This window comes from Martelella mediterranea DSM 17316 (genome assembly GCF_002043005.1).
Classification (GTDB): domain Bacteria; phylum Pseudomonadota; class Alphaproteobacteria; order Rhizobiales; family Rhizobiaceae; genus Martelella; species Martelella mediterranea.
The window spans coordinates 57,672-169,914 of record NZ_CP020333.1 but is presented as its reverse complement, the minus strand read 5'-3'; the positions used below and the strand labels follow the sequence as shown (position 1 = coordinate 169,914).

95 protein-coding genes, 9 pseudogenes and 1 other annotated feature are annotated in these 112,243 nt (G+C 61.9%); of the genes and pseudogenes, 35 read left to right on the top strand and 69 right to left on the bottom strand.

Translation table 11 applies throughout. The annotated features are described in order from the left end of the window. Positions 1 to 843: 843 nt before the first annotated feature. Both Mame_RS26460 and Mame_RS26455 read right to left on the bottom strand, forming a co-directional pair. Entirely contained in the window at positions 844 to 2,793 is a 1,950-nt protein-coding gene (locus Mame_RS26460) for a DUF5054 domain-containing protein (protein WP_018067141.1), read from the bottom strand. 34 nt (positions 2,794 to 2,827) lie between these two features. Continuing rightward, positions 2,828 to 3,832, bottom strand: a complete 1,005-nt coding sequence (locus Mame_RS26455; RefSeq protein ID WP_018067142.1) for a LacI family DNA-binding transcriptional regulator — start codon at positions 3,830 to 3,832, stop codon at positions 2,828 to 2,830. Positions 3,833 to 4,197: 365 nt separating this feature from the next. On the opposite strand from Mame_RS26455, the gene Mame_RS26450 reads away from it, so the two are divergent. The 7 genes from Mame_RS26450 to Mame_RS26420 all read left to right on the top strand — a co-directional run bounded on the left by Mame_RS26450 (position 4,198) and on the right by Mame_RS26420 (position 13,430). After that, positions 4,198 to 5,535: an extracellular solute-binding protein gene (locus tag Mame_RS26450; RefSeq protein WP_018067143.1), complete on the top strand. Its 1,338-nt coding sequence runs from the start codon at positions 4,198 to 4,200 to the stop codon at positions 5,533 to 5,535. 64 nt (positions 5,536 to 5,599) lie between these two features. Beyond that, the gene (locus Mame_RS26445; protein WP_018067144.1) at positions 5,600 to 6,511 is read left to right on the top strand and encodes a carbohydrate ABC transporter permease; all 912 of its coding nucleotides are present in this window, start codon (positions 5,600 to 5,602) and stop codon (positions 6,509 to 6,511) included. Beyond that, positions 6,508 to 7,338, top strand: coding sequence for a carbohydrate ABC transporter permease (locus Mame_RS26440; RefSeq protein ID WP_018067145.1), 831 nt, complete (start codon positions 6,508 to 6,510; stop codon positions 7,336 to 7,338). The genes Mame_RS26445 and Mame_RS26440 overlap by 4 nt, the downstream gene beginning before the upstream one ends. Before the next feature lie 15 nt (positions 7,339 to 7,353). Continuing rightward, a complete protein-coding gene (locus tag Mame_RS26435; protein ID WP_018067146.1) occupies positions 7,354 to 8,460 on the top strand; it encodes an ABC transporter ATP-binding protein in 1,107 nt (368 codons plus the stop codon). Continuing rightward, the gene (locus Mame_RS26430) at positions 8,447 to 9,886 is read left to right on the top strand and encodes a CehA/McbA family metallohydrolase (protein WP_235726871.1); all 1,440 of its coding nucleotides are present in this window, start codon (positions 8,447 to 8,449) and stop codon (positions 9,884 to 9,886) included. The genes Mame_RS26435 and Mame_RS26430 overlap by 14 nt, the downstream gene beginning before the upstream one ends. A gap of 89 nt (positions 9,887 to 9,975) precedes the next feature. Continuing rightward, positions 9,976 to 13,071, top strand: a complete 3,096-nt coding sequence (locus tag Mame_RS26425; RefSeq protein WP_018067148.1) for an alpha-mannosidase — start codon at positions 9,976 to 9,978, stop codon at positions 13,069 to 13,071. Between the two features lie 152 nt (positions 13,072 to 13,223). Continuing rightward, positions 13,224 to 13,430 carry a hypothetical protein gene (locus tag Mame_RS26420; RefSeq protein WP_018067149.1) on the top strand — a complete coding sequence of 69 codons (207 nt, stop codon included), beginning with the start codon at positions 13,224 to 13,226 and terminating at the stop codon, positions 13,428 to 13,430. Between the two features lie 50 nt (positions 13,431 to 13,480). On the opposite strand, the gene Mame_RS26415 is transcribed toward Mame_RS26420, so the two are convergent. The 6 genes from Mame_RS26415 to Mame_RS26390 are packed head-to-tail and all read right to left on the bottom strand — an operon-like array spanning position 13,481 to position 19,546. Continuing rightward, positions 13,481 to 14,518 carry an ABC transporter ATP-binding protein gene (locus Mame_RS26415; protein WP_018067150.1) on the bottom strand — a complete coding sequence of 346 codons (1,038 nt, stop codon included), beginning with the start codon at positions 14,516 to 14,518 and terminating at the stop codon, positions 13,481 to 13,483. Between the two features lie 23 nt (positions 14,519 to 14,541). Continuing rightward, positions 14,542 to 15,384 (bottom strand): carbohydrate ABC transporter permease, encoded by an 843-nt coding sequence (locus Mame_RS26410; RefSeq protein WP_018067151.1) that lies wholly within the window; start codon positions 15,382 to 15,384, stop codon positions 14,542 to 14,544. Continuing rightward, positions 15,381 to 16,274 (bottom strand): carbohydrate ABC transporter permease, encoded by an 894-nt coding sequence (locus Mame_RS26405; protein ID WP_210162290.1) that lies wholly within the window; start codon positions 16,272 to 16,274, stop codon positions 15,381 to 15,383. Before Mame_RS26405 ends, Mame_RS26410 begins: the two co-directional genes overlap by 4 nt. A gap of 25 nt (positions 16,275 to 16,299) precedes the next feature. Beyond that, positions 16,300 to 17,583: an ABC transporter substrate-binding protein gene (locus Mame_RS26400; RefSeq protein WP_018067153.1), complete on the bottom strand. Its 1,284-nt coding sequence runs from the start codon at positions 17,581 to 17,583 to the stop codon at positions 16,300 to 16,302. Between the two features lie 50 nt (positions 17,584 to 17,633). Further along, entirely contained in the window at positions 17,634 to 18,704 is a 1,071-nt protein-coding gene (locus Mame_RS26395) for a Gfo/Idh/MocA family oxidoreductase (RefSeq protein ID WP_026173883.1), read from the bottom strand. A gap of 29 nt (positions 18,705 to 18,733) precedes the next feature. Next, positions 18,734 to 19,546 carry a sugar phosphate isomerase/epimerase family protein gene (locus Mame_RS26390; protein WP_018067155.1) on the bottom strand — a complete coding sequence of 271 codons (813 nt, stop codon included), beginning with the start codon at positions 19,544 to 19,546 and terminating at the stop codon, positions 18,734 to 18,736. Positions 19,547 to 19,905: 359 nt separating this feature from the next. Between Mame_RS26390 and Mame_RS26385 the strand changes: the two genes are divergently transcribed. After that, positions 19,906 to 20,988, top strand: a complete 1,083-nt coding sequence (locus Mame_RS26385; protein ID WP_018067157.1) for a LacI family DNA-binding transcriptional regulator — start codon at positions 19,906 to 19,908, stop codon at positions 20,986 to 20,988. Between the two features lie 329 nt (positions 20,989 to 21,317). Here Mame_RS26385 and Mame_RS26380 read toward each other — a convergent pair. From Mame_RS26380 to Mame_RS26345, 9 genes and pseudogenes are all read right to left on the bottom strand, one after another. After that, a pseudogene (locus Mame_RS26380) lies at positions 21,318 to 21,612 on the bottom strand (GMC oxidoreductase); the annotation flags it as partial. Between the two features lie 4 nt (positions 21,613 to 21,616). Then, positions 21,617 to 21,859 (bottom strand): annotated as a pseudogene (locus tag Mame_RS26990) (integrase core domain-containing protein); the annotation flags it as partial. 276 nt (positions 21,860 to 22,135) lie between these two features. Then, a pseudogene (locus Mame_RS26985) lies at positions 22,136 to 22,277 on the bottom strand (Mu transposase domain-containing protein); the annotation flags it as partial. Positions 22,278 to 22,332: 55 nt separating this feature from the next. Further along, positions 22,333 to 22,635, bottom strand: a complete 303-nt coding sequence (locus Mame_RS26370) for a type 2 periplasmic-binding domain-containing protein (protein ID WP_235726872.1) — start codon at positions 22,633 to 22,635, stop codon at positions 22,333 to 22,335. Positions 22,636 to 22,817: 182 nt separating this feature from the next. Further along, complete coding sequence (gene araD, locus Mame_RS26365) at positions 22,818 to 24,554, bottom strand: L-arabinonate dehydratase (RefSeq protein WP_018067160.1); 1,737 nt, start codon at positions 24,552 to 24,554, stop codon at positions 22,818 to 22,820. Then, entirely contained in the window at positions 24,551 to 26,227 is a 1,677-nt protein-coding gene (locus Mame_RS26360; protein ID WP_018067161.1) for a thiamine pyrophosphate-dependent enzyme, read from the bottom strand. The genes araD (Mame_RS26365) and Mame_RS26360 overlap by 4 nt, the downstream gene beginning before the upstream one ends. 34 nt (positions 26,228 to 26,261) lie before the next feature. Next, a complete protein-coding gene (locus Mame_RS26355; protein ID WP_018067162.1) occupies positions 26,262 to 27,218 on the bottom strand; it encodes a 2-hydroxyacid dehydrogenase in 957 nt (318 codons plus the stop codon). Further along, positions 27,218 to 28,123 (bottom strand): 5-dehydro-4-deoxyglucarate dehydratase, encoded by a 906-nt coding sequence (locus Mame_RS26350; protein WP_018067163.1) that lies wholly within the window; start codon positions 28,121 to 28,123, stop codon positions 27,218 to 27,220. Before Mame_RS26350 ends, Mame_RS26355 begins: the two co-directional genes overlap by 1 nt. A 73-nt stretch (positions 28,124 to 28,196) precedes the next feature. Further along, positions 28,197 to 28,412 (bottom strand): hypothetical protein, encoded by a 216-nt coding sequence (locus tag Mame_RS26345; RefSeq protein ID WP_018067164.1) that lies wholly within the window; start codon positions 28,410 to 28,412, stop codon positions 28,197 to 28,199. A gap of 229 nt (positions 28,413 to 28,641) precedes the next feature. Between Mame_RS26345 and Mame_RS26340 the strand changes: the two genes are divergently transcribed. Together Mame_RS26340 and Mame_RS26335 are read left to right on the top strand one after the other, a co-directional pair. Next, positions 28,642 to 29,358 carry a GntR family transcriptional regulator gene (locus tag Mame_RS26340; protein WP_162141099.1) on the top strand — a complete coding sequence of 239 codons (717 nt, stop codon included), beginning with the start codon at positions 28,642 to 28,644 and terminating at the stop codon, positions 29,356 to 29,358. 83 nt (positions 29,359 to 29,441) lie between these two features. Beyond that, complete coding sequence (locus tag Mame_RS26335) at positions 29,442 to 30,347, top strand: dihydrodipicolinate synthase family protein (RefSeq protein WP_018067166.1); 906 nt, start codon at positions 29,442 to 29,444, stop codon at positions 30,345 to 30,347. A 72-nt stretch (positions 30,348 to 30,419) separates the two neighbouring features. Here Mame_RS26335 and Mame_RS26330 read toward each other — a convergent pair whose 3' ends face one another. Then, positions 30,420 to 30,746, bottom strand: a complete 327-nt coding sequence (locus tag Mame_RS26330; protein ID WP_018067167.1) for an NIPSNAP family protein — start codon at positions 30,744 to 30,746, stop codon at positions 30,420 to 30,422. 262 nt (positions 30,747 to 31,008) lie between these two features. On the opposite strand from Mame_RS26330, the gene Mame_RS26325 reads away from it, so the two are divergent. The 3 genes from Mame_RS26325 (at position 31,009) to Mame_RS26315 (ending at position 34,073) form a co-directional block, all read left to right on the top strand. Then, a complete protein-coding gene (locus Mame_RS26325; RefSeq protein WP_018067168.1) occupies positions 31,009 to 31,980 on the top strand; it encodes a Bug family tripartite tricarboxylate transporter substrate binding protein in 972 nt (323 codons plus the stop codon). Between the two features lie 81 nt (positions 31,981 to 32,061). Continuing rightward, positions 32,062 to 32,535, top strand: coding sequence for a tripartite tricarboxylate transporter TctB family protein (locus Mame_RS26320; RefSeq protein ID WP_018067169.1), 474 nt, complete (start codon positions 32,062 to 32,064; stop codon positions 32,533 to 32,535). After that, positions 32,535 to 34,073 carry a tripartite tricarboxylate transporter permease gene (locus Mame_RS26315; protein WP_018067170.1) on the top strand — a complete coding sequence of 513 codons (1,539 nt, stop codon included), beginning with the start codon at positions 32,535 to 32,537 and terminating at the stop codon, positions 34,071 to 34,073. The genes Mame_RS26320 and Mame_RS26315 overlap by 1 nt, the downstream gene beginning before the upstream one ends. Positions 34,074 to 34,207: 134 nt before the next feature. Here the strand turns inward: Mame_RS26315 and Mame_RS26310 are convergent, their stop codons facing one another. The 10 genes and pseudogenes from Mame_RS26310 to Mame_RS26265 form a co-directional block, all read right to left on the bottom strand. Then, the gene (locus Mame_RS26310; protein WP_018067171.1) at positions 34,208 to 35,116 is read right to left on the bottom strand and encodes a dihydrodipicolinate synthase family protein; all 909 of its coding nucleotides are present in this window, start codon (positions 35,114 to 35,116) and stop codon (positions 34,208 to 34,210) included. Between the two features lie 13 nt (positions 35,117 to 35,129). Continuing rightward, positions 35,130 to 36,869, bottom strand: a complete 1,740-nt coding sequence (araD, locus tag Mame_RS26305) for an L-arabinonate dehydratase (RefSeq protein ID WP_018067172.1) — start codon at positions 36,867 to 36,869, stop codon at positions 35,130 to 35,132. 28 nt (positions 36,870 to 36,897) lie between these two features. After that, the gene (locus tag Mame_RS26300; RefSeq protein WP_018067173.1) at positions 36,898 to 38,388 is read right to left on the bottom strand and encodes a tripartite tricarboxylate transporter permease; all 1,491 of its coding nucleotides are present in this window, start codon (positions 38,386 to 38,388) and stop codon (positions 36,898 to 36,900) included. Positions 38,389 to 38,397: 9 nt separating this feature from the next. After that, positions 38,398 to 38,907, bottom strand: a complete 510-nt coding sequence (locus Mame_RS26295; protein ID WP_155122315.1) for a tripartite tricarboxylate transporter TctB family protein — start codon at positions 38,905 to 38,907, stop codon at positions 38,398 to 38,400. Positions 38,908 to 38,961: 54 nt separating this feature from the next. Beyond that, positions 38,962 to 39,900, bottom strand: a complete 939-nt coding sequence (locus Mame_RS26290; RefSeq protein ID WP_079921083.1) for a tripartite tricarboxylate transporter substrate binding protein — start codon at positions 39,898 to 39,900, stop codon at positions 38,962 to 38,964. 337 nt (positions 39,901 to 40,237) lie between these two features. Then, a complete protein-coding gene (locus Mame_RS26285; RefSeq protein ID WP_018067176.1) occupies positions 40,238 to 41,401 on the bottom strand; it encodes a mandelate racemase/muconate lactonizing enzyme family protein in 1,164 nt (387 codons plus the stop codon). A gap of 432 nt (positions 41,402 to 41,833) precedes the next feature. Next, a complete protein-coding gene (locus Mame_RS26280) occupies positions 41,834 to 42,568 on the bottom strand; it encodes a FadR/GntR family transcriptional regulator (RefSeq protein WP_026173886.1) in 735 nt (244 codons plus the stop codon). Positions 42,569 to 42,690: 122 nt separating this feature from the next. Next, positions 42,691 to 43,359 (bottom strand): SGNH/GDSL hydrolase family protein, encoded by a 669-nt coding sequence (locus Mame_RS26275; protein ID WP_235726873.1) that lies wholly within the window; start codon positions 43,357 to 43,359, stop codon positions 42,691 to 42,693. A gap of 173 nt (positions 43,360 to 43,532) precedes the next feature. Beyond that, on the bottom strand, positions 43,533 to 44,150 hold the full coding sequence (locus Mame_RS26270; RefSeq protein WP_018067179.1) for a hypothetical protein: 618 nt from the start codon (positions 44,148 to 44,150) through the stop codon (positions 43,533 to 43,535). Between the two features lie 106 nt (positions 44,151 to 44,256). Further along, positions 44,257 to 45,211: pseudogene (locus Mame_RS26265) on the bottom strand (IS630 family transposase). 78 nt (positions 45,212 to 45,289) lie between these two features. On the opposite strand from Mame_RS26265, the pseudogene Mame_RS26260 reads away from it, so the two are divergent. Both Mame_RS26260 and Mame_RS26255 read left to right on the top strand, forming a co-directional pair. Then, positions 45,290 to 46,228, top strand: a pseudogene (locus tag Mame_RS26260) (IS3 family transposase); the annotation flags it as partial. Next, positions 46,225 to 46,452, top strand: a complete 228-nt coding sequence (locus Mame_RS26255; RefSeq protein ID WP_079921081.1) for a helix-turn-helix transcriptional regulator — start codon at positions 46,225 to 46,227, stop codon at positions 46,450 to 46,452. The pseudogene Mame_RS26260 and the gene Mame_RS26255, both read left to right, overlap by 4 nt. Positions 46,453 to 46,535: 83 nt before the next feature. On the opposite strand, the gene Mame_RS26250 is transcribed toward Mame_RS26255, so the two are convergent. The 9 genes from Mame_RS26250 to Mame_RS26210 all read right to left on the bottom strand — a co-directional run bounded on the left by Mame_RS26250 (position 46,536) and on the right by Mame_RS26210 (position 56,121). After that, positions 46,536 to 47,606, bottom strand: coding sequence for an ABC transporter ATP-binding protein (locus Mame_RS26250; protein WP_018067102.1), 1,071 nt, complete (start codon positions 47,604 to 47,606; stop codon positions 46,536 to 46,538). A gap of 4 nt (positions 47,607 to 47,610) precedes the next feature. After that, positions 47,611 to 48,840 (bottom strand): AGE family epimerase/isomerase, encoded by a 1,230-nt coding sequence (locus Mame_RS26245; protein WP_018067103.1) that lies wholly within the window; start codon positions 48,838 to 48,840, stop codon positions 47,611 to 47,613. Between the two features lie 2 nt (positions 48,841 to 48,842). Next, entirely contained in the window at positions 48,843 to 49,724 is an 882-nt protein-coding gene (locus Mame_RS26240) for a carbohydrate ABC transporter permease (protein ID WP_018067104.1), read from the bottom strand. Further along, positions 49,721 to 50,608: a carbohydrate ABC transporter permease gene (locus Mame_RS26235; RefSeq protein WP_018067105.1), complete on the bottom strand. Its 888-nt coding sequence runs from the start codon at positions 50,606 to 50,608 to the stop codon at positions 49,721 to 49,723. The genes Mame_RS26240 and Mame_RS26235 overlap by 4 nt, the downstream gene beginning before the upstream one ends. Before the next feature lie 133 nt (positions 50,609 to 50,741). Then, a complete protein-coding gene (locus Mame_RS26230) occupies positions 50,742 to 52,043 on the bottom strand; it encodes an extracellular solute-binding protein (protein WP_026173876.1) in 1,302 nt (433 codons plus the stop codon). 89 nt (positions 52,044 to 52,132) lie between these two features. Beyond that, the gene (locus Mame_RS26225) at positions 52,133 to 53,407 is read right to left on the bottom strand and encodes a neutral/alkaline non-lysosomal ceramidase N-terminal domain-containing protein (RefSeq protein ID WP_018067107.1); all 1,275 of its coding nucleotides are present in this window, start codon (positions 53,405 to 53,407) and stop codon (positions 52,133 to 52,135) included. Then, a complete protein-coding gene (locus Mame_RS26220; RefSeq protein WP_018067108.1) occupies positions 53,404 to 54,549 on the bottom strand; it encodes an N-acetylglucosamine-6-phosphate deacetylase in 1,146 nt (381 codons plus the stop codon). The genes Mame_RS26225 and Mame_RS26220 overlap by 4 nt, the downstream gene beginning before the upstream one ends. After that, a complete protein-coding gene (locus tag Mame_RS26215) occupies positions 54,546 to 55,328 on the bottom strand; it encodes a sugar isomerase domain-containing protein (protein WP_018067109.1) in 783 nt (260 codons plus the stop codon). The genes Mame_RS26220 and Mame_RS26215 overlap by 4 nt, the downstream gene beginning before the upstream one ends. Beyond that, positions 55,318 to 56,121 (bottom strand): 6-phosphogluconolactonase, encoded by an 804-nt coding sequence (locus Mame_RS26210; RefSeq protein ID WP_018067110.1) that lies wholly within the window; start codon positions 56,119 to 56,121, stop codon positions 55,318 to 55,320. The genes Mame_RS26215 and Mame_RS26210 overlap by 11 nt, the downstream gene beginning before the upstream one ends. A 180-nt stretch (positions 56,122 to 56,301) precedes the next feature. On the opposite strand from Mame_RS26210, the gene Mame_RS26205 reads away from it, so the two are divergent. Next, positions 56,302 to 57,297, top strand: a complete 996-nt coding sequence (locus Mame_RS26205) for a LacI family DNA-binding transcriptional regulator (protein WP_018067111.1) — start codon at positions 56,302 to 56,304, stop codon at positions 57,295 to 57,297. Positions 57,298 to 57,315: 18 nt separating this feature from the next. Here the strand turns inward: Mame_RS26205 and Mame_RS26200 are convergent, their stop codons facing one another. The 3 genes and pseudogenes from Mame_RS26200 to Mame_RS26185 form a co-directional block, all read right to left on the bottom strand. Continuing rightward, positions 57,316 to 60,690 (bottom strand): autotransporter domain-containing protein, encoded by a 3,375-nt coding sequence (locus Mame_RS26200; protein WP_018067112.1) that lies wholly within the window; start codon positions 60,688 to 60,690, stop codon positions 57,316 to 57,318. A gap of 449 nt (positions 60,691 to 61,139) precedes the next feature. Next, positions 61,140 to 62,942, bottom strand: a pseudogene (locus Mame_RS27760) (PAS domain S-box protein). Positions 62,943 to 63,617: 675 nt separating this feature from the next. Continuing rightward, positions 63,618 to 63,940 (bottom strand): annotated as a pseudogene (locus Mame_RS26185) (winged helix-turn-helix transcriptional regulator); the annotation flags it as partial. Positions 63,941 to 64,062: 122 nt separating this feature from the next. On the opposite strand from Mame_RS26185, the gene Mame_RS26180 reads away from it, so the two are divergent. From Mame_RS26180 to Mame_RS26170, 3 genes are read left to right on the top strand one after another with little or no spacing between them, the layout of a single operon-like run. Then, positions 64,063 to 65,076 carry a zinc-binding alcohol dehydrogenase family protein gene (locus Mame_RS26180; protein ID WP_018067115.1) on the top strand — a complete coding sequence of 338 codons (1,014 nt, stop codon included), beginning with the start codon at positions 64,063 to 64,065 and terminating at the stop codon, positions 65,074 to 65,076. Between the two features lie 14 nt (positions 65,077 to 65,090). After that, complete coding sequence (locus Mame_RS26175; protein ID WP_018067116.1) at positions 65,091 to 65,657, top strand: cytochrome ubiquinol oxidase subunit I; 567 nt, start codon at positions 65,091 to 65,093, stop codon at positions 65,655 to 65,657. Next, positions 65,539 to 67,161 carry a bifunctional helix-turn-helix transcriptional regulator/alpha/beta hydrolase gene (locus Mame_RS26170; protein WP_157624588.1) on the top strand — a complete coding sequence of 541 codons (1,623 nt, stop codon included), beginning with the start codon at positions 65,539 to 65,541 and terminating at the stop codon, positions 67,159 to 67,161. Before Mame_RS26175 ends, Mame_RS26170 begins: the two co-directional genes overlap by 119 nt. A 3-nt stretch (positions 67,162 to 67,164) precedes the next feature. On the opposite strand, the gene Mame_RS26165 is transcribed toward Mame_RS26170, so the two are convergent. Next, a complete protein-coding gene (locus Mame_RS26165) occupies positions 67,165 to 68,199 on the bottom strand; it encodes a hypothetical protein (RefSeq protein ID WP_018067118.1) in 1,035 nt (344 codons plus the stop codon). Between the two features lie 668 nt (positions 68,200 to 68,867). Beyond that, entirely contained in the window at positions 68,868 to 69,821 is a 954-nt protein-coding gene (locus Mame_RS26160) for an AraC family transcriptional regulator (protein ID WP_026173878.1), read from the bottom strand. Between the two features lie 162 nt (positions 69,822 to 69,983). On the opposite strand from Mame_RS26160, the gene Mame_RS26155 reads away from it, so the two are divergent. The 4 genes from Mame_RS26155 (at position 69,984) to Mame_RS26140 (ending at position 73,472) form a co-directional block, all read left to right on the top strand. Then, on the top strand, positions 69,984 to 71,294 hold the full coding sequence (locus tag Mame_RS26155; RefSeq protein ID WP_018067120.1) for an MFS transporter: 1,311 nt from the start codon (positions 69,984 to 69,986) through the stop codon (positions 71,292 to 71,294). A 55-nt stretch (positions 71,295 to 71,349) separates the two neighbouring features. Continuing rightward, positions 71,350 to 71,718, top strand: a complete 369-nt coding sequence (locus Mame_RS26150; protein WP_018067121.1) for a DUF1330 domain-containing protein — start codon at positions 71,350 to 71,352, stop codon at positions 71,716 to 71,718. Between the two features lie 21 nt (positions 71,719 to 71,739). Next, positions 71,740 to 72,720, top strand: coding sequence for an SDR family oxidoreductase (locus Mame_RS26145; RefSeq protein WP_051085173.1), 981 nt, complete (start codon positions 71,740 to 71,742; stop codon positions 72,718 to 72,720). An 80-nt stretch (positions 72,721 to 72,800) separates the two neighbouring features. Beyond that, positions 72,801 to 73,472: a class I SAM-dependent methyltransferase gene (locus Mame_RS26140; RefSeq protein ID WP_018067123.1), complete on the top strand. Its 672-nt coding sequence runs from the start codon at positions 72,801 to 72,803 to the stop codon at positions 73,470 to 73,472. Here the strand turns inward: Mame_RS26140 and Mame_RS26135 are convergent. After that, positions 73,456 to 74,379 carry an AraC family transcriptional regulator gene (locus tag Mame_RS26135; protein ID WP_018067124.1) on the bottom strand — a complete coding sequence of 308 codons (924 nt, stop codon included), beginning with the start codon at positions 74,377 to 74,379 and terminating at the stop codon, positions 73,456 to 73,458. The two genes, Mame_RS26140 and Mame_RS26135, sit on opposite strands and share 17 nt — an antisense overlap. 115 nt (positions 74,380 to 74,494) lie before the next feature. Between Mame_RS26135 and Mame_RS26130 the strand changes: the two genes are divergently transcribed. Then, entirely contained in the window at positions 74,495 to 75,379 is an 885-nt protein-coding gene (locus Mame_RS26130; RefSeq protein WP_018067125.1) for an NAD(P)H-binding protein, read from the top strand. Positions 75,380 to 75,420: 41 nt separating this feature from the next. On the opposite strand, the gene Mame_RS26125 is transcribed toward Mame_RS26130, so the two are convergent. Further along, positions 75,421 to 76,005, bottom strand: a complete 585-nt coding sequence (locus tag Mame_RS26125) for a dioxygenase family protein (protein ID WP_026173879.1) — start codon at positions 76,003 to 76,005, stop codon at positions 75,421 to 75,423. 32 nt (positions 76,006 to 76,037) lie between these two features. Further along, positions 76,038 to 77,030 carry an MBL fold metallo-hydrolase gene (locus Mame_RS26120; RefSeq protein WP_018067127.1) on the bottom strand — a complete coding sequence of 331 codons (993 nt, stop codon included), beginning with the start codon at positions 77,028 to 77,030 and terminating at the stop codon, positions 76,038 to 76,040. Between the two features lie 170 nt (positions 77,031 to 77,200). Between Mame_RS26120 and Mame_RS26115 the strand changes: the two genes are divergently transcribed. Then, positions 77,201 to 78,121 (top strand): LysR family transcriptional regulator, encoded by a 921-nt coding sequence (locus Mame_RS26115; RefSeq protein ID WP_018067128.1) that lies wholly within the window; start codon positions 77,201 to 77,203, stop codon positions 78,119 to 78,121. 186 nt (positions 78,122 to 78,307) lie between these two features. Here Mame_RS26115 and Mame_RS26110 read toward each other — a convergent pair whose 3' ends face one another. Then, a complete protein-coding gene (locus Mame_RS26110; protein WP_018067129.1) occupies positions 78,308 to 79,141 on the bottom strand; it encodes an SDR family oxidoreductase in 834 nt (277 codons plus the stop codon). Between the two features lie 93 nt (positions 79,142 to 79,234). Here Mame_RS26110 and Mame_RS26105 point away from each other — a divergent pair, with 93 nt between their 5' ends. Beyond that, entirely contained in the window at positions 79,235 to 80,134 is a 900-nt protein-coding gene (locus Mame_RS26105) for a LysR family transcriptional regulator (protein ID WP_018067130.1), read from the top strand. 100 nt (positions 80,135 to 80,234) lie between these two features. On the opposite strand, the gene Mame_RS26100 is transcribed toward Mame_RS26105, so the two are convergent. Then, entirely contained in the window at positions 80,235 to 80,555 is a 321-nt protein-coding gene (locus Mame_RS26100) for an Atu4866 domain-containing protein (protein WP_026173880.1), read from the bottom strand. Between the two features lie 257 nt (positions 80,556 to 80,812). Here Mame_RS26100 and Mame_RS26095 point away from each other — a divergent pair, with 257 nt between their 5' ends. The 3 genes and pseudogenes from Mame_RS26095 (at position 80,813) to Mame_RS26085 (ending at position 83,245) form a co-directional block, all read left to right on the top strand. Further along, positions 80,813 to 81,715 (top strand): LysR family transcriptional regulator, encoded by a 903-nt coding sequence (locus Mame_RS26095; protein WP_018067133.1) that lies wholly within the window; start codon positions 80,813 to 80,815, stop codon positions 81,713 to 81,715. A gap of 269 nt (positions 81,716 to 81,984) precedes the next feature. Continuing rightward, complete coding sequence (locus tag Mame_RS26090; protein ID WP_018067134.1) at positions 81,985 to 82,431, top strand: MarR family winged helix-turn-helix transcriptional regulator; 447 nt, start codon at positions 81,985 to 81,987, stop codon at positions 82,429 to 82,431. Between the two features lie 4 nt (positions 82,432 to 82,435). Then, positions 82,436 to 83,245 (top strand): annotated as a pseudogene (locus Mame_RS26085) (NAD-dependent epimerase/dehydratase family protein). 435 nt (positions 83,246 to 83,680) lie between these two features. Here Mame_RS26085 and Mame_RS26080 read toward each other — a convergent pair. The 12 genes from Mame_RS26080 to Mame_RS26025 form a co-directional block, all read right to left on the bottom strand. Beyond that, on the bottom strand, positions 83,681 to 84,796 hold the full coding sequence (locus Mame_RS26080) for an HPP family protein (protein WP_236953508.1): 1,116 nt from the start codon (positions 84,794 to 84,796) through the stop codon (positions 83,681 to 83,683). 247 nt (positions 84,797 to 85,043) lie between these two features. Next, a complete protein-coding gene (locus Mame_RS26075; protein ID WP_079921076.1) occupies positions 85,044 to 85,517 on the bottom strand; it encodes an SRPBCC family protein in 474 nt (157 codons plus the stop codon). Beyond that, a complete protein-coding gene (locus tag Mame_RS26070; RefSeq protein WP_018067091.1) occupies positions 85,498 to 85,863 on the bottom strand; it encodes an ArsR/SmtB family transcription factor in 366 nt (121 codons plus the stop codon). The genes Mame_RS26075 and Mame_RS26070 overlap by 20 nt, the downstream gene beginning before the upstream one ends. Before the next feature lie 11 nt (positions 85,864 to 85,874). Then, positions 85,875 to 87,452: a sulfatase family protein gene (locus Mame_RS26065; RefSeq protein ID WP_018067092.1), complete on the bottom strand. Its 1,578-nt coding sequence runs from the start codon at positions 87,450 to 87,452 to the stop codon at positions 85,875 to 85,877. Then, on the bottom strand, positions 87,449 to 88,987 hold the full coding sequence (locus Mame_RS26060; protein WP_018067093.1) for a sulfatase family protein: 1,539 nt from the start codon (positions 88,985 to 88,987) through the stop codon (positions 87,449 to 87,451). The genes Mame_RS26065 and Mame_RS26060 overlap by 4 nt, the downstream gene beginning before the upstream one ends. Then, a complete protein-coding gene (locus Mame_RS26055) occupies positions 88,987 to 90,384 on the bottom strand; it encodes a sulfatase family protein (protein ID WP_018067094.1) in 1,398 nt (465 codons plus the stop codon). The genes Mame_RS26060 and Mame_RS26055 overlap by 1 nt, the downstream gene beginning before the upstream one ends. 4 nt (positions 90,385 to 90,388) lie before the next feature. After that, positions 90,389 to 91,135: a ThuA domain-containing protein gene (locus tag Mame_RS26050; RefSeq protein ID WP_018067095.1), complete on the bottom strand. Its 747-nt coding sequence runs from the start codon at positions 91,133 to 91,135 to the stop codon at positions 90,389 to 90,391. Then, on the bottom strand, positions 91,132 to 92,148 hold the full coding sequence (locus tag Mame_RS26045) for a Gfo/Idh/MocA family protein (RefSeq protein WP_018067096.1): 1,017 nt from the start codon (positions 92,146 to 92,148) through the stop codon (positions 91,132 to 91,134). The genes Mame_RS26050 and Mame_RS26045 overlap by 4 nt, the downstream gene beginning before the upstream one ends. A 12-nt stretch (positions 92,149 to 92,160) precedes the next feature. After that, positions 92,161 to 93,267, bottom strand: coding sequence for an ABC transporter ATP-binding protein (locus tag Mame_RS26040; protein WP_018067097.1), 1,107 nt, complete (start codon positions 93,265 to 93,267; stop codon positions 92,161 to 92,163). 4 nt (positions 93,268 to 93,271) lie between these two features. After that, positions 93,272 to 94,168 (bottom strand): carbohydrate ABC transporter permease, encoded by an 897-nt coding sequence (locus Mame_RS26035; RefSeq protein WP_018067098.1) that lies wholly within the window; start codon positions 94,166 to 94,168, stop codon positions 93,272 to 93,274. A gap of 1 nt (position 94,169) precedes the next feature. After that, positions 94,170 to 95,027 carry a carbohydrate ABC transporter permease gene (locus Mame_RS26030; RefSeq protein WP_018067099.1) on the bottom strand — a complete coding sequence of 286 codons (858 nt, stop codon included), beginning with the start codon at positions 95,025 to 95,027 and terminating at the stop codon, positions 94,170 to 94,172. A gap of 118 nt (positions 95,028 to 95,145) precedes the next feature. Then, the gene (locus Mame_RS26025; RefSeq protein ID WP_018067100.1) at positions 95,146 to 96,438 is read right to left on the bottom strand and encodes an ABC transporter substrate-binding protein; all 1,293 of its coding nucleotides are present in this window, start codon (positions 96,436 to 96,438) and stop codon (positions 95,146 to 95,148) included. A gap of 141 nt (positions 96,439 to 96,579) precedes the next feature. Between Mame_RS26025 and Mame_RS26020 the strand changes: the two genes are divergently transcribed. Beyond that, positions 96,580 to 97,446 (top strand): helix-turn-helix transcriptional regulator, encoded by an 867-nt coding sequence (locus Mame_RS26020; protein WP_155122314.1) that lies wholly within the window; start codon positions 96,580 to 96,582, stop codon positions 97,444 to 97,446. Positions 97,447 to 97,496: 50 nt separating this feature from the next. On the opposite strand, the gene hisD (Mame_RS26015) is transcribed toward Mame_RS26020, so the two are convergent. The 10 genes from hisD (Mame_RS26015) to Mame_RS25970 all read right to left on the bottom strand — a co-directional run bounded on the left by hisD (Mame_RS26015) (position 97,497) and on the right by Mame_RS25970 (position 107,863). Next, the gene (gene hisD, locus Mame_RS26015) at positions 97,497 to 98,783 is read right to left on the bottom strand and encodes a histidinol dehydrogenase (protein ID WP_018067039.1); all 1,287 of its coding nucleotides are present in this window, start codon (positions 98,781 to 98,783) and stop codon (positions 97,497 to 97,499) included. Between the two features lie 10 nt (positions 98,784 to 98,793). Beyond that, complete coding sequence (locus Mame_RS26010; RefSeq protein ID WP_018067040.1) at positions 98,794 to 99,495, bottom strand: RraA family protein; 702 nt, start codon at positions 99,493 to 99,495, stop codon at positions 98,794 to 98,796. Next, positions 99,483 to 100,169 carry an alpha/beta fold hydrolase gene (locus tag Mame_RS26005; RefSeq protein WP_018067041.1) on the bottom strand — a complete coding sequence of 229 codons (687 nt, stop codon included), beginning with the start codon at positions 100,167 to 100,169 and terminating at the stop codon, positions 99,483 to 99,485. The genes Mame_RS26010 and Mame_RS26005 overlap by 13 nt, the downstream gene beginning before the upstream one ends. Positions 100,170 to 100,171: 2 nt before the next feature. Further along, on the bottom strand, positions 100,172 to 101,131 hold the full coding sequence (locus Mame_RS27485; protein ID WP_018067042.1) for a cupin domain-containing protein: 960 nt from the start codon (positions 101,129 to 101,131) through the stop codon (positions 100,172 to 100,174). A gap of 172 nt (positions 101,132 to 101,303) precedes the next feature. Beyond that, positions 101,304 to 102,302 (bottom strand): LacI family DNA-binding transcriptional regulator, encoded by a 999-nt coding sequence (locus Mame_RS25995; protein ID WP_018067043.1) that lies wholly within the window; start codon positions 102,300 to 102,302, stop codon positions 101,304 to 101,306. 52 nt (positions 102,303 to 102,354) lie between these two features. Then, positions 102,355 to 103,413 carry an ABC transporter ATP-binding protein gene (locus tag Mame_RS25990; RefSeq protein WP_018067044.1) on the bottom strand — a complete coding sequence of 353 codons (1,059 nt, stop codon included), beginning with the start codon at positions 103,411 to 103,413 and terminating at the stop codon, positions 102,355 to 102,357. 3 nt (positions 103,414 to 103,416) lie between these two features. Further along, positions 103,417 to 104,295, bottom strand: a complete 879-nt coding sequence (locus tag Mame_RS25985; RefSeq protein ID WP_018067045.1) for a carbohydrate ABC transporter permease — start codon at positions 104,293 to 104,295, stop codon at positions 103,417 to 103,419. Beyond that, positions 104,292 to 105,326: a carbohydrate ABC transporter permease gene (locus Mame_RS25980; RefSeq protein WP_018067046.1), complete on the bottom strand. Its 1,035-nt coding sequence runs from the start codon at positions 105,324 to 105,326 to the stop codon at positions 104,292 to 104,294. Before Mame_RS25980 ends, Mame_RS25985 begins: the two co-directional genes overlap by 4 nt. 62 nt (positions 105,327 to 105,388) lie before the next feature. Then, on the bottom strand, positions 105,389 to 106,624 hold the full coding sequence (locus Mame_RS25975) for an ABC transporter substrate-binding protein (RefSeq protein WP_026173868.1): 1,236 nt from the start codon (positions 106,622 to 106,624) through the stop codon (positions 105,389 to 105,391). Between the two features lie 60 nt (positions 106,625 to 106,684). After that, on the bottom strand, positions 106,685 to 107,863 hold the full coding sequence (locus Mame_RS25970) for a nuclear transport factor 2 family protein (protein WP_018067048.1): 1,179 nt from the start codon (positions 107,861 to 107,863) through the stop codon (positions 106,685 to 106,687). A gap of 197 nt (positions 107,864 to 108,060) precedes the next feature. On the opposite strand from Mame_RS25970, the gene Mame_RS26980 reads away from it, so the two are divergent. The 5 genes and pseudogenes from Mame_RS26980 to Mame_RS26975 all read left to right on the top strand — a co-directional run. Continuing rightward, complete coding sequence (locus Mame_RS26980) at positions 108,061 to 108,204, top strand: hypothetical protein (protein ID WP_155122313.1); 144 nt, start codon at positions 108,061 to 108,063, stop codon at positions 108,202 to 108,204. Then, positions 108,194 to 109,564, top strand: coding sequence for an amidase (locus Mame_RS25965; RefSeq protein ID WP_018067050.1), 1,371 nt, complete (start codon positions 108,194 to 108,196; stop codon positions 109,562 to 109,564). Before Mame_RS26980 ends, Mame_RS25965 begins: the two co-directional genes overlap by 11 nt. 39 nt (positions 109,565 to 109,603) lie before the next feature. Continuing rightward, positions 109,604 to 110,914 (top strand): histidinol dehydrogenase, encoded by a 1,311-nt coding sequence (gene hisD, locus Mame_RS25960; RefSeq protein ID WP_018067051.1) that lies wholly within the window; start codon positions 109,604 to 109,606, stop codon positions 110,912 to 110,914. Between the two features lie 7 nt (positions 110,915 to 110,921). Beyond that, entirely contained in the window at positions 110,922 to 111,689 is a 768-nt protein-coding gene (locus tag Mame_RS25955; RefSeq protein ID WP_018067052.1) for an SDR family NAD(P)-dependent oxidoreductase, read from the top strand. A 5-nt stretch (positions 111,690 to 111,694) separates the two neighbouring features. Next, positions 111,695 to 111,858, top strand: a pseudogene (locus tag Mame_RS26975) (IS3 family transposase); the annotation flags it as partial. Then, positions 111,787 to 111,886: a sequence feature (AL1L pseudoknot), on the top strand. Its footprint overlaps the pseudogene before it by 72 nt. Positions 111,887 to 112,243: the final 357 nt, after the last annotated feature.

The following is a 112,243-nucleotide window of genomic DNA, read 5'->3' as shown; positions in this document are numbered from 1 at the left end:
GGAATCACTGCCATCGACTCGGTTAATTCTCTAAGAACGCTTTTTATACGGAGAACGGTGAAAAAGCGTTATTAGTATGGACCGATTCGTTGAGCGTGCAAGGCATTTTTAGTTAACGAGAGGTTAACGCGTCGTGGGGCCAGCTATCAAGGGGATGTCATTCAAGACGCCCCCTTCCGAGACGGGCCGGACCATCTCTATTTCCTCTTGCCAGATGAACCGGAAACGAAAGACAGAATTCGGGTAACTCACTATTTTCTAAAGAAATAATCCGATTCTTTACGGCTGGCAATTGCGCGGTTCAATCGCAAACCCACAAAGTCATGATCGCGGCAAGTCAGAGCAACTGGAAGGCGGTGAATGCGAAGCGGCTCTGTTGCGCTGTGCGAAGCCATACACATCTATCGGCTCTGCCGCCTTGAGTGCGGTTCCCGAGAAGGGGAGGAGACCGGGAATCACTCACGCGGTTGCCCCCCGGAACGTATAAACCAACGCTCAATCCCTGGCGAACGAAACGACTGGTATAGCCGCGGCACCTTACGGTTTCCTTCAATTCGATGCACCACATTGAAAATGTCTTCGAGGTTTCACCAAAGCCGACTTTGCGAAGATCGAGAAAGTACGCCCTGCCGCGAGACAGGGCCTTGGCGCTACGCCGGCGCATAGACGCGCGCACTCGCGCGGCGGGGAAACAGAGCTTGAGAGGAGGGGCTCCAGACAGACCTCGATGGCCGGGCAGAACGGCGTTCTTCGCCACCTCATAGCCTGGACTGTCGAAGGCAAGGCTTTCCAGCTTCTCGTCGCCGATGATACGATCATCGGGATCAGGTACGCCTCGTTGTTTCACCTGGATGGTTTGACCGACAGCTGAAACCGGGCGTGCATGTCGCCTTCCCACCACATCGGGAAATTGGTGCCCCATTTGTTGTTGTAGAGGTTGAAGCGGATGCCGCGGTCGAAGCTTGAGGGTTGCTTCGAATAGGGCATGAATGGCTGGCCTATCGGCGCGACGAGGGCGGCGTCGAGCGGCGTCAGCTCGACCTCCGTGCCGTTGGTGTGTCGGCTGCGGGCCGCGAATATCGCCTGGAGTTGGCCGCCGCCATTTTCCGCTGTGCGCCCAGCTTCGTGCCACAACCCGGTTTTGAGGTACGACCATTGGCCGAAGCCGCCGAGTGCGAAAGCGAGAAAACCGGCTTCCGGCATGCGATTGGCGGGTTTTTCGCGCAGAACGAGCGACAGGTGAAGCGACTGACCGTCGCCCCAGACATGCAGTTCGGTGGTTTTCGGCGCGCCAAGGTGGCGGTGCGCTTCGAGCGGCATTTCGTGATGGATGACGACCCGGTCGCCGACATTTTCCAACCCAAGATACTGGGGCGCGAAGTCGGCCGCGCGCGCTGTTCTCGCGTTTGAGAGGCCCGGCTTGTCGTGATCGAGGATCGCCCACTCAGCCCGATGCGTTAGGTAGGTGTCCATATGCGCCGCGACGTCGTCTGCGTCGTAGCTTTCGTGGCGGTAGCCGATCCGGGCGTCATCAGACAGTATCCGGCCGTCAGGCGCGGTAAGGCGGATGATATCACCGGTCTGAGGGTCGAGCTCACCCGACCAGCCGGCGACCGTAAACGTGGTTGCCTGCGTCAGTGATTGCGTCGATCTGAGCTGCGGCGGGGCTGCATCGGCAAGCGCGTCGTCGGCGCGTGTCCGGTCTTCGCCGGCAAGGTTTTCAACGGCCTTGTCGATATAGCCGCGCTGTTCCGCCCATGAGGCTTCGCTATAGACGAAACGGTAATCAGCCTTGCGTGCCGCCTCAAAGGCGGGGCGGTCCCAGGCAAGGTCGTCGCGCAGATAGGTCTTGATGTCGACGCCGCAGGTGTGTTCGGCCAGCATCGCAAGATCGCGTCCGAATGCGGCGCGTGTCTCCGTCAGGCCTTCCATCTCGAAGGCGTCGTAGAGACGTTGAAGGCTGCGGAACCGGGCCATCTTCATCGGGTCGGCGCCGGCGCCGTGGATCCAGCTGTCGCCTGGCTCCATGTCAACCACGGGCAGCGTTTCCCTGCGCTCCCACAGGATTGCGCCATAGGTCTCCAGCGTCGCGGCGCGGATATCGGCGTCGGGATGGTCGTGGCGGAGCGCGCGATAGACCTCGGTCGTCTGCGACACCGTCTGCGGCCCGATATTGTCGTGCGTGTGGGCAAAGCCCAGCCCATCCGACAGACCGTCGGGGAACTGAACCCCGCCATAGGAATCCTCGTACATAACCACAAGCTCCGATCCATCCGGCGCGCGCCAGCGCGAAAGCGGCGGAAAGGAAGGGACAGGGGAGGCGGTGTTGACGCCGATGTGGAAAAAGCGAATGCCGGCCGCCGCCATCAGCGGCACGATGCCAAGCGTGTGGCCCGGCACATCGGTCATTTTGGCAGCATGGGTCTGGAACCCGAAACGGGCGTCGAGCATTTGCGAATAGGAGAGGCCAGCGCGAAACAGCGCCGGCGACATCAACTCGGAATGGGTCGTGAAGGGCAGGGCGTGCCAGCGGATGAGGCCGTTCCTGACGGCACGTTCCAGCCGCTCGACTTCGGCAGCCGAACGGGTCGTTAGGTGATCCCAGATCAGCCAGGCCCCGGTGGTCCAGACAAACGCCGGGCGCTCCGGGTCTTCGCGGTAGAAATGCTCCGCCGTCGTCAGCGCCTGGGGGATGAAGACCTCGTGGTACTGGCGGCGAACCCTTTCGGCGTGGTCGGTGAAACCGATATCGAGGTGGGTCTTGAAGACAAGGTGAATGGTCGGCTGGCGCATCGGCGGGCTTTTCTGAACTTTGGGGAGGGGCTTTTCAGCCGACAGTGCCGCGCACCACGAGGCGCGTGCGAATGGTCTCGGACATGGCGGGCGCTGCCGGGTCGTCCAGCCGCCGCAGGATCAGGCGTATGATCGTCGCGACGCGCTCGGAAAGGTCGACCTTGACGGTCGTGAGATTGTAGCTGCGCCAGGCCGACTGGTCGATATCGTCGAAACCGACAACCTTGACGTCCTCGGGCACCCGCAGGCCCAGTTCGTGCCGCAACGCATCGATCGCGCCAAAAGCGCTGACGTCGTTGGCGGCGAAAATGGCATCGACGTCGCTGCCGTAGCGGAACAGGTCGATCGTGGCCGCAAAGGCGGTTTCGTAGGTGAAGTCGCCGGGGATGATGACGGGCTCGCAAAGCCCTCTCGACTGCAGAATTTCGACAAAGGTCTGGCTGCGCTCGGCATTGGCCAGCGTATTGGTGTCGCCGGCGAGATAGGCGAACCGCTTTCCGCCATAGCCCTGCACGAGCGCCACGGCCTTTTCTATGCCGTCGCGCTGCAAGACCTCGACACGGTCGAAATGGGCCTTGCTTTCGCGAAACGGGGGCGGCAGTTCACCATCCTCGCGCGGATAGCTGAGATAGATCGGGACCGCCCGGTCGAGATAGCGCGCCAGCGTATCGGGCCTGACGTTTTCGGCAAAGGCAACGATCGAGTCGAGGTTGAAACCCTTCATATAGGTGAGCAGCCGGGTATCCATGGCCCGGTCGGCACGCGTCTTGAACAGCAGGGTGGCAAATCCCTTGTCCTGCAATGCCGTGGTCAGCGCATCGATTTCCTGGCTCTCCCACGGGCTGCACACCGCCGGCACGATAACGCCCACAAGATGAGAGCGGCGCGTCACCAGCGCGCGGGCCGCCATGTCGGGCGTGTAGTTCAGCTCCTGCGCGATCTTGAGAATACGCTGGCGCTTTTCGGGTTTCAGCGAGGCATTCGGGTTGAAGGCGCGGGACACCGCCGCGCGCGAGACATTCGCCGCCTCGGCCACCATGTTGGCCGTTGCTCTTTCCCCGTTTCTGATCGGTCGATCCGACAAAACAATGCCTCGCAAATATGAAAGCGTTTGCAAAAATATATGAGGAATTTATCCCCGGACCTTAGCGAGAAGTCAAGCTCGGCTTCGCTGCGATTGTCATAAAACCCCCATTAAATCAGTGGTAACAGAGATTCTTGTGTCAGCCAACCACGGAAGGGGAGATGAATTTCGATGAGTCATGTTGACGGAAAAATGAAAACGTGTTCATTCTTGATGCGGCGGTGCGTGGAGGTATCCGTGCAGTTCGTAACGTGCGCCGGAAAGTCGGCGACATCCAGACAGGGAGGAGTTTCGTGATGGTCGGACGTTTGAGAACCTTAATGATCGCCCTTGCCGGCGCCAGTGCCATGGCCGCACCGGCGTTTGCGACCGATCTCAGCATTACATGCCGCTGCGTTGAAGGCGGCGCCAACAGCCAGATGGCCGAGTGGATCAAGCAGAGCGTCATTCCCGGCTTCGAGAAGATGAAGTCGGAAAGCGGCGAGGACGTCACCGTCACGCTGAAGGAATTTGCCGGACAGGACGAGCAGCTCACGCAGCAGCAGGCGCTCGATTTCTCGACCGGCGCCGGCGCCGATGTCAACGGTTTCGATGGCTTTCTTATTCCGAGCTTCGTGGAAGCCGGCCTTTTGAAGCCGCTTGACGAACTTGCAGGCCCGGCCGTCAATGAGTGGGAAGGCTGGGATCACATCTCGGATGGCTCCAAGCAGCTGATGTCGTTCGACGGCAAGGTCTACGGGATCGCGCTCGGCACTGATGTGCGCATGATCTTTATCCGCAAGGACCTGTTCGAACAGGCCGGCATCGATGCCGATAGCTGGCAGCCGACCTCCTGGGACGATCTGCTGGACGCCGCGCGCAAGATCAAGGAAGCCGTGCCGGATTCCTCGCCGCTACAGATCAATGCCGGCGTTTCGATGGGCGAGGCGACCACGATGCAGGGCTATTACATGCTCGTGCTCGGCGCCGATTCCGGACTCAAGGATGAAAATGGCAAGTGGATCGTTTCCAGCCCCGGCATCCTCGACACGCTGAATTTCTACAAGACCGTCTACCTCGATGAGGAGCTCGGCGATCGCCGCGCCCAGCTTCTGGGCGATGGCCGTAACCGTACCTTCGCCAATTTCCGCGATGGCAAGACCGCCATGCTGGTGGAGGGCGACTGGTTCTATCGTGCCGTCACGGCCCCCGGCTCGGAATTCGAACTGAAGGATCGCGACAATCTGATGACCTGGAAGAAGATGCCGGCCCGTGAACCGGGCGCCGGTTTCAGCGGCCAGGATTTCGTGACGATTTCGGGCGGTACGGGCTTCGTGCTCAATCCGAACACGGATGCGCCCGAGGAAGCGTGGGACCTGCTCGCCTATATGAACAGCAAGGAACAGCTTGAAGCCTTCCAGACCTACCAGGCCCGCATTCGCCTGCGCGATGACGTCGGCATTCCGGACTCTCCGTTCCTGTCGGAAACCTCGCAGGAGCTTCTGCCCCTGACGACGGCCCGTCCGAACGATGCCGATTACAACAAGGTCTCCGCCGAGGTTCAGCGCATGACCGAGGCCGTCGTTTCCGGCGAAATGTCGCCCGAGGAAGCGATGGAGCAGTACAAGGCCGCGGTGACCGAAATTGTCGGCGCCGAAAACACCGTAAGCCTTCAGTAAGCCTTCCGGGGATGCCGCATGGGCCTCACCATGCGGCATCCGCATTCCCGCGCGGAGCCAAAAATTGAAAAAATTCACGCTTCTATCCAACAGGACGGGATCGCTGTTCATGGCGCCCGCGGCGGCGCTTGTCGGCGCCTTCGTGATCGCGCCGTTCTTCTGGATCATCTTCGTTTCGTTCACGAACCGAACGCTGCTCGGCAAGACGGCAGTCAATCCGGAATTCGTGGGCCTCGATAACTATATCGCGCTGTTCGATCCCTCGAACTTCTTCACCCGCGGCCAGTTCGGCTTCTCGCTGATCCTGACGATCCAGTTCGTGCTGTTTTCCGCCATCATCGGTCAGGCCGTGCTTGGCCTGCTGCTGGCGTGGCTGATGCAGGCGGTTCCGAAACCGGTAAAGAGCCTGACGGAGACGGCAGTCATCGGCGCGTGGATCCTGCCGGAAGTTGTGATCGGCTTCGCGTGGTTTGCCTTTCTCGACTATGACAACGGCACGATGAACGAGATCCTGACGAGCCTTGGCCTGCCGCGCGGCGACTGGCTGCTCGACTATCCGTTCTGGGTGATCGTGTTCTTCAATACATGGCGCGGCGCCGCCTTCTCGATGATGCTGTTCAACTCGGCCTTCTCGTCGATCCCTCCGAGCTATTTTCAGGCCGCCGACGTTGCCGGCGCGTCATCATGGCAGAAGTTCCGCGATATCGCGCTGCCGCTGGTACGCGGCCATGTGGTCACCGACCTGATCCTGATCACGATGTGGACCTTCAACGTGTTCACGCCCTACCTGCTTACGAAGGGCGGCCCGTCCTACCGGACCGAGGTTCTGTCGATCTACACCTACCGCATCGCCTTCCGCGATTTCGAATTCGGCAAGGGTGCCGCTGTCGGCGTGGTCATCATGTTCATCAACCTTGCCTTCGCGCTGATCTATCTGCGCGTTGCACGCAAGAAGGCTGCGGGAGAAGCGCAATGAAGCTCGGTTTCCGCCAGTATGTCTCCCGCATCGGCTTTTCGGCATTCGCGGCCATTCTCGGCGCTGTCTTCGCGCTGCCGCTGATCTGGTTCCTGTTTGCGCCGTTCAACGCCCGCGCCGAGCTGGGATTGGCCACTCCCGACCCGTTCACGCTCCAGAATTTCGCGGCGGTGTTCGAAAACAGTTTCGCCATCCGCGCGCTCCTCAATTCGCTTATTCAGAGCGTCGGCGGCGTGGTGCTGGTCGGCGGGGCGGCGACGCTTGCGGCCTATGCACTCTCCCGTTCGGCAATGCCCGGCAAGGGCGCGGTCACCTATGTGCTGTTGCTGTTTTCCTCGGTGGTATCGGGTTCAGCCGCCATGGTGCCGATCTTCCTGATCATCTCCGCGATGGGCCTGATCGACAGCCATCTCGCCGTGATCCTCGTTTTCGCAGGCGGGCTGCTGCCGACGGGGATGTTCATCCTGCGCGACTTCATCGACGGCATCCCGCGTTCCTACGAGGAAAGCGCGATGGTGGCAGGCGCATCGCCGGTGCAGGCCTTTTTCGATGTCGCCCTTCCGGTCATCCGGCCCGGCATCGTGGTCGTGGTCGTCTGGGCCTTCGTCAATATCTGGGGCAGCTTCCTGATCCCCTTCATCCTGCTCCGCTCCGAGGATCTGATGCCGGCATCCGTCGCGATCTATTCCTTCTATTCGGAAGCGGGCACCCCTGTCGTCACATTGCTTGCAGCCTATGCGCTGATCTACTCGCTTCCTGTCATCGCCCTTTACCTGTTCGTCAGCTGGAAATTCGGCTTCCGGTTCTTCGGCGGGATCAAGGCCTAAACGGACCAAAGTTACATGGCATCGGTTGAATTCAAGAACGTAACCAAGAAGTTCGGCGCCTTCACGGCCGCCTCGGACCTCAATATCGAAATCGGCGATGGTGAATTCGTCTGCCTGCTCGGGCCCTCCGGCTGCGGCAAGACCACCAGCCTCCGGATGATGGCGGGTCTGGAGTTTCCGACCTCCGGCCAGGTGCTGATCGATGGCAGAGACGTCACCTATCTCCACCCCAAGGACCGGCAGATATCGATGGTGTTCCAGGACTATGCGCTCTATCCGCATATGAACCTCGAGGACAATATCGCCTATCCGCTGAAGGTGCGGGGCGAGGCCGTCGACAAGCGCCATGCCCGGGCGAAGGAAGTGGCGGACGTGCTGAAGATTGGCGATCTGATGAAGCGCCTGCCAAGCCAGATTTCCGGCGGCCAGCAGCAGCGCACATCGCTTGCCCGCGCGCTCGTCTATCCAAGCCGGGTCTATCTGTTCGACGAACCGCTTTCCAACCTCGACGCCAAGCTGCGGCTCGAGGCGCGCGGCTTCCTGAACCATCTCCAGCACGATCTCGGCATGACGGCGGTCTATGTGACGCACGACCAGGCCGAAGCCATGGCGCTTGCGACCCGCGTTGCGGTGATGGACCGGGGACAGATCGTGCAATATGCGCCGCCGATCGAGATCTATCGTCGCCCGGCCAACACCTTCGTCGCCAATTTCGTTGGCAATCCGCCGATGAACCTTTTGCCGGTGGAGGCGATGATTGACGACGGAAAGCTGCATCTCAGCGCCGATGGGATCGCCATCGAACCGCTTGCCGTTCACGCCTCCTTCGCCGAGGCGCTGAAGAGCGGCAATCGCCTGACGCTTGGGGTTCGACCCGAGCATCTGGCCATCGGCGACACCGGACCTAACACGATTACCGGCGAACTGTTTGCCAATGAGAATATGGGCCCGGAAAAGCTCGTGACGCTCGAACGTGACGACGCGGCGCGTTTCACCGCCCGCATCTTCACCGATGACGAGATCATGCTGGGCAAGACCGTGACGCTCAACATGAAGGCCGAGCACATCACGCTGTTCGACGCCGAAGGCTACCGGCTGAAGCATGACGATGAAACGGCGTGACATGCAGGACATCGCGCTGAAGCTGATGCCCGCCGACCAGGCGCGCTCGCCCTATGCCTATGTGCCGTTTGACGTGCCGGATGGCACCACGCGGATCGATGTGACGCTCGACTATCCAAAGGCCGAGGACTGCGTCATCGATCTCGGCTGCGTCGATCCTCGGATCGCGCCGTTTCCGGCCGATCAAGGTTTTCGCGGCTGGAGCGGCGGCGCGCGCGACCGTTTCTTCATCGCCACCGATGACGCAACGCCCGGCTATATCCACGGCGAAATCCCGCCAGGGCGGTGGCAGGTCATGCTCGGTCTCTACAAGCTACCCGTAGCAGGCGCGGACATCAGGATCACGGTCAGCCTCGACAATGCCGAACGTTCGCTTGCGCCGCAGCCCGCGCGAAGCTTCCCCGTGCGCGAGGGAGCAGGCTGGTATCGCGGCGACCTGCATTGCCATACGTTTCACTCCGATGCGCGCGGCGCGCCGGAGGTGCTTCACGCCGCAGCGCGCCAGGCCGGTCTCGATTTTCTTGCCGTCGCCGATCACAACACCATCACCCAGCGGCGCTACTTCCATCGCGAGAGTTCGCCGGACCTCGTGTTTGTTCGGGCGATGGAGGTCACCACGGCGATCGGACACGCCAATGTCTTCGGCGTCGACAACTGGATCGATTTCCGGATGGAGACGCCGGAGGATGCCCACAGGATGGCAGAGGTCGTGCATCGGCGCGGCGGTCTGCTGTCGATCAACCACGACAAGCCGACGATCCCTTGGGACTATCCGCTGCCGGAAATCGAGCTCATGGAAGTCTGGCAATCGGCATGGCCGCTGTGGAACTGGATCTCGCTTTCGCGCTGGCAGGAACGGCTGGCATCCGGGCTGCGTATCTCGGCGATCGGCGGCAGCGACTATCATCAGCCGGAACGGCTTCTGCCGGAAGGGCCGCTGGTGCTTGCCCGCCCGACCACGGTGCTCTGGATGGATGGGCTTTGCGAAGACAATATCCTCAAAGCCATGAAGGCGGGGAGGGGCTATGTCACCGAAAGCCCGACCGGGCCGCATCTGGAAATCACGATCGGCGACACGCCGATGGGCGGCGCGGTGCTGCAGCGCTCATTCGACGCCGAGGCCATTGTCCGCGGCGCAAAGGGTGATTGCCTCGTCTGGTATGACGCCACAGGCGAGATTGCGCGACAGGAGATTGCCGCCGATGAATGGCGGGGCGGCTATAGCGGTTCCGCCAACGGCTTCGTGCGCGCGGAAATCATAGCGGACAAAAGCAGGCCGGATCTGATGGAGGCCTTCAGGCAAGCTGTCGGCGAGAAACCGTGGCCGGGCGGTGTCGACGAGGCGGCGATCGCCGCGCAGCCTTTCCGCCGTGCATTGTCCAATCCGATCTATCTGGGCATAGCCGAACGTTCCGGTACGAGCTGATTTATAGATATAAAACAATTATATAGAAACGGTTTTGATTTGGATTGGTGGAGTCATCCCTGTGGTCGGACCGGATGCGAGAGGTCGCGATGAAAGAATTCTCCAAACTCATGCATTTCGTGGAGATACTGCGCGATCGCATTTTCGTGGCGACGGACACCACTGTCGACTTCGTCTTCAAACAGGCGCCGCCGGCAGACCGGGTCGCGATGCTCGCGGGGCCGGAAACGGACTGGGCGCAGGTTGACGCCGACACGGTCTGGGGCGAGCCGCAAAGCTATTTCTGGTTCCACGGCAGCGTTTCCGTTCCCTCGGAGCTTGAGGGTAAAAGGCTCTATCTCGGCATAGAGGCAATGTTCGGTCAGGTGATGGGGCGTTCCGACCCGCAATGTCTGGTGCGGATCAATGGCGAGATCGTGCAGGGCGCGGACTATAACCACCGCGAGATCCTGCTGACGAAGGCGGCCCGCGCCGGCGAGACCTTCGAGATCATGATCGAGGCGGGCACAATCGAGGACCGCCGCCAGCTCGGTTTCGGCGCGCGGCTTCTCATCCATGACATCGAGGCCGAGGCGCTCTATTACGATCTCAGAACGCCGCTCGAGGTGGCGAAACATCTCGACGTCAATGACCATAGACGCGACTTCATCCTGAAAACGGTCCGCGAGGCCATCAAGGCCGTCGACTACCGTCCCGGAAACGAGAGACGGTTCCGCGAAAGCCTCAGACGCGCCCGCGCTATCGCGGCCCGCATTTACGAAGCCGTCGATACCGAGCTTGCGCCGCACATAACCGTCACGGGCCACACCCATATCGATGTCGCCTGGCTTTGGCGCGTTCGCGAAACCCGGCAGAAGATGGCGCGCTCGATGGCGACCGCGCTTCATCTGATGTCGGAATATCCTGAATACCGCTTCATGTATAATCAGGGTGTTCTGCTCGACTATCTCGAGCAGGATTATCCTGTGCTGTTCGGAAAAATCAGGGACCAGCATCACGCCGGCGCGTTCGAGATCGAGGGCGCGCTCTGGCTGGAACCGGATGCCAACATCACGGGCGGGGAATCGCTGGTGCGCCACGTCCTGCGCGGCGTCCGCTACCATCGGCAGAAATTCGGCGTGCGGCCGCGTGTGTTGTGGCTTCCCGATACGTTCGGTTACAGCGCGGCGTTTCCTCAGATCATGAAGCTTGCAGGGCTTTCGGTGTTCGTCACCCACAAGATGTCGTGGAGCGACACCAACCGGATGCCGAGCGAAACCTTCTTCTGGCAGGGGATCGACGGCACACGGGCGCCGACCTATTTCCTCACCACCCAACCCGCAGACGCCACCACGATCGAGACCTCGTACTGCCCGGATCTGAGGGCCAGCGACGTGATGGGCACATGGCGGCGTTATGCAAAGAAGGAAACCAATGACGAACTGTTTCTCGTCTACGGTTTCGGCGATGGCGGCGGCGGACCGACGCGCGAGATGCTGGAGCATATCCGGCGGATGGAACGTGGCATTCCGGGCTGCCCGCGCGTATCGCAGGGTTTCATGGGACCGGCGCTGGAGCGGATCGTCTCGCGCATGCACGAAAACCCCTCCGCCTATCAGGTCTGGGTCGGCGAACTCTATCTGGAGTTCCACCGCGGCACTTTCACTTCGGTCGCCAAGGTGAAGCGCAACAATCGCCGTGCCGAGGCGATACTGCGTGAACTCGAATTACTCGCAAGCCTTGCCTGGCTCGATGCCGGACAGGCTTACCCGGCCGAAGAACTTGCCGCGCTCTGGGATATCGCGCTGCTGAACCAGTTCCACGATATTCTGCCCGGCTCCTCCATCGGCCTCGTCTATGACGACAGCGACAAGGATTACGCGACCTTTTTCGCGCGCGCGGAAGTGCTGCGGCGGAGCATCGTCGAGGGTCTTGCCGGCGCGGGAGAAGTGCTGGTGGTCAATCCCTTCGCGCAAGCGACGGCCGGGCTGGTGCATTTCGACAGGGACGCAGCCGTTGCAATTGCCGGTCGCGCCTCGCAGACCCTTATTCTCCCCGATGGCTCACACCGGCAGGCGGTTCCAATCGCCGATGTGCCGGGCCTTGGCGCCGTCCGCCTTGCGGTGTCGGAGGAGGCCGCATTGCCGCAAGCACCTTCGGCACTCACCGTGCGCGCCGACCGGCTGGAAAACGATCACATTCGTGCGCACTTCGATGAAGCAGGCCGTCTTGTCTCGCTCTACGACAAGAAGGCGGAACGCGAATGCCTAAAGCACACCGGCAACCGCCTCCAGGCCTTCCGCGATCTGCCCGAGGCCTTCGATGCCTGGGATATCGACCGGACATTCGAGGATCAGGTCTTCGAGATCGACCACCTGGTGAGCGCCGAAGTCGTTGAAACCGGTCCATGGCGGGCGGCGATCCGGTTCGAATGGGTCTATGAGGCTTCGCGCGTCGTGCAGGTCGTCTCGCTGGAAACCGAGGGTCATCTGCTGGAGTTCGACACCTTCATCGACTGGCGCGAACACAATACCATGGTGAAGGCGGCGTTCCCGCTTGCCGTCCATGCATCGTCAACCGAGGCCGAAATCCAGTTCGGCCACGTCAGCCGACCTTCGCACGTCAACACGAGCTGGGATGAAGCGCGGTTCGAAAGCCCGATGCATCGCTGGGTTTCGATGTCCGAGCCTGGCTTCGGCGTCGCCTTCCTCAACGATTGCAAATATGGCTATGACGCGCGCGACACCACGGTGCGCCTCACATTGTTGCGCTCGCCCACCTATCCCTGGCCGGAGGCCGATCAGGGCGAGCATCGCTTCCGCTATGCCATCGCGCCGCATGCGGGGCTAGATACGTCCTCAGTTTCGGCGATGGCCGAGCGTTTCAATCATCCGCTCGTGGCCCTCGAAGGCGAGGGCGCTAAGGCAGCGCATACGCTGTCACCACCGCTCGTTATCGACAATCCGGCGATCGCTGTCGAGGCGGTCAAGCGCGCCGAAGACGGCAATGGACTGATCGTGCGGCTGTGGGAGCGTCTTGGCGCGCGCCAGCTGGCGCGGCTCAAAATCGCTCCGGGCCTCTCAGCCGTTGCCGAAACTGATCTTCTCGAAGAGCCGATCGTGGCGCTGGAACCGCAGGGCGATCAGGTGCAACTCGCGTTTTCGGCTTTCGAGATCAAGACGTTGAGGCTTGTACCCACGTCCTGAAGCGGTTGAGCAAGGATTTACCGACATAGACAAGTGGCAGGTGACCTGCCACGGGTTGGACTAGAGTGTAAATCGGCATAGGGGTTCGAAGCCGATCGGCACGATAAGTCTCTGAAATATCTAAAACGTGTGGGGTTTCGGCGCTACGCCGAATGACAGACAGCCGCTACGTTCTTGAGGACGCCCCTTTCGGCCTGGTCGCTCTTGTAGCTCTCCGCCGTGCCACGGGACGCGAAGCAATCCTGCACGAGGCGGGACTTCGACTGCTCTCTTCGCTTTATGGGCGCGATTTCGCGACCGAAAACGACATGCTCGAAGGCCTTGATATTCAGTCACTCGTTGATGAGGTTCGTTTGTAGAGGCGGCTGATCGGAAAGAGCCGCCGCTGGAACCGTCATCATGGCTCGCCTTAGAGAGCTCTTATGCCGTCGCGGTCGAATAAGTGGACCTTAGTGGCATCGGGCAACAACTTCAGCACATCCCCCGGTCGGGCTTCGATCCGCTCGCGGAAAATGCCGACAATCTGCTCGTCGCCGAGGCGAAAGATGACCTGGGTTTCGGAGCCGGTGGGCTCGACGACGACGACTTCGGCAGGCAATCCGTTGGGATCAAGGGCGATGTTTTCAGGCCGTATCCCGTAGACGGCAGCTTCGCGTTTATCCGCAAGAGGAAGCTCGTGATCGCCCGAGATGCGAAATCCGGTGTCCGTGACCGTGCCGCGGATGAAGTTCATGGATGGCGAACCGAGAAAGCCGGCAACGAACATATTGGCCGGATGGTCATAGAGCTCCAGTGGCGCGCCGACCTGTTCAATTCGGCCATCCTTCATCACCACGATCTTGTCGGCCATGGTCATCGCCTCGATCTGATCGTGGGTGACGTAGATGATCGTCGTTTTCATTCGCTGATGAAGCTCCTTGATCTCGGCGCGCACCTGAACGCGCAGCTTGGCGTCAAGGTTGGAAAGCGGTTCGTCGAAGAGAAAGACCTGCGGATCGCGCACGATCGCGCGGCCCATCGCCACGCGCTGCCGTTGTCCGCCCGACAATTCGCGCGGCCGGCGTTCAAGAAGCGCGCCAAGGCCAAGAATATCCGCGGCCTGCCGGACCTTGGCATCGATTTCAGCCTTGGGAACACGCTTCATCTTAAGCGCAAAGGACATGTTTTCCGCAACCGTCATATGCGGATAGAGCGCATAGTTCTGAAACACCATCGCGATATCACGATCCTTGGGTGCGAGATCGTTGACAACCCGATCGGCGATCCGGATCTCCCCAGAGGATATGTCTTCCAGCCCGGCGATCATGCGCAGGAGCGTCGACTTTCCGCAACCGGACGGTCCGACGAGGATGACGAACTCCCCGTCCTCGATCTCGACGGAGACCTGTTTCAGCGCCTCATAGGCGCCGTAGAATTTACCGACTGTGTCGATGTTCATTTCAGCCATTTAAATCTCCCCGGACTGTATTGCTATTTGCCCGCAAGCGCGCCACCGACGCCGCCGATGCTGAAGAAACGATTGAGAAAGGCAAACACCAGAACCGGGGGCAGCAGCATGATGACGGCACAGGCCATCACCGGGCCCCAGTCGGTCTGGTTCTGCTGAAAGAAGGTCTGAAGTCCGATCGGCAGCGTGAAGTTGGAATCGGACCGGAGAAAGACCAGCGCGATCAGGTAGTCATTCCAGGCCAGAAGGAAGCTGTAGATCGCCGTGGACAGGATTCCAGGCAGCGAATTGCGCAGCACGATGCGCACGAAGGCGCTCAGCACCGAGCAGCCGTCGATCCAGGCCGCCTCTTCAAGCTCCTTCGGGATCGTGTCGAAATAGGCCGACATCATCCAGCAGGCGACCGAAACCGACGTCGCCACGTAGATGATCGCCACGCCGGCAAGCGTGTCGACCAGATGAACGGCGGCGAACATGACAAAGAGCGGAATGACGAAGACCACAACAGGAAAGGACTGGATGACGAAGATGCTCATCGCGTAGATGGAGACGATCCGCCCCTTGGCCCGGGAAAGAACATAGCCCGCAGGCGCGGCCACCAGCAGCGAAGCCACGGTGGCGAACAGGGCGACCGAAAGGCTGTTGACGGTCCAGGTCAGCACGTTGGTATTGACGAAGATATAGCGGAAATTATCGAGTGTCGGACCGACAATATCCGAATAGAGCCGTGGACGCAGCGACAGCCAGAATACCGCCAGGATCGGCGTAAGCAGGACGGCCGTGATCACGCAGGCTGCCAGAAGCCGGATCAGACCCATCGTGGCGCGCTGCCGCGCCTTTCTGGAAACAGCGGGATTGACGCTCATGACACGCTCGACTTTCTGATGAGGTTGAACAGGCAGAGCGAGAGAACGGCCAGAGCCGTTGTGATGACAAAGGTAATGGCGATGCCATACCCTGGCTGGAAGTCCTGGAAGACGGTGCGATAGGCCATCACGACCAGCGAACTGGTGGCGTTGACCGGCCCGCCGCCCGTCAGCAGGAAGATGGTCGGAAAGTCATTGACGGAAAACATCGTCATCAGGATCCAGCTGATATAGGTGGACCGCGCCGTCATGGGCAGGATCATGTGGACCAGCAGGTTCCACGGACCCGCGCCATCCACGCGCGCTGCTTCTATTGCGCTCTGGTCAACCGTTTCCAGCGCGCCGGCCGCCATCATCATCATGAACGGATAGCTGATCCATATCTTGAAAACGCAGACGGTAATCACCGCCATGGTTGGATCTGCCAGGAACATGACCGGCCCGAATCCCAGAGCCTCGGCCAGTTGCGGCATGATGCTGTTGCGGGTGGCCACCAGCCAGTTCCAGCCCATCGCCGTTACCACGATCGGCACGATCCATGGCAGCAACAGCAAAACACGGAAGATGGCGCTTCCCGGAAAACGGGTCCTCAGGAACAGCGCAAGGGCAAAACCGACGACCCAACTGCCGAACACGCCGCACATGGCGAACAGAACGGTGAAACGCAGCGACTTCCAGAAAAGCGGGTCCTGGAAAACACGAATGTAGTTCTCGACGCCAACGAAATCGCCGAGCTTCAGAAGGCCCCCGTCGTGAACGGACTGCACCGCCGCGACGACAACCGGATAACCATTGACCAACGCCATCATCAGGATCGATGGCAGGGCGAGCCCTGCCATCGTCAGCCGGCGGCGGCGTGCGGTGGACGTGTCTTGAAAGAACATTGACATTGCGCTGTCGCCGTATCCTGTCTTGTCAGTTCATGATTTTCTCAAGCTGCCCCTGAAGATCCTCGAGCAGCTTGCGGGAATCCGATTTGCCCTCGACGATGCGCTGGGCAAAGGTCGCCGTCGCGTTGCCGCCATCAACGGCATTGAGCGCGCCAAAGGCTTCGTTGGACTGGGCAGCAATGGTTTTGCCGTGCGGCTGCCACTCGTTGATCGCCAGAACGAGCTTCGGATTGTTCTGAATGACCGGAAGTTCGGCGATACTGCGCTTGACCGGCAGATCGGTGATCACGCCGGTTTCCCAATAGGCCTTGATATTGTCGAGGTAGTACTCGAGGAAGGCTTCCGAGGAATCCTGCGAGGGCGTTGTATCGAACATCATCAGGGGATTGATGTAATAGACCGTTCCCTTGTCGCCATGCGGTCCCAGAATCGGATTTGCGACCTGAAGATCATCCCGCTCGCTCTCCGGAACGATCCTATCCATGCCGGTCTGGCCGAAGCCCATGGCGATGTGACCGTTGATCCAGTCGGTTTCGACATTGTCGCTGTTGTAGCTGATCGCGTAGGGATCGATGATTTTCTTGGCGACGCATTCCTTCAGGAACTCCAGGGTTTCGATATTGCGGTCGTTGACGCAGTCGAGCGACCCGTCTTCCGCAAAAAAACCGCCACCATTGTTGATCATCAAAGCGGAAATCGTGTGCTTCGCATCGGTGGTCGTCGAACTGGCCGCGATGCCAAGCCCCACCGCGCCGATCTTCGCCAGCTTCTCGCCGGCGGCGATGTAGCTGTCCCAATCCGTCGGCACATCGGCCCCGGCTTTTTCGAGAAGAGACCGGCGATACCACAGGACCCTGAGGTCCATCGACCAGGGCATGGCGGCAATGCCGTCATGCGTCGTCATCGCATCGAGCAGGCCGGGCAGAAAGTCGTTCTTGCCCGCGGCATCGAGCTTCGAGACCAGATTGTCGGCGGGGATCATGACGCCCTGTTCCATGAAATAGAACGGCAGAAAGGCGGCGCCGGAACTGACGGCCGGCGTCGTGCGCGAGGCCGCCGCCGAGGTGAAGGTCTGATACCAGTTTGCCCATGGGATCGACTGGTAGCTGACTTCGCCAAGACCGGCTGCTGGCTCATAGGCAAGCGCGACTTCACGCGCGGCATCGGTGTAGCCGGACGCGCCCCAGACCATATCCCAGAATGTGATTTCCTCCGCGCCGAAGGCCAGCGACGGCAATCCGGCGGCGCCGATCGCCGCCGCGCTGCCGGCCAGAAATGTACGGCGTTTCATTCGCATAATATCGTTCATGTTCTCCTCCTCATTGAACGAACGCTCTCAACAATGCTGCGCCGCCGGTATTAATCCGGGAACGCAGCGATAATCTCGGCAAACAGCCGAAGATCCTCTGCCGCATCCTCAAGCGAGGTCTCCACGGCCGAACCGCTTTCGATCGCCTGATGGAATGCCTGCCACTGACTGGTATAGGGATCGCGATAGGTCGGCCGGCCAATCACGGTGTCGAGTGTCTCGCCGACTGTGCTCTTAGTCGTCAGCGTCGTCGGGAGATGACGGATGAAGGGTGTATCATAATCGAGCCTGTGCCGCTTCTCGCCAGCGAAGATTTCGATGTAGGCGTCGAAATCGCCAACCTTGTCCACACCCATCTCGAATGTCGCGGCGAAGCTGCCGTAATCGAGAAGCGCGCTGACGAAAACGCCGCTGCTTTTCTGGATGGCGCCCGCCACTCTTTTGGGACTGCCCACGAGCCCGCGCAAAGCCGATAGGTCATGCGAGCCGAGCCCGCACAGCATCCGGTAGGCCGAGACATGGGCGCTGCCGACGGAGCCCAGCGCTTCAGCAACCTGTGCGGCCGCTCTTGCCTTGCGCTCGTCCAGTTGAGCCGGCGTGAGATCGTTCGCCGAAACAACCTTCTCAGTCTGATCGAGGAAGTAGCTGTTGGGGCCGATGATGTCCCTTACGGCGATATGGCGTATGTCATCGCGCGCCGGCATGTTCGAAAGCAGTGAGCGGTAGGCTCCGGCGTAGCGCCGCATGTAGCCGACCATGGCAATGCGCCCGGAAGCGTCACGGGCGGCCTTGATGCGATCCAGGTCGGAAAGCGTCAGGCAGACGGGCTTTTCAATCAGTACATGGCAACCGGCCGCAAGCGCATCGATGGCGCAATCGGCGTGATACTCGTCACTGTTGACCACCGCAACGACATCGAGATTTTCATCCCTGAGCATGGCCTGATGATCGGTATACCGACGCGCCTCTGGGAACCGCGCGCCGACAATTTCGACCAGATTCGGCGAAATATCGCAAAGCGCGGTGATTTCGAAATGGTCGCCCAGTTCCCTGAGGACCGGGAGGTGGACCACCTGGGCGACCATTCCGAGGCCGATAATTCCAACTTTCTGCTTTGTCACGTTAGCATTCCATTATCTGCTGATTTGTATTAATTGCCGGAGCGCGCCATGCGGGCCAGATAGGCATGACTGTTTGCGGCGAATGCGAAGGGGTCTGCGGGGTTATCGTGCTCGACGACCATATACTCGGCTCCGAAGCGACGCGCCTGTTCCCACAGTTTCGGCCAGTCGAGAATTCCCGTGCCGACATCGCACCATCCGTCCTCGTCGGCTTTTTCGCCTTCGGGCGCCTGGTCCTTGACATGGGCGGCATTGAGAATGGAGGCGTAGCGTTCCATGAAGGCGACCGGATCAGCTCCTCCGCGGGCGATCCAGGCGATATCGGCCTGCCACGCAAGCGGCGTTCCCTCCGCGCCGGCAAACAGGTTCGCCAACGCCGTTTCTCCGTTGTCCAGAACGTCAAATTCCCAGAAATGATTGTGGTAGCCGAGCGTTATGCCGTTTTCGGCCAAACGCGTCGCCACTTCGCCGAGTTCGCGACCGAGCGAACGCCAATGTTCCGCATCGCCAACGCGCTCTACTTCCGAAAAGGCAGGCATGTAGAGCCGCGTCATGCCGACCTGTCCGCAGGCGTCCACGGTTTCGCTGAGCCTGGTACGCAGATCGGCCATGCCGATATGCCCGCTCGGGGCGGACAGATTGTTTTTGGCAAGGCCTGCTTTCAGGCGCTCGATTTCTTGAAGATGAGCGCCGATCGGCTCCACCAGACGATATCCGGCATCGGCGGCGGCGGCAAGCTGCGCCTCCAGGTCACCGAGATGGCGCAGGCTCCACAGCTGGAGAGAAAGAATTGTTTCGAAATCGGCTTCCTTGCCGGGGGCCATGGCATCAAAGCTCGCCATAAAATACATCTCCTGATTGTCAGGCGGACACACTTCCGCACGCGCCGTCCCAACAGAAACGACGAAAAATCAAACCTGACGCGTAAAACCGCGCCTATGTGGAAATCGGATGGATTTCCTCCTTCCAGTCGGCGACCTCCTCGTCGCCGGATTGCCGCTCCTCCGTTTCAAGGATTTGCGCAATCGATTGCATTGTTGTAAATGTGCAATCGATTGCGCGCAAGTCAAAAATCGCTAAATCGAAAAGGTATTTTTGTTGCCAACGGGAATTCGATAAGGCACTAGAAGGAGATGATCCCTTGTTTTGAGGGGAAAACTGATGGTTCCGGATCAGTTTCGGACCCGTGACAGGAAGAGCATTGGCCCGTCAGCACGACACATCGCGGAACCTCTCGCAGAAGCCTCAGCCGCGCCGCTCGCCCACGATTGCCGACATCGCCAGACTGGCCGGCGTCTCACCCTCCACCGTCAGCCGCTCGCTCGCGGGCAATGAACGGATCGGCAAGGAAACGAGAAGGCGCATCGCCGACGTAGCGCGCGATCTCGGTTACTCAGTCAACCGCCACGCGCGCTCGCTGAGGATGCAGCGAAGCGGCATTCTTCTGGTGCTGATTCCCGACATTGCCAACCTCAACTATTCCGACCTTCTGATGCAGATCGACAGCATCGCCCATGAGCGCGGCTACGATATTCGCATCGGCCACACCGGCGTCGATGCAGGCAGGGTGGATCGGCAGGCCGAGGAACTGTTTACCGGCGGCATTGACGGCATACTGCTTACATCCGACTACTGTCCGTCGAGCATTTCCCAGCGTTTGGCCGCAGGCGAGGTGCTTCCCGTCGTTCGAACGCTCAGCCCGACTGCACCGGATGAGCGCATTGTGGGCGTTCAGATCGACGAAGAGGCGGCGGCTTTCGACGCGGTCAGCCATCTCGTGAAACGCGACTACCGCCGGATCGCCCATCTGGCGGGCTCCCCCGGGGTTCTGGTTTCCCGCTTGCGTATGAACGGCTGGCGCCGCGCCCTTGTAGAAGCCGGCCTTCAGATCCCTGATAAATTCATCGGAGAAGGCTTTGCCGTGGATGACGGTCGGCGTGCAGCACGATCATTAATGGCTCGCACGGTCTATCCCGACGCAGTGTTCTGCGCGAACGATCTGTCGGCCTACGGACTGATGGCCGAACTTCAGGCAAACGGGCTCAAAATTCCGCAAGACATTGCCGTGGCGGGTTTCGACGACCTCAGCTTTTCCAGCCTGTTTTCGCCGCCCCTGACCACAGTCCGCCTGCCCAGACGCGAAATGGCGGAAGCTTCCGTGCGATACCTTGTTGACCTGATCGATGGAAAGGCAACGCCGTCGCCGGACTATATTCCGCATCAGCTCATCATCCGCAAAAGCTCCGGAGACCGAAAAATGGAATATGAGAAGCCTGGTTGTTGACCGGGAGCGGCCCCGGCGTGGTCTGATATTACCCTTGATTTTCCGCGTTATTTTCTCGGCTGGGAGAAGGAGTGGAGGAGATCAAGGCATCGAAGTTTTGGATGCTCAGAAGGCGCTTATTCAGAAGCAGGGAGATAACGGTGTGTAAGAGGTCGGGGTCAGCTAAACGACGTATTTTAACTGGATAAGAATACGCCGAGGTCTTGAAGGGATGTGAGCCGGCGACGCGCCGTTTAGCAGTTGTAGCGGCACCAATTTTCTCATTTCTATGACGGTAGAGTAGCCTTATCGGGCGGCTTGCTAGGTCTCCCCGGTGGTATGGGCTTCCGTCACTGGTTCTTGACATAGGCCGCAGAACTGCCCGAACCGGCGTCACTGCCCAGGTTGCGGCAGGCCCGGATCGTCAATGCCATGACCGTCAGCGTGGTCCCGGCAACGCCGCTGCCGGGAAAGGCGCTCGCATTCGTGACCAGAACGTTCTGCGCGTCCCAGAGCCGGTTGAACGGATCGAGCACGGATGTTTCGGGGTTTTCGCCCATGCGCGCCGCCGGTCTCGTGGATGGCAGCTCCCATGTGCATCGTCTTGCCGAACCAGAGACGAAACATCATGCGACTGAAAGGATCGGTGGTAGTTTGGTTGGTCTGCGTGGGCAAGGGCCTGTGTGGCGCCCGCATCAAGCTCCTCCATTTCTCTCCGCACTTCGTTCGGCGTTTTATTTCCCAGCGATGAGTGCGGCCTGACATTGTTGTAGTCGTATCGCCACAGGGCCAGTTTTCGGCGCGCTTCCTCCAACGTGTCGAATACCTCTTCATTCAACAACTCATCGCGCAAGCTGCCATTGATGGGGAAGACGGCCCCGCTCCGAGAAGGGGCCGTATAGTGGTCCCAGATTGCAAAAGGAGCTTTCCGATGAAACCAACCACCGTTGGCCTTGATCTGGCCAAAAACGTTTTTCATGTCCATGTCGCTGACACATCTGGACATACGATCGATAGTAAGAGGCTGACACGAGGGAGCGCAGGTTCATCATGTCGTCGGTCATCGGTGGTGTCCTTAAGGTTGGTCTTCGACAACCCGACCCTACCGGAAAACACTGGTGACCAACCCGCCAGCTACACCACTCCTCGGGACACGATCCCAGTACCAGTAGGCGACGGGCACGGAATAATCGTTCGTCTTGTAGCGAACGAGAGACTGGGCCCGTGACCTTGGCAATGGCCTGATCGCAGGCGTCAAAGGGCGACGCTGGAAAGGACTGCATGGCAGCCAGATCGCGCTGCGGCCGTTCAACCTCATTGCAGAAGGAAGATAGGTGGCCGGATTTTACTCCGCCCGCGACCGAATTATTCCGCCGCTTCCGTGGCCGACTTTTGCACCGCCGTTCTCACCGCAGGAGGCAGTTTCATTCCCTTCAGCGTGGCCAGAAAGGCCTCGCGCTGGAGCGAGAACCAGGGTTGCTCCAGCGCGGCAATACCGGCCGTGTCTTTCTCCGACAGGGCGCTGCGGGCAAGGATCGTCATCATGTCCGTGCGTCGGAGGAAGGCCCGCGTTGTGTAGAGCGAACTCGTCAGCACGTTGACGACGGGGACCTCCTCGCCCTTCAGCAGGAACACGCGGTTGAGTTCGGTCTGGAGTTTGGTGCCCATACGCGGCAGCACCCATTTGTAACGCGAAAGATCGGCGATGGAGGCCGGCGGAAGACCGAGCCGCAAAAGAGCCTGGAAAGAAAGCCCGCGGCGCTAAATTTGCGGCAGTCCGCCGGAACATTTCAGTTTCAGCGCTCCGGCACAGAACCTCAAGTCGCCAGGCGCCGTCGCGCCTGTGCGAATCAGAAGATATCGGGCTCGCCCGCAGCCTTGCCGAAGCCCCGCTCGAGATAGTCGAAATCGCAGCCCTTGTCGGCCTGGGTCACATGCTGCGAGAACATGTAGCCCCAGCCGCGTTGAAAGCGTTGTTCGGGCGGCGACCAGGCGGCGCGACGGCGCGCGAGTTCCGCCTCGTCCACCAGCATGTTCAGGCTGCGGTTCGGCAGGTCCATGCGCACGATGTCGCCTGTCTTCAGCAGCGCCAGCGGTCCGCCGACGAAGCTCTCCGGTGCCACATGCAACACGCAAGCGCCGTAGGACGTGCCGGACATGCGCGCGTCGGAAATCCGCAGCATGTCGCGATAACCCCTCCTGATCAGCGCTTTGGGGATGGGCAGCATGCCCCATTCCGGCATGCCCGGCCCGCCCTTGGGTCCGGCATTGCGCAGCACCAGCACTGTGTCGGAGGTGACATCGAGATCCTCGTCGTCGATCGCCGCCTTCATCTCGGGATAGCTGTCGAACACCAGCGCCGGTCCCTCGTGCACGTGGAACTTCGGATCGCAGGCGGCGGGCTTGATCACTGCGCCGTCCGGGCAGAGATTGCCGCGCAGCAGCGCCAGAGAGCCCTGGTGGTAGACCGGGTTCGACAGCGCCCGGATGACGTCGTCATTGTAGACCTCGGCCGTTGCCAGCGCCTCTGAAAGCGGCTTGCCGGTGACGCCGGTGACGGAGGTGTCGAGCCGCTCCTCGATCTGCTTCATCAGTGCCAGCAGGCCGCCGGCATAGTAGAAATCCTCCATCAGGTAGTCCTTGCCGGAAGGTCGCACATTGGCGATAAGCGGCGTGACGCGCCCGAGCGTATCGAGATCGTCAAGCGTCAGCGCCACGCCGGCGCGGCGGGCCATGGCGATCAGGTGCACCACCGCATTGGTCGAACAGCCGGTGGCCATGGCGACGATCGCGGCGTTCCTGACGGCGGCGGCGGTGATGATCTTTTCGGGCGTCAGGTCCTCCCAGACCATCTCGACAATGCGCCGCCCGCAGGCCGACCCCATGCGCTTGTGCCCGCTGTCGGCGGCGGGGATCGAGGAGGCGCCGGGCAGCGTCAGGCCCATGGCATCGGCGATGGCGGTCATGGTCGAGGCCGTGCCCATTGTCATACAGGTGCCGACCGAGCGCGCGATGCCGCCCTGTATGCCCAGCCACTCCTCGTCGGAGACATTGCCGGCGCGGCGCTCGTCCCAGTATTTCCAGCCGTCCGAGCCGCTGCCCAGGATGCGGCCCTTGTAATGCCCGCGCAGCATCGGCCCGGCTGGCAGAAAGATCATCGGCACGCCGGCTGTGACCGCGCCCATCACGAGGCCGGGCGTGGTCTTGTCGCAGCCGCCCATCAGCACCACGCCGTCGAGCGGGTGGGAGCGGATCATCTCCTCGGTCTCCATCGCCAGCATGTTGCGGTAGAGCATCGAGGTCGGTTTGGTGAAGCTTTCGTCCACCGACAACGCCGGCATCTCGACCGGGAAACCGCCGGCCGCGAGCACGCCGCGTTTGACATCCTGCACCCGCTCGGGAAAATGGCCATGGCAGGAGTTGAGCTCGGACCAGGTGTTGAGGATGCCGATCACCGGCTTGCCGCGGAAATCCTCCTCGGCATAGCCGAGCTGCATCATCCGCGAGCGATGGCCGAAGCTGCGCAGGTCGTCGGGCGCGAACCAGCGCGAGGATCGCAGCGTGTCTGGCGTCTTCTCAGTCGTCATGAATTTGTCCTGGCTTGCTGACCGCGCAGACGGCTGACCGTCGTGCGGGTGGAGATCTGCTCGGGGTCGGTCATCAACTCGATGACCGTGGGGCCGTCATGCTCGAAAGCGCGCAGAAGGGCGGGCCTGAACTCAGCCGTCTCGGTGATCCGCTCATGCGCGGCGCCGAGCCCGCGCGAAATCATCCCGATGTCCGAGGCGGCAATGTCCGTGCCCGAGACGCGGGCGGGGTGCTCGCGCTCCTGATGCATGCGGATGGTGCCGTAAGTGCCGTTATTGAACACCAGCACGATGGGCCGCCCGCCATGCTGCACGGCGGTGGCGATCTCCATTCCCGACATCATGAAGCCACCATCGCCGACAAACGCGATGGCCTGTCGCTTGGGATCGGCCAGCGAGGCCGCCACGGCGGCGGGCACGGCATAGCCCATCGAGCCGCAGGTCGAACCGATCTGCCGCCCGGGCCGGCCATAGCGCAGGAAGCGCTGCGCCCAGCCGGTGTGGTTGCCGGCGTCGAGCGTGACCACCGCATTCGCCGGGATCAGATCGCGCATGTCGGCCATCGCCTGGCCCATGTCGAGCGGATAGTCGTGCGGCGGCGGCTCGCTGTCGGAGAGATACTCGGCGCGCAACCTGGCGCACCAGTCCTCGGGCGCTGCGGCGGCCGGCTGGGCTGTGAGCGCCGAGAGCGCCGCATCCGGGCCCGAGACCGCCGAGACCGCGGGCGAATAGACCCGGCCGATCTCGTTGGCGTCGACATGGATGTGCACCAGCGTCTGCGCCGGCGTCGGCACGGACAGCGTGGAATAGGTTTTTGTCGTGATCTCGCCGAGACGCGCGCCGATGACCAGCAGCAGGTCGGCCTCGGCCAGCCGCTTGACGAGGCTCGGCGCGACGCCGGTCCCGAAATCCCCGACATAAACGTCGGAGCGGTTGTCGATCAGATCCTGACGGCGAAAGCTTGTGGCAACCGGCAGCCGGTTGTCGGTGGCGAAGCGCAGCAGCGCCGCGCAGCCAGCGTCGCTCCAGCCGGGGCCGCCGGCCAGGAGCAGCGGCCGCTCGGCCTTCGACAGGGCGGCCATCACGGCGGCGGCGTCACCGGGGCTCAGCGCCGGGACGCTGGGCGTATAGGGCATGGCGTCGGCGACCTCGACCACGTCGGTCAGCATGTCCTCCGGCAGCGCCAGCACCACGGGGCCGGGCCGGCCCGAGGTCGCCACGCGGAACGCCCGGGCCATGTATTCGGGGATGCGTGCGGCGCTGTCGATTTGCGCTGCCCACTTGGCCACGGGGGCGAACATCTGGCGGTAGTCGATTTCCTGGAAACTCTCGCGATCCATGGTCTCGCGCCCGACCTGACCGACGAGCAGGATCATCGGGGTCGAATCCTGGTAGGCGATGTGCACGCCCACCGCAGCCTGGCAGGCGCCGGGACCGCGGGTGACCATGCAGATGCCGGGCCTGCCCGTCAGCTTGCCATAGGCCTCGGCCATATCGGCGGCGCCGGCCTCGTGGCGCGCATTGTACAGCGTGAACCGGTCGCGCACGTCGTAGAGCGCGTCGAGCACTTCGAGGTAGCTCTCGCCCGGCACGCAATAGGCACAGTCGGCGCCGTGGATCAGAAGTTGATCGACCAGCGCCTGGCCGCCGCTGCGCTTGACGGTCTCAGCCATGTATTCTCCCCATGATTGTCCAATGTTGTTGCCCTCAGGGCACCACGATGCAGTCCGGGTCGATGGCCCGGCCCTCGGCATGCGCGCGGATATTGCCCGCCCAGTGGCGCACCATGCGGTCGAAATTGTCAAGCGTGCGCCCCGCCACATGCGGCAGCGTTACCGTGTTCGGCATGTCCAGCAGCGGGTTCGGCCCGGTCACCGGCTCGGTCTCGAACACATCCAGCCCCGCCGCCCCGACCTGACCCGAGCGCAGCCCGTCGATCAGCGCCGCCTCGTCAACCAGTCCGCCGCGCGCGGTGTTGATGAGCACCGCGCCCGGTTTCATCGCCGCGATCGCCTTCGCGTCGATGAGGTGCTTAGACCCGGCCGTGAGCGGCAGGTGCAGCGAGATCACGTCGGCCCAGCCGATCAGCGCGTCGAAATCCTTGAACGGCACTTCGAGCGCATTGTCCGGCCCCGAGCGTTTCGTATAGGCAACCGCGCAGCCAAAGCCCGAGAGCCGTTTCAGCACCTCCCTGCCGATCGCGCCCATGCCCACGAGACCGACCCGGCAGCAGCCGAGATCGCGCGCCTCGCGCCAGAGGTCCGGCTGGTTCCAGGCGCCGCCGCGGAAGCTTTGCTGCACCTGCGGCAGGCGCCGGAGCGTCGCCAGCATCAGCGCCAGCGTCGCCTCGGCCACGGTGGGCGCGTTCACGCCGGGCGAGCGCGCGACGGTCACGCCGCGCTCCCGGGCGACGTCCAGCGGAATACCGTCGACGCCGGTTCCCCACTGGTGCACCATCTTCAGCGCCCCGGCCCCGGCCAGAAGCTCGGCCGGAAAGCGCAGTCCCCGCGTTACCGCGTAGGTCGCGCCCTGAAGCGCGGTGCGCATATCGTCGGTCTCGATGCTGCTGACGAAGCGCAGGTCGAAATCGTCGCACAGCGTCTCGATCCGGGCGCGCATCTGCGCACTGGCGGGTTCGAGAACGGCGACGGGCCCGATCGGCATCAGTTGCGTCCCTTGATCAGTTCACGCATCATCTCGACCTCCTCGTCGGTCAGGTCGGTGAGCGGCGCGCGTACATGCCCGGTCTCAAAGCCGCGCAGGGCGACGCCGGCCTTGATCGCCGAGACGGCGTAACCCGGCTTGCGGTCGCGGATTTTCGTGAACGGGTAGTAGAAGTCCTTCAGCAACTGCTCGCATCTGGCATCGTCACCGGCGAGGAAAGCGCCGTGGAATTCCAGCGCGGTCTCGGGCACGAAGTTGAACACCGCCGAGGAATAGGTCGCCATGCCCGCGCCGCGATAGGCCTGCGCGAAAAGCTCGTGGGTGGGCATGCCGCCGATATAGGCCAGCCGATCGCCGAGACGCACGGTCACGCGGCGGACGTTGTCGATGTCGCCGGTCCCGTCCTTGAAGCCGATGAGGTTCGGGCATTCGTCGGCCAGTTGCTCGAGCGTCTCGGCCGAGATCCGCGCCTGGCCGCGGTTGTAGACGATGACCGCCATTTTCGTGGCCCTGCAAACCGCGCGGATGCGGTTGGCAACCCCCTCCTGGGGTCCCTCGGTAAGGTAATGCGGCAAAAGAAGGATGCCGTCGCCGCCGGCCGCCTCTATCGCGCGGGCGAGATCGCAGGCCATGCGCACGCCATAGCCACAGCCCGCGATCACCGGCGCGTCGCCAGCCGTCTCGCGCGCCGCGCGCACCACGCTGACGATCTCTTCCGGGGTGAGCGAGAACATCTCGCCGGTACCGCCCGCCACGATCAGCCCTGCCACCTTGTGGGGCTTGAGCCACTCGAGATGCGCCTGGAATGGCTTCGGCGCGAAACGATCCTCCGTATCGAAGGGGGTCACGGGGAAGGACAGAAGCCCGTGGCGAATGATTTCGCGCAGCGCGTCGGGTGCGATCATTGTGTGTGTCTCCTCAATCTGGATATATTGTCAGCCTGTCGCGGAGCATGTCCGGTCGATGCGGGGCTGGATGTTATTGCCAACCGGCGGGCATCAGCGCGGCCGGCAGGTTCGGGTAGCTCACCGGGCGCTGGAAGCGACGGATCGCCATGATGCCGACCGAGGTCGCACCGACGTCAAGCGCATCGCCGCAGACGGGCTCAGAGCGGAAGGCCGCCTCTGCGGTCACCCATTTGCTCGCGACCAGATGCCTGTCGTGCGGATCAAACCCGGATTTCCTGCCTTCCATAACCTCGACCCTCGCTCGCCGTGCAGCCGGGCGCCTGCCCGTCCGCGTTTGTCTCACAAGTCCGATCCGGCGCGATTCACGCACCGCCGCAAAGCCCTGGCCGCATTGTGGAGGGAGCTGTCGCGTCTCGGAACTTGTCATGCACTAATATTTTAGTTTATCAGTATGGTCAACAGGCCTGTACATGCGGTTAAATGCGGACAATCACGGCACGGACAAGAATCTCGGGATGCAGACACCAACAATGACCCTCGCATTCGACATGATGCGGCAGGAGACGTCGATCGGACGGCCAATGGCCTCTTCGCGGATTTATAACGATCTGCGACAGCGAATCCTGTCGCTTGACCTTCCCCCGGGGACCGCGCTGACGCGCGCCGACCTCGCACGTGAATACGATGTCAGCCAGACGCCGCTTCGCGACGCCATGCAGCGGCTCGAGCAGGACGGACTGATCCGCATCTACCCGCAATCCAAGACGCTGGTGACGCGCATCAACCTCGATCAGATCCGCGAGGCGCTTTTCCTGCGCCAGGCGCTCGAGACCGAGGTGGCGATGAAGCTCGCCACGACCCCTTCGCCGGCGACCATGGACCGGTTGCGCGAAGTCATCGCCATGCAGCGTCTGGTCGCCGCCGACAACACCAAACTGCGCCGTTTCCAGGAACTCGACGAGTATTTCCACTACGTCATGTTCGAGGGCGCGGGCCATCCGAACCTGCATGCCCTGCTGCGCTCGCAGACCGGCGACATGGACCGGGTGCGCCGCCTGCAGACCCACTCCGAGGAACGGCTCGGCCTGATCCTGCAAGGTCACGAGCGCATCGTGGCCGCGATCGAGTCGGGCGTCGTCGAGGCCGCGATCCGCGAGATCCGCTTCCACACCCACAAGCCCGATGACTGGGCCGACGAATACCGCGCCCTGCACGAGGACTACTTCATCTGACGCCCGGCCCGTTCGGGCGTCGTCAGATATATCGACACCACCAGTGGAAACGCGGAGCGCACCGGTCCGCGAAGGGAGAGATCATGTCCAAAACACTTGCCGACACCTGCGGCCTGCACGTTGTTGCACAGACGCCGTTTCTCGATGACGGAACCCTCGACCTTGAGAGCATCGACACGCTGTCAGCCTTCTACTACCGCCACGGCGCTGAGGGACTGACCGTGCTCGGCGTCTCGGGCGAGGCGCAGAAACTGACAGTGGACGAAACAATCGCCGTGGCCGCCCGCTACGTCGCGGCGGCGGACGGGCACCGGATCATCGCCGGCGTCTCGCACCCCAACCTCGCCACGCTGGCCGAGGTCACCGCCCAGATCATGGCCGAAGGCGCCGACGCGGTGATGATCTGCCCGCCCGCCGGCATCCGCACCGACGAGGACCTGCTGCGGTATTTCGAGGCGGTCTACGCACGGATCGGCGATGTGCCGACGGTGCTGCAGGATTTCCCCGCCGCTTCCGGCGTGGTGATGTCGGTACCGGCCATCGATCGGCTGATCACCGCCTTCCCCCAGATCGGCGTCATCAAGGAAGAGGATTTCCCGTCTCCCATCAAGGTCACGCGGATGCGGGCCGAGCTATCGCGCCCGGTGCGCATCCTGACCGGCAACAACGGTCAGTACCTTGTTCAGGAGATGGAACGCGGCGCCGATGGCCCGATGGCCGGCTTCTCCTACCCGGAAATGCTGTCTGGCGTCTACGATCTGATGACCGAAGGAAAGCGGGCCGAAGCGCACGACCTCTTCAACCGCTACCTGCCCCTGCTCAAGCACGAGGCGCAGGGCCAGTGGGGAATCGCCCTGCGCAAGGAGATGATGCGCCGCCGCGGCGCGCTGACCTCAAACGCCCTGCGCGGACCGGGGCCGAAGCTGACCGCGACGGACCTCGCCGAGCTCGACTTCCTCATTGGACGTATGGATCTGCCGGAGGGGTGACAACCCCTCCGGCATCGCGGATAAATAGAAGCGCTGGCGGCAGGCCGCGCCTCGCGCAGGGGCCGGAATCGCTCAGCCCCGCTTTGGCGTGAAGAACGGGACCGGCGCCAGGAGCTGGTTGACCTGCGAGACGAGGTAACCGGCCTCGGCGCTCCGCTTGAGGTAGACCTGCCATTCCGGGTCCGCCGCGAGCGCCGCGCGCCTGGCCGCGCGGTCGGCGGCATCGTCGTAGCACCAGATATGAACATAGGAATTGACGTCGCCGGTCTCGACCGCGCCGTAGACAATGGGCTCGCCAAGGTGGCGACGCTGCACGTCGAACCCGTGCTCGCCGTAGAGCGTCAGGTGTTTCCTGATGGTTCCAGGACGGCAGGTGTAGGTGCGGTGGTCATAAATCATGTAAGTTTCTCCATTTATTTCAATAACCTGTATCGATCTCGCCATGGTTGTCCCAAGGAGGCTTGCCAACCGCGCGTGAATTCATATAGTAATGTATTAGTTGGTTGGGGCGCAAGCGCTGCCGGCGAATTCCGCCCCGGGCAAGGACCTGCGGAGCGGAGCCACAGCGCGCCAGCGCCGTGGCAAGGGGCCGGAAGGTCAGAACACAGGGAGAATCGGGACGGCCGAAGCCGTTCCCGAAAAGTCTAGGAGGAGACAAACCATGAAACTCAGCTTCATCGGCGCCATTGCCGCCATCACCACGGCCCTCGCGCCGGTTGCCGCCCTCGCCGAATACCCCGAGCGCGACGTGCGCATGGTTGTGCCGTGGGGCGCCGGCGGCGGCACTGACGGCATCGTGCGCAAGGTAACGACGCTGGCCGAGGAACCGCTTGGCGGCACGATCTATGTCGAGAATATCGAGGGAGGCAACTCGGCCACCGGCGTCGGCCAGGTGATGAGCGCCCGGCCGGATGGTTACACCATCGGCGCACTGACCTATGACAGCATCGTGACCGTGCCGTGGCAGGGCATGCTGCCGAGCTACCAGATGGACAAGCTCGACCTTATCGCCCGTATCACCAGCGAGGCCGACGCCATCATCGTCGATGCCGATTCGGACTACCAGACGCTGGACGACCTGATCGAAGCCGCCAAGGCCGACCCCGGCAATGTGCGCGTTGGCGTTCAGAACCTCGGCGGCCGCGTGCACCTCACGCTGCTGCAGCTTCAGCAGTTGACCGGCGCCGAGTTCCGCATCGTCTCCTATCCGGGCGGCGCGGCGCCACAGAAGGAAGCGCTTCTCTCCGACGAGGTGGACGTGGTCCTCACCTCGCTCGGCGATTTCGCCAACCTGATCGAGGACGGCACCGCGCGCGGCATCGTCGAGTTCTCGGACGCCAAGAATCCGACCTACGACGTGCCCACCGCCGAGGAAGCCGGCATTGATCTTCTCAACGGCTCCTTCATCGTGCTGGTTGCTCCCGCGGGCACCCCGGAGGACGTGGTGGCCTCGCTCGAGGCGGCCTATCATGAGGCCTATGACAGCCCCGAGTTCCAGGACTGGCTCGCCACAATCGGCGTGACGCCGAACTGGCTGGCGGGCGATGAACTCGATGCCTGGGCCGAGGACACGGCGCAGGGGCTCTTTACCCAGATGGACGGACTTGTCGAAGCTGGCGTTCTGACGAAATAACCGACGCGACGCCGTCCTCGCAGCCATGACAACAGCCGGCACCAGACCCGTTCAGGTGCCGCCTCCAATCCGGAGACCATGATGCCCGACCGTGCGCCGCTTTGCAGGACAGGCGTCCTGCTGCCGCTGTTCTTCCTGATCGTCACGACCGTCTATCTCGCTGCCGCCTTCGACATCCATTCGCAGTTCGCGGGTCCCGGCGAGATGAGTCCGCGCTCCGTGCCGATTCTTATGGCCTGCCTGATGTATGTCGCCCTCGCGGCGGTGTTCGTCGGCGAGTTCCGCAAACCCACACCCGACGGTCCTGTTCGCGAATTGCTGCGCCCGCTGCTGGTGATCGTCGCGACGGCGGGGTACATCGCGCTGTTCCGCCTGCTTGGCTACTGGTTGTCGACGCTTGCCTTCACCTGCGTGCTGTTTTCCATCTTCCACTTCCAGTTACGCAAGCCGCACATATTCGCGATCTGCGCCATCGGCGTTACCGCCCTGTTCTACGGGCTCTTCGCAGGCATCTTCGGCGTCCGGCTGCCAACCCTCACCCAGGGCTTCTTCTGATGGACATTTTCGTTGACATACTCAGTGGCATGACCGCCCTCGCCGATCCCTACGTTATCGCTTTCATGGTCGGTGGTTTCCTGGTCGGCACCTTCTTCGGCGCCATGCCGGGCCTGACCTCGGTGCTGGCCATCGCGCTGCTGCTGCCGATCACCTACACCATCGATGTTGTGCCGGCGCTGGTCATGTGCGCCTCGATCTTCATGGCGGGGATGTATTCGGGCTCGATCACCGCGACGACCATCAACATTCCCGGCGCGCCCTCCTCGGTGATGACCGCGATCGAGGGCAATGCCTTGATGAAAAGGGGCTTCGGCGCGAATGCGCTCGGCCACGCGGCACTGGGGTCGATGATCGGCGGCGCGATCGGCGCGGTGCTGCTCATGGCTTTCATGCCCGTCGCGGCCGAGGTCTCGCTGCTGATCCGCACGCCCGGCAAGTTTTCCCTCGTCCTGTTTGCGCTCGTCGTCATCGTCATCGTCGACAAGGACAACATCGCCAAGGGCTTCGTCGCGACGCTGCTCGGCGTGATGATCGCCACCGTCGGCATCGACGTGCTTCAGCCCATTCCGCGCTTCAACTTCGGCACGGAAACGCTGGTCGAGGGCATCGACATCATGCCGCTGGTGATCGGCGCCTTCGCCATCTCCGAGGTGCTCATGCAGTCGGAGAACTGGAAGGACAATCTCAGCTCGACCCTCGAAAAGGCAAAGGGTCTAAAGATCCGCCGCCGGGATTTCCTGCCGCCGCGCTCGGAGATCCGCGAGATCGGTCTCCTGACCTATCTGCGCTCGTCCTTCATCGGCTACGGCATCGGCATCCTGCCCGGCGCCGGCGGCTCGATGGCAGCGTTCGTGTCCTACGCCGTGGCCCGCTCGTCCTCCAGGAAGCCCCAGGAATACGGCAACGGCTCGCGCGAAGGGATCGCCGCGGCCGAGACCGGCAACAACGCGATGTGCGGCGGCGCCTTCGTGCCAATGCTGATGTTCGGCATTCCCGGCGACCCGACCACAGCCATCGTCCTCGGCGTGCTGGTGATCAACGGACTGCAGCCGGGTCCGCGCCTGCTCGAGAACCAGGCCGAGTTGCTGGGGCCGATGCTGGGCTCGCTGTTCTTCTCCGCGCTGATCCTGATTCCCCTGACGCTTTGGCTCTTCGGCCCATGGTTCATCAAGATTGTCTCGATCCCGAAGGGCCTGCTCTACACCGGCATCGCGGTGGTGGCGCTGGTGGGCAGCTACGTGGCCACCTACTCGACCTTCCAGATGTCGCTGGCGGCCCTGTTCGGCATCCTCGCTTATTTCATGCGCAGGCAGAACTACTCGACGGTGTCGATGCTGCTGGGCTTCATCCTCGGTCCTGACCTAGAGGAATATCTCAGGCGCTCGCTGTCGCTGAACGACGGCAACCCGATGGTATTCGTCACCAATCCGGACAGCCTCTTCTTCCTTGCGCTGACCGCGCTCTTCGTCTGGGCCATCCTGATCCGCAAACCCAGGCGCGGCCGGACCGTGCATGACGCGCAAGATGCCGAATAAATAATCCTCAGAAGCATGAACGGCCGGAGGCGGTCCGGCCGTTCATCGTTTTCAGCGCGGCATCATGCGGCCAAGCGGCGGTCAGGTATCAAATCCCAAGCATTTTCAAACCACCGCACTACAGTAGCAAGACATCAGATCAGGCCGTTTTCTTTCAGAAAACTTTCCATCTGCGCCTGCTGCCCCGCGGTCAGGGGCCAGGCGGACGGCGCTCGAGTGCTGCCGCAATCCTTGCCGATGGCCTGAAGCGCCGCCTTTACGCCGGTCACATTGGTCCCGTTCATCTCCTCGGCGCGCACATCTTCAAAGGCCTTCATCGCGTCAATGAGCTGGTTGGCGAGCGGGTAATCGCCGTTTTCCAGCGCCGCATGGATCGCCATCGAGCGTTCCGGCCAGATATTGATGAGGCCGGAGGTGAAACCGCGTGCGCCCACGGCGTAAAACACCGGGGCCCAGACTTCGGCAAGCCCGCCTACCCATACGATTGACGGGTCGCAGGCGGCCTTTGCGGCGGCCAGCTTCAGCGGATTGGGCGTCGCCCATTTCACGCCCTTAACGCCTTCAACCTCGCATAAAGCGCGAATATTGTCGGTCCCGATCGCGTCATTGCGCAGATAGACCATGATCGGCATTCCCCCGGACGCGGCGGAAATCTGTCGCAGATAGGAGGCCGTTCCCCGTGGCGACACGAAAGGATCCGGCGGCTGGTGAACCATCAATGCCGCGGCGCCGGCTTTTGCGGAAGCTTCCGCCAGGCGGCAGGCATCGCGGATCGAGCGGCCGACGCCGGCCAGCACAGGGGCGCGCTTGCCGACCATTGCCACGACCTCCCGCGCCATGGTGCAGGCTTCATCTGTCGTCAGGCCGTAAAACTCGCCGGTATTGCCATTGACCACGGGCATATGCAGCCCGGCATCCAAGGCATGATCGATGATCGGCTGAAGCTTTTCCGGCGCTATGTCGCCCTTGGCGTCATAGGGGGTCACCAAAATCCCGGAAATGCCAGTCAGTGCCTTGTCGAGTTTGTCGAGTTCAAGCGTCATGTGTTCAATTCCTTCAAAAAATGTCTGGCTCACCGGCGCCGGGACCGAAATCCGTCTGCAGGAAATCGAAATCGCACCCCTTGTCCGCCTGGGTCACATGCTTGGAAAATATGTGGCCATAGCCACGCCCGTATCGCGGTTCCGGCGGTATCCAGGCGGCACGGCGGGCGGCGATTTCCGCGTCATCGACGAGCATATCGAGCCGTCGCTCCTCAAGATTGAGCCGAACGATGTCGCCGGTTCGCAGCAGAGCCAGCGGTCCGCCGACAAATGACTCCGGCGCGACATGCAGAATACAGGCGCCATAGGACGTGCCGGACATGCGCGCGTCAGAGATTCTCAACATGTCGCGATAGCCCTGCTTGATCAGGGCTTTTGGGATGGGCAGCATGCCCCATTCCGGAAAGCCCGGCCCGCCCAGTGGGCCGGCATTGCGCAAGACCATCACTGTGTCGGGCGATATATCGAGGGTCTCGTCATCGACTGCCCGCTTCATCTCGGGGTAGCTGTCAAACACCAGCGCCGGGCCCTGGTGCTGATAATATTTCGGATCGCAGGCCGCGGGCTTCATGACCGCGCCGTCCGGACACAGATTGCCCCGCAGAACCGCCAGCGAGCCTTCCCGGTACACCGGGTTGGAGAGCGGGCGGATGACGTCGTCATTATAGACCACAGCCCCCTCGAGGTTTTCGGCCATGGTCTTGCCGGTTACGGTGATCGCGCTGGTGTCCAGCCGATCCTCGATCTGCTTCATCAAGGCGCGCAATCCGCCGGCATAGTAGAAATCCTCCATCAGATAGTCTTTTCCGGAGGGGCGCACATTCGCGATCAATGGCGTGATCCGTCCCAGCGCATCCAGTTCATCAAGTTCCAGCTGAACTCCGGCGCGGCGGGCCATGGCGATAAGATGCACGACCGCATTGGTCGAACAGCCGGTCGCCATCGCCACGATGGCGGCATTGCGCACCGAGGCGCCGGTTACGATCTTGTCGGGGGTCAGCCCCTCCCAAACCATTTCGACGATGCGGCGGCCACAATCGGCAGACATGCGCATGTGGCCGGAATCCACCGCGGGAATGGACGAGGCGCCCGGCAAGGTGAGCCCCATCGCATCGGCAATCGCCGTCATGGTCGACGCCGTGCCCATGGTCATGCAGACACCCGCGGAGCGGGCAATGCCGCCTTGAATCCCCAGCCATTCGGCGTCCGAAATATTGCCGGCTCGCCGCTCATCCCAGTATTTCCAAGCATCAGAACCGGAACCGAGAATCTTGCCCGCATAATTGCCGCGCAGCATCGGACCGGCTGGCAGATAGATCATCGGCACGCCAGCCGAGATCGCGCCCATGACGAGCCCCGGCGTGGATTTGTCGCAGCCGCCCATCAGCACAACACCGTCGAGCGGATGGGCCCGGATATTCTCTTCCGCCTCCATGGCAAGAAGATTGCGATACAGCATCGATGTCGGCTTGCTGAAACTCTCATCAACTGAAATCGACGGAATCTCGACCGCCAGTCCCCCCGCCTGGGCCACGCCGCGCTTTACGTCTTTGACCCGCTCGGGAAAATGGCTGTGGCAGGTGTTCAACTCCGACCATGTGTTGAGAATGCCGATGATCGGCTTGTCGCGAAAATCAGCTTCGGAATAGCCAAGCTGCATCATCCGTGACCGGTGGCCGAAGCTGCGCAGGTCGTCGGGGGCAAACCAGCGCGAGGAACGCAGATCCCCCGGCTTCAGGCGATCTTGTGTCATTGAACACTCCTTGAGAAAGAGAAAGGGGTCAGCGTGCCCTGACGCCATTGCGCCGCCTGAAAATGCGCCAAAGCGAATAGCTGAGGAGCGCCAGTGCCATAGCGAGCAGCACGGCGGAGACTGGCCGGATTACGAATGTGCTCCAGTCGCCGTCGGAGTACATCAATGCGCGCCTGAAGTTTGTCTCGAAAATCGTGCCGAGGACGAAGCCCAGAACCAGCGGGCTGAGTGGAAAGCCGTAACGCTCCAGCACATAGCCTGCCACGCCAAAGCCCAGCATGATCCAGAGGTCGAATGTGCGGTATTCGCCGACATAGACGCCGACCACCATCAACAGCGCCAGCACTGGAATCAGATAGTGGCGGGGAATGAGAAGCACGCGCGGAAAAATACGGATGGTGAGCAGTTGGACCACCAGAAGCGCGAGGGTCGCCAGCAGAAAGGCCGCATAGATCGTGGCGATCAATCCCGGCTCGTTCTTGTAAAGCAGCGGGCCTGGCTGCAGCCCATGAATGGTGAAGCCGCCGATCAGGATGGCTGTGACGCCGTCGCCGGGAATGCCGAGCGTCAGCAGGGGCAGAAGCGCGCCGCCGACCGAGGCGTTGTTGGCGGTCTCGGCCGCATAGATGCCTTCCAGACTGCCCTTGCCGAATTCCTCGGGCCTTTTCGATGCCGAACGCGCGGCGCCGTAGGCCACCAGGTTCGACGCCGAGCCGCCAATGCCCGGGAGAACGCCGATGGCAATACCGATCGCCGCCGATCTGAGCATGTTGACGCCATTGGAAACGAATTCGGCGAGCTTGACGCCGCCGCCGCGCAAATCCAGCTTTTCCTCGATCTTCGGGGAGGTCTCCGAAATGTCGCGGATGAGCTGCGCGACGGCAAACAGCCCGACCATGAAGGGGATAATGCTGATGCCCGACAAAAGATCGATATTGCCGAAGGTGAACCTCTGGGCCGAGCCGATCGGTGCAAAGCCGATGGTCGACAAACCCAGGCCCAAAACGGATGCGATCAGACCTTTTATCAGGTTGGCCTCCGAAAGGACCACGACCAATACAAGGGCGGCGATCGTCAACGCGGTATATTCCGCCGCGCCGAAGTCAATTGCAAAGCGAGCAATTACCGGAGCGAATGCCACAAGAATCATGAGGCCAAGGATACCGCCCACCGCACTTGCCACCATGCCGGTCGCCAGCGCCTTGATGGCCTGGCCCTTGCGGGCAAGCGGGTAACCGTCAAACGTGGTGGCGATCGAGCTCGGAGTCCCTGGAATGCGCAAGAGCGTCGCCGAGACCAGCCCGCCGGATACGCCGCCAATATAGGTGGCGATGAGCATGGCTATGCCGGCATCCGATTGCATCGCGAAGGTCACGGGCAGCATGATGGCGATTGCCATTGTCGCACTCAGTCCGGGAAGCGCTCCAAAAACGAGGCCGACGGAAACGCCGATCATCATGAGCAGCAGCAGCTTCGGTTCAAAGAGATGGACCATGCTCGAGAAGAAAAGATCAAACATGCCGTTTCCTTATGAAAACCAGACGCCAGGGACCGAGAGGTTGAGAGCGTGCGACATCAGCAGGCCAAGGATTACGGTGACAACCAGCGCGGCCGCACTGCGCACCAGGACGCGCCGCAGCGTTATCTCGTCCATCAGGCTCATGACCCAGGCCAGGAAAAGCGTCGCGGAAATTGAAAAACCCAGGACGTCAATCAGCGGAATGAAGGCAACGAAGCCGAGCATGATGCCAACCCGGCGAACCGGGCTCGGGGGCTTTTGAATACCGACATTCGGATTATCCGGACCTGACCGGATCGCCTCGAGCACCTCTTCGGAAAGGTCATCAGCCGTTCGTGGCTTTCTGCGCTGAACCGCAAGCGCCAGCCCCAGGACCAGCAGAAGAGCGCCTATAATATACGGCAGAATACGCGGCCCCGGGTCGCCAGTGCCCGGAAAGTTCTGCACGATCTGCTGTGTGGATAGAATGATTGCCAATCCAAGCAAAGCGAAGAAACCGCCAAAGATGCGATCCGCCATCACCGGTAACTCCCTGAATGGCTCCACCGCACGAAAATGCGGTGGAGCTGCGTTTCATTTGCCCAGAAGTCCGGCGATTGTCTTCTGCTCGGCGCTGAGGAATTCAGATGCCTGTTCAGGCGTGCGCAATGCCGGAACCTGCGCCTGCTTTTGCAACGCCGTTGCGAATTCAGGATCAGCCTCGATCTCCTTGATGATCTGGGTGAACGCCGTTTTCACGTCGTCATCGACCTTCTCAGGACCGTAGACCGTCATCACCAGCGGCAACGAGAAATCCAGACCTTCGGCCGTGGTTGTCGGAAAATCGGGCGCCATCGGATCGGGCTGACTGTTGATCACGGCAAGCACTTTCATCTGGCCGTCCTCAACATATTGCTTCGCATTGGCAACGCTCATCGAAATGACATCGACCTGTTCGCTCAACAATGCCGTAATACGGTCGCTCTCGGTTCCCGCATCGACAAGACGCACGGCGCCGCCCGTGGCAGCATTGAGCGCTTCACCCTTGACCTGCGTGGTGCCGCCGAGTTGCGAGCCGATATTGAGTTCGCCCGGATGGGCTTTCGCATAGTCGATAAATTCCTTCATCGACGCATAGGGCACATCGGAGCGCACGGCATAGACTTCGTTAACCGCGGAGGTCGTTGCCAATGGCGTGAACGATTCCCAGGAAAAAGGGGATTGTCCGAAGAGATTGGCTGTATGCAACGCCGCATGGAAAAACAGCAGCACTGAACCATCTTCCGGTCCACGCGCAACCGACTGCGCGGCGATGACGCCGCCGCCACCGGGCTGATTCACGATTGCAACAGTTGCATCCGAGTGTTTCTCGAAGAACTCGGCAAAAACGCGCGCGCCGGCATCCGTGCCGCCACCGGGATTCGCGGGCACGAACATGCGTACCGTATCGGCGGGATAGTCCACCTCAGCCATTGCCATTCCAGGCGCGAAAAGAACTGAAGCAAGCAGACATGTTTTCAGAATTTTGTTCACGGTTTACTCCTCAATCAACCGGTTTCGTGGACGGTCATTTGGCTCCTCACGAACCACGTCTTCTCTTCTGTCTTGAGCAAAACTGCCTTGCCAAACCAGACGCGCGTTTCATCCTTACTGCCAATCACAAATGTTGTAAACAAAAATTACATTTTTATCGCTTATAATGATAAATTTCGGCTCCTTTTCTTCCTAAACAACCGAAACATAAAAGTGTCAATTTATAAATAACTATTTGTTTTTATAAACTTATTTTAGAACATCTCGAGCGGCATTACCCTTGAATTCGACCAAGAATTTGCAAAACATATTTCCTTTTTAGATTCAATTGGTCAACTCATTCCGAGACATATCCGGCACCGTGGGCGGCCCGGTCCCACTCGACCAGGGGCGCACGCAATCGCTCCAGCGCATCCTCGTCCAGCTCGACGCCCAGCCCCGGCCCCGTCGGGACCGCGATCCGATTGTCCGCAATCTGGATGCGATCCTTCACCACGTCTTCAGCATAGAGCAATGGCCCCACAGGGTCGGAGGCGACGGACAGCTCGGAGATGGAGGCCCCGAGATGCGCATGCGCGGCGGTACCGATACTGAGTTCCTGCGTGGTTCCGAGCAGAACGCGGATGCCCGCCAGCTCAGCCAGCGCGGCCAGCTTTTTGACCTGCAGCAACCCGCCCGAGTTGACCGTGACATTGAATATATCGACCGCCCCGGCCCGCATCATCGCCATGGCTTGCGCTGCAGACGAACAATGCTCGCAAACGTCGGCCTCCACGCGGCGGCGCAGTTCCGCCATCCCTTCGAAGTCTTCGCGCCAACTTGGGCTTTCTATGACCTCAAATCCGAATTGTTTGAGTCGCTCATAAGCCCGGAGGGTATCCTTCCAATAGTGCTTCGCCTGAAAATCCAGCGCCTTCAGCAGGACGGCGTCGCCAAAGCGATCGCGCACAGCTGCCAGGAACTTTTCATCCTTGGCAAAGTCGACGCCGACATAATAGCGGAAGCGCGAGATGCCTTGCTCCAGAAGCGTCTGGATGAAGCCAAGATTACGCTCATAATCGGCTTCGGCCTTAACCTGAAAAAGGGGATAGCAAATCTCGATCGCGTCCCGGGTCTTGCCGCCCAGAAACGTGTGCGCCGGCGTGTCGAGCGCTTTGCCCATAATATCGAAGCAGGCCATGTCGATCCCCGCCGCAATCTGCGAAGCCGGCGTGAAAGGCGGATAGCTTGGAGCGGAAAGGAAATAATTATGGAGGTACTTTGCCATCTCATTGTGGAGTGCCTGGACAGCAAAGGGATCCCTCCCCAGCGCAATCCTCTCGATGCCGATTTTGACGGCATCCACATCGGGCATATACATGCGATAGCAATCGAGATCCGAAATCTCGCCCAGACCGGTCAGGCCCTCATCGGTATGGACCTGGAGAATAAGATGGGAACTGATCGATCCGGTGCGGCGGTGGGTTTGAATGGGCGTCAGGGTTATCGACGATATTTTCATGCACGTTGTCCTGTTCTGATGCCTTGGAAGCGCCCTGCCTTGACGGGTCGGATCGTTTTTCCACGCAAGCTCTTCGTGAGCCGCCCTTTGCACGACCGTATTTGACGGTCGGTTGGCTCGAGTCGAGCAGCACCTTATTGCCGCCGCAAAAATTGTCAATAAATTTTATAACAAGTCACACTGGTCGTACAATCACGCCGAAAGCCACACCGATGGTCGATATAAATAAACTAACAAAAACAGACAATTATTGAATGCGCGCCGAGATCTCTCTGCAAGCTTTAGCATTAGGTCCGTAGTGAAAAGGACCTATTATTTGTTATTTCAAATAACCTATTTGGCTCGTCGCATATTCCTTGGCCGGGTTCAGCATGCCGTAGACAACCACGCCGCCCAGGACGGCGGAAGCGATCAGATATTTGGAAATGCGGATCAGTTGCCCTGATCGATGATGCGATGGCGAACGCTGACGAGGTGATATTTCATGTAGAGTTTCGCCAACTCGCCATCGCCCGTGCTGATGGCGTCATAAATGTCGCGATGCTCCTTGAGCACCTTGTTTTTCCGCTCCTCCGAACGGGTTCCGGTGATCGTCGAGGCAATGCGCATGGTGCCCAGCATGTCGGGTTTGAGCAGCATCATCTGCTTCTCGAAAAGATCGTTTTCGCTGGCTCGGGCGATCTCCATATGGAATTCGAAGTCGGCTTCGAGCGCCCCTTCGCCAGTGCGAAGCGCGACCTCCATCTGTTCAAGAACCTGATGGAGACGCCGCAATCTCGACTGGGTGATGCGAAGGGCGGCCAGACGCGCTATCTCCGATTCAAGACATTGGCGCACTTCATAGGCACGCATATATTGGGCGAATCTGGCGTCATCCGTATAGTGCGCTATTTCACGCGGCGGCAGGCGCAGCACAAATGTTCCGGATCCGCGCCGGGCATTGATCAGCCCGTCATTTTGCAAATTCTGAAGCGCTTCGCGCACAATCGGGCGCGAGACATTATACATTGACGACAGCTCTTTTTCGGTCGGCAATCGGTCGCCTACCGCATACCGTCCTGTCGACAACTGCATTAGAATTTGCGCATAGACTTCGTCCGCGTACCGGCGCTTTCTTACGGGCGCAACAGCGAGAGGGGTGTCAAGTTTGCTCACTTCGGCGGCCACGTTGATCTCTGGAAATTTGTTAAGTTATCATGAGAATAACGACGAATTTGTAAATTTGCAACCGGAGACATAAACGAACGGCGGCTGCAGACTGTCCGAGCGTCAGAAAGCGCCTGTCATCGTCAAGCAAGGAGCTTGCGGACCGGTTCTATCAACGCGGCGCCGATCGCACGGGTATTGGCGGCATCCAAGTGCACGCCGTCGACATCACTGGCCTTGGCCACCTGCGCGGCATCGAAAAAGGCGCAATTCTGCGCCTCGGCAATTGCGCGGTAACCCGAAGCCAGCAAATGGCTGTGCTCGACAATCCGGCCCGACTGTGGCCCCTGATTATCGGACCGCATGCAAAAATGCGGCGGCGAAACAATCATGATCTTCGGCGGCGTCATCCCCCAATTATATGGGAAACAACGAACAATTTCGATTAGTCTGGACATTCCCGCAAAGGCGCCATCGACCGTGGGCGAAATATAGGGTTTGAGATCATTGGCGCCGAGCATGATGATGACAAGATCAAGCGGGGAATGCGTCGCCAGCAGCATCGGCAAGGCGCGCGCTCCGTTGCGATCGAACGCTGCCGTTCGGTCGTCGAACGCGCTCGTGCGACCGCCCAGCCCCTCGGCCACGACCCGATGGGTTGCGCCAAGCCCCGCCTCCAGAACGCTCGGCCAGCGATCATGGTAGTCGTGCCTTCCGCCGGCAACGGGGTTCGTGCCCCAGGTCAGGCTATCGCCAAAGGCCATGATTGTTTTTGACATATATTTGTCCTTATTCCTTACAAAAACATTCATAGGGCCATCCTGGCTTCTGTCAACCGAAGGCGTTGATTGGCAGATCAGGCAATGGAAATATGGTCGGCATGAGCACGAAAATGACAGAGAACGACTGGCGGATTGCGTTTGAGGTTTTTCAGGTGTCGACGGCATCAGCATCCGAGCGCGTGGTCCCTCTGCGGGTCACACCTTTACGCGATGCCATCCGGTGGCAACGCAAGATCGTTTTGCGCCGTCCAACGTTGCATCAGAAGGAATCCATCTGGTGCCTGCTCCCACATCTCGTCGACGTGTTTCAGCCAGAAGACCGTTGCCTGCTTGCCCTCACCACGCACAATGGCCTGCTCGAGGGCTTCGTGCACAAAACTGTCTACCGTCCAGGAGGCGGGTAGATCTTGAGATTCAGCCTTGGGCAGCGCCGCGTTGGCCAATGCAGCCGCTGCCTCGCTCAACGTCAACTCAGGCAGAGGACGGGCGAGGGCAATCTGCTCGTCCAGCGCCGCGCGCAGCTTGCCGTCTTCATCGGCGTCCTCCACCATACGGTCAATTTCCAGGCGCGTCTGCGGACCGGCCAGATACCAGGCTTCGGCAAGCTTCGGGGCAATGTAATGGATCTGCTGGTCGCCCAGACGCTCTCTGAAGGATGCTATTTTTGTATCGCTGGCTGCGAGGATCAGACAAGCACGATCCGAGGGCGTACAGTTGCGTACTGAATACGTCCCGCCGCCCAGCCAGACGAACAGACCCGCCGTGGCAGGCGCCGCAACAACCAGCCCCACCAGAAATGCTGCCAGCAAGTTCCGCCACATGGCTAGTATCCTCGCGTAAAAGGTGCATTTCCCCCTCAATGGCAATATAGACGCGTATCAAATTGACTTGGAAGAGTTGGATGACCAAAGCTAGAGCATCGGATATTTAATTGTACGCATATCCAGCCTCTTTGAGGAAGTTCCAGCATTCTTCCGGGCTGAAGAGATCGCATATGTTGCCAATTGCCCTCCACAGGTCTTCGAAGGTTCTGGCGGCTGCGGTTCTCAAATGGGCCTTGAGTTTTGCAAAGGCCATTTCTATCGGATTGAGAGCGGGGCTGTAGGGTGGCAGGAAGAGAAACCACGCTCCTTTCTGGCGAAGGCACTCGGCCGCCTTTGCGCTCTTGTGAACAGCCAGATTGTCGAGAATGACAATGTCGCCTCTGGACAGTGTCGGCGCGAGCTGGGTCTCGATATAGGTATCGAAGGCGGCGCGGTTCATGGCCTTGTCTATGATCCAGGGCGCGCTCAAGCCGTCGCAGCGCAGTGCGGCGATGAAGGTCTGCGTCCTCCAATGGCCAAAGGGAGCATGCGCCCTGAGGCGGTCGCCCTTTCGGCTTCGTCCACGCAGGCGCGTCATTTTGGTGGTGACGGATGTTTCGTCGATGAAGACAAGACGACCGGGTTGCTCGCGCATCTTCGGCTGACGCGACTGCCGCCATGTTCGCCGTGCTTCGGCTATGTCAGCGCGTTCGCATTCCGATGCCAGCAGCGTTTTTTTTATACGAGAAGCCGCATCGACACAGAAACCGGGAGAGTTCGGCCGGGGCGGCTTTCATCTGATGGGTTTCAAACAGATGCGAGGCCAATTCCGGCATGGTGATGTCGGGCTGCGCCTCGACCATGTCGATCAGGAACTGTTCGACGGCAGCAAGTCGACCGCCGCGCGGGCGCCCGCGACGGCCTGAGGCATACGAGCCATATTTGGCTACACGCTGCAAAAGCTTTACTGCGAAGCTTTCACTGACACCGAAGTGGCGGGCAGCGGCACGACGCGAATGTCCAGCCTAGACATAGGCGACAACGCGACAACGAAGATCGGAAGAATAAGTCTTGGCCATGAAGCACCTCCTGGCCAAGTGAATCATCAATCACCGCAAATGGGAATCCCACGATTCCTATTTTTTATCCGGCGCTCTAGCAAAAAAATGGTAGGGCCCGTCGCCAAGCGTGAAGCCGTTGCGCATCTGAAGGCCTCCATGGGTCTTTCGGAACGGCGGGCCTGCCAAATCATTTCCGCCGACCGCAAGACGGTTCGGTATCGGTCTTGCCGACCGCCGGAGGTCGAACTGCGAACGAAGCTGCGCGATCTCGCGAATGAGCGGCAGCGTTTCGGATACCGACGGCTGTTCATTTTGCTTCGGCGTGATGGAGAGCCGTCCGGCGTCAATCGCATCTACCGACTGTATCGGGAGGAAGGTCTTTCCGTGCGCAAGCGCAAAGCCAGGAGGCGTGCTGTCGGAACGCGTGCGCCGATCCTCGTCGAAGCACAGGCAAATGCCCGCTGGTCGCTGGATTTCGTCCACGATCAGTTCGCCTGCGGCAGACGCTTCCGCGTGCTCAACATCGTCGATGACGTGACGCGCGAATGCCTGGCAGCAATTCCTGATACTTCGATCTCTGGTCGCCGTGTCGCACGAGAATTGACAACGCTGATCGAGCGGCGCGGCAAGCCCGGCATGATTGTCTCAGACAACGGCACGGAATTCACCTCGAATGCCATCCTCGCCTGGTCCAAGGATCACAATGTCGAGTGGCACTACATCGCACCTGGAAAGCCGATGCAAAACGGCTATGTCGAGAGTTTCAATGGTCGGATGCGCGACGAACTGCTCAATGAAAGCCTGCTCTTCGGCCTCGACCATGCCCGAAGCGTCATTGCTGAATGGGTAGATGATTTCAACCATTTCCGACCGCACTCATCGCTCGGATACCAGACCCCGGCAGGCTATGCCGAAACCATCACCGCAACCGGCTCCAACGCTACGCAAAATGAAAGCTTCGCGTTTCCAGCGGTTGCTCACACCGCGCCATTTGGCGTATCAAAAACCGCCGAGGCTCTAATCGCTGCCGGATGAAAGTTCAGTGGCAGGTCAGCCAGACGCCCTCCTCCTGGGTGAACGGCATGCGCATGTCGCTCGCCGCCAGGCTGCTCCTGAGCGACGACCAGCCGATCCTCGACATCGCGCTTGCCTGCGGGATTGAGGACCTCAGCCACTTCTACAGGCTTTTCCGACAGACCCACGGCGTCAGCCCCAGACGCTACCGACGCAGACAGCAGGTCAATCTCGTCGATCCATAACACCCAGGCCCGGCTGGTTTACGGTCAAACCGCAAGACTGCCCCCCGCAGCATGCCGCCGGTCAGGATCGCAAGAAGGTGGGTCTAGCGGATCGCTGCCTCTGTCCTTGCGTCGAAGAGATGGGCATCCGCGATGGCGTAGCGCAGGCTAAGCGTATCACCGGGTGCCACGCTTGCGCGCTCGCGCAGTTGAACGGAAATCTGCTGACTGCCGAGCACCCCCTTGATGAAGGTTTCCGAACCGGTCGGCTCGACGGACTTGACCGACATCGCAATGCTGCCGGCTTCGCTATCGGCCAGAAAAAGTTTCTCCGGTCGTATGCCATAGCGCACGGCAAGGCCTGCCGCGGGTTTCACGCTTTCGGGCAGCGGCAGCGCGATACCGTCCGCGGTCAGCACCGCCCTGCCGTCTTCGCTTACCGTGCCATCGAAGAAATTCATCGCCGGCGAGCCGATGAAGCTCGCGACGAAGACATTCGCCGGATAGTCGTAGATGTCGAGCGGTGTGCCGACCTGCTCGATCACGCCGTCACGCATCACCACGATCTGGTCGGCCATGGTCATCGCCTCGATCTGATCGTGGGTGACGTAGACGGTGGTGGTGCGGAACCGCGTATGGATGTCCTTCAGCTCGGCGCGCATCTGCACGCGAAGCTTGGCATCGAGGTTGGAAAGCGGCTCGTCGAATAGATAGACCTTCGGATCGCGCACGATGGCGCGGCCCATGGCAACGCGCTGACGCTGGCCGCCGGAAAGCTGCTTGGGATAGCGCTTGAGATAGTCCGTCAGGCCGAGGATGCGGGCGGCATCGGCGACGCGCGTCTCGATCTCCGCCTTCGGCCGCTTGGCGAGCTTCAGCGAGAAGCCCATGTTCTCGGCGATCGTCATGTGCGGATAGAGCGCGTAATTCTGGAACACCATGGCGATATCGCGGTTCTTCGGTTCGACATCATTGATGACCTTGCCGCCGATGCGGATCACGCCGCCGGAGATGTCTTCCAGACCGGCGATCATCCGCAAAAGCGTGGACTTGCCGCAGCCCGACGGGCCCACCAGCACGACGAAGGCACCCTCCGGCACTTCGACGGAGACCCCCTTGATGGTTTCGACATCGCCGTAGACCTTGCGGACATTCTGGATAGCAACGGAGGTCATGGTCTTATCCTGCGTGGGCAAAAGTTGAGGTTCCGGCGCGCCCGGCAACGCCGATGGCGGCAAGCAGGCTCAGTCCGGTGTGATAATTGGGATCGAGATCCGGGGTGGCCGGCACGAAATCCACCGGTCCGTCCGCATCCATCGTCTGATAGGCGACGGGCGGGGTGCCGCGCCAGTAATGCGCGATGAAGGCGTCATGCGCCTTTTCCCAGACGGCGCGGGTGCGGGCGTTGCCCGTGCGTTCGTAAAGCAGGGCCGCGGCGCGGATCGCCTCCGGCAGCGACCACCATGGGCAAAGCGGATTGATCGCTGTCCCGGTTTTCAACGAGACGGAGAGCGCGAGCCCCGGCCCGACAAAGCCTTTTTCGAAGGACGACAGCAGGATCGTCTCCAGCGTGTTCAGGAGGTCGGGGGCAATGTCCCTGCCGATCAGGTAATCAAGCGCGAAGCCGACGAATTCGATGCCGTGGCCGACATTGCAGGCATCTTCGCCCGGTACATTGCGCAGCAAGCCGGCGGCCGGATCGAAATGGCGGGAAAGGACATGGGCGATGAAACGGTCGGCATAGGAAAGATGTCCCGCATGGCCGAGGCGGTCGAGCATTCCCGCTGCGCCCAGCAGGATCATGCGCGGACCGAAATCATCGGCCTGATCGGCGAGGCTTTCCGCAGAAAGCGGCTGCTTTTCATCCATCTGGAAACGGCCATCCTCGATGGCGGAAATCACCCGATCGAAGGCAGCGAGCGTATCACCGGCTTCCGCCGGCGCGTAACGGCTTTTGGCCGCAACCAGCCCCTTGGCGGCAAAGGCATCCGAATAGGTGAAGATATCGGCCGGGCGCTCTTGCGGCAGCAGATCGGCTGATCCACTCCCGCGCACCGGCACCATGTCGGCGTCGTAGCAGAAATAGACATGGCCATCGGCCTCGCGAAGGCCATCCAGCGCCGACATCAGCGTCCGGGCCGTGGCATCGATCTTGGCGCCAAGCGGCGGCAGTTCGCTTTCGAACCAGGTGGCATGGGTCGCCAGCGCCTCAAGCCCGCGGCCCTGGATCCAGCCATAGGTGAAGGCCGGACCACGCAAGCCGTCGGCATCACCATAATCGGCAAGCGTGATCGGGTTCATCTTGGTGTTGATGAAGCCCGGGCCGATCGCCGGCCGCGCCAGCATCCAGTAAGCGGTGTGCGCATTGATCGCCGAATAAAGCGCCACCGCGCGCTCCAGAAAATCCATCGTTATTCCTTCATCCCGGTGCTGGCCACGCCCTGCACGAAATTGCGGCGCAGGATCATGAAGGTGATGACGGAGGGAATCAGCACTGTCGCCGATGCAGCGGAGAGCTTGCCGAGATCGACGGTATAGCCCGTCTGGAACAGCGCCAGCCCGACCTCGATCGTATAGCTCGACCGGGTCGTGGCGACGATCATCGGCCAGGCAAAGGCCGTCCATGCCTGGAAGAAGGCGAGTACGCCGAGCGCTCCGAGCGCGCCTCTGAGCAGCGGAAAGACGACATGGACGAAAATCCAGAATTCGCTCGCGCCATCAAGCCTTGCAGCCTCCAGAAGCTCGTCCGGTATGGAATGAATGACGTTTTGGCGGATCAGGAAGATACCGAAGCTCATCACCAGATAGCCGATCAGCAGCCCCCAGACCGAGTTGAGCAGACCAAGGCTTTTGACCTGGAAATAGAGCGGGATCATATAGACCTCGAACGGCACGATGGCGGTTGCGAGGAACAGCGCGAAGATGACGTTGAGGCTGCGATAGCGGAACTTCGCAAAGATGTAGCCGGCGATCGACGAGGTCGCGATGATCGCGATCGACGACATGATCGCAAACAACACGCTGTTGAGGATCCAGCGCAACAGCGGCGTTTCGCCGAGCACGGCCCTGAAATTCTCAAGCGTCGGATCATGCGGCACGATGGTTGGCGGCCAGGCAAGCATTTCGGCCGGCGTCTTGAACGCATTGGCGATGAGGAACACCAGCGGCAGCAGCATGGCGATCGAAAACAGCGTCAGGAACACGTCGATTGCGATGTTGACGGCGCGCTTGCGGGCTCTCAGCCGCCGCCCGGCGGCGTGCTCCGCTTCGGTCAGTTCGGCGAAATCGGTCATGCCTTGCCCTTCTCGCGCAACATGGTGAACTGGATGAGCGTCAGCACCAGCACGATGACCAGCAGCACGACCGCTTCGGACGCCGCATAGCCGACGCGATAGTTGCGGAAGCTGTTTTCCAGCATGTCGAGCACCAGAACACGCACCTGCCGGCCGGGCGCGCCCTGGCTGTCGGAGGCGAGCACGAAGGGCTGGGCATAGACATTGAAGCCGGAAACCAGCGTCACCACCGAGACATAGAGCGTGATCGGCTTCAGCATCGGTATAGAGAGATACCAGAAGGATTTCGGACCCGAAGCGCCGTCAAGCTTCGCCGCCTCATAGAGCGAGACGGGCAGGTTCTTGAAGCCGACGAGGTAGATCAGCACCGCGTATCCCAGCGCCTGCCACGAACACAGCACGATTACACAGACGACCGACAGCACCGGATCGAACAGCCAGGCCTGCGGCTCGATGCCGAAGGCCGACAGGAGCGCGTTGAGCGGGCCGAGGCGCGCATCGAAGATCCACTTCCAGGCCATCGCCGCCGGCACCAGCGAGACGATGTGCGGAATGAAGATCGAGGTTTCGTAAAAGCCTGACATGCGCGTGCGGGTGCGATGGAAGATCAGCGCGGCGATAACCATGCCGAGCGGGATCGTGATCGCGAGCACGCCGAAGGCGATGATCGTCGTGTTCATCAGCGAGGTGAGAAACAGGTTGTCGCTCATCAGCTCACGGAAATTCTCAAGCCCGATGAACGGCTTGTTCTTCGACAGGATGTTCCAGCGGTGAAGGCTGAGCCTCAGGATGTCGATGATCGGATACATCCGCACATAGGCGAAGATCGCCAGTGTCGGCAGGAGTGCAAGGATCGCGAAAATCCATCGCTTGCGTTTTAGCATGGTGCAAGGCCTATCGTGAGAAATCCGACCGGCGGCAAACCCTGCGGCTGCCGGCACGCGCCCGCCGGGCGGGCAATCGTCTCCGGAACGCGTCGGTCCCGGAGACGGCATTCATATGAGAAACCGAACCGGCTTATTTGGCAAGCAGGCCTTCGCGGTCGAGGATCTTCTCGACTTCCGCACTCGCCTCGGCCAGAACCGCGTCGATCGCGGCATCGTCGCCGGCAAGCGAGGGGTTGCCGAAGGCCTCGACGAGCTGCGCTGCAACCCGCGTCAGGATTTCCTCGATCGGGCCGATGGAGGGCAGCGTGAAGAATTCGTAGCCTTCCGGATAGTCTACAAAGGCGGCGAAGGCCGGCTGTTGATCGGTGACCGACGAGTAGTCGATGCCGGAGCGGTTCGGCAGCCAGCCGATATTCTCGAGCAACCAGACGAGATTTTCGGGCTCGTTGGCCGCCTTCGCGAAGGCCCAGCCGAGATCCTGGTTGTCTCCGGAAACATAGAGGTTTGTCGGCAGCGCGATCGATCCGACGGGCAGCGGGGCGGTGGCATAGTTCAGGTCCGGCGCCTTGGCGGCGATATCGCCGATAACCCAGGATTCGCGGATGAACATGGCCGTCTGGCCGCGCTCGAATGCGTCGGCATCGGCCGGCATTTCGGGTGTCACCGTCTTCTCGACATAGATGTTGTCGAGATACTGCCCGAGCGCCTTGCGGCCGGCCTCATTGGCGAAATCCGGCTTCCACATGCCGTCATCGGTCTCGACCAGCAGCGACCCGCCATACTGGAATAGATTGATCCAGAACTTTTCGGCAATACCCTGACCGCCGCCAGAGAGCCGGAGGCTCCAGCCCGAGACTTCGGGCTTGCCGGAAGCATCACGCTCGGTCAGCTTCACGGCGTAGTCGGTGAAATCCTCCATGGTCTGCGGCGGCTCGGTGAGGCCGGCGGCGGCGAACATGTCGGTGTTGTAGAACAGGGCGCCTTGTCCGCGAAACAGCGGCATGCCGTAGACCGTGCCGTCATAGCTTGCCGTATTCGAGAAGAACGCACCGAAATTGGCAGGATCCTTGACGAATTCGGCCATCTCTTCAGGTGCGGCCGGCAGCAGGTCGTTTTCGAGATAGCGGGTGGCAGTGGAACCGGCGAGCTCGATCACCATGGTGCCGTTGCCGCCCGAGGTCAGCCCGAGGGCGACGCGTTTCTCATGCTCGCGCAAAGCGATCGTCTCGATATTGACGTCGAGATCGGGATATTCGTCCTTCATGCCCTCTGCAACGTGTTCGTAGAACGGCGCCATTTCCGGATAGCCGCCCCAGATCGTCAGGGTTTCGGCCGAGGCGGCCGACAGGCTGCCCAGCATCAACGTTCCGGTGGCAACGCCGAGGCCGAGAAGACGTACGGATTTCGCGTGACTGGATGATGTGCATTTCATGATCGGGTTCCCCATTTTGATTTTATCAAACACGTTCTCATGCAACCGGTTGCGTGTCAAGCGACACGAAACCGCACTTTCCCGCCGCGTCAGCCGCTACGGGAATTCTCTGCCGCCCCTCCAACGAGAGCCGCCGCGCATTGCGCCAGCGCCTCGGCCGATCCCGGCGCGAAGCTCATGGACTGGCCATAGTAGCGATGCGCCTCGTCAACCTCATATCCGCCATGGACATACTCGCTTTCCGGCGGAATATAGCCGGGATTGTCCTCGGCGAAGCCGACAAGGAAGGCCCCCGCGCCGACGCCCGGCAGGGTGCGCAGGAAGAGCGCCGTTTCAGCAAAGATTTCTCCCGGAAGCGCAATCAGCAAAACGCCGCCCCAGTCGAAGACCGTCACGCGCGCCGAGAGCGGTTCCGGCGCTGAACGTGCAACCGTTTGCGCCCATTCTATCCAGTAGCCGAGCAGGCTCCTGCGTGCCGGCTCCGCCGTTTCGCGTTCTTTTGACCATGCTTGCGCAAGATCCGCGACTGGCACGGTTTCGCGCCGCTGGAAGTCGAGCGTGACAACGCCGGAGACGGCCGCAACGGGGCCATTGACCGGCCGTGCCGGCGCCTGAAGGGCGCAGGCGGCAATCTTGCGGCCGATGCGTGCGGCCGCGGCATAGGTGCGGGCCTCATCACGGGCGAGCGAAACCGAAGCGGCGGCGGAATGGCCTGTATTCACATCGCCAACGCAGCCGGTCAGAAACAGCGCCACCGCACCGGGCTCCGCCTCTTCCAGCGCGTGGCGCACGAAGTGCGGATAGTCGGCTGTCCATTGCAGATTGTCGGCGCCGAGCACCACCGGGTGGCAGGCATAGGAAATGAGAAACGCGATGGTCCGCCCATCCTCCGCGCCGCGCGCCCGCAGCAGCGGCAGAGCCCGATCGACCGGGCCGCCGACGTGGCGGCGGTTGCGCCCGACATCTGGATCGACGCCCTCGGCAATCTCGAGCCGCGCCGGTTTTCGGGATGCCGCAGCCTTGTCGAGCGCCGCAACGCAGGCATCCTCCAGCCGTTCCAGAAAGGCCGGATCGGCGGCGATACTGAGCCGGCCGGCCATGGAGGGAGGACCGCCATGATTGTGCAGCGCGGCGACAACGATACTGTCGGCCAGCAGGACAGAGCGCTTGCGTATCCGGGCCGCCATGGCGGCATCGATGCCGATCACATCCGCCACGACGATGGCGGTGTCGCCGATCGCCAGCGCCCGCGCCGTCAGCCGATCATGCACACCCTCCGCCGGCCCGCAGCGTGCGGCAAATCCCGACATGGCAAGCCCCGGCGGCGGCGTGATATCGATGACAGCGGCGCCAGCTTGGATCATCGCTCAAACACCTTCTTTCCTGCAACCCAGGTCTCGCTGATATCGAGCGCGTCGTCGCCCTGCTTCCAGGCGAAGCGGATAAAGTCCGCACGCGCCCCAACGTCCAGAACGCCGCGCCCGCCGACGAAACGACCGGAATTAAGTGTGGCTAGCGGCAGGATTTCGGCAAGTGGCAGGCCGGTCATGGCGACGGCCCTTGCGATATCGGTCGCCAGTGGATGGCCAGCGCCCGCCAGATAGGGCGTTCCGGCAAGGCTGACGCGGCCCTCATCCGAGACCGCGACATCGCCGCCGACGGGCTGGTGATACATACCGGCCGGCATGCCCGCGAGCGCCACCGTGTCGGAGACCAGAAAGGCGCGATCGCGACCCTTGGCACGCAGCATCGCCTTCAGCGTATCGGCGGGCAGATGGTGGCCATCGGCGATCAGGCCGGCGCAAAGCCGATCATCGGCAAGCTGCGCCCAAATGAAGTTCGGATGGCGCGGCAACAGGCTTGCAGCCCCATTGCCGAGATGGGTGGAGATCCGCGCACCGGCCTCCGCCGCGGCATGTATCTCTTCCGCCGTCGCGGCCGTATGGCCGATGGCGACATGGACGCCACGCGCGGCAAGCGCCGCGATATAGGCGCAAGCGCCTTCATGCTCGGGCGCCAGCGTGACCATGATCACCAGCCCGTCGCACGCCGCCTGCCAGCGTTCGAACTCTTCGATCGAAGGCGGACGGACATGGGCCAGCGGATGCGCGCCGCGCGGTCCGTCGACGGTCGAAATAGAGGGGCCCTCGACATGGACGCCCGGCACCATATCCGCCACCAGCGGCTCGGCTTTGCGCGCTGCGGCAATTGCGGAAAGTGCCGCCGTGATGGAGGCCTCCGACGCCGTGATGATCGTCGGCAGCCATGTGGTGACCCCGACAGCGGCGAGCGCCTGGCAGAGCGACAGCATCAGGTCCGGCGTCACCCCGCCGGCATTGACGTCGAACCCGGCATAGCCGTTCACCTGGAGGTCGATCAATCCCGGCGCAAGATAAAGGTTCGACGCTCCGCTGGCCTCGCCGATCGCGGCAATCCGCCCGTTCAGGATTTCCAGGGAAAGCGGCCTGCCCGTCAGGGCGTCGATGCCTTTGACGGCATGGCTCAAAGCGCCCTCACCCGGTCCCGAAAAGCGCCGATGAACCGGCTGTTGGCCTCGTCGCCGCCAGGTGCATTGCCGGAGCGCCAGACCGGCGGCTCTATCCCTCGCTCCACCAGCTTGGCGACCGTGCGGATCATCAGATTGTTGAGCGTGAAGGCGTTGGCGAAGGTGGATATGGCGGCAATGTTCTCGCCCATGCCCGGCAGGCTGACAACGGCATCGCCGATCGGCACCTTGGTATCAATGGCGATATCGACGATGTCGTGCAGGTTCTGCCTTGTCGGATGTCTGGCGGGGTGTTCCGGCGCGGAGTTGGCGGCGTGCTCACGCGATGAAACGCCGATCACGAAGGCCCCGCGCCGCCGGGCCTCCAGCGCCGCATCGATCAGCGCGGCGTTGATGCCATACGCATTGACGAGGATGAGCAGATCGGCCTCGCCCAACCCGCGATCGGCAATCACGATCCTGCCATAACCCGGAAGCCGCTCGATCGCCATGGAGCGAAGCGCGCCGTTGGAAAGCAGCGTGCCCTCATCAAGGATCGCGCTGATATGCATCAGTCCGCCGGCGCGGAAGAACACTTCCTGGGAAGCCAGATTGGAATGACCGCCCGGCCCGAAGATATGGATCAGCCGGTCGGCGGCCACCTGGTCGGCGAGCTTGTCCGCGGCGGCGTCGAGCGCCTCGCGCTCCTCGCGCATCACCCGCGTCATCAGATCATGGACGGAGGCGAGATATTGTTCGCAGAAGCGATCGGCGTCGATCCGGGGTGTGCTATCGGGCATCTGGGTCGGAATCCCTGTCGAGATATAGGGTGCAGGCGGAATGGGTGCGCAGGATACTCGCCGGGCAGGCGGTTTCAACCGCGCCATACAGCGTGCCGCGCACGGCCTCGCGCTTGTTTGCACCCGGCACGAGACAGAACAGGCGGTCCGCACGCATCAGGCGCGGCACGGTGAGCGTCAGCGCCTCCCGCGGCACGGAATCGAAATCGGGAAAGCAGCCGTCATTGACCTGCTGCGTGCGGCAGACATCGTCGAGCGCTACGGGCTTCACATCGAGCGGATCGTCAAAATCGGCGACCGGCGGGTCGTTGAACGCGATATGGCCGTTTTCGCCGATGCCGAGCACCACGAAATCGATAGGCGCCTCGGCCATCTTATCCGCATAGCGTGCCGCAGCACCCTCCGGATCATCGCCCGGATCGAGGCGATGGACCGCAGCAAACCGCACTCTGGAAAAGAGATAAGCGTCGAGCCAGTTGGCAAAACCGGAAGGATGATCGGCGGCAAGGCCGATATAGTCGTCCATGTGAAAGGCGGTGACGCGCGACCAGTCGATCCCCGGCGCGGCGACAAGCGTGGCGAGCGCCTCGGCCTGGCTGGGGGCGGCGGCGAAAACCATCCGCACCGCGCCGCGATTGGCGATCCGCGCGCGCAGGGCCGCCGCGATATCGGCCGCCGCCGCCGCGCCCATGCCGGCACGGTCCTCGAAACTCTTGACCAGAAGGGCGCCGTGTTGACGCAGCGTCAGCGGTTGCGGGACCGGCGCGGGGTGGGAGCGTTCTGCGATCGTCAAGTCAGTCTCCATAACGGCGAGCAGCGAACCTGGAGGCGCTTCACGGCCGGTTCAGGCATCAATCTTGTTGGCAACATTCCATGCAACCGGTTGCATGTCAAGCAAGCGAGTAGCCGAAACCGTTGCAAGTATTCTACAAGGATGGTCAGGGGAAAATTATCGCAGGAAAGCCGCACCGCCATGATCAAGCGCGACAAGGGTGTCACCATCAGCCAGGTGGCCGCTGAGGCAGGGGTGGCGCGCTCCAGCGTATCGCGCGCCTTCCGCCATCCCGACATGCTTCTGCCCGAGACCGTGGAGCGGATCATGAAGGCGGCGCAGGCGCTCGGTTATGTGCCGAACCACACGGCCCGGGCGCTTTCCACCGGCCGGCACGGCAATATCGCCCTTGTGGTGCCCGACATCGCCAACCCGTTCTTCCCGCCGCTGATCGCTGCAACCCAGCTTGAGGCCGACCGTTCCGATTTCTGCGTGTTCCTTGGCAATACCGAAGAAAAGCCGGCGCAGGAGGACAAGCTGCTCGGCCGCTTCGCCGGTCAGGTCGAGGGGCTGGTGCTGGCATCGCCGCGGCTTTCGGACGAACGCATCCTTGCTCATGCCGCGCAGCGCCCGCTGGTGCTGATCAATCGCGACATCAAGGGCATCCCCCGCGTGCTCATCGATTCCGGATCGGGCGTAAGGCAGGCGGCGGAACACCTGGCCGAGCTCGGCCACCGAAAAATAGTCTATGTCAACGGCCCGCACACCTCGTGGTCGAACCGCGAACGGCGCTCGGCGCTCAGAAGCGCTGCCCGCAAGCTCGGCCTTGAAATCGTGGCGCTTCCGCCGATCGTTCCAACCTATCAATCAGGGCACCGCACAGTTGACGCCATCCTCGAAACGGGCGCGACCGCCGCAATCGCCTTCGATGACATCACCGCGCAGGGCATCCTCGCGGGACTTGCCGAATACAATGTCGCCGTACCGGAGCGTTTCAGTCTGATCGGCTGCGATGACGTGCTCGGCGCCGTCACCTATCCGGCGCTGACCTCGGTTTCGAACCGCTCGGCCGAAGCCGGCCGCCTCGCCGTCACCCTGCTGATGGAGGCGCTGCAATCCGGCTCGATCCGCGAGGCGCGCTACGTCCTCGAAACCCACCTCGTTGTCCGCAACACCACAGGGCCCGCTCCGGCCTGATAGCAGGATCGCTCCATCTCAGAAGGTGAGCGTCAGCCGGCCCTGAACCGAATTGTCGCTGGAGCCGTCGCCGAACTGTCCGGCGTAGAACACGCCGAGCGCGGCCCGCCCCTTGCCGTCCTTGCCGAAAGCGCCGAGATCGAAATCGAGGCCGGCCTCGACGACCGCCGCGTTTTCGGCGATCGGCGCGCCATCGACGACGAAGGGCATGCCGCCGGCGAAACTGTTCGCGGCATTTGGCACCGTCGTGCCGAAGGCATGACGCCAGCCGATCATGCCGGAAAGACTGGCGGAGCCGCCATTGGCAATATCGAAATCGGTGGAAGCGCGCAGGCCAAGCGTCGAGAACGTGGTGTCGGTGTCGCCGGAGGCTACCGCCAGCGCTGCCGACCCGCCGGTTTCGATATAACCGTCCGTATGCAGGTTGACATAGGCGAGATTGGCGAAGGGCTGAAGCGTGGCCGCACCCATGTCGAACTTGTAGCTGGCTTCGCCGAAGATCTGCGCCGTGCCCGCATCTGTCGAACCGGAAAGGTATTCGGAAAAGCCCGGGAACGCCGCAGTGCGGGCGGTATCGACCGTGGACCATCCATAGGCCGCGCCAGCGCTGAGGCCGAAGCCCTGCCATTCGCCGCCGCCATAGACCCCGAGCAGGAAGGTATCGGCCGTCGCCTTCGCATCGCTGCCGTCTTCCTTGTAGCGCGAGGCCTGGTAACCGGCGATGATGCCGGCGCGGGCAGTGTCGCCAAGCGCAAAATCGCCGCCGCCGAGGACGCCGCCGGTGCTGCGGTCAAGCCCACGCGCATTGCCGTCGCCATCCGTCGTGCCCCAACCGCCGAAGGGCTGCAGCCAGAAACCCGGCGCGCCCGCTGCTTCCTCAAGGCGCGAGAAAGCCGCGGCGCGGACATAGCGGCTGTCCTCGATCAGGCCGGTCTTGAGGCTTGCGTGAATGTCGCCCGAAAGCGCGTCGAAAGCCTCTGTCGCCCCGGCGCCATCTTGCACGACGACCGCGCCGTAAAGCGCGCTCGATTGCGGCAGGGCATCCAGCGCATTGGCGGCGGCCCGCTCATTGGCCGTCACCGCGTAGTCGGCGAAGGCGACATTGTTGCGCGTCATCTGCACGGTCACGGCGGTTGCGCCATAATCGACCCCGGTCGTCAAAAATGTCGAGCCGGCATTGGAGGACACGGTGTCGAAGCTTCCGGACACGCCGCCATCTGCGGTCAGCACGGTGTAGGCGGTGCTCCAGTTGGCGGCCGGATCGGCCATCATCAGCGACAGGGTCCCGCCCGAAAGCGTGGCGCTGCCTGTGGCCGCGACCAGGTCGGCGGCGCCCGAGACACCATCGGTTTCGATGATCAGTGTCGAGCCGGGCGCGAAGCTGATGTCGCCCGCAACATTGATCAGGCCAATCGAGTTGCCGGGCGAAACGGTCGCGCCGTCGCCAACCGTCAGGTCGCCGATCGTGCCATTGCCCGCAAGCCAAGCGCCCGCACCCATATCGAGCGCGATATTGGCAAGCGAGCCGTCAAGCCTGAGCGTCGCGCCGGCGAGCGTCATGGTGGACGCGATTGCGGTCTCGCCGGACAGGGTCCAGTTCGAGCCAGCCGCGAAAGCAAGCGCCTCGAAATTGCGATAGGTGGCGGCGCTGCCGAGAAGGCCAAGGTCGAACGCGCCGTCGCGCGCGCCGAATTCGAATGTGTCGACCCCGCCTTCGGCATCGACATAGCCGATCACGCTGCTGCCGGCCTGATAGACAAACCGGTCATCGCCATTGCCCATCGAGACGGCATATTCCGTGCCAGAGATCGTGCCGTAATTGATCACCGTATTGCCGAAGGCGCCGGCATCATTGACCATCTTGATGCCGAAACCGTTCTTGCCTTCGATCGTGCCGTAATTGGTGACCGACAGCGCATAGAAGGCATCGCCATTATTGCTGTTGTCGTCAAGAATGCCGTTATCGGCGCCGGAAATCAGCGCGTCCGTGTAATCCGCGCTGCCGTTGACGATGATGCCGCCGCCGGTGGCGATCGCCTCGCTGGTCGAGGGCTTGGTCTCGCCGCCCTTGGTGCCCTTGGAGCCAAGGCCGAGAATCTGGCCGTAATTGTAGAACTCACCGCGGCGGTCGAAATCGACGCCGTCGCCGTCGCCGAAATCGGCGGCCGGGTCGAACGTTCCGGAAATCAGGCCGTAATTGACGATGCTGCCGGAGCCGTTGGAATTCACCCCGGAGCCGTTGCGACCCGCAATCGTGCCGCCGGCGGCGTTTGTGACTGTCAGAACGTCGTTTTCGCCGGACGCCTTGACGCCGTGGTAGGCGCCGGTAATCGTCGCGCCGGCGTAGTTGTTGACGGCGAGCGCCATGCCGTCGGCATCTTCATTATCGAGCTTGATGGCGCTGTTGTTCTGATCGCTCGCCTCGCCCTCGGCATAATCGCTGCGGATCAGACCGTAATTCTCGACCGTGGTGCCGTTGCCGGCCTTGATGCCGTCATTGTCGGCGGCCGAGATCGTTCCGGGCTGCCTGTTCGTGATGGAAATGGTCGAGCCGGCGGCGATGATATCGGCAAGATCGAGCGCCTGCCCGCCAACGGAGGACGAGATCTCGCCGGCATTGTCGATCGTAATCGAGGCTGCGTGGCTGCTGTCCTTGTCGGCCTTGATCTTCAACGCGTCGTCTGTGGCGGTGATCACGCCGGAGACGCCGTTGGTCAGCGAGAAGGAAGAGAGAGTCTCGAAATTCTCGTCGTCGTCAAAGGAAATGGCGCGCTTGTCCGATTTCGTGGTCGAGATCGTGCCGTCATTGACGAGCGAGATCGTGCCACCCCCCAGACGGATGGCATCGGTATCGCTCGACGTGATGATCGCGGCGGCGCGGTTTGTGATGTTGACGACCGCGTTTTCGGCCGTGGCGTTGTTGAAATCGAGCGCCTGGCCGCCATCCGTGGTGATGATGCCGCTATTATCGACGATCACCGCGCCGTTCTCCAACGCGCTGTCGATGCGGAAGGCATCGGCTTTCTTCGATTTGATCGTGCCGGTATTGGTGAGCGTAAACCGGCCGCCGACATCGTCCTCGGTGTCGATGGCCCGTTCCTTCTTGCCGTCGATCGTGCCGTGGTTGATGATCGTAATGCCGTCGCCGGTCGCCGAACCGTCCCAGAGGATCGCCTGATCGTCTGTGGCCGTGAGCGTCGCGCCGCTTTCAATCACGCCCCTGTCGTCGCCCGAAACGGTCTGCGAGCCGGAAGCTGGCGGAACGGTGAAATCCGCAGCCTCGGCCGTCGCCGTGAGACACAGATCGCCAAGCACGAGGACGCTGGCGCTCAGCATGAAGATCGCACGCCGGCTGCGGGAAAAGGAACTGCGGATACGAGGCGAACGCGACATTAAGGACTCCGGTTTTGGCGACTGCATTTTCACATGGCGTGAGGTCGCGCGCACCTAACCAGAGAGCTGTTTCAGTTTTGCGACAGTTGTCGATTTATGTTTGAAGCCGAGACTCGCGCATCGAATGTTTTCAATGATTTGCGTGAGACTGAAGTGTAACGCGTTACACTTCAAATGAGACACCAATGAGATTTTTTTACACTCCAAATGGGATTGATCGACCGGTCGATCGACCATAATGTCGCCGTATGATTTTATCCCAAGAAGCCCCCGATGATGGTGACCGGCATGCCGACGATGTAAGTCCGGAAGAGTTTCTTCGATATCTGCTTCGCGGCAGTGATGGGAAAGTGACAGCTGAGGTAGTCGCGGCTGCGCGTGAGGAATATGGGATCCCGCGTTCGATGCTATTTCGGCTCGTTGCGAGGTTTAGAAAGGCACAACGCGCTTCAAGCCTCAAACCGGGTCTTAGCCCGGGGAATGGACAGCACAATCTCGAGACCAAGGTCGCTGAAGTTCCGCTCAAAACGACTGTCCAGGGCCGCGACCGTCGCGCGAGCCAGACGGCTGCCGAAACCATCGCCGGATGAGCCCTCGCGTTGCTGGCTCCCTCCAGCCTCGAACCACACGATGCGGACGTCGTTGCCGACGGAACATATCTCGACCAGCACCTCGCCATCCGGATTCCCCAAAGCGCCATATTTGAGGGCATTGGTTGCGAATTCGTGCAACAGCAGTGCGATGCTTGTCACGGCTGTGCGTCCGAGCGTGAAATCCTCCCCAGACACTCTGACGCGGGAGACGCCGTCTTCCCCGCGATAGGGCTCGGTTATTTCGGCGATAAGATTGTGCAGCGTCGCGGTACGGTCGGAATCGTTCCCTGTCGTCGAAAGCGTCAGCGCATGCGCCCGTGCGAGTGCCCTGAACTTGCTCTGCAGATCGGACACCAGGTCGCTTACGGATGCCGCACCGCCCACGCTGACATTCACCAGGCCGCTTGCGAGCGCGAAGAGATTCTTCACACGGTGGTCCATCTCGCGCAGGAGCAGGTCCTTCTGCTCTTCGGCGCGCCGCCGCTCGGAGATATCCCTTGCGATCTTCGAGGCCCCGATGACCTTGCCGGCGCCATCAAAAATCGGCGACACGGACAGCGAAACATCGACCAGGCTACCGTCCTTTTTCTGCCGCACGGTTTCGTAATGCTCGATCCGTTCGCCGCTTCGGATACGAGCAAGAATCCGCGGCTCCTCATCCTGTCTGTCGAGCGGGATGAGAAGAGTGACCGACCGGCCGAGCACTTCGTCTTCGCGGAAGCCATAAAGCCCGTTCAGCTCCGCGGTTCCAGCTCGTGATGACGCCGTTCACATCCTTGGACAGGATCGCGTCGTCCGACGATTCGACGATCGCTGCCAGGCGCTGGCTGGCCATTTCCGCAGTCTTTCGGCCGCTGATGTCGACAAGCATGTTCACTGCACCGACAAGCGTGTCGGATTCATCGAACAGCGGCGTAGGGTAAGCCAAAAAAGGAACGCGCGTGCCGTCGGGTCGCTCAGCCTCAGCTTCTTCACCGCTGATCGCCCTTTGTTCTCTCAGTGCGACCGCCATGGGGCACTGATCATGCGGCAATGGCGTGCCGTCCGGACGAAAAAGCTTCCATGAACCGCAGAATTCGCTGCGGCCAATTTCGGGACGGGCGCCCCACATTTCGGCCGCCGCTTGGTTGTAAAACGTGATCTTACCGTCGGCGTCGGTGAAGTAGATCGCCGCTGGCAGAGCCTGCAGCGTCTGAACGAGCGATACATTGCCGGGAAGTTCCGGCTCGGAACTTGTGCTGGAGGCTCGGACTGCCGGAATATGTTGACAGCGCCGGCGACGGCGCCGCTGTCGTCCCTGAACGGCTGGATATCCACCAGCGCGGTTATCCGGCTGCCATCCGGGCGTTCGATTTTGATCGGTTGATCACGGAAGTCTCGTCCCGTTGCCAGCGCGACCGCCATCGGGCAAGCAGCGTGTGGGACGTGACGGTCATTCAGGTCGAACAGGCGATGAGAGCCACAGAAACGCTCCTCCGCGTCTGGGATCGGTGTTCGCCCCCATAAATCCGCCGCCGCCGCGTTGTAACGGATGATACGACCGTCTGAAGCGCACACATAAGCGCCGACCGGCAGGCGTTCCAAGACCGACGTCGCGCTCAAATGCGCCGATATGGCCGTTTCGACGCCTTCAAGCAACCCATTTTCAAGCGATTGCATGATTGTCTCCGACAAGCAAAGGTGCCGGGCGCCGCAGCCGACCGGGGAGAGTGAGCTTCTTCCGACAGCACGGAATAATTATCACTATTGCGCAGGTATTGCAACACGAATACTTCAGTTCACTTTATCTATGCGGCTCGCTTGACCGCCGATTCCTAATAAAAAGGCCCGATTTCGTCCCCGTCAAAGGACTCCCCGCGGTAGCCTCACCTAACGCGATCTCCCAGGGGCCACTCGATGAATGCGGTTTGATCGGGGCTTTGGGGTATCTGGGCTAGGGGCGCACCACCGGTGGCGTCAGCGACTATCCGCAGCAGTTGGGTATGACTTGTTCTGGCATCGCAGATGATGAACTGATCCAATGTGTCGCCTCATGTAACGTCTTGCTCGACGAGGAATGGCCGATCGTCCAGGCAGGCGATGGGTGGACGAAATCCAAAATGGCAACTCCCGTCATCGGGGAAGTCTGTTTTCAAAATGTGGCGACCGGTTCTTTTTCGGCCGACAGGCGCGGCCCTGCGAGGAAATCAGCAAACCGTAGTGGCTGAATGCCATCGCCTGCGAACCGAAACTCGGCTCGTTTGCCGGAACATGACCTCAGCGTCTACCCGCTGTGTTTCGTTCGCCCGTTCTCGCGGATCGTATCCCTTCGGCTTGCCGAACAAAACCCGATATTGCATCACCCCATCCCTTCAGAGAAAGCAGGATGGGCTCCATGCTGCGGCCAAGCTCTGACAGCGAGTATTCCACCTTCGGCGGCACCTGCGCGTAAACGGTGCGCACGATCAGCCCGTCCTCCTCTCCAGCTCGCGCAACTGGTTGGTCAGCATGCGCGGCGTGACATTGACGATGTGCCGGCGGATTTCGTTGAAGCGCAGCGTGCCGGACAGAAGGTGAAACAGGATCACGGATTTCCATTTGCCGTCGATCAGGCCGATCGCGGCCTCGACGGAACAGCCGGGGCTGCAGTCGAAACGGGAGTGGCGGGCCTTGGCCATCTCTTGCTCCTTAGCAGTATCAAAAACGATACTATGTGCTTTCTTTGTGCGTATTGGCTCCAGGTGAAGGTAATAGCATTTTGGAAGCACCGCAAGTTTTCGTCAACAACAGGACACTAACCATGAAAGCCATTGGATACGAGAAGCCCGGCGCGATTGATCGCGAGGACGCGCTCATCGACATCGAACTGCCCCGCCCCGAACCGACCGGTCGCGACCTTCTGGTCGAAGTTGCCGCCATCTCGGTGAACCCCGTCGATACCAAGATCCGCGCCAGCGCCACGCCGCCGGAAGGCGAATACAAGGTGCTCGGCTGGGATGCCGTCGGCCGTGTGGCCGAAACCGGACCGGATGTGACCAACTTCAAGGTCGGTGACGCCGTCTATTACGCCGGTTCGCTGATCCGTCCCGGCGCCAACAGTCAGTTCCATCTGGTTGACGAGCGCATTGTCGGACACAAGCCGACGAGCCTGACCAATGCTGAGGCCGCGGCCCTGCCGCTGACGGCGATCACCGCCTACGAAATGCTGTTCGACCGGCTCGATGTCGCTCGTCCCGTGCCGGGCGCCGCCAACGCGATCCTGATCGTCGGCGGCGCCGGCGGCGTCGGTTCGATCGCGATCCAGCTCGCGCGCGCGCTGACCGGCCTCACCGTCATCGCCACCGCCTCGCGACCGGAAACCATGTCCTGGGTCAAGGAACTCGGCGCCCACCATGTCATCGATCATTCAAAGCCGATCGCCGGACAGGTCGCGGCTCTGGGCATCGGCGCTCCGGGCTTTGTCTTTTCGACCACGCAGACCCACCGCCACCTAGAGGAGATCGTCGAGGCGATCGCGCCGCAGGGCCGTTTCGGTCTGATTGACGATCCCGACGGGCTCGATGTCATGGCGTTCAAGCGCAAGGCCGTTTCAACGCACTGGGAATTCATGTTCACCCGCTCGATGTTTGAAACCGCCGACATGGATGCTCAGCGGAAGCTGCTCGATCACGTGGCCGAACTTATCGACAGCGGCCGGATCCGTACCACCGTCACCGATACGCTATCGCCGATCAGCGCGGCTAATCTGAAGACGGCCCACGCGATCATCGAAAGCGGCAAGGCGCGCGGCAAGATCGTGCTGCAGGAGTTCTGAGGAGGGCGGAAACGATGACCACGTGTTCGAAGGCTCTCAGTTTCCTGCGGATGCTCGCCGTCGGCATGGGGCCGGTCGGTTTGAGCAAAGTCGTTGCCGGCTGGATCACGACGGAAGGCGCGCGGCAGCCTTGTGTCGACTACGGCATTTTGCACACCGAAAACGCCGTCTCCAATTACTCCGTGACGACGCTCAGCGTGACGCTGACCATGTTCATCGTCATGTATTTCCCGAGCTTCGGAATCGGGACCGGCTTCAAGCTGCGCATGGTTGCTGGCGGACCGGAGTTCTTCAGCCCGGATGCCACACTGCCGACAGCATTGAAACCGTGCCGCTGCGCCAAAAACCCGAGGCCGATTGGCGTCGAACGCTCATGCCAAACTAAAGATTTTGCCGCAAAAATGCCGCATTTCGCAGTGTGCCCCTTGACCTCGCAGCCGGGTTTTCCCAAAAATCTGCGCCATGACCGCGTCTCGCGCAGCACTCCGTCGGCAGATCGCAAGACTTGCCGAAATCCCCCGGATCCTCAAACCGTCCGTGCTGCCGGCGCGGTGGGATGGAGATGCGCCGGAAATCCGTGACGCCCGTCGGCAGATCGCGATCCAGGATTTCTTCTACAAGACCCTGCCCCCATTCGATCTGCCGGTCTGCCTGCTTGATCGCGACGGCACGGTTATCCTGAGCCACGGAGAAGCCGATGCGCTGCCGGGGCGTTTCGACCTGCCGCCGGGCGACCAACAGGGCTTCGCCTTCAGGGAACGCGGTAGCCTACTACAGGCTGTTCTTGCGGTCGGGCACTACTGGCCACAGGCGCCGGAAGGGGTCGAGTGGCTTGCGCTTGAAATCGATCGCGCGTTCTTCGAAAGACATACGCCGCTCGATGTCGCGCCGCTGACCGCCAGCGAATATCAGTTGATCGCGCAGCTTCTGGCCGGTTACGAACTGAAGGATGCCGCCGAAAGGCTGGGCGCTTCCTACGGTACCAAGCGCAAGCAGTTGCAGGTCATCTTCCAGAAATTCGGCGTCACCAATCAGGCAGCGCTGGCCCGCTCGATCTCCGCAAGCCTGATGAGTTATTTCATCGCCACCTTTTCCGGCGCCCGCGATCACAGCCCGGAGCGCAAGCTTCTGGCCGGCCATTTCGCAGGCAAGGTGACGGTCCATTCCGTTGCGCTTCAAAACGGCGCCGAACTGCCGATCTGGGAATTCGGCGACCGAAGCGGCAAGCCATGTCTGTTTTTCCACGGCCTGTTGTCGCCGACGCTCTACTGCGAAGACAAGGTCGATATTTTGCGGCGCCATGGCCTGCGCTTTCTGGTGGCGCCCCGATTTTTCATCGACGGAGTCGACCATTCGGATCCGTTGCGTTTTCTCGAGACCTATACCGAGGCGGTTGCCGAAATGGTGCACCACCTCATCGGCGGACCGGTGACATGCGTCGCGGTCAATTCCGGTGTCTCGTGGGCCACGCATTTCGCTGCCCGCCACCCGGGCCTTGTCGAGAGACTGGTGATTGCCGGCGCGCCGTTTCCGCCATCGAAATCCGCGCCGGCATCGGAACGCAGCATGCAGGCAGCCCTGACGAGCGCCGTCCGCCAGCGACCGATCGTGATAGGCGCCATCGTCAAGGCCTATGCCGCGCTGGCGCGCTCCCCTTCCCTTGCTGCGCGCGCCTACCGTCACGCCTATCGCGAAAGCCCTGCCGATCTGGCAGTGATCGACCAATCCATCGAGGCCGGCTGGGCGCTGTCGTGGCTGCGGTTGATCGGCGAACGGTCATCGGCAAGCGTGGTCGCCGATCTCGCCGTCAATCAACGCGGCTGGGATCAGGATATCGGCGGGCTGGAGATGCCGATCATGTTTCTTCAGGGCGCCAACGACAAGATGTCGCCCCCCGCGCCAATTGCGGCTTTGGCCGAGACCAATCCGAATGCAGAGTGCAGGATCATTCCCGAGGTCGGCCACCACGTCGCCGCCAGTCGTTTCGAATTGCTGGCCAGCACCCTTGCCGAAGGTTCCTCGTCCGAAAAGAAATCGGTACAAGCCGGCAGGGAAGCACTCGCCGCCGCGCCGCCGGTACGCTAACCCTCAGGCCGGATCCTGAGCGTCCGGCAGCGGCGCGCACATCAGCGTTTGCCGGGCGCGCGCCATCTCGATTGCGAACAATGCCTCGGCACGCTCCAGCCGCGCCTTCGATAGCGCCGTCTCGGCGGCGCATTGCTCGGCATCGGGCGCTGCGGAAAGGGATGTCCGCGCCGTCGCAATGGCGGCATCGGCCGAGGCGAGCGCGCGACGGGCACCGGCGGTGTTCAGCACGGTTTCATTGTAGCGGTTCAGAAATTCACGGTGGTTTTCGCGCGCCGCCAGGATTGTCTCCAGCAGGCGGATGCGCGCGCGGTCGGTCAGCCGCAGGCTGTCACCCTGATCGATCAGCGGCAGCACATACCCAACCAGGAACTGAAGGCTGAGACCGCCATCCTCGCTCATGAAGGTCGGAAGCGCCGCCGTCAGCTTGGTAAAGCGCGATTTTCTGGCGAGATCGAGCTGGGCGCCGGCAGCTTCGACCAGAAGATTTTCCAGCGCCTGGCTGCCGGAAACCGAAAAACAGCTTTCGCCGTTCTCCGCAACAGACTTGGGCAGGCCCGCCAGCGCCGGCAGGACGGATCGTGATGCCGCCACAGGCTGCGCGCCCGCCTTCAGGCCGGCCAGCGCCATCACCTTGCTTTCCTCCGCCTCCATTGCCATGGCAATGGCATCCGCTTCGCTCCGCACCGCGGCAATCCGCGCGTTCATCGCGTCAACCTCCGCCACCGAGACCGTGCCGAGTTTCTGTTCGGCGCGCATCGATTTCGCCTGACAGGAAAGCGCATCCGCCTCCAGCAGCGTGTGTCGGCGCTTGAAATCCATCTCGCTCAACGAAGCATAGGCGGCAAGCAAAGCCCCCAGCGCATTGCGGTAGGAAAGCTGATACTGGACCGGAATGAGCTCTTCGGCGATTGCGATATTGCGGCTGTCGAGCCCGAGCAGCGCATAGGCGATATCCCAGTTGACGCCGAGCACGACATTGGCGTTGTCGGTAACCCCGTTGCGCCGGTCATAGGTGACGAAGTCGCGCGCTTCCACCGAAATGCGCGGAAACCGGCGTGAACGTTGTTGCTTTTCAGGAGGAGAACGGTCCTTATCTCAAGTTCCATGAGCGTCAGGCGTTCGTTGATGCTCGCTCCCATGGCCATCAGCAATTGCCCATATATTCGGCGTTCCGTAGGTCGTGACGTCAGTGTGATTGCCAACGGCACGTGTGTTTGGGATACTCAACGAACTCGCAATTGAAGCCATTCAGGATGGCACAGAGCGGATCACCGATGAAAACATTGAACCCTGGAAGCCTTCCTTGGAAAAAGAAGCGGCATTCGCCTAGCCGACAAAACGTTACACTTCAATTGAGACTTTTCGGGCTTGAGTCTCAATTGAAGTGTAACGTTTTGGTATAAACTGACCGAGTCTCAGTTTGGAGTGCAAATCGACACCTGAACTCGCCAGCTTCATCACCATCGAAGAACCCGATCGGCCGCTCAGCGAGCGCGGGTGACATTGAGTTGGCTCGCCGAAGCTCTCTGGGTGATTTTTAAGCGGCCTCTCAAATCGACCAAAACGTCCGGTTGCTGGAGATTGCACTCCAAAAGCATCCTGAGGACAGCCTACAAGCTAAAGGGTCTTCGATGTCTGTCTCGGGAACGGGTAGCAACAAGGGTCTTGATGGGATACGAACCGGCGACCCTGGACCCTCAGTGCTACAAACCCGCGGCCCCAGCAGCTCCTAGCGGATCTGCCGGCACTGTCCGGCTTGCATAGGCGGTGCGCAGCCGCTGCTGGTTCAAGGCGTCCTGCTTCGGGGCGATGCCGAAGGTTCTCGAATATTCCCGGCTGAACTGCGATGCGCTTTCGTAGCCGACCTTGTAGGCCGCTTCCGCAACATTGGCCGCCTGCGTCACCATGAGCCGGCGCGCTTCCAGCAAACGCAGCTGCTTTTGAAATTGCAGCGGCGTCATCGACGTCAACGCCTTGAAATGCTGGTGGAACGATGACGGGCTCATGCGCGCGACATCTGCCAGCTGTTCGACGCGGAGCGTATCCGCGAAATGGGTGTGCAACATCGAGACGGCCCTGACCACGCGTTCGATATTCGATTCCGGCAAGGCCAGTTTGCAGAGCGCGCCGCCATGGGGGCCGCTCAACAGCCAGAAGCAGATTTCGCGCACGACCGAGGGCGCCAGGACGGGGATTGCCTTCGGCGTCGCCAGCATGCGCAACAGTCGAAGAATGCAGTCGGCCAGGGGCTGGTCGACTTCGGCAACGAATGCGCAGGGGCCGGCTTCCTCCAGCGGCACTGGCGGCGTCTCCAATTGCTCGAGAACCTCCCGCAAAGTGGCGACGTCGAAATCGATCATGACGCCGACATACGGTGCCTCCTCGCTTGCCTCCACGATCTGGCCCGTCGCCGGAACCCCGACGCTGACAACCAGGCACTGCATCGTTCGATAGCTCAGACGTTGCTCTCCGAGATGCAGCTCCTTTCCGCCTTCCAGCACGACGCAAAGCGAAGGCCGGTAAATGTTGCGCATCGGCATCATCGACTGAAACGAGCGGACGATATTGAAACCTTCGATCGCTGTCGGAAACAGGCCCTGGCCGCCGCCCTGCTCTTCGATATAGGCCGTCACGGCGTCCAGCAATGGCCCGTTCAATCGCGGCTCCCGATGTTTCTGGGGCCAGGACAGGATCGCGCCCCGCGCCGGCATGCCCGCCCCTTCTGGAGGAATAGGCAAGTTTCTTGAGGGTTCAGGCATTCTGCTCATTAGACACTCCATCTAGCTTAAGGGTGCAACCAAGCGAGGAGTACCCTCAAAATGGCAGAAATTGTCGCCGGGTCAAGAGATCCTTCAGCGGAACTGGCACCGCCACACGCGTCCGCCAGTGAATATGTCGGGCGTTGGCGGTTCGCCGCCATCTGCACCGCTCTTCTCCTGATCAACGCATTTTCGCAGATTGATCGCATTCTTCCGTTTATTCTGGCGGAGAAAATCAAGGCGGACCTGTCGCTGACAGATACGCAGATGGGACTGCTGACCGGCCTCGCCTTCGCAGTCTGCTACGCGCTTCTCTCGCTGCCGCTCGCGCGCGCCGCCGATCGCGGATCGCCAAGACTGGTGCTGGTGTCGTGTATCCTGATCTGGAGCGTGATGACGACGCTCGGCGGCTTCGCGGCCAGTTTCATGTTCCTGGCGCTGACGCGCTTCGGCATCGCATTCGGAGAGGCCGGGGCCGTCCCGGCCGGCCACGCCTTGATCGCCCGCAAGATCGAACCGGAGCGGCGCGGCCTCGCCATCGGCCTGTTCGCGATGGGAATTCCACTCGGCACGATGGCTGGTTTTGCCGCTGGCGGCGCCATTGCCGATATCCTTGGCTGGCGCGTCGTCTTGATCGGGGCCGGCGCCATCGGCATCCTGATCGGGTTGTTGACGGTACTCGTCGCGGGCGCCACGCCGCGCTTTCAGACCTCGGCTTCGCTCAACGACCCCTTCCTGAGAACATGCCTTACGCTTCTGTCATCCCCGGCATTCCGCTGGCTGTTTGTGGGCACGATCTTTCTCGGCTTTGCCGGTGCGCCCTTCTATGCATTCTCGGTTCCGTTTCTGATCCGGTCCCATGGCTTCACCGCGACCCAGGTCGGCGTCTTCTTCGGACTATTGCAGGGGCTGATGGGGATTATCGGGACGCTGGGCGGCGGCCGGTGGTTCGATCACGCGGTCCGCGCCGGTTCCGGCCGGATTCTCGGCCCGCCCGCCATCCTGTTCCTGATGGCGAGCGTCACCACAACGGCGGCCTTGTTCGCCCCGGTCGGCTGGATGTCCATCGCCCTGTTCGTGCCCTCGATGTTGTCGTTCTCGTTCATGCTGCCCTGGGGCTTCGGCGCCGCGCATCTCGTGGCCGGACCGGGTCGACAGGCCCAGGCATCCAGCCTCGTGATGATCGGCAGCAGCCTTGTCGGACCGGCGCTCGGACCTTTGTTCGTGGGCATCGTCAGCGACGCGGCCAGCGCAGCCGACATTCCGAACGGTCTGGCGCTGGGCCTGTTGATCGTACCCTTGGCAAGCATCCTGTCGGGCCTTGCCCTTCTCGTCGCGAACCGGCGCGTCGCCGAATTCCTCAAAAAATGATCGCCATCGGCAGAGCGGCCCCGCCGCCGTGCCCCTATCAGGTCAAGAGGTTGATATGCTGACCCTCATTGAAAATGCCTTGCCGCGCTTTCTCGACGAAGACGATGGGCAACCAGTCGACATGCTGAATCTCCTGAGGTTCCAGGAGGACGGAGGCAAGGAGCGATACGCGGACTATCTTGCCATCGCCGCCCCGATCATTGCCCGATTCGGGGCGGCGATTGTTTATGTGGGCAACGGGCTCCCCCCGCTCTCGGCCGAGAGCGGACAGGCTTGGGACGCGCTTGCTCTCGTCCGCTATCCCAGCCGCCAGGCCTTCGCCGACATGGCGATGGATGACGATTACCGGGACAAGGCGGCGCCGCTGCGCGATGCCGCGCTGGCCGAGGCCGTGCTGCAGCCGCTCCAGACAGTGTCCGCATAGAAGCTACGAAAGGATTTCCGCATGGAAAAGAACTGGACCACTCAGGACATGCCGGCTCAGAACGGCAGGACAATCGTCGTCACGGGCACCGGCGGCCTCGGCTTCCAGACCGCGCTTGCCCTGGCCGGCGCTGGCGCCGAGGTCATTATCGCCGGGCGAAACCCGCACAAGGGAAGCGATGCCGTCGCCCAGATCAGGAAATCGGCGGGCCAGACGCGCGTGCGCTTCGAGCCCGTTGATCTGGCGGATCTGGCCTCGGTCGCGTCATTCGGGCAGCGGCTGCGCGACAGCCGGGAGCGGATAGACACGCTGATCAACAATGCGGCTGTCATGACGCCACCGCAACGAAGGACGACGGCGGACGGGTTCGAGCTTCAGTTCGGGACCAACTATCTCGGCCACTTCGCGCTGACCGCGCATCTGTTGCCATTACTGCGGCGGGGGCAGGATCCCCGTGTGGTCACCCTATCCAGTATCGCCATACGCCGAAATGCTGCTATCAAGTTCGACGATCTCCAGGCCGAGAGAGCCTACAAGCCGATGCCGTTCTACGCGCAATCCAAGCTTGCCTGCCTGATGTTCGCGCTCGAACTTCAGCGCCGAAGCGAGGCAGCCGGCTGGGGCCTGACGAGTATCGCCGCCCATCCCGGGATTTCGCGAACCAATCTTCTGCACAACGCCCCTGGGCGATACAGCGCCCAGGGACTTTTCCGGTCGTTCCTGTGGTTTATGTTTCAGCCGGCGGCCCAGGGCGCCCTGCCCCCATTGTTCGCCGCAACGGCGCCGGAGGCGCGCGGCGGCCGGTACTACGGCCCCGACAGGCTATCCGAAACGCGTGGCCATCCTGGCGAGGCGGCGATCCCGGCCGCCGCGCTGGACCAGCAGGTCGCCCGCCGGCTTTGGGAGATCTCGGAAACGCTGGCGAAGGTCGATTTCGCCAAGGCGGCAGAAACAGGTCTCCGCGCCGGTTCGGGTGAGGCCGGCCTTGCTGCGGAGGTGTGAGAAATGGAGACGCTGGCCAGTCTGGTCAATTCGATCGCTCGACACCGCCCCTTCGATCCTCTCGCCTTGGAGGATCGGACATGCTGAAAAACGCAACCGAGAGACTGAGCTTCTTCCGCGCCTGGCTGTCAGAACCGCTCCGGGTTGCGTCAGTAACGCCATCCGGACGGGCGCTGGCCACCCTGATCGTATCGGAGGTTTCGGCGACGACGGGACCAGTGCTCGAACTCGGTCCCGGCACGGGCGTATTCACCCGTGCGCTTCTGGCGCGCGGGGTCAGAGAGGAGAACCTCGCGCTCGTCGAATCCGGGAAGGCTTTCGCCGCGAAGCTGAAGGCAGATTTTCCGCGCGCGAAGACGGTGTGGATGGACGCAACGCGCCTGCGTGATGTCCATCTGTTCGGCGGATACCCGGTCGGCGCCGTCATCAGCGGACTACCGCTGCTGTCGATGCCGCCGCGAACCGTCTATGCGATCCTGACGGGTGCATTTTCCCAGCTCCGCCCCGGCGGCGCATTCTATCAGTTCACCTATGGGCCGCGCTGTCCGGTATCACGCCGGCTTCTCGATCGGCTCGGCCTCAAGGCCACCTATATCGGGGGGACCTTTGCAAACGTGCCGCCCGCCGCCGTCTACCGAATCCAGCGTCGCAGGACGCCGGGCATTGCCGGCAATGCACCGGCCTTACCGACACCGGAAAGCGCCGTGGATGAACTCGAAAGGCGAGCGATCCCGCTCAGCCTTGCGCGTTGACGGCGCGGGATCTGGCGTATTTGCGAGGCGAACATCCCATTACACGCTTGAACGCCGCACCGAAAGCGCTCTCGGACTCGTAGCCGAGCGCGGATGCAACGGCGGCGATGCTGGTCCCGGGTGAGACCAGATGGTCGCTCGCCAGGACCATGCGCCAGCGGGTCAGGTATTCAAGGGGCGGCAGACCGACACATGCCTTGAAGTGGACCGCAAAGCTCGTGCGGGACATGCCGATCTTGCTGGCGAGGTCGGTCAACGTCCAGCGCCGCTCAGGCTGCTCGTGCATCAGGCGCAAGGCCCGGCTGATCCGGCCGTCCGAGAGGGCCCGCAGCCAGCCCATCGTGTCCGGCGCCCCGTTGGCGACGTAGCGCCGCAGGACTTCGATCAGCATCAAATGCGCGAGATGATCCACGGCAAGGGTGCCGCCCGCGCGTTCTTCTCCGAGTTCGCGTTGCAGCCGCTGCAGCGCCCAGGCCAGTGTTTCGTCGTGATCGGAGGCCTTGATGTGAACCAGCGGCGGCAGCGAATTCAGCAGAAACCGCGCATGCTCACCATCGAGAATGAACCGGCTGCCGAACAGCAGAAAATCGTCCCCTTCATTCAACCGCGCGATGGCGCCACCGCGGAGCGGCCCGAGAATACTGGCGGCATCGGTCGAAGGCGCTTCCAGGTGGGTCGCCAGCCGAAACGGGGTGCCCTGTGTCAGCAGGAAGCAATCGCCGGCGGAAATGCGCAGCGGTGCGGCAAGGCCTTCCATCGACAGCCAGCAATGGCCCCTCGTAACGGCATTGAACTTGATGCCCTCATAATGGCCGAAAGCCAGGGACCAGGCGCCCCCGGCCTCCAGTCCGACGGCGCGCAGATGTTTCGGCTTCAGGGTCGATACGATTTGAGACAATGGATCCATGGCATTTTTCGAACGATCTCGATGAAAATCCGAATTTTATAGCATGTATCGTTCGATTTTCGGCGCCTAAATTCCCGACCAGCGAAAAACGCCAGGAAACACAGGGAATTCGACAATGATCGTCATAACCGCTCCGACCGGCAATATCGGCCGAAAGGTTCTCGAACGCATTGTGGCTGGATCAAAACCGGTTCGGGTGATTGCCCGCAATCCCGATCAGATTCCAGCAATGCTGCGCAACAAGGTTGAGGTCGTTGCCGGCTCTCACGGTGATGCAGAAACGGTTTCACGCGCATTCGAGGGTGCCGATAGCGTCTTCTGGCTACCGCCCGGCGACATGAAAGCGGAAAGCGCGATGGCTGCCTATGTCGACTTCTCCCGGGCGGGCTGCGAGGCGATGGCGGCACATAGCGTAAAGCGCGTGGTGGGCATATCGGCGCTGGGACGCGGATGGCCGCGGGCCGCCGGCCATGTCACCGCCACGCTGGCCCTGGACGACATGATTGCCGAGACTGGCGTTCATTATCGCGCACTTGCCTGCGGGTCGCTCATGGAAAACCTGCTGCGGCAGATCGACGGCATCGCCGCCAACGGCGTGTTTTACTGGCCGTCGCCGGCCGACCTCCCTGTGACCGCCGTCGCCACACGTGATGTGGCTGCCGTTGCATCAAACCTCCTGCTCGACGCCAGCTGGACCGGTGTGGATGCAATTCCGATGATGGGGCCCGAGGATATCACCTTCGCCGAGATGGCGGCCGTTATGAGCGAGACCTTGGCGCGGCCCATCCGGTTTCAGGAGATGTCGATGCGCGAGATGCACGACATGACGCTCGCTCATGGCGCCTCCGAGGGCATGGCACAGGCGATGATCGAGATGCTGACAGCGAAGAATGAAGGACTGGATCGACGTGTCCGGAGACCGGAACCGAATCCGGCGCCGACCGACTTCCGCACGTGGTGCCTCGAAGTCCTCGCCCCTGCCGTCAGCGCGAGACAGTGAGCCCGCACGGAAGAATCGCGTCTCGACATGGTGACCATTCCTCAAACGACGAAATCGAACTGGCCGAAACCACCATCATCCGTATCCCTCAGCTCGAGCAGAAGGGTCTCGTGAAAGAGCCGATCTCGGGCATTGCCGGGTTCCCCGGGAAAATAAAGCTGCGTGGTGAGGACGCGCCCGCCGGGACGCTGAACCTTGAAATGAAAGTGGCGGGTGCGGCCCGGATAGAGCGCGGGCACGATGGTGTTGAACCACCAGCGGCCCTGTGCGTCGGTGAATTGATGGCCGCGGAGCCGAAAGCCGACGGTGTCGTAGTCGCCGTTTTCGTCCGCGTGCCAGATCTCGACGAGGCTGCCGGCAAGCGGGCGGCAGCGATTGTCGAGGACGAAGCCGGCGACGGTTATCCGTTCGCCTCCGGGTGCATCGGGATAGAGATCGCTGTTGAGAGGTGAATTCGGTTTGAAGAATGGCCCGGCTTCGCGTTCGAGCGTGCGTTCGTCTCCATCATTGCATGCGCGGGTCAGCGGCAGTTCGGGAGCGGTCTGCGCAAAGGCCTTCCTTCTGGCCGCATCGATGAGAGGCAGAGCCAGAAAGGCCGTCAAAAAGGAACGTCTGGTGTTGAGCAGCATGGTCTTGAAACCTCTCGACTTGCCGAGCGTCAGAACTGCCAGTTGGCAGGCACCCAGGCATAGGCGGCATCGGTCTTCAGCATATGGCCAAGGCCGGGGAAAGGAAAATGGAAGCCGAGCACCGGAATACGATCTGCCGCCGCCCGGTCGAAGATGCGACGGCGCGAGGCGAGCGCGGTCTCCTTGTCGCGGTCGGGCCCCGGAAGCCAGGGTCGATCGATATTGACGACCGGGTGGTAGGCGAGATCCGCTGTCAGCAGCAATTGGTCGCGTCCCGAATGAACGAGGAATGTCGCCATGCCGGGCGTGTGTCCGGACGCAACGATGGTCGTCAGGCCCGGCACAATCTCGGCGCCGGCTTCGTAAAACTCGATATCGTCCATCACCGGTTCGAGGCTGTCCTTGATGTTGGCGGCGAACCGCAGGCGGAACTCCTCGGGAACCGGCATGTAGGACAGGTCCGGGTCGGCGCGGACGAAGAAATCCCAGTCGGCCCTCGGCACGAACACCGTGGCGCGGGGGAAGGCCTTGCCGCCGTTTGCGGCTTTCAAATTGCCGACATGGTCGGGGTGGGTGTGGGAGATGACGATCGCATCGATATCCTCGGGGCCGAGGCCGATCGCCGCGAGGTTGTCGAAGATCCGCCCGCCATTCGGTCCCATGGTCGCGCCGGCCCCGGCTTCGATGAGAATCCGGCGACCGGTGGTCTCGATCAGGAGCGTGTTCAGATTGAGCGTCATGTGATCGGTCGGCAGAAAAGCCTGGCGCAAAACCTCCTGCAACGCGGCTTCCGGGGCGTTGCTCGCATAGACCTGCGGCGGGCCCTGGATAATGCCGTCGCTCAGAACGGTGGCGACGATCTCGCCCACCTGGAAACGGTAGTGACCTGTGTTCCCGCGCAATGCAGGCACACCTTGCGCCGCGGCCTTGCCGGAGCCGCCCAGGCTGGGGAGCAGCATGCTCGACGCGCCAGCGACAGCGGACAGCATGACGGTTCGTCTGTTGAGGGTGAAGGCACTCATTCGGTCTTTCCTCCGTGGTGGGCATGCGCGGCCGCCGCATTCATGGTGGGTAGGGCAGCAGCCATTACGCCGGGCTATACGCCGGGCTATCGCTCAGGAAAGGATGACACAGGCCTATTGTCCTGATAAGTATGTCAATAAAGACCAGCCTGATAAGGCATGCTTCGCAAATGGACCCGATACGTCTGGACAGCTTTGATGTGTTTGTCGCGATCGTCCGATGTGGCGGCTTCCGCGCGGCGGCGCTCGAGCGAGGGGTTTCCTCCTCTGCCCTCAGCCAGACAATGAATGGCCTGGAGGAGGCGCTCGGCATTCGCCTCCTCAATCGGACGACGAGAAGCGTATCCCCGACCGAGGCGGGACAGCGCCTTCTGCAACGCCTGGCGCCGGCATTGAGCGATATCAGGCTTGCTATCGCTGAGGTCGACGAATTGAGGGACAATCCATCGGGGACATTGAGGATCAATGCGCCCGCGCCCGCCATCGATCATTTTCTCTGTCCGCTGGCTTTCGACTTCATGCGTCTCTATCCGGACGTCAAAATCGAGCTCATCAGCGATGCGGCGGTGATCGACATCGTCGCGCAAGGCTTCGACGCCGGCGTCCGGTTCGGAAAGCAATTGGCACAGGATATGATTGCACTCCCGCTTGGACCGGCGCTTCGCTATGCGATCGTTGCCTCGCCGGACTACATCGAGAGGCACGGCCAGCCGCAGGCTCCCGGCGATCTGATCAATCACGACTGCATCAAACGCAGATTTCCGGGCGGCACTCTGGCCACATGGCGGTTCAAAGTCGGGCACGAAGAGATCGAAATATCGCCCGAAGGACGCCTGACGGTCAACACTGCGCATAACGAGCTGCAAGGGGCGCTGGCCGGTCAGGGGATCGCACATCTATTCGATGACTACGCCAGACCCCATATCCTGACGGGGCGGCTGGTGGAGCTCCTCTCCGATTGGAGTCTCCTGCTGCCCCACTGGTTTCTCTATTACCCCAACCGCCGCCTCCCGAGCGCGGCCATGCGGGCGTTCCTCGATCACATGAGGCGCTATGATTGGGAGGCAGCCAGAAGCCCGCTCGATCCATAAGCCGGTATGTCTTGGCCACCGGGGATTGTCGTCGCCGACATCATCCGGCATGCACCTGCCATCTGGTTTTCTGACGGGGTCTGGGCAAAGGCAAGTGAACACCCGATGGTGAGGACGATGGCCAGGACGCGTTTCCGGATGGGCCTGTTTGTCTCCTCTTGATGTTCCTGGTTTCGGCATTGCGGTTCAGGGAGCCTGCCGGTCGGCGGAATCCGCTACCTCTCGCTGCGCCTCAACGGCGCGCAAGCGTGCGGAAAGTGCCTGCGAGATGGAGGCATAGGCCGTGCTTCCCAGCGCCAACCGCAAAGGTGGCGCCTCGCTCTCGGCGGCTGAAATGATTGCTGCCACGGTCCGGGCGGCATCGCCCTTTATCTCGAAGCTGCCATTGCCGATCGCGCGGCGGACGGCGCCGGCAGGGGTTTCCGCATAGGCATCCATGGGCTCTGCACGGACCAGATTGGCCCCGAAATTCGTGCCCGTCGGCCCCGGCTCGGCGATGATGAAGTCGATGCCGAAGGGAGCGACTTCCTGAGCGACGGATTCGACAAAGCCTTCAATCCCCCACTTCGTCGCGTGATAAAGGCTGAAGCCCGGATAGGCAATCTGCCCGCCTTCCGAGGAGACCTGGACGAAACGTCCGCCGCCCTGCTTTCTGAGCATCGGGAGGGCCGCTCGGATCAGATGGATGGAGCCAGCCAGATTGGTGGCAATCTGCCGGTCAATCTCGGCGTTCGTCAGTTCTTCGGCCGCGCCGAAAAGGCCATAGCCGGCATTGCTGACAAACACGTCAACGTGGCCGTGCCGATAAAAGGCATTTTCAATGGCAGCGACAATGCCCTCGGGTTCCGTCAGATCGAGCTGAACGACATCCAGGTTCTCGCGGAAGTCCTGCTCGAGCTGGGACAATGTTCCGGACCGGCGGGTGGTCGCGACCACCTTGTGCCCAGCGGCGAGCAGTTGCCGCGTCATTTCCAGACCGAGGCCCGAGGAGGCGCCTGTAATGAACCATGTCTTGTGCATGTGATCTCCTTTTCTGTTCGTCCTCATGTAAAGCCTGAGGTTTGGTGATATAAGATTTCCAATATGAGATAAGCTGGTGAGGATAAATCACGAATGACGCGTCCCAGCCTCAATGATCTGGCCGCGTTTGCGGCCGTGGCCAACCACCGGAGTTTCCGCCGCGCTGCGGATGAAATCGGCGTTTCGCGCTCTGCCCTCAGCCATGCGATCATCGGGCTGGAGGAAAAGCTGGGTGTGCGGCTTTTCAACCGGACAACCCGCAGCGTGTCGTTGACCCAGGCCGGGGCTCGCTTGCTTGAGAACCTCGATCCGGTGCTTCGGGACCTCGACCGAGCGCTCGACACGCTCTCGGAAGAGCGTGGCACTCCGAGCGGAATGCTGCGGATCAACGCGAACAAGAGCGGTGCCCGTATCCTTCTCGACACGGTCGTGCCGCGGTTCCTCGATCGCTATCCGGCCGTCGAGCTTGATCTTGTGTCCGAAGGCCGGCTCGTCGACATCGTGGAACAGGGTTTCGACGCCGGTGTGCGCTTGCTGGAGGCGATCCCGCAAGACATGGTCGCGGTGACGTTCGGAGGAAACGTCCGTTTTGTAGCGGTAGCGGCTCCATCCTACATGGAGGACAAAACCGTCCCGAAGACGCCGGATGATCTCCATGGACATGCCTGCATCCGCCAGCGTCTACCGAGCGGAAAGCGCTATCGCTGGGAATTTTCAAAGCGCGGCGCCGAAATCGTTGTCGATGTTCCGGGCAATCTTTCACTTGATGACAATGATCTTCTCGTGCAGGCGGCGGTTGACGGGCTTGGCATCGCCTATGTGCCGGAAGACGTCGCCCGGCCTTTCCTGGTATCGGGCCAACTCATCACCCTGTTGGATGACTGGTGCCCGCCAATACCGGGACTGGCGCTCTATTACCCGCGCAGCCGGCACGTCCCGTCACCGCTTCGCGCCTTCATCGACATATTGAGACAAGTGGATCGCAGCCGATGATGGGTGACGACGCGTGCTGCTTCGCTCCTGCAAGGGTGGTGCGGGAGGGTTTGCGGCACGCTTCAATCCGCGCTGAGCCGTTGAATCTGCGCATCGTGGGTCACGGCGTGCGGCGCAAAATCATGCCGCCATGGTGCAATGTGTTCTCATCGACGAAATCGCCGTCGGCGGTGAACCCGGTGTCATCCCAGTATTCGATATGCGTGCCGTCGACTTCGTAGCGGCCCTCATAGGCGCGCTCGCGCTGGCCCCGGGCCTCGACGTAACGTCCATTCGGCAGAAGTTCATGACGCACGCGGTTGTCGTCGGTGACCCACATGCCGGCATAGGGGTGGTTCGGTTGCATATTGGCTTCCTGTGCTTCTGCGGTTTGAACGGAAAGGGCGGCGGTAACGAGTGCTGCATAAGCCCGTTGTCGCATGGACTTGCTCCTTTGAGTGTTTCGGCCTTGAGGTTTCGATGCCTGTCTGCGCGGTGCATCGGACACTACGAATGCGGGGTGTTGCTGCCGATAAGCTGCTGACAGGCAATGTACTGCGGGGCCGGGATCAAGGCGCCCTTCAAATCTTGTTCAAGCGTCATGTCAGCTGTCTCCTGTTGGTGATGTTGAAGGTAGATGCGCCAACGCGGACGAACAACTTGCCCAATAGTGACTATTGCGGTAACTATTTCTAACCAATGATCGTCGATCTGAATGGCATGTCTGTTTTTCTGGCCGTGGCCGAAGCGCGGAGCTTTCGCGTGGCCGCCGAGACTTTGGGCGTCACGCGGCCTGCGGTCAGCCAGGCGATCCGCCGCCTCGAAGACCGGCTGGGCGTCGCGCTCGTGCAGCGCACGACGCGCAGCGTCAGCCTGACGGAGGCCGGCGAACAGCTGTATCAGCGGGTGGCGCCGGCCGTTTGCGAAGTCGGGCTGGCGCTCGCCGCAGCTTCAGACCGCGACAGCGAACCGAGCGGTTTGTTGAGACTGGCGGTGTCCTCCATTGCCGAGCAGTTCATCTCCGGACCGCTTTTGGCGCGTTTCGCGGAGGCCTTCCCGGCCGTCCGGATCGATGTGACCGTCACCGACGAGGAGTTTGACATCGTCGCGGAAGGCTACGATGCCGGGGTGCGCCTGGGCGAAGTCATCGATCAGGACATGATCGCCGTGCCGGTGTCGGGCGAGCAGCGCCAGGGCGCCTTTGCCGCGCCGTCCTACATCGAACGTTTCGGCCAGCCCGAACACCCTTCGGATCTCTCGGCGCATCATTGTATCGGCTGGCGGCCGGCGCCGCGAAGCGCACCTTATCGTTGGGAATTCGGCGAGAATGGACGCGAGTTCGACGTGGCCGTCAATCCCCGGATCACCACCAACGACATGTGGCTGATGATCCGGACAGCCTGCGCCGGCGGCGGCATCACCTTCGGCATGGAGGATACATTCAGGCCGTATGTCGAAACCGGCCAGTTGGTCGCCGTCCTTCAGGACTATTGCCCTCCCTTTTCCGGCTTCTTTCTCTACTACCCCAGCCGGCGCAACTTGCCGCCGAAACTTCGGGCGCTCGTCGATCATGTGAAGCGCTGGCGGTCCGCCCGTCCATGACATCCTGATGGGCGTTCGGGGCGCGCGACCGGGCAAAGCGCAATGCCTTGAGAACCTCCATCCTCAACGCGCGCCCCTCGATCCACGCCGGCGGAACTGGCGTGCGTTGCTGAACTGTTCTGGGCCGAAACCCCATACTGCCTGAATCCCATGCCTGTTTGAGCATCGCCAGTGCTGGCTCCCAAGGCTGACGCATGCCGACCTTGACATTTGTTTGCTACCTTGCAATTATTGTATGGTAGCGAACATTACAGCGAGAAAGCACTGATATGCACGATGAGGCTGGCGCCCACCAATCCGTGGCGATGCGGACCAAGCGATGTTATTTCGCCGGCCGCGCCCTCATGGACGCGACCTTGCGGCCATACGATTTGGGTTCCACGCAATGGTATGTGCTTTGGCATCTTGCGCACAACGGCCCCTCCGTTCAGCGCGATCTCGGCCGTGCCCTCGAACTCGAGCGGGCAACGCTGAGCGGGATCATCGCCGCCCTGGTTCGGAAAAACCTGGTCGAGCAGACCGCGAGCGGCAAGGACCAGCGCCAGCGTCTGCTGACGTTGACAGCCGCGGGCGAGGCGCTGTGGCGCAAACTTCCGGACCTTTCCTTCATTCAGGAAGCCGCTTTCGGCGGCGTTGACCAAACCGATCTGGACACCACCATCCGTGTCCTCAAATCAGCAAGCGAGCGACTGCAAACCCTGTCGCGGAAGGATTGAACCCATGACCGTATTGATTACCGGCGCCAACGGGCTTGTTGGCGAACGTCTTCTTCCACGATTGGTCCAGTCCGGTTTTGACTGCCGCGTCCTGTTGCGCGCCGGCAAGACCTGCCCTGCGGGCGCGGAGGCCGTAACGGGCGACATTCTCGACCCATCAACCCTCCCGAACGCCCTCAACGGCGTTTCAGCCGTCGTGCACCTGGCGGCGGTGTTTCGGACCCAGGACACCGATCTCATCTGGAAATGCAACCTCGATGGGACACGGAACCTGATTGCCGCCGTCAAGGTTCATGCTCCCGACGCGCGGTTCATCCTCTCAAGCACCAGCCATGTCTAAAATGCCGACAATCCGCATCCGGGACGGGAGGACGACAAGGTCGATCCACAACACGCCTACCCCGCGAGCAAGGTGGCGGCGGAGAAGGAGTTGCGCGATAGCGGCTTGAACTGGTCAATCATCCGGTTCCCGTTCGTCTATGGCGACGGAGACGGACATCTTGAGTCCCTTGCCCAACATGTCGGTGCCTGGCACCCGGCGCAGCGCATGAGTACGATCCACCATCGCGACATAGCCACGGCAATCCAGTTGGCACTGGAGGGCGCGTTTGACGGGCGCGTCGTAAATGTTTCGGATGACGCGCCAGCCTCCATCTACGAGCTCTTGAGCTTACTGGGTGCCCGGATGGACCCAAGCGCCGAGCCTCTTGCAAACCCCTGGTACTTGCAGGTCGATGGTTCTCTTGCTCGAAGCCTGGGCTTTCGCCCAAGCGTTCCCACCGTTTATCAGGCCCAACAGGAGGGACTGCTGTGACATGAAGAGGTGATGCTCGATCATTGGCCGAGGTCGCCGATCGGCAGGTAAGTCTCTGATATGTTTAAAGCGGGAGGGAATCTGCTGTAGCGCCGAATGACAATCGGCTTTCGGCATCTGATCACAAACATCCATTCGGCGCGGCTCCAAAACCCGGCATCGCTGTTCTCTTTACACAGCTCGTCTTGATAGACGGCATCAAGGTCTTGAAGGGATATGAACCGACGACCCCGTCGAAATGATATTCAATTGAATAAACTGCTAGTAGCCGAACGGCAACGTCGCCCCGGCCTGATGAAATTGCCGCCACTAAGCGCGGGCGGGTCTCCATGGCTGTTTCCGACTTCATTCTGGTCATTTTGAGCCAGGATGCCAAATCGGAAGGTTGGGTTCACGCAGGAAAGCGTGGCCGGCTACCAAAAGCGGTCCTGGAAACTACGTCTCGCGTACAGCGCTTCGCGCCATCGCGGCGATAAGGTCTGTCCTCGTCACGATGCCGATGATGCGATCGTTCTCCAGCACCGGAACCGCGTCGACTTCTCCATCGGCCATCATTGGCAGCAGGGCGCTCAACGGGGTCGTTGCCGCCGCGCGCGGACCGCGCACCTGCATGACGTCCCGGGCAATTGTCGGCTTGATCTGTTCGCGACCGAGCATGTGCCGGAACGCGGGAATGAAGCTGCGATCGTGCTTCAAGCCCTCTCTCGCAGCCTGACTGATGAGGTGGATCTGAAAGATCACGCCCACGAATTCCCCGCCCGGTCCGACCACCGGAAGTGACGTGAACCTGTGGCGTTCGAACAGATCCGCAACCTCGAACAGCGTGGTGTCCGGACCGACCGTAATCAGATTGCGCGACATGATGTCGGTGACGGTCATGGCGCCGGTCTGATGGCTGGCTGCCTGCAGCTCTGCCGCTCCGATGAGCCTTGCTAGGTCTTCCACGCCCAGGTTCAGGGACTGCCGATACCGTTGCAGGATATCGACCAGCTCGGCCTCGCTCAGACCGAGGCGCTCGGCAGGCGGCTGATCGCTCGTTCCCTGGACATTCTGCTCCTCGAACTGCCGGAATGGGTATCGCCGTCCGGTCGTGCGCGCGTAGATCCAGGCGATGAGGACGAGAAGCGTTGTTCCGGTTGCCACGGGCGTGATGGCGAAACGAAACCCCAGTTCGTGGATGGCGTCGGGGCTCATGGCCGCGGTCATGGCGACAGCCCCGGCCGGCGGATGGACGGCGCGGGCGAGGCTCATGAGCGCAATCGCAATGCCCACAGCCAGGGCGATGCGGAGCGACGGCTCCGAAACGGTGAGACACACGGCAACGCCGACAATTGCGGCAAGCGTATTGCCGACGATTGCGGACCATGGCTGGGCCAAAGGACTGTTGGGCACCGCGAAGATCAGAACCGAAGTCGCGCCGAAGGGCGCCACGAGATAGAGCCCGAGCCTGAGATCCACCGTCGGCGCCAGAACGAACAGTCCCACGATGACAAGACCGAGCGTGGCGCCGAGACCCGCCCGGATGGATTCCCGAAGGGAAATGGGTGCCATCGCGGGCCCGATAGCCCGGATCAGACGCCCTGTGATTGTCATTGATTTCGTCATGGCAACCGAGCTTCATTCTACCGCGATCTGGACCAGATCGGTCTGGTCGTATGATCGTTCTCCTCGTTATGTCGATGCAGACGGGTATGCAACAGACCATGCCGAGCAAGTATCCCAACCACTGCACCTTCGGCTATGGTCCTGGCTCAGGACGCTTCCACCTTGACCGAAGGGCTCCAGTCTCTCTTGCCATTTAAGTCTTGGTCTCCACGCATTCTGCCAGTTGCGCCACCACCGTTCCCCAGCCATCGTGAAACCCGAGTTCTTCATGTTTCTCACGATCGGCACGACTTTTATGCAGCGCTTGCGCGCGGTAATGTGTGCCCTCTGGATGATCGGAAAGGGTGATGATCGCCGTCACAAAGCCGTTTTCGGCAGGTCGCCAGCCTCCGGTCAGCGCGTTCGTATAAATGATGCGTTCCCCGGGCAGCACATCGAGAAAGCAGGCCGAGAGGTGCGGCACGAACGGCCCGTCATTCTCGCTCATTTCAGTGACGAACGCTCCGCCGGGTCGAACGTCCAGACTGACGACGCGGCAGATCAGGGGATGTGGTATCCACCATTTTGCAAGGCGTTCCGGATCCACCCAGGCGTTCCAGACGCGGTCCCGCGGCGCCTTGATGATCCGGGATACTTCGAGATCGAGTTCAGCGGTCACTGTCTGCATTTCTGCCCTCCTGTTCCAGCATTACAAAAGCCTCCAGCCGATCGGCCTGTGCTTCCCATATTTTTCTCTGCTCCGCCAACCACCGCTCGGCATTGGAAAGGCCTGGTCCGTCGATCACGCAGGTACGGGTTCGCCCAGACTTTCTGGTCCGGATCATCCCGCTGTTTTCAAGAAGCCGAATGTGCTTCATGAATGAAGGCAGCCCCATGTCGAAAGGACTTGCGAGTTCGCTGACGCTGGCCGGCCCCTGCCCGAGGCGGGCAATGACGGCACGGCGCGTCGGATCGGCGAGCGCCAGAAAGATCGAACTGAGATCGTCGGGCATCTGCGGGGCGGCTGTTGCCATCAACCTGCTCCTCAATCCTGTGCGGCGCCGACCAGATTGGTCTGCCCGCGCACATATGTTCCAGCCGATCCATTGCCCGTGTTCTCAAGACGGCACATGATGAGGCCCGATGGCGTTCGCTCCTCGGAAAGAAGTTTGAAACCTGATGGCGCTTGCGTGTCGCCAAACAGCTTTCGAAGTTCGCGCATGAGCCTGTTTCTTTCCTCGCAGTTTATGTCCCACAGATTAGTTGTTTCGAGCAAATCCACATTCAGATCATATAGCCGCGCCCCCGCGGTGATATCGGCCTGGAATGAGCCGAACTGCATCCTTGATAAAGGCTGGTCGTTGCGGTAGCCGAGCACCAGCTTCCAGCGCCCATCGGTTACCGCGCGCCACGCGCCCAGGCCGGCATGTGTAAACCGGCGGGGATAGGCTTCGCGCCCTTTGAGATAGCAGGACAGGTCCAAGCCATCGGCTCGCGACAGCGGCGCTGCTCCGGCGAGCGACAGCAGGGTCACTGGAATATCGATCAGCGATGCCGGCGCATCCTCTATTCCGCGCGCGGCAATGTCGGGGCCGTTCCAGACCAGCGGCACATTGAGGGAGGGTTCAAAGGGGACCTGCTTCTTCCATAGATTGCGGTCGCCCAGCATCTCGCCGTGATCCGACGCGAACACGATCACGGTGTTCTCCAGCATGTCGCGACGCGACAATTCGGCAATCATCCGGCCGAACCAGACATCGATGTTTTCCAGCATGGCGGCATAGCGGCGGCGGATCTCGTTTTGGAGTTCGCGATCTTCGGCGCGCCGGCCGTAGGGCTGCGGAAAGGTCACATCCCGCCAGTTTTCGATCATGTCCCCGGTCACATCCATCGGCTCGTGCGGGCCGGGGAAGTTGACCATCAAAAACCATGGCGCGTCCGCGTTCACCGTGCCGAGATAATCGAGCGCATCCTGGCCGACGACATTATCCGCGTAGAGTTCGGGCGGCAGCGGCGATGGTGCTGTATTGGCGTAGCAGGTTTCCGGTTCGACAATCGCGCCGGCTTCCCAGTCGGAAACCGGCAGCGGCGAATCTTCGGAGCGTTCTGCGAGGTCCTTCACATAGCTGTCGATCACGCCGGCGCGCGCCAACAGGTCGGTGTAGGGGTCCGAGCAGCCATCTTCGGCCGCCTCGGCGGAATCGTGCTTGCCGGCGATATCCTTGCCCGCCGGAATGCCGATTGCTGCAAGCTTGTCGACACCGTTTACCCGGTGGCGGCCGTCCTTGCCCCAGCTCCTGTCGGGCTTGAAGAGATCGGTCTTGCCAAAGCTTGCGACCTCATAGCCGGCCTCGGAGAGCCTTCGGTAGAACGTATCGGCGTCGATCGGGTTGGCGCAGGTATTGTCGGGGGCCGGCGCTCGCCCGTAGGACCTTGCGGTGGCAAGGCAGGAGCGCGCGGGAACACAGAGCGGGCTTGGCGTCCAGGCCCGGCGGAATGCCGTGCCGCCGGCAATCAGCCGGTCGATCGTCGGGGTGCGCAACGGCAGTTCGGGCGAGAGCGCCCCGAGCCAGTCTCCCCGCCACTGGTCGGGAAAGACGAAGAGTATGTTTGGCCGGGTCATGACGCACCCAGGCTGGCAAGCACCTTGTCGCTGTCGTGCTCGGGCAGATCGCCGATCTCGGCCATCTTGGCGTCGAGCTTGCCAAGCATCCGCCGGAAATCGTCGGCGTGGGCCGGGTCGGCGGCAAGGTTGTGCAATTCGTGGGGGTCGGCCTCGCAGTCGAACAGCTCCCATTCCGGCGCGGCCCCGCCTTCATGCGCGCCGGGCTGGCCCAGCGGATCATTGTACCAGTAGATCAGCTTGAAGCGCTGGTCGCGAATGCCGTAATGGGCGTAGGCGTCGTGCACCTCGTCGCGATGCATCCAGTAGTGATGATAGGCGACATCCTGCCAGCTTTCCGGCGCCCGCCCTTCCAGAAGCGGCCGAAGGCTCGTGCCCTGCATGTAGCTCGGGACGGCAATTCCGGCGTAATCGAGAAAGGTCGGGGCGAAGTCGACATTCATGGCGATGCCGTTGCTAGCCGTTCCCGCGGCGACAGCGCGCGGGTAACGTACCAGAAACGGCATCTGCAGCGATTCCTCATACATGAAGCGCTTGTCGAACCAGCCGTGGTCGCCGAGAAAGAAACCCTGATCCGAGGTGTAGATCACGATCGTGTCGTTGGCGAGCCCCTCGGCATCGAGCCGGCCGAGCAGCCGCCCGACATTGTCGTCGATCCCCGCGATCGAGCGCAGGTAGCGCTGCATGTAGCGCTGGTATTTGAAGAGGTCGAGTTCGCGCTGGTCGGCAAAGGTAAAGCGCTCGCCGGTGGCGCGATCGATCAGCGTCAGTCCCTCGAAGCCTTCCGGCACCTTGCGGATGTCCTGATCCGGCCACACGCGGTCGCCGATCGCCTCGCCGCCTTCCGGCTGAACGAGACCGAGGTCCTCATAGAAGAAATCCGCCCGCACCCGCATCTTCGCCGCCGAAGCCGCTGCGGCGCGCTCCGCATAATCATCATCATAGGTCTCGGGCACCGGCAGATCGTCGGCATAGAGATGATCATAGCGCGGATGGGGGCCGAAGGGTCGGTGCGGCGCCTTGTGATGGCACATCAGGAAGAAGGGGCGGTCGGGATCGCGCCGGTCGAGAAAGTCCAGGCAGAGATCGGTGATGATGTCGGAGACATAACCCTTTTCGATCCTCTGTCCGTTGCGGTCGATGATCCTGGGGTCGAAATAGTCGCCCTGCCCCGGCACCACCGCCCATTCATCGAAGCCTGAGGGCTGGTGCGCCTGCCCCTCTCCCAGATGCCATTTGCCGAAAATGGCGGTCTGATACCCGCCCGCACCAAGCGTGCGGGCGACATTCGGCAGGCGGTTGTCGATATGGGTGTCGAGCGTGGTCACGCAATTGACGTGGTTATAGGTGCCGGTCAGGATCGCGGCGCGGCTCGGCGTGCAGATCGAATTGGTGACATAGCAGCGATCAAGCCGCATGCCGCCCTCGGCGATCCGGTCGATGTTCGGCGTGCGCGCCACGCGCGACCCATAGGCCGAGATCGCGTGGGCGGCATGGTCATCGGCCATGATGAACAGGATATTGGGCCGCTTCATCAGCCTTCACTCCCGAATGAAGCCCGGAAAGCTTGTCTCATAGGGTCTCCTACCCGCTCCTGCCAGGTCAGCAGCGCGTCGATCAGGCCGGCGCGGATGCCGGCGAGCGCCGGGTCCGAAGCGCGGTTCACGGTTTCGCCTGGATCCTTTTCGAGGTCGAAAAGCTGCTCGACCGCGCTACCCCGGCTGGTGCGGCCCTCCGGTGCGGATGCCAGTTTGGGCGCTGCATTGGGGAGATAGCGGATCAGCTTCCAGCGATGATCGCGGACGGCGCGCTGGCTCTCGCAATGAACGGAGACGAAGGTTTCGCGTGAAGGCCCGCCGCCAAGCGGCAGCAGGCTTGCCCCTTCCGCCGCGCCGTCAGCCTCAAGGCCGGCGGCGGAAAGGACAGTGACGGCGGTGTCCGCGTGCCAGACCAGCGCATCGCTGCGCCCCGCCGGGTCGATGCCGGGACCGGCGACGATCAGCGGGATACGGGTCGAGTGTTCATAGAGGTTCTGCTTGCCCATCAACCCATGCTGACCGAGCGCGATGCCGTGATCGGCGGTGAAGATCACGAGCGTATCGTCTGTCAGGCCGAGAGCATCGAGCCGGTCGCAGATCCTGCCCACCGCCTCATCGAGATGCTGCACCATGCCGAGATAATCCGCGATATGGCGGCGAACCGCATCCGGCGTCCGCGGCGTGGCTTCGAGAAGCTCGTCGCGCACCAGCATTTCGCCGTTATCGAAGGGGTGCGCCGGCATATAGTTTGCCGGCAGCGCGACGGTAGCGGGATCGACGCGATGGCGTGGTGGCGGCGTGCGTGGGTCGTGCGGCGCGGTGAAGGCCAGATGCAGGAAGAAGGGTTGATCCGCAGGCCGGGCGTGGAGGAACTCCAGAGCCGCATCGGCGAAGAGATCGGTGGAAAGACCGTCTTCGGTGCGCGCGGCATGCGCCGGATAGCGCCCTGTCGGATCGAAGGCATGGAGCGGCACATGGTCGTGATTGCTCATGCCGCCGAACATGATCCGCGACGCGCCGGCAAACGACCGGGCAAAACTCCCGCAGTCATTGTGCCATTTGCCGATGTGATGCGTGCGGTAGCCGGCCTTGCGCAGGCGCTCGGGCACGGTTTCCATGCCTGACGGAATAGCGAAGGCGCGACCGCCGAAGTCCCGCCCTGCCGGATCCTCGGATGAGGCGAAGATGTTTCGCCCCGTCATCAGGCTGGCGCGGCTCGGCGCACAGACCGCCGGATGCATGCCGCCCTGGCAATGCGCGCCGTCGAACGAGATGCCGCGCGCCGCCAGCCTGTCGATGTTCGGCGTCGCCACCGCGCTGCAGCCGGTTGCGCCAAGGCTTTCCCAGCGCAAGTCGTCGGCGACGATCAATACGATGTTCGGCTGTACGGTCATCGCCCTATGTGCGCCCGATGACTTCAAGCGGCTCGACGATATGCCGGTTGACCATCCTCACCCCATCCTCGTGCGGGGTCGCCGCCCAGCGCGCCGCGTTCTTCAGCACGGTGTGGATATCCGGCATGTAGTAGATCGGGAAGGCCTCGTGGCCCGAGCCGAAATAGAAGATGCGACCGCGGCCGCGATGGTAGCAGCAGCCCGAGCGGAACACTTCCCCGCCCTCGAACCACGACACGAACACCAGATGGTCGGGCTGGGGGATATCGAAGGGCTCGCCGTACATTTCCGACTGCGGAACGAGGATTGAGGACGGCACCCCCTTGGCGATCGGATGGGCCGGGTCGATGACCCAGATGCGCTCGCGCTCGCCGCTCTCGTGTTCGCGCCATGAGAGATTGGCGTTGGTGCCCATCAGCCGCTTGAAGATTTTCGAGTGATGGCCGGAATGCAGGACCACCAGCCCCATGCCATCCAGCACCCGCTGCTGTATGCGATCCACCAGTTCGTCGGGAACCAGCTTGTGGATGCAGTGCCCCCACCAGAACAGGACATCGGTGTTGTCGAGGATATCGCCGCCAAGGCCGTGATGCTCGTCATCATAGAAGGTGACGGACCTGATCTCGAAATCGTCGCTGGCAATACCGTCGGCAATCACATTGCCGATGCCGGTCGGATAGACCTCGCGGATATGCGGATGCTCGCGCTCGTGATGGCCTTCGTTCCAGATGGTGATGCGGATTTTCGTCATTGTTCTATCTCCGGTCGTGTAGTGAGCACCAGCGGAACGTTGCCCTCGGCGCTGGATTGCTTGATAAGGTCCCAGAGTTCGGCAAGATGCAGGCTCTGTTCGGCGGTCGAGGGGTTGGAAGCGCCGCCCGCCACGGCTGTGAAAATGTCCAGCACGGCGTCGTTCGGTTCGCCGCCGATCTCGCGGGTGATGTTGGTTCCCTGGCGCAGTTCGGCCCACTTGCCCCAGATATCGAGGCGCAGGATCGCCTTTTCGAAGAACAGCGAAAGCGTGCTCTCGCAGCCCGGCGTCGTGTTGCCACAGAAGGTCAGCGTCACCGGAACCCCGCCGTCGATCTCGGCCAGAATGCCGCCCACCAGTTCGTATGGACGTCCGAGCGAGTTGAGACGGCCTGCGACATGGCTGTAGCCGCGCCCGGTCACCTGCATGACCGCGTTGAAGAGATGCGATCCGGTGTCGCAGATGAACCCGCCGCCCGAAAGCTCCGGAATCTGCTTCCAGTTGCCGGCATAGCGGCTTTCCCAGTGCTCCCAGACCTCGCCGGTGACCGAAAGCAGAGCGCCGAATTCGCCGGCCTGGAACCGCTTGCGATAGCCGGCGATCAACGGCGAGAGCGAGGACTGATAGGCGATGACGATCTGTTTGCCGGCGGCATCGCGCGCGGCCAGTATCTCGCGAGCTTCCTCCGCATTAAGCGCCATCGGCTTTTCCAGCAGCACATGGAGCCCCGCCTTCAGGGCCGCCTTGGCATAAAGTTGGTGAAAGGCATGGGGCGTCGAGACATAGACCGCATCCAGATTTCCCGCCTCGGCCGCAAGCATCGCATCGGCATCGGGATAGACCCTCGGCGCGGCGGCGCCGGCCTGCGTCACGATCCCGACATAGCGCTGCACCGAGGCCGCACTGGTATCGGTGATGGCGACGATTTGCGGCGGCACGGGCCCGGCCGTCCAGCTTCGTGCATAGCTCGCGGCCTTGAGGCCGCAGCCGATAATTCCAAGTCTGAGTGACAACTTCGGTATTCCTTATGCGATGCTGGCTGTTGCGTCCGGGGAGGTCAGCGCCCGGCCGGCGGGCTCGAAGAGATGGCAGCACGCCGGATCGGCGGAAAGGCGCACGGGGGTGCCGGTGGCGATGCGGTGATCGCCCTGGATGCGTGCAATCGCCGGTTCGCCGCCTGTCTCGAACGAGAGATAGGTTTCCATGCCGAGGCGCTCGGCAAGGATCGCGCGGCTTTCAATCTGCGCATCAGCGCCCGGCTCGGCCAGAACCAGATCCTCCGGACGAATGCCGAGATTAACCGTTTGCCCCGCGGCAAGCCCCGCCGACGCCGGAACGTCGAAGCTCCAGCCGGACGTTGTGGCGACCCGCGCGGTGCCGCCGGACAAACTTTCGAGCTTGCCCGGAAACAGGTTCATCCGGGGCGAGCCGATGAACTGACCCACAAAGGCATTTGCCGGCTGCTTGTAGAGCGTGATCGGGTGATCGGCCTGCATCACTTCGCCATCCTTCAGCACCACGATCCGGTCGGCGAGCGTCATCGCCTCGACCTGATCATGTGTGACATAGACGATCGTTGCCTTGGTCGAGCGGTGCAATTCCTGCAGCTCCGCACGCATCTGAACGCGCAGCGCCGCATCGAGGTTTGACAGCGGCTCATCGAACAGGATGACCGAGGGCTCCTTGATGATCGCCCGGCCGATCGCGACACGCTGCCGCTGGCCGCCGGACAGCGCCTGCGGCTTGCGGTCGAGATAGGGCGACAATTGCAGCCGTTCGGCGATCTCCCCCACCCGGCGCTTGATCTCCTCCCTGGGTGTGCCCTTGAGATCGAGCGAGAAGCCGATGTTCTCGGCCACCGTCATGTGCGGGTAGAGGGCGTAGGACTGGAAGACCATCGCGATGCCGCGCTTTTCGGGCGAGATGTCGTTCATCACCTGCCCGTCGAGCTCGAACGTGCCGCCGGAGATATCCTCCAGCCCGGCGATCATCCTGAGCAGCGTGGATTTTCCGCAACCCGATGGGCCGACGAAGACCGCGAATTCGCCGTCTTCGATGCGGATGTCGACGCCCTTGATGACTTCGACCGCGCCGAAGTTCTTGCGAACGCCTGTGAGTTTGATGCTAGCCATGGGTTCAGCCTTTCAGTCCACCGCCGAAGGTCTGCACCAGGAACCGGCGGGCAAGCACGAAGGCAGCCACGGCGGGGATGGTGTAGATGACGGCGATTGCGGCCAACAGGCCGTAGTCAATCTGGTTGTCACGCAGGAAGGCGCTGTAGATGCCAAGCGGCAGCATGCGCAGTTCCGGCGACGAGATGAAGGTGAGCGGGACGAGGAAATCGTCCCAGCAGGCGATGAAGGCGAACAGGCCCGACGCCGCCAGACCCGGCATTGCCAGCGGGATCAGCACACGGCGCAGGCGCTGGCCGAAGGTGGCGCCGTCCATGACGGCCGCTTCCTCATATTCGCGGCTCACCGTGTCGAAGAAGGTCTTCATGATCCACAGCGCCAGCGGCAGATGCAGCGCGGCCATGAGCAGGATGAGCCCGAGATAGCCGTCGATGAAGCCGACGATCCGCATGGTCTCGCGATAATGATCCGAGGGCACCGTGGCGCGCACAATCGTCTGCATGCCCTTGTTGGCGGCAAGCATCACTTGATAGAGCGGCACGATCAGCGCCGGCGGCGGGATCACCCGGATCAGGATGATCGAATACAGGAAGGGCAGCTTCCACCAAGCCCGCGTCCGCGACAGTGCATAACCGCCGAAGCCCGAGAGCACGAGTACCAGGAATGTCGCCCCGCCGCAGACGACGAGCGAATTGAACAGCCAGAGGAAGCCGTCCTCCTGGGCAAAGACGCGGTAGAAATTGCTGAGATCGACTTCCGCCGGCATCTTGATGAACAGTCCGGCGTCGGGATCGAAGGCTGCGAGCAGCAGCCAGACGAAGGGCATCAGGCAGTAGATGCCGATGACGAAAAGCATGCCGAAACGGCCTGCCTCGGCCTTGCGGGAAACAGCGAGCGCCATCTCAGACCTCCACTTTCAACGCGCGGACATAGAACATGCCGATGATCAGCGAGATGACCAGAAGCACGACCGCGATCGCCGATCCGTAGCCAAGCCGATAGGCATCGAAGCTCTGGTTGTAGACGTAGATGCCGATGATTTCGGTCGCCCCCGCCGGACCGCCGCGCGTCAGCGCATAGACCAGCGAGAAGATCGCGATCGTCGTCACCGTCGAGACCAGGAGATAAAGGAAGATCGTCGGCACCAGGAGCGGCAGCGTGATCCGACGGAAGCTCTGCCACGGCGTGGCGCCATCCATGCGCGCGGCCTCGTAAAGCTCGTCGGAGATGGCCGAAAGCCCCGAGGTCATGAGGATCATGGCGAAGCCGATGCCCCGCCAGATATTGATGACGATGATCATCGACAGCGGAAACGTGACCAGCCAGCGCTGCGGATCGACCCCGAACCAGGCGACGATCTTGTTGAGCGTGCCGTAGTCGCCGGAAGCCAGCATCGAAGACCACATTAGCGCGGCCACCACGCCGGGAACGGCATTCGGCATCAGGATGATGGCGTTGAAGAACGGCCGCAGCGCAAACCTGCGCCGCATCAGCACCGCCGAGGCAAGCCCCAGAGCAAGCTGGCCGATGATCGCCGAGAACAGCACGAACCAGAATGTGACGACCAGCGAGTGCCAAAACGATCCGTCGTGCAGCAGCCGGGCATAATTGCCGAGGCCGATAAAGCGGGGATTCAGGGCGGCCGGACCGGTCAGCGACAGATTGGTCAGGCTGGTATAGATCGCCACGCCCGAAGGATACAGCACGAAGGCCGTCAGGAGTATGACCGAGGGTAAAACCAGGTACCGGTTTCGGGCCATCTCCCTGCGTTGATAGCTAGCGGACATTGTCGAGACTTCCAAATCAGGAGAGGGACGGCAAGATGCCGCCGGGGTTGCCACAGGCGTCACTGCGCCTGCGGCAAAGGCTCAATCGAGCCTATTTGACCATATCATCGCCAAGCGTGTTCTTCACATAGTCGATAAGGATCTGCTGCGCGCCGGCAGCATCGGCATTGCCGAGAAGGATCGCCTCGGTACCGCGACCGATGCCTTCCATGACGGTGGAGAAGCCCGGAGCGGTCTCGACAGAGACGCCGTCTTCAAGCTGGTCCAGAAGGCCGACGAGCGGGGTGAGCTCCTGAAACTCCGGAGAGTCGATCGCGTCCTTGCGGGCCGGCAGATTGCCGGATTTCTGGGCGTAGCTGACTTCGGTCGCAATGCCGCCCATGGCTTCCAGCACCTTGACCGCGGCATCCCGATCGACGGCCGCGCTGGAGACCATCCACGGATGGTTCACGCCGACCAGCACATGGGTGTCGCCGCCATTGACGTGCGGCACCTGCCAGGTTCCGACGACATTCTCGACATCGGGGATCGGCGTCTTGGACTGCGAGCCCCAGTCGAAGATGTAGCACCAGGAGCCGCAGGTGGTGATCAGCAGTTCGCCATCCGGAAACATCTCGTATTTCGGGATAACCCAGGGATCGGGACCGAGCAGCGGATCGACCGGCAGAAGCTCGTTGTCGACCATGCTCTGGTAAAATTCGAAGACCTCGCGAACGCCGTCCGACGTCAGGTTGAAGGTGCCGTCCTCGTTGACGAGCTCGGGAGTCGAGGACTGGGCGATCAGCAGACGGAAGCTCTCGATATAGGAACCGCCGCCCCAGGTGACGCCCATCGGCATCAGCAGCGAATACTTGCCCGTCTTTTCCTTGGCCTCGATCGCGCGGTCAAGCAGGTCCTGCCAGCTTTCGGGCTGTTCGGTCGAAACGCCGGCCTCTTCCAGCAGGTCCTTGCGATAGTAGAACTGCTGCATCGCCAGCGTGACGGGCATGATGTAGATATTGCCGTCGGGATTGACGCTCAAATCCTTGGCGATGTCGTACATCTGGGACCATGCTTCCGACCCTTTCACCATATCGGTGACATCGGTCAGATAACCGGCCGAGGCGAAGTCGACGATTTCGCCGGACGACGGCAGCGAAAAGATATCTGGACCCGTGCCGGCGCTGAGCTCGGTCAGCAGCTTGGTGATGTATTCGCGATCCGGACCGGGATATTCCACGACCTCAATGTCGACCCCGGTCGCTTCTTGGAGCGCGGGCACGACGGCGTTCATCGCATCGATGCGCGCCTGACGATGCTCGGCGATGCGAACCGTTTCGGCCATGGCGGACTGCCCCATAGCGGCGGCAAGCGCGAGACCACTGACGATAAGTTTCAGCTTCATAAGTTTCCTCCCATGGTGATGCCATACTTCCGAGGCCTTCCTCACGTGAGCCCGTCTTAGACTGCACTGACCTCTCTTGACATGCTGTGAGGAATTAAAGACCATATTTTCAGGGATTTCTTGGGGGAGATTGACAAAAAAGTGGACAATATTGATCAAGCCGGCGTTCGCGTCGTAAGCCTCGCGGCGGAACTCGGCTCCACGGATGCCTTCCATATCAGCCGCAGTCTCGTGCGTCGCACGCCGCCGGTAATGCGCCATCGCCACGAATTTTTCGAGGTGTTCTGGATCACGACCGGCTACTGCACGCATTTCATCAACGCGAGGCAGGAGCAGATCACCCCGGGCATGCTGGCCTTTATCCGCCCGGATGACACGCACGCCTTCCAGAACTTCAACACCGCCCCATGCCGGATGATCAACGTGGCCTTCTCGCAGGCCACCGCCGGCTTCCTGCGGGATCGCTATGGCGACGAGCTTGGAAACCGGTTCTTCTGGTCCGAAAGCGAAACGCCCTCATCCTACCTGCTCGATCAGAAAAGCCTGGACGAACTGGATTATCTGGAAAAGGCGCTTGATCGCGGTGCCCGCACGCCGGCACGGATCGAAGCCTTCCTGCTCCATGTCATGACAACGCTGCTGTCGAATGAAACCGAGGTGCCGGGCACCGCGCCCGCCTGGCTGCTGAATGCCTGTGAAGCGATGCATGACCCCGCTTCGCTGCGCGAGGGGGTGCAGTTCCTTGTCCGCAACAGCGGCCGCAGCCATGAACATGTGGCGCGCAGTTTCCGACGCCATTTCGGCCAGACGCCCTCCTCCTGGGTGAACGGCATGCGCATGTCGCTCGCCGCCAGGCTGCTCCTGAGCGACGACCAGCCGATCCTCGACATCGCGCTTGCCTGCGGGATTGAGGACCTCAGCCACTTCTACAGGCTTTTCCGCCAAACCCACGGCGTCAGCCCCAGACGCTATCGACGCAGGCAACAGGTCGATCTCGTCGACCCCTAAACCGGACGTGGGATTTCGCTCTGCACTTGCTTCTACCCCTTGTGTGGAGCCTAGCGGGCCTGCAGCCGTTCCAGCCGGAGCGCGGCTGCGCGGCGGTGGCCTTCGAGGCCTTCGGAGGCGGACTGGCGGACCGCAGGGGGCGCGACCTGGCGGATGCCCTCCTCGTCGAGCCACTGATGGGTTACGGTCTTGATATAGGTGCCGACCCATAGCCCGCCGGTATAGCGGCCCGCGCCCATCGTGGGCAAGGTGTGGTTGGTGCCGCAGCATTTGTCGGAATAGACGACGCTGGCATTGGTTCCGATGAACAGCGAGCCGTAATGGCTGAGCCGTCTGGCGAAGGCCTTCGCGTCCTCCGTGTGCACCTGGAGGTGCTCCGCGGCGACGATATCGGAATAGGCGATCATGGTGGCCTCGTCCGGGCAGAGCGCGATCTCGCCATAGTCGCGCCAGGCCTGCCCTGCCGTTGCGGCGGTCGACAGCGTTTCGAGCTGGCGATCGACTTCGGCCAGCACCGCTTTGGCCAATGCTGCGTCGGTGGTGATCAAGCCGACGCGGGTGCGGGTGTCATGCTCCGCCTGGGCCAGCAGGTCGGTCGCGATCATCTCGGCATCGCCGGTGTGATCTGCAAGAATGAAGATCTCCGAAGGTCCGGCGAGTTGGTCGATGCCGACGGGGCCGAAGATCTGGCGCTTGGCCTCGTTGACGAAGGCATTGCCGGGGCCGACGATCTTGTCGACAGCCGGCACGCTCTCGGTTCCGACCGCCATCGCCGCGATCGCCTGCGCGCCGCCGATCCGGAAAATCCGGTCGGCGCCGGAGAGGTGGCAGCCGGCGATCATCGCCTCATGGGCGTTCGGCGGCAGGCAGGCGATCACCTCGCCGACGCCCGCGACCTTGGCCGGCACGATCGACATGACCGGCGCCGACAGCAGCGGATAGCGCCCGCCCGGCACATAGCAGCCGACCCGTTCCAGCGGAATGTTGCGATGACCGAGATGGACGCCGAGGCGGATCTCGATCTCGATTTCTGACATCGAGCCGAGCTGCGCCTCGGCGAAGGCGCGCACATTGGCAATGGCGAATTCCGTATCCGCGCGGGTCTGCGGATCGAGGCGGGAGAGCGCCTGTTCGCGCTCCTCGGCGGTTACCTCGAAGCGGGAGAGTTCGGCCTTGTCGAAACGGGCCGAGTACTCGGCGACGGCCGCATCGCCCTCGCTTTCAACGCGGGCAATAACCTCGGCAACCAGCTTTTCCACCGGCGCATTGTCGGCGGCGGCGTCGCGGCCCGGAGCCTTGATAAAGGTGACGGTCTCGGGGATCGGTAATCTGCTCATGATCTTTCTTTCAGGTGCGCGCCGCCTCGAAAGCGACCCATGCCGCCTCGAACCTGGCAAAATCGAAATCGGGTGCGCGGGCGGCGTCAAGAACGATCGCCTCGCTTGCGTGAAGTTTGCCGATCGCCGCGGCAAGGCTGGCAAGATAACCGTCCGGGATCACCACCGCGCCGTGACGGTCGGCATGGATCCAGTCGCCGGGCGCAACCGTCAGGCCGAAAACGGTGACCGGAACCGCGACCTCGGTCACGTGCACGAAGCCGTGGGACGGGCCGACAGAGCCTGCGAGCACCGGAAAGTCAGGCGCCATGTCGCCGAGATCGCGCATCAGGCCATTGGTCAGCGCGCCGGCAAGGCCGAGCCCCTTGTGGACGGTGGTGTTGACCTCACCCCAGAACGCGCCGATTGCGGCAGCGCCATCGATATCCTCGACCACGGCAATGCGCGGCCCGTCGCCATCGGCCATATGGCGGTAGTAATCCATGCGCCGGGCGCGCACCTTTTCCGGCGCTTCAGGCGAAGGGGCGAGCGCGGAGATGCGCGCGGTGCGGGTCTGGCCCACCAGAACCCCGGCCGGGTCGCTTGCCATGAGCGTGCCCCGGGTGAAGCGGTCGAAGCCGCGTTTTCCCTCGATCACCTCGATCGCGTTGCAGACCGTGGGGGTATCGACGCTTTTCAGCAGCGTCAGGAGGTCCGGGGTCAGGTCAGCCATGCGGTCAGTGCCTTCGTTGTTTCTTCGGGGGCTTCGAGGGTTGGGAGATGGCCGATGCCGGGCAATGATATCCGCACGGCATGCGGCATGAGCTCTTTCATGAGCGCGTGTCGCTCTGGCGGGCAGAGCCGATCCTCGTCGCCGGAAAGGATGAGGGTCGGACAGTCCACGCCACGCAGCATCTCGCACTGGTCCGGCCGATCGCGCAGCGCCTCCGACTGTCTGATGAAGGTCTCGGGCCCGGCCGCCATCGCCATGTCGTGGCAGAGTGCTGCAAGTTCAGGGTCTGGCCGCGCGAGATAGCGGGGGATGAAGGTGTCCTCCATCATCGCCGCAAGCGCGCCCGTTTTCGCCCGTTCGATTTGCGGCTCGCGTCCGGCCTTTACCTTCGGCTGCTCGGCAAGCGGATTGGTGGCCATCAGCACCAGCCGCTCGATGCGGTTCGGCTGCTGCCGGATCATTTCCATGGCCAGGATGCCGCCCATGGAAAGGCCTGCCAGCGCAAACCGGGGCGGCAGTTCGCCGAGCACGCGATCCGCCATCTCAGCCATGGACCGCTCGCCGGAAAGCGCCGCGCAGACGATCGTGCGCCGCGCCGAAAGCGCTGCGATCTGCGGCGAAAACAGGCGCGCGTCGCACATCATTCCGGGCAGGAAAACCAGCGGCAGCGTCACGCTCAGTCTCTCCAGGTTGCGCCGGCCGGATCGTCGGTGTCGCGCACCCGGTAGAGGCTCGCCTCGCCGGTCATCGATGGCACCAGCCGATAGTCGCGGTTCGGCGGCACGGCGCAGGTGTCGCCCGGCGCGAGAATGGCCTCGCCGCCATCCCATGTCAGCCGCCAGTGGCCGCGCATGATCATCAGCACGTCGTTGCGATCGGAGCGGATCACCTCGTCGCGGGCGGAGTTGTGGTTGAGGAAATCGACCTCGAAGCCGGGCCGGTCGCGCAGCACCCCATGTTCGCCAATCACCTTCGCCGGATGCCGGTCGGCAAGCGCCATCAGGTCCCAGTAGCGCGCGACATAGCCGGGGATCACCTCGGAGGTTGTCGGTTCGGGGAAGGCCCTGAGTTCTTCATCGGTCAGAAGCGGCATGGGCGTGACGCCATCGGGCAGCTTCTGCCCTTTCTTGCTGTCATAGAGCTTTCCGTTCTTGCCGAGAACCAGCCCATGATCGCGAGCGTCCTCTATCACCTGCGGCGCCCAGATGACGCCGCCGCCGGCGTCATTGCCGCCGAGGATCGCCATGATCATCCCGTAATCGGTGCCGATGTTTTCAAATCCGCGGAAGATGCCGGTCGGAATGTTGAAGATATCGCCCTCCTCCAGCACCACCTCGCCGGCATTGCCCCAGCGGCCCCAGAAAAACCGCCAGCGGCCCTTCAGCACGAAGAACACTTCCGCCGTGCGGTGCGAATGAAGCGAGTTGCGGCATTTCGGCGGCTGGCCGGCGGCACCAATATTGAAGCCGGGCGTATCCTTGATGTGGACATGCTGGTCCGGCGATTCCGATACGCCGCCGCCGATGATCGTGAAGTTCTCCTTCTGGTTCGAGCCGGGCGTGTGGGCGTCGATGAAGGCGGTCTTGCAGGGAACGAGCTCGCCGTAACGGACGATCCGGGCTTGCATGTCGATCATGGTATTCCTTTCCCGGCAGCCAGGGCTGCCAGCCTTTCAGGCATAAAATTGCATACGATTGCAATACTAGGAATCATCAAGAGAGGCAAGGAATTTTGCATAGGAATGCAAAAAAACGGACGGTGCGGGGTCGCGGCTCTCGGGACGGCTCGTCCTGCGCCGCTGAGGGCCGTTACCGCGTGGTGCCGCGCACGATCGGGACGGGCGGGATGCGGATCTTGCGGACATCCTGGTTGCCGTCGATCGCGTCGATCAGTTCGGCAACGGCGGTCGACACCATCTGGTTGATCGGCTGACGGATGGTGGACAAGTTGAATGAGGGCCAGGCCGCCTGCGGAATATCATCGAAGCCGACGACGGCGACGTTTTCCGGCACCCTCAATTTGAATTCCAGCCGGATGACGTCGAGCGCCGCGATCGCCATATGATCGTCGCTGACGAACAGGGCATCCGGCGGTTCGGCGACATCGAAGAGCTCGCGCGCGGCGTCGCTCGCCTCGACATAGTGGAAATTGCCGTCCGCGCGGGAATGAAGTTCTCTTCCGGCATCCTTCAAAGCCGCCAGAAAGCCGGCCTCGCGATCGATCTGGGTGGAGGCGCCTCCGAAACCTGCCAGGTGGGCAATTCGCTTCGGCTCGCCCTTAAGCAGCAGTTGCGCGGCCATGCGCCCGCCCTGGTAATTGTCGCTGGTGACGGCGCGCAACCGGTCGGCGGGCTGTTCGCGGTTGAACAACAGAACCGGAATGCCGTGGTCGCGGCAGCGCTCGGCAAGTGTGGAGGACAGAGAAACCGACACCATGATCAGGCCATCCACCTGATAGGACAGGATTTCCTGGATCACCGGCTCGACATCGCCGATCGTGCTGGAGGCCATGAACAGGAGCACGTGGTAGCCGTTCTCCTGCAGCGCGATCGACAGTTTCTCGACGGCTTCGGGATAGAACTGGTTTTCGAAATAATAGACCACCACGCCGATGATCCGGCTCTTGCCGGTGATCATCGCGCGGGCCAGAACATTGGGGCGATAGCCGAGCTCCTCGGCTGCGATCCGGATCTTCTCGGCGGTCTTCTTGGAGACCGAGGCGCCGGGCGTGAAAAAACGTGAAACGGCCGACTGGCTGACGCCGGCGCGTCGGGCGACGTCAACGGATGTGACCTGTTTGCTGTTCACGCTGTTCTCCGGGCTTGTTCCTCATTCTCCCTACAGTCAGGGGCGGTTTCTGTCACCCCTCAAGCTGCAGCCGTTCGCCGGTTGTCGCATCGAAGAGGTGGCAGGCGGCGCGCGGGATGCGGGCTGAAAGCGGCGTGCCGATCTCGGCGCGGAAATCCTTGGTGGCCTTGAGGTTGACGAGGTCGCCGCCGACCTCCACCGCCACCATCGAGGCATCGCCCAGAAGCTCGAGAGCGAATATCTCGGCCTCAAGCTCGGCCGGGCCGTCGGTCATCTCGGCGTCCTCGGCGCGGAAGCCGAGCGTGATCGGGCCGGAACGGGCGGTCGGAAACCCCGCCACCTTGATGTTTTGCGCCGAAAACACGCCGTTTTCGATCGCGCCATCGACAAGGTTCATGGCCGGCGAGCCGATGAAGGAGGCGACGAAGGTGTTGGCGGGAAAATCGTAGATCTCGGTCGGCGAGCCGACCTGCTGGATCACGCCCTTGTTCATCACCACCACCCGGTCGGCAAGGGTCATCGCCTCGATCTGGTCGTGGGTTACGTAGATCGTCGTGGTCTTCAGCTGATATTGCAGGTTCTTGATCTCGGCGCGCGTGGAGACGCGCAGCTTTGCGTCGAGGTTCGACAGCGGTTCGTCCATCAGGAACACGGTCGGCTTGCGCACGATCGCGCGGGCAAGCGCCACGCGCTGGCGCTGGCCGCCGGAAAGCTCGGCCGGGCGGCGGTCGAGAAGCTGGGTCAGGTCGACCATCTCGGCCGCCCGCATCACCCGTTCATGATGCTCGGCCCTGGGCGCCTTGCGCACCTTCAGCGGAAAGCGGATGTTCTCGTAGACCGAAAGGTTGGGATAGAGCCCGTAGCTCTGGAACACCATGGCGATGTCGCGGTCCTTCGGCTCCAGCCGGTTGACCACGCGCCCGCCGATGATCACCTCGCCATCGGTGACGGTCTCGAGCCCCGCGATCATCCGCATTGTCGTGGTCTTGCCGCAGCCGGAGGGGCCGAGCAGGACCAGAAATTCGCGATCGGCGATCTTCAGGTCGAAATTGTCGACGCCGACGACTCGGCCCCAGCGCTTGGAAACGTTTTTCAGGTGGATTTCGGCCATGGTCTAACCCTTGACGGCGCCGGCGGTGAGGCCGCTGACGATCTGGCGTTGGAAGAACATCACGAGAATGAACAGTGGAACGGTGGCCGAAACGGTGGCGGCGACCGCATACATGATGGTGCCCTCGGTCTGCACTGTTCCGAGGAAGGAATTGATCTTGGGCACCATGGTCTGGTTGTGCTGGTTCAGCAGCAGCGCCGTGACCGAGAAGTCGTTATAGGCGAGCAGGAAACTGAACAGGCCGGTGGTGATCACGCCCGGCCACATCACCGGCATGATCGCCAGCCGGAAGGCCTGGAACCGCGTGCATCCGTCCACCATCGCGCTTTCGTCGAGGTCCTTCGGGATCGACAGGAAGAAGGAATGCAGCATCCAGATGGTGAAGGGCTGGTTGATGGCGACCAGCACGATGATCGCGGTCGGCAGGTAGCCCCAGATGTTGAGTTCGAAGAAGGGCAGCAGGAAGCCCGAGACCAGGGTGATGTGCGGCATGGCGCGGAACACCAGCGCCGCGATCAGGATCCAGAACGTGTATTTGCGGGTCGAGCGCGACAGCGCGTAGCCGCCAAGTGTGCCGAACAACAGCGAGATCGAGGTGACGCAGACCGTCACGATCGCGGTGTTGAACACCGAGACGTAGAACTGGCGCTCCACCCAGGCGCCGCGATAGCCGTCGAGCGTGAACGCGCTGCCGGTCTGGCGCTCGGTCGCCGATCCGAAGATCGCGTTCCAGAACGAGACCCGGCTGAAGAAATCCGCCTCCACCTTGAACGAGCCCCAGACCGTCCAGATGAACGGGAAAGCGGCCATGATGAGCCAGATGAGCAGGACCGCCGAGGTGAAGATCGCAAGCGGTCTGGAATAGCCGATCGTGCCTTTCATGCCCGGGCCTTTCTGTTGAATTCGCGCCAGGTCCGCACCAGGACGGGGCTGAGGAGAATGACGACGCCGATCATGGTCAGGATCGAGGTGGCGGCGGCCGAGCCGAATAGCTGGTCCACCTGGCCTGTGAGGTCGTTGTAGATCAGCCAGGAGAGCGAGGTGGCGTTCGCTTCCGACGAGAACCCGATGATCGGCTCGAACACCCGGAAATTATCCATCAGCAGCACCAGCCCGACAAAGGTCGCGAGCGGCACGAGGTGCGGGACGACCACATAGCGGATGCGTTCGAACCGGTTGGCGCCGTCGATCATCGCCGATTCCAGCGTGTCCTGCGGGAGCGTCTGCAGGCCGGCGTAGAACACCACGAAGGCGAAGGGCGTCATGTGCCACGTGCCGTAGACTATCAGCGTGACCCAGGTGAGAAACGGGCTCGCCTTCAGCGAGAGCTCGGGGTCCTGGAACAGGAATTGCAAAGTGGCGCCGATGATGCCGTCGGAATTGATCATCCAGAACAGGATGAGCGAGCCGAGCAGCGGCGTCACGATATAGGGCAGCAGCGACAGGAAGATCACCGGCCCGCGATAGATCCGCGGCGTCATGTTGACGCCGAGCGCGACGGCGAAGCCGAACAAGATCGCAAGCGGCGTCACGAGAAAGGTATAGATCAGGGTGAAGCTCAGCGCCTTGTAAAGGGGAAGATTGTAGATCCGCGCGACGACATCCCTGAAACCCTGGTTGTCGGCGAGGATCGCGCCGACCTCGTCAACGGCCAGATGCGAGCGGTTGAAATAGGTGCCGAGCCCGGTGAACTTGCCGAGCGGTTCGGCGTCGCGCAGCGCCGCAGTCGCGGCTGTGTCGACGCGGGTCTCTTCCTTGCAGCCGAAGGGGCCGCAGTTCTCGACCGAAACCAGCACCTGATCGTGCTCGACGAACAGCGACTGGACCGCGACCGAGATGATCGGCAGCGCGATGAACAGCAGCATGGCAAGCGCCGACGGCAGGATGAAGGCGGCGAAATCTCGATGGCGCATGAGGATACCCCGGAACGTGATGCGGCCCCGCCATTATCGGGCGGGGCCGCGACGACGCAATATCAGTTCAGGAAACCGGCTTCGCGCGCGGCGGCGCGATAGGCGGCCTCGACATCGGCCAGCGCCTGCTCGGCGGATTCCTTGCCCTGCATGAAGTCCGGCAGTTCGGCGCCAAGTGCGGTGTGCATCAGCCCCATATAGGGCGACATCGGATAGGCCTGGGCGCCGTTTGCAGCGTTGGCGAGGATTGCTTCGGCGGTCGGCGGCGGGTTGAAGCCGGCCATCAGCCAGGCGGCGCCCGCGGGATTTTCCGTGGCGACTTCCGGGCGGATGCCGTTCATCATGGCGATGAACGAGGCTTCGGCGTCTTCATCCGAAATGTTCTTGGCAATAGTGAAGCCGTCCCACCAGAGCGCTGCCGCCGGAATGTCGCCGCCGCCGACGGTCGGCGCGGGGGCGAGGATGGTGGCCTCGCCGATTTCAGGCGCGGGGCCGTTCGGATCGATATGGCCGTTCACCATCGAGGCCCACTGGTTCATGATCGCGACCTCGCCGGCGAGATACATCGCCTTCAATTCGTTGGAGGTGTAGGTCATGTATTCCGGGCCCATATATTCGGTGAGCGCCTTCATGATCTCCAGCGTCTTCAGGCCGGTCTCGCCATCGATGGCGGGTTCGGCCGAGCCCGGCTCGAAGAATTCGCCGCCAAGGCCGAGATAGGTGTTGACGAATTCATTGCCGAGATACCAGCCGGCCTGGTCGGCGGCGGCCAGCGGATATTCCATGATCCCCTTTTCGCGGATCACCTTCGCGGCCTCCAGAATGCCCTCGATCGTGGTCGGCTGCTCGAGACCGGCCTCTTCCAGGATATCGCCCCGGATATAGAGGTTCTGGCCGTTCACCATGAAGGCGATGCCCATGACCTTGCCGCCAACCTTGACGAGCTGGGACGGCTGAAGCTGCTGGCCGTATTTCTCGACCAGATCATCCATCGGGCGGATCAGATCGTCGTTGAGCAGCGGCACGATCGAGTTATTGGCGATCACCGCAACGGTGTACTGCGCCGGATTGACCGTCAGCGCCGGGACCTGGATGGACTTGTGCTCGGTGGTCATGTTGACCTCAACGGTCACGCCGTCGCCGGCACAGGCCTTGGCGCCGTCCAGCACGGTGCCAATGGCATCGAAATCATTCGCCAGGATGCGGACGCTGCCGCCTTCAATCCCGCATCCCGCATGGGCGGCCCCCGCACCGAGAACGAGTGCCAGGGCTGCCGTTGTCAAAGTCAGGGTTTTCATTCCACACTCCGTTGGTTCGCGTCTGCGTTGGTCGCAGATCATCTTGTGGGTTGATGATGATTATTCGGCCGCCTCGGCGGTGGCCGAAGCCTTGTCGGCCATCTGGGCAAGCTTGATCTGCACCAGCATGGAAAGCTCGTCGTAAACGGTCCACTCATCAACGATCCGACCGTTCTTGTAGTGGTAGTGGGACATGCCCATCAACCGGATATGTTTGCCGGTCGGATCGCCGAGGCTTTCCAGCGCGCCGTAGCCAAGGTGATGCCCTTCCATCACCCAGCGCACGGCAACCTTGGTGCCGCCTTCGATGCAGGGCGTGGAGCAGATATGCTGCGGGGCGAACACGGCATCGGGCATGCTGGCGACGAGGCCGAGCGTCTGGTGGGTCACGGAGGCGGTGCCGTAGAGCTCCTTCATCAGCGGTCCGTGATACATCACGGTCGGCGCGTAGACGTCGCGGATCCGGCCGAACATCTTGCGATTGAAGACATCATGCAGCCAGGAAAGCGTGGTGCGCTCGATATCATTGTTGGCAATATCGAGGTTCGCCTCTTCGGCCGGGGGATACTGGCCGAGCATCAGCCCGACCTCGCCGATATCGAGCTGGGTCAGGCCCTGCGCCAGCTTGGCGGCGGCGATCTTTTCCGCATAGGGCACGGGGTCGATGCCGAGCTGGCGGATGATCGCCATCTGGTCGGACACCACCCATTCGCGGTAGATCTTGTTGCGGTGGATCATGCAATCGGCGATCGTGCGGGAGACGAAGGGCCTGCCATTGGCGGGGCCGTACTGCCCGTTCTGGGTATAGCGGCCCGAGCCGGTGACGAGATGCGAGGTGTAGAAGCCGTCCTTGTCGTCCCCGTTCCAGACCACATGCGTCGCCATCCCGTGGCGTTCCGGCAGGGAGGCCAGGCGCTGGATCGTGTCGCGCACCACGGCCTCGCGGTTATAGACATTGGCCAGCGGAGTGTAGAGCACGATATTATGGGTGTAATGGGTGTAGATCAGGCCGACATCGCGTTCGTCCCAGATCTTGTGCGTGCAGCGGACGATATAGTCGACGATATCCGAATAACAGGGATCGAAGCCATCCATGCCTTGCACGGGGGCCCGGCCCTCGGGCACCAGGTCGGTGAAGTCCGAACGCTCAACCTGCATGACGCGCCCCTCATGGGGCCCGTCGCCACGCTGCGGCTTGGCATTCTTGGTGATCGCTGTGGTCTTGTCTTCGGAACCCATATCTGTCCTCTTTACGCCGATCGGTGGTATTTCATTTGCATACGCTTGCAGTTATAGTGATCGAATTCTCCCTTCCTATCAACCAAATAATGCATACTTATGCAAATTTTTTGCATATTTTGACGCAACTATCTTTTCTTTATGGTTATTTATCTGATATTTAGCCTATGCAATCATATTCAACACGGATGCCAGGCATGGACTTCGGAAGCTTTCTCGACCGGCTCAAGGCTTTGGGCATAAAGGCGTCTGAAGAGGACGCCAGGGCCGCCTTCGGCCAGGCCAAACATCTGGCTTTGATCGGCAAAAAGCTCGCCAAAGGTAAAGTCGATGCCGCTTGACCTGACATTTAGGCAGCAGGCGGCGATGCTGGCGGCGAACGAAATGACCGCGTCGGCGTTGGTCGAGGCCGCCCTTGAGCGCATCGCGCGGCGGGACGGCGCCCTCAAGTCGATCGTCCACCTGTCGGAGACAGCGCTTGCCGAGGCCGAGCGTCTCGACTTGATGGCGCCCGAGGACCGTCCGCCGTTTGCCGGGCTCGTCTTCGGCGTCAAAGATATCATTGATGTCGCCGGCCAGCCGACCCGCTGCGGCTCCCATGCCCATAACGAGATGCCTGCCGAGGATGCCGCCGTAGTGGCCACGCTGCGCCGGACGGGCATGATCCCCGTGGCCAAGCTCGCGACCTATGAATACGCGCTGACCGGCCCTGCCTATGACCAGCCGAACCCACCGGCGCGCAACCCCTGGAACACCAACCATATCACCGGCGGCTCCTCCTCGGGCTCGGCGGCGGCGGTGGCCGGCGGTCTGATGCGGGTAGCGCTCGGCACGGACACCGGCGGCTCGGTGCGCGCGCCGGCCGCCTATTGCGGCGTTGTCGGGCTGAAGCCGACGAGGGGGCTTGTGCCCGATCGCGGATGCTTTCCGCTGTCGCGGAGCCTCGATGTCGTCGGCCCGATCGGGGCTTCTGTCGACGACGTGGCGTTCGTGCTCGAGCGGCTCATTCCCGGCTTTGCGCCGGTGGCGCCGAGACAGGACATTGCCGGGCTCGTCATCGGCTATGCCCGCGACTGGTTTGCCGATGATCCGCATACCGATGCCGCCGTGCTGTCTGCGCTGGACGATGCCGCCGGAAGGCTTTCGATGCTCGGCGCGCGGATCAACTTGGTCGATCTGCCGGATTATCAGCCGCTCGAGGACGCGGCCACCGTGATCCTGCAGGCCAAGGCGCTTGCCGTGCACAAGGAGGGCCTTGGCCGCAATTACGAGGCCTATGGCGTCGATGCGCGGCGCAACCTGCTCACCGGCGCGTTGCTGACAGATGAGCACGTTGCAGCGGCGCAATCGGTCGCGGCCGGGTTCCGTCTTCGGGTCGATGAGGCATTGCAGACATGTGCGGCGCTGCTGACGCCGACAACGCTCGGACCCGCGCCTGCTTTCACCGATTTTCGCGATGGTCCGGTCTGGACGCCGATGCGCACCATGCCCTTCAACATGAGCGGCCACCCGGCGATTTCGCTGCCCTGCGGCCTCGGCGACACCGGTCTTCCGCTCGGTGCCCAGCTTGTGGGCGGCTTCGGGCAGGAGCGCATGCTCATCCGGATAGCCGGGGCGCTGGAACTGGTCAGCCTGCCGCTGATCTGTCCCGTGCCGGCCGAAAATAATGACCTTTCCCATCGCGAACCCGCAGAGATCTGACAATCGCGGCGCAATTCACCGACGAAAGAGAGACGTTCCATGACGATCACCCATATCAAGCGAGGCAAGCCCGAGACCGAGCGTTCCGACGATGACCTCAAGGTGCGCAGCACCGTCGAGGGCATCCTCAAGGACATCGAACAGCGGGGCGATGCGGTCGTGCGCGAACTGTCGGAGAAGTTCGACAACTATACGCCCTCCGCCTTCCGTCTGACGTCCTCGGAGATCGAGGCGCTGATGAACCGGGTTTCGACGCGCGACATGGAGGACATCAAGTTTGCCCAAGCGCAAGTGCGCAATTTTGCGCAGGCCCAGCGGGATTCGATGCGCGATATCGAGGTGGAGACCATGCCCGGCGTTATCCTCGGCCACCGCAACCTCCCGGTCCAGTCGGTGGGCTGCTATGTGCCGGGCGGCAAGTTTCCGATGGTGGCGTCCGCGCATATGTCGGTCGCGACCGCTTCGGTGGCAGGCGTTCCACGCATTGCGGCGGCGACGCCGCCCTTCAGGGGCGAGCCCAATCCGGCGGTGATCGCGGCGATGCATCTTGGCGGCGCGCACGAGATCTACGTGCTGGGCGGCATTCAGGCGGTGGGCGCGCTGGCGATCGGAACCGAGACGATCGACCCGGTGCATATGCTGGTCGGGCCGGGCAATGCCTATGTGGCCGAGGCCAAGCGCCAGCTTTTCGGCCGGGTGGGGATCGACCTGTTCGCCGGCCCGACGGAGACCATGGTGATCGCCGATGACACGGTTGATGGCGAATTGTGCGCAACCGATCTTCTGGGCCAGGCCGAGCATGGCTATAATTCGCCGGCGGTGCTGGTCACAAACTCGATGAAGCTCGCCGAGGCAACGCTTGCAGAAATCGATCGTTTGCTGAAGATCCTGCCCACGGCCGAAACCGCGGCAAAAAGCTGGGCGGATTACGGTGAGGTCATCGTCTGCGATAGCTATGAGGAAATACTGCAGGTTTCCGAGGAGATCGCATCCGAGCACGTGCAGGTGATGACCGACCGCGATGACTGGTTCCTGGAAAACATGCGCTCCTATGGCGCGCTGTTTCTCGGCCCCCGCACCAATGTCGCCAATGGCGACAAGGTGATCGGCACCAACCACACGCTGCCGACGCGTCGGGCGGGGCGCTACACCGGCGGGCTCTGGGTCGGCAAGTTCCTCAAGACCCATTCCTACCAGAAGGTGCTGACTGACGAGGCGGCGGCCAATATCGGCGCCTATTGCTCGCGGCTTTGCATGCTGGAAGGCTTTGTCGGTCATGCGGAGCAGGCGAATGTCCGCGTGCGCCGCTATGGCGGGCGCAATGTCGCCTATGGCACGGCAGCCGAGTGAGGCCGGGATGTTGAAACTACCCCGCACGCCCTCGTTCCGGCTGGATGGCCGCGCCGCCCTCGTCGTGGGCGCATCCTCCGGCATCGGCCTTGCAGCAGCCGCCGCGCTGGCCGAAGCCGGCGCGCGCGTCACGCTCGCCGCGCGCTCGGCGGACCGGCTTGATGAAGTCGTTTCCGCGTTTGCGGAGGCCGGATACGAGGCGCGGGCGATGGCGCTCGATGTGCAGAATGTCGAGGAGACGGAGGCGCGGGTCGCAGAAAGCGGCCCCTTCGACATTCTCGTCAACAGCGCCGGCATTGCACGCCACGCGCCGGCGCTTCAGACCTCGCTTGCGGATTTCGACCTGACCACCGACATCAATCTGCGCGGGGCCTATTTCCTGACCCGCGCCGTCGCTTCCATGTTGATTTCTGCCGGTCGGCCCGGTTCGCTCATCAACATTTCCTCGCAGATGGCCCATGTCGGCGGCATCGACCGCGCAGTCTACAGCGCCACCAAGCACGCGGTCGAAGGCTTCACCAAATCGATGGCGATCGAGTGGGGCGGCCACGGCATTCGCGTCAACACGATCTGCCCTACCTTCATCCGGACGCCGCTCGCCGAACAGACCTTTGCCAATCCCGAGCGGCTGAAATGGGTCGAGGACAAAATCAAGCTCGGCCGCATCGGCGAGGTCGAGGACATCATGGGCGCCGTCACCTTCCTCGCCTCCGACGCCGCGTCGCTGATCACCGGCAGCGCCTTGATGATCGACGGCGGCTGGACGGCCGACTGAGGCGGATTGGGACGACCGAGGAACGAGATCGGATTAAAGCGCTCGAACCTCAGAGCCGTAAGCTGCGCCGGGCGCATGAGATATCGTGCAAGGCGCCAGCTTATTCTGCGCAGGTGTAATTCGACCGCCCGCTGAAGCGATCATCGCCTTCATTGAAGATCAGCGCGTCGAACCGATCTGAAGGGTCCTGCCGACCGTTTCAATCGGTCGAAGGTCTCTTCAGGAGGTGTATCCAAAATGTGGACCTGACGAAGGGCTTCCAGTCGCTCTTCTTCGTTCTCCGGTAGCGGCGAAAGGCCGGGCGCTGGCTGCGCGCGGTAGTTCAATTTGGGCTTCCTCCCGATCTTCAGAAAGACACTCCGGCCATTTTGGCGTTGCCGATCATACCTAGACCGGTGGGACCAACACGCCCTGCAGCATCTTGCTCTTTCGGAGGATGGATTAAAAATATCCAGCTTCTTTTTGATGCCGGATTCCCAGAATAGTTATCTGCGTATCATCAATAAGATACTGTGGGATATACCCTCTGTCACCGAAGTCGATGAGTCGTTCCC

Excerpts from the sequence above, each read along its gene's own strand:
- Mame_RS26460 (WP_018067141.1), bottom strand. The coding sequence starts at position 2,793 with ATGCGCCAGCCGACCATTCACCTTGTCTTCAAGACCCACCTCGATATC.
- Mame_RS26455 (WP_018067142.1), bottom strand. The coding sequence starts at position 3,832 with ATGGTGGCCGAGGCGGCGAATGTCTCGCGCGCGGCGGTGTCCCGCGCC.
- Mame_RS26450 (WP_018067143.1), top strand. The coding sequence starts at position 4,198 with ATGATCGCCCTTGCCGGCGCCAGTGCCATGGCCGCACCGGCGTTTGCG.
- Mame_RS26440 (WP_018067145.1), top strand. The coding sequence starts at position 6,508 with ATGAAGCTCGGTTTCCGCCAGTATGTCTCCCGCATCGGCTTTTCGGCA.
- Mame_RS26435 (WP_018067146.1), top strand. The coding sequence starts at position 7,354 with ATGGCATCGGTTGAATTCAAGAACGTAACCAAGAAGTTCGGCGCCTTC.
- Mame_RS26430 (WP_235726871.1), top strand. The coding sequence starts at position 8,447 with ATGAAACGGCGTGACATGCAGGACATCGCGCTGAAGCTGATGCCCGCC.
- Mame_RS26425 (WP_018067148.1), top strand. The coding sequence starts at position 9,976 with ATGAAAGAATTCTCCAAACTCATGCATTTCGTGGAGATACTGCGCGAT.
- Mame_RS26420 (WP_018067149.1), top strand. The coding sequence starts at position 13,224 with ATGACAGACAGCCGCTACGTTCTTGAGGACGCCCCTTTCGGCCTGGTC.
- Mame_RS26415 (WP_018067150.1), bottom strand. The coding sequence starts at position 14,518 with ATGGCTGAAATGAACATCGACACAGTCGGTAAATTCTACGGCGCCTAT.
- Mame_RS26410 (WP_018067151.1), bottom strand. The coding sequence starts at position 15,384 with ATGAGCGTCAATCCCGCTGTTTCCAGAAAGGCGCGGCAGCGCGCCACG.
- Mame_RS26405 (WP_210162290.1), bottom strand. The coding sequence starts at position 16,274 with ATGTCAATGTTCTTTCAAGACACGTCCACCGCACGCCGCCGCCGGCTG.
- Mame_RS26400 (WP_018067153.1), bottom strand. The coding sequence starts at position 17,583 with ATGAACGATATTATGCGAATGAAACGCCGTACATTTCTGGCCGGCAGC.
- Mame_RS26390 (WP_018067155.1), bottom strand. The coding sequence starts at position 19,546 with ATGGCGAGCTTTGATGCCATGGCCCCCGGCAAGGAAGCCGATTTCGAA.
- Mame_RS26370 (WP_235726872.1), bottom strand. The coding sequence starts at position 22,635 with ATGGGCACCAAACTCCAGACCGAACTCAACCGCGTGTTCCTGCTGAAG.
- araD (WP_018067160.1), bottom strand. The coding sequence starts at position 24,554 with ATGACGACTGAGAAGACGCCAGACACGCTGCGATCCTCGCGCTGGTTC.
- Mame_RS26360 (WP_018067161.1), bottom strand. The coding sequence starts at position 26,227 with ATGGCTGAGACCGTCAAGCGCAGCGGCGGCCAGGCGCTGGTCGATCAA.
- Mame_RS26355 (WP_018067162.1), bottom strand. The coding sequence starts at position 27,218 with ATGCCGATCGGGCCCGTCGCCGTTCTCGAACCCGCCAGTGCGCAGATG.
- Mame_RS26350 (WP_018067163.1), bottom strand. The coding sequence starts at position 28,123 with ATGATCGCACCCGACGCGCTGCGCGAAATCATTCGCCACGGGCTTCTG.
- Mame_RS26345 (WP_018067164.1), bottom strand. The coding sequence starts at position 28,412 with ATGGAAGGCAGGAAATCCGGGTTTGATCCGCACGACAGGCATCTGGTC.
- Mame_RS26340 (WP_162141099.1), top strand. The coding sequence starts at position 28,642 with ATGCAGACACCAACAATGACCCTCGCATTCGACATGATGCGGCAGGAG.
- Mame_RS26335 (WP_018067166.1), top strand. The coding sequence starts at position 29,442 with ATGTCCAAAACACTTGCCGACACCTGCGGCCTGCACGTTGTTGCACAG.
- Mame_RS26330 (WP_018067167.1), bottom strand. The coding sequence starts at position 30,746 with ATGATTTATGACCACCGCACCTACACCTGCCGTCCTGGAACCATCAGG.
- Mame_RS26325 (WP_018067168.1), top strand. The coding sequence starts at position 31,009 with ATGAAACTCAGCTTCATCGGCGCCATTGCCGCCATCACCACGGCCCTC.
- Mame_RS26320 (WP_018067169.1), top strand. The coding sequence starts at position 32,062 with ATGCCCGACCGTGCGCCGCTTTGCAGGACAGGCGTCCTGCTGCCGCTG.
- Mame_RS26315 (WP_018067170.1), top strand. The coding sequence starts at position 32,535 with ATGGACATTTTCGTTGACATACTCAGTGGCATGACCGCCCTCGCCGAT.
- Mame_RS26310 (WP_018067171.1), bottom strand. The coding sequence starts at position 35,116 with ATGACGCTTGAACTCGACAAACTCGACAAGGCACTGACTGGCATTTCC.
- araD (WP_018067172.1), bottom strand. The coding sequence starts at position 36,869 with ATGACACAAGATCGCCTGAAGCCGGGGGATCTGCGTTCCTCGCGCTGG.
- Mame_RS26300 (WP_018067173.1), bottom strand. The coding sequence starts at position 38,388 with ATGTTTGATCTTTTCTTCTCGAGCATGGTCCATCTCTTTGAACCGAAG.
- Mame_RS26295 (WP_155122315.1), bottom strand. The coding sequence starts at position 38,907 with ATGGCGGATCGCATCTTTGGCGGTTTCTTCGCTTTGCTTGGATTGGCA.
- Mame_RS26285 (WP_018067176.1), bottom strand. The coding sequence starts at position 41,401 with ATGAAAATATCGTCGATAACCCTGACGCCCATTCAAACCCACCGCCGC.
- Mame_RS26275 (WP_235726873.1), bottom strand. The coding sequence starts at position 43,359 with ATGAATGTTTTTGTAAGGAATAAGGACAAATATATGTCAAAAACAATC.
- Mame_RS26270 (WP_018067179.1), bottom strand. The coding sequence starts at position 44,150 with ATGTGGCGGAACTTGCTGGCAGCATTTCTGGTGGGGCTGGTTGTTGCG.
- Mame_RS26255 (WP_079921081.1), top strand. The coding sequence starts at position 46,225 with ATGAAAGTTCAGTGGCAGGTCAGCCAGACGCCCTCCTCCTGGGTGAAC.
- Mame_RS26250 (WP_018067102.1), bottom strand. The coding sequence starts at position 47,606 with ATGACCTCCGTTGCTATCCAGAATGTCCGCAAGGTCTACGGCGATGTC.
- Mame_RS26245 (WP_018067103.1), bottom strand. The coding sequence starts at position 48,840 with ATGGATTTTCTGGAGCGCGCGGTGGCGCTTTATTCGGCGATCAATGCG.
- Mame_RS26240 (WP_018067104.1), bottom strand. The coding sequence starts at position 49,724 with ATGACCGATTTCGCCGAACTGACCGAAGCGGAGCACGCCGCCGGGCGG.
- Mame_RS26235 (WP_018067105.1), bottom strand. The coding sequence starts at position 50,608 with ATGCTAAAACGCAAGCGATGGATTTTCGCGATCCTTGCACTCCTGCCG.
- Mame_RS26230 (WP_026173876.1), bottom strand. The coding sequence starts at position 52,043 with ATGAAATGCACATCATCCAGTCACGCGAAATCCGTACGTCTTCTCGGC.
- Mame_RS26225 (WP_018067107.1), bottom strand. The coding sequence starts at position 53,407 with ATGATCCAAGCTGGCGCCGCTGTCATCGATATCACGCCGCCGCCGGGG.
- Mame_RS26215 (WP_018067109.1), bottom strand. The coding sequence starts at position 55,328 with ATGCCCGATAGCACACCCCGGATCGACGCCGATCGCTTCTGCGAACAA.
- Mame_RS26205 (WP_018067111.1), top strand. The coding sequence starts at position 56,302 with ATGATCAAGCGCGACAAGGGTGTCACCATCAGCCAGGTGGCCGCTGAG.
- Mame_RS26200 (WP_018067112.1), bottom strand. The coding sequence starts at position 60,690 with ATGTCGCGTTCGCCTCGTATCCGCAGTTCCTTTTCCCGCAGCCGGCGT.
- Mame_RS26180 (WP_018067115.1), top strand. The coding sequence starts at position 64,063 with ATGAAAGCCATTGGATACGAGAAGCCCGGCGCGATTGATCGCGAGGAC.
- Mame_RS26175 (WP_018067116.1), top strand. The coding sequence starts at position 65,091 with ATGACCACGTGTTCGAAGGCTCTCAGTTTCCTGCGGATGCTCGCCGTC.
- Mame_RS26170 (WP_157624588.1), top strand. The coding sequence starts at position 65,539 with ATGACCGCGTCTCGCGCAGCACTCCGTCGGCAGATCGCAAGACTTGCC.
- Mame_RS26155 (WP_018067120.1), top strand. The coding sequence starts at position 69,984 with ATGGCAGAAATTGTCGCCGGGTCAAGAGATCCTTCAGCGGAACTGGCA.
- Mame_RS26150 (WP_018067121.1), top strand. The coding sequence starts at position 71,350 with ATGCTGACCCTCATTGAAAATGCCTTGCCGCGCTTTCTCGACGAAGAC.
- Mame_RS26145 (WP_051085173.1), top strand. The coding sequence starts at position 71,740 with ATGGAAAAGAACTGGACCACTCAGGACATGCCGGCTCAGAACGGCAGG.
- Mame_RS26140 (WP_018067123.1), top strand. The coding sequence starts at position 72,801 with ATGCTGAAAAACGCAACCGAGAGACTGAGCTTCTTCCGCGCCTGGCTG.
- Mame_RS26135 (WP_018067124.1), bottom strand. The coding sequence starts at position 74,379 with ATGGATCCATTGTCTCAAATCGTATCGACCCTGAAGCCGAAACATCTG.
- Mame_RS26130 (WP_018067125.1), top strand. The coding sequence starts at position 74,495 with ATGATCGTCATAACCGCTCCGACCGGCAATATCGGCCGAAAGGTTCTC.
- Mame_RS26120 (WP_018067127.1), bottom strand. The coding sequence starts at position 77,030 with ATGAGTGCCTTCACCCTCAACAGACGAACCGTCATGCTGTCCGCTGTC.
- Mame_RS26115 (WP_018067128.1), top strand. The coding sequence starts at position 77,201 with ATGGACCCGATACGTCTGGACAGCTTTGATGTGTTTGTCGCGATCGTC.
- Mame_RS26110 (WP_018067129.1), bottom strand. The coding sequence starts at position 79,141 with ATGCACAAGACATGGTTCATTACAGGCGCCTCCTCGGGCCTCGGTCTG.
- Mame_RS26105 (WP_018067130.1), top strand. The coding sequence starts at position 79,235 with ATGACGCGTCCCAGCCTCAATGATCTGGCCGCGTTTGCGGCCGTGGCC.
- Mame_RS26100 (WP_026173880.1), bottom strand. The coding sequence starts at position 80,555 with ATGCGACAACGGGCTTATGCAGCACTCGTTACCGCCGCCCTTTCCGTT.
- Mame_RS26095 (WP_018067133.1), top strand. The coding sequence starts at position 80,813 with ATGATCGTCGATCTGAATGGCATGTCTGTTTTTCTGGCCGTGGCCGAA.
- Mame_RS26090 (WP_018067134.1), top strand. The coding sequence starts at position 81,985 with ATGCACGATGAGGCTGGCGCCCACCAATCCGTGGCGATGCGGACCAAG.
- Mame_RS26080 (WP_236953508.1), bottom strand. The coding sequence starts at position 84,796 with ATGGCACCCATTTCCCTTCGGGAATCCATCCGGGCGGGTCTCGGCGCC.
- Mame_RS26075 (WP_079921076.1), bottom strand. The coding sequence starts at position 85,517 with ATGCAGACAGTGACCGCTGAACTCGATCTCGAAGTATCCCGGATCATC.
- Mame_RS26070 (WP_018067091.1), bottom strand. The coding sequence starts at position 85,863 with ATGGCAACAGCCGCCCCGCAGATGCCCGACGATCTCAGTTCGATCTTT.
- Mame_RS26065 (WP_018067092.1), bottom strand. The coding sequence starts at position 87,452 with ATGACCCGGCCAAACATACTCTTCGTCTTTCCCGACCAGTGGCGGGGA.
- Mame_RS26060 (WP_018067093.1), bottom strand. The coding sequence starts at position 88,987 with ATGAAGCGGCCCAATATCCTGTTCATCATGGCCGATGACCATGCCGCC.
- Mame_RS26055 (WP_018067094.1), bottom strand. The coding sequence starts at position 90,384 with ATGACCGTACAGCCGAACATCGTATTGATCGTCGCCGACGACTTGCGC.
- Mame_RS26050 (WP_018067095.1), bottom strand. The coding sequence starts at position 91,135 with ATGACGAAAATCCGCATCACCATCTGGAACGAAGGCCATCACGAGCGC.
- Mame_RS26040 (WP_018067097.1), bottom strand. The coding sequence starts at position 93,267 with ATGGCTAGCATCAAACTCACAGGCGTTCGCAAGAACTTCGGCGCGGTC.
- Mame_RS26035 (WP_018067098.1), bottom strand. The coding sequence starts at position 94,168 with ATGGCGCTCGCTGTTTCCCGCAAGGCCGAGGCAGGCCGTTTCGGCATG.
- Mame_RS26030 (WP_018067099.1), bottom strand. The coding sequence starts at position 95,027 with ATGGCCCGAAACCGGTACCTGGTTTTACCCTCGGTCATACTCCTGACG.
- Mame_RS26025 (WP_018067100.1), bottom strand. The coding sequence starts at position 96,438 with ATGAAGCTGAAACTTATCGTCAGTGGTCTCGCGCTTGCCGCCGCTATG.
- hisD (WP_018067039.1), bottom strand. The coding sequence starts at position 98,783 with ATGAGCAGATTACCGATCCCCGAGACCGTCACCTTTATCAAGGCTCCG.
- Mame_RS26010 (WP_018067040.1), bottom strand. The coding sequence starts at position 99,495 with ATGGCTGACCTGACCCCGGACCTCCTGACGCTGCTGAAAAGCGTCGAT.
- Mame_RS27485 (WP_018067042.1), bottom strand. The coding sequence starts at position 101,131 with ATGATCGACATGCAAGCCCGGATCGTCCGTTACGGCGAGCTCGTTCCC.
- Mame_RS25990 (WP_018067044.1), bottom strand. The coding sequence starts at position 103,413 with ATGGCCGAAATCCACCTGAAAAACGTTTCCAAGCGCTGGGGCCGAGTC.
- Mame_RS25985 (WP_018067045.1), bottom strand. The coding sequence starts at position 104,295 with ATGAAAGGCACGATCGGCTATTCCAGACCGCTTGCGATCTTCACCTCG.
- Mame_RS25980 (WP_018067046.1), bottom strand. The coding sequence starts at position 105,326 with ATGCGCCATCGAGATTTCGCCGCCTTCATCCTGCCGTCGGCGCTTGCC.
- Mame_RS25975 (WP_026173868.1), bottom strand. The coding sequence starts at position 106,624 with ATGAAAACCCTGACTTTGACAACGGCAGCCCTGGCACTCGTTCTCGGT.
- Mame_RS25970 (WP_018067048.1), bottom strand. The coding sequence starts at position 107,863 with ATGGGTTCCGAAGACAAGACCACAGCGATCACCAAGAATGCCAAGCCG.
- Mame_RS26980 (WP_155122313.1), top strand. The coding sequence starts at position 108,061 with ATGGACTTCGGAAGCTTTCTCGACCGGCTCAAGGCTTTGGGCATAAAG.
- Mame_RS25965 (WP_018067050.1), top strand. The coding sequence starts at position 108,194 with ATGCCGCTTGACCTGACATTTAGGCAGCAGGCGGCGATGCTGGCGGCG.
- hisD (WP_018067051.1), top strand. The coding sequence starts at position 109,604 with ATGACGATCACCCATATCAAGCGAGGCAAGCCCGAGACCGAGCGTTCC.
- Mame_RS25955 (WP_018067052.1), top strand. The coding sequence starts at position 110,922 with ATGTTGAAACTACCCCGCACGCCCTCGTTCCGGCTGGATGGCCGCGCC.